The sequence below is a fragment of the Flavobacterium tiangeerense genome (assembly GCF_007830355.1).
GTDB classification, from domain to species: Bacteria; Bacteroidota; Bacteroidia; order Flavobacteriales; family Flavobacteriaceae; genus Flavobacterium; species Flavobacterium tiangeerense.
Map to the genome: position 1 here is coordinate 115,574 of NZ_VLKO01000003.1, position 115,343 is coordinate 230,916.

The 115,343-nt window shown below is 33.5% G+C and carries 111 protein-coding genes and 1 tRNA gene (2 of these 112 running past the window's edge); 72 read left to right on the plus strand and 40 right to left on the minus strand.

Annotated elements, in window-relative coordinates; genetic code table 11:
- Window positions 1–280 carry the start of a ferredoxin--NADP reductase gene (locus IQ05_RS03670; protein ID WP_144889956.1) on the minus strand. Its footprint begins 773 nt before the window's first position, so only the first 280 of its 1,053 coding nucleotides appear in the window; it begins with the start codon at window positions 278–280; its stop codon lies off the left edge, out of view.
- Between the two features lie 130 nt (window positions 281–410).
- Here IQ05_RS03670 and IQ05_RS03675 point away from each other — a divergent pair, with 130 nt between their 5' ends.
- The 11 genes from IQ05_RS03675 (at window position 411) to IQ05_RS03725 (ending at window position 10,020) form a co-directional block, all read left to right on the plus strand.
- Window positions 411–752: a PadR family transcriptional regulator gene (locus tag IQ05_RS03675; RefSeq protein WP_144889958.1), complete on the plus strand. Its 342-nt coding sequence runs from the start codon at window positions 411–413 to the stop codon at window positions 750–752.
- A gap of 10 nt (window positions 753–762) precedes the next feature.
- Window positions 763–1,443 (plus strand): hypothetical protein, encoded by a 681-nt coding sequence (locus IQ05_RS03680; RefSeq protein ID WP_144889960.1) that lies wholly within the window; start codon window positions 763–765, stop codon window positions 1,441–1,443.
- Window positions 1,444–1,453: 10 nt separating this feature from the next.
- Window positions 1,454–2,134 (plus strand): hypothetical protein, encoded by a 681-nt coding sequence (locus tag IQ05_RS03685; RefSeq protein WP_144889962.1) that lies wholly within the window; start codon window positions 1,454–1,456, stop codon window positions 2,132–2,134.
- Complete coding sequence (locus IQ05_RS03690) at window positions 2,131–2,802, plus strand: hypothetical protein (RefSeq protein WP_144889964.1); 672 nt, start codon at window positions 2,131–2,133, stop codon at window positions 2,800–2,802. The genes IQ05_RS03685 and IQ05_RS03690 overlap by 4 nt, the downstream gene beginning before the upstream one ends.
- Before the next feature lie 10 nt (window positions 2,803–2,812).
- Entirely contained in the window at window positions 2,813–3,481 is a 669-nt protein-coding gene (locus IQ05_RS03695) for a hypothetical protein (RefSeq protein WP_144889966.1), read from the plus strand.
- A 10-nt stretch (window positions 3,482–3,491) separates the two neighbouring features.
- Window positions 3,492–4,199 (plus strand): hypothetical protein, encoded by a 708-nt coding sequence (locus IQ05_RS03700; protein ID WP_144889968.1) that lies wholly within the window; start codon window positions 3,492–3,494, stop codon window positions 4,197–4,199.
- A 47-nt stretch (window positions 4,200–4,246) separates the two neighbouring features.
- A complete protein-coding gene (locus tag IQ05_RS03705; RefSeq protein ID WP_144889969.1) occupies window positions 4,247–5,716 on the plus strand; it encodes a DUF5687 family protein in 1,470 nt (489 codons plus the stop codon).
- A 42-nt stretch (window positions 5,717–5,758) separates the two neighbouring features.
- Complete coding sequence (locus IQ05_RS03710; RefSeq protein WP_144889971.1) at window positions 5,759–6,454, plus strand: ABC transporter ATP-binding protein; 696 nt, start codon at window positions 5,759–5,761, stop codon at window positions 6,452–6,454.
- 325 nt (window positions 6,455–6,779) lie between these two features.
- The gene (gene porW / locus IQ05_RS03715; RefSeq protein ID WP_144889973.1) at window positions 6,780–9,404 is read left to right on the plus strand and encodes a type IX secretion system periplasmic lipoprotein PorW/SprE; all 2,625 of its coding nucleotides are present in this window, start codon (window positions 6,780–6,782) and stop codon (window positions 9,402–9,404) included.
- 3 nt (window positions 9,405–9,407) lie between these two features.
- Window positions 9,408–9,809, plus strand: coding sequence for a bactofilin family protein (locus tag IQ05_RS03720; protein WP_144889975.1), 402 nt, complete (start codon window positions 9,408–9,410; stop codon window positions 9,807–9,809).
- A 25-nt stretch (window positions 9,810–9,834) separates the two neighbouring features.
- The gene (locus IQ05_RS03725) at window positions 9,835–10,020 is read left to right on the plus strand and encodes an AtpZ/AtpI family protein (protein ID WP_262711528.1); all 186 of its coding nucleotides are present in this window, start codon (window positions 9,835–9,837) and stop codon (window positions 10,018–10,020) included.
- A 175-nt stretch (window positions 10,021–10,195) separates the two neighbouring features.
- On the opposite strand, the gene IQ05_RS03730 is transcribed toward IQ05_RS03725, so the two are convergent.
- Entirely contained in the window at window positions 10,196–10,438 is a 243-nt protein-coding gene (locus IQ05_RS03730) for a hypothetical protein (RefSeq protein ID WP_144889979.1), read from the minus strand.
- A 93-nt stretch (window positions 10,439–10,531) separates the two neighbouring features.
- Here IQ05_RS03730 and atpB point away from each other — a divergent pair, with 93 nt between their 5' ends.
- From atpB to atpG, 6 genes are all read left to right on the plus strand, one after another.
- Window positions 10,532–11,683, plus strand: a complete 1,152-nt coding sequence (gene atpB / locus IQ05_RS03735; RefSeq protein ID WP_144889981.1) for a F0F1 ATP synthase subunit A — start codon at window positions 10,532–10,534, stop codon at window positions 11,681–11,683.
- Window positions 11,684–11,724: 41 nt separating this feature from the next.
- Window positions 11,725–11,928: an ATP synthase F0 subunit C gene (atpE, locus tag IQ05_RS03740; RefSeq protein WP_039113322.1), complete on the plus strand. Its 204-nt coding sequence runs from the start codon at window positions 11,725–11,727 to the stop codon at window positions 11,926–11,928.
- A gap of 75 nt (window positions 11,929–12,003) precedes the next feature.
- Window positions 12,004–12,495, plus strand: a complete 492-nt coding sequence (locus IQ05_RS03745; protein ID WP_144889983.1) for a F0F1 ATP synthase subunit B — start codon at window positions 12,004–12,006, stop codon at window positions 12,493–12,495.
- 4 nt (window positions 12,496–12,499) lie between these two features.
- Complete coding sequence (atpH, locus tag IQ05_RS03750; protein WP_144889985.1) at window positions 12,500–13,033, plus strand: ATP synthase F1 subunit delta; 534 nt, start codon at window positions 12,500–12,502, stop codon at window positions 13,031–13,033.
- A gap of 38 nt (window positions 13,034–13,071) precedes the next feature.
- Entirely contained in the window at window positions 13,072–14,649 is a 1,578-nt protein-coding gene (atpA, locus tag IQ05_RS03755) for a F0F1 ATP synthase subunit alpha (RefSeq protein WP_144889987.1), read from the plus strand.
- 97 nt (window positions 14,650–14,746) lie between these two features.
- Entirely contained in the window at window positions 14,747–15,607 is an 861-nt protein-coding gene (gene atpG / locus IQ05_RS03760) for an ATP synthase F1 subunit gamma (RefSeq protein WP_144889989.1), read from the plus strand.
- Window positions 15,608–15,667: 60 nt separating this feature from the next.
- Here atpG and IQ05_RS03765 read toward each other — a convergent pair whose 3' ends face one another.
- Window positions 15,668–15,919, minus strand: a complete 252-nt coding sequence (locus IQ05_RS03765) for a hypothetical protein (RefSeq protein ID WP_144889991.1) — start codon at window positions 15,917–15,919, stop codon at window positions 15,668–15,670.
- Between the two features lie 819 nt (window positions 15,920–16,738).
- Window positions 16,739–16,906, minus strand: coding sequence for a hypothetical protein (locus IQ05_RS15350; protein WP_158634574.1), 168 nt, complete (start codon window positions 16,904–16,906; stop codon window positions 16,739–16,741).
- Window positions 16,907–17,283: 377 nt separating this feature from the next.
- Between IQ05_RS15350 and IQ05_RS03770 the strand changes: the two genes are divergently transcribed.
- The 3 genes from IQ05_RS03770 to IQ05_RS03780 all read left to right on the plus strand — a co-directional run bounded on the left by IQ05_RS03770 (window position 17,284) and on the right by IQ05_RS03780 (window position 22,677).
- Window positions 17,284–18,990, plus strand: coding sequence for a helix-turn-helix domain-containing protein (locus IQ05_RS03770; protein ID WP_144889993.1), 1,707 nt, complete (start codon window positions 17,284–17,286; stop codon window positions 18,988–18,990).
- A gap of 149 nt (window positions 18,991–19,139) precedes the next feature.
- Window positions 19,140–20,855: a helix-turn-helix domain-containing protein gene (locus tag IQ05_RS03775; protein ID WP_144889995.1), complete on the plus strand. Its 1,716-nt coding sequence runs from the start codon at window positions 19,140–19,142 to the stop codon at window positions 20,853–20,855.
- 127 nt (window positions 20,856–20,982) lie between these two features.
- Window positions 20,983–22,677 carry a S8 family peptidase gene (locus tag IQ05_RS03780; RefSeq protein WP_144889997.1) on the plus strand — a complete coding sequence of 565 codons (1,695 nt, stop codon included), beginning with the start codon at window positions 20,983–20,985 and terminating at the stop codon, window positions 22,675–22,677.
- A gap of 141 nt (window positions 22,678–22,818) precedes the next feature.
- On the opposite strand, the gene IQ05_RS03785 is transcribed toward IQ05_RS03780, so the two are convergent.
- Window positions 22,819–23,886, minus strand: coding sequence for an SDR family oxidoreductase (locus tag IQ05_RS03785; RefSeq protein WP_144889999.1), 1,068 nt, complete (start codon window positions 23,884–23,886; stop codon window positions 22,819–22,821).
- A gap of 93 nt (window positions 23,887–23,979) precedes the next feature.
- Entirely contained in the window at window positions 23,980–24,546 is a 567-nt protein-coding gene (locus IQ05_RS03790) for a Crp/Fnr family transcriptional regulator (protein WP_144890001.1), read from the minus strand.
- A gap of 362 nt (window positions 24,547–24,908) precedes the next feature.
- Here IQ05_RS03790 and IQ05_RS03795 point away from each other — a divergent pair, with 362 nt between their 5' ends.
- From IQ05_RS03795 to IQ05_RS03835, 9 genes are all read left to right on the plus strand, one after another.
- Window positions 24,909–25,352 (plus strand): GNAT family N-acetyltransferase, encoded by a 444-nt coding sequence (locus IQ05_RS03795; protein WP_144890003.1) that lies wholly within the window; start codon window positions 24,909–24,911, stop codon window positions 25,350–25,352.
- A gap of 11 nt (window positions 25,353–25,363) precedes the next feature.
- On the plus strand, window positions 25,364–25,792 hold the full coding sequence (locus IQ05_RS03800) for a hypothetical protein (RefSeq protein ID WP_144890005.1): 429 nt from the start codon (window positions 25,364–25,366) through the stop codon (window positions 25,790–25,792).
- Window positions 25,793–25,921: 129 nt separating this feature from the next.
- Window positions 25,922–27,388, plus strand: a complete 1,467-nt coding sequence (locus tag IQ05_RS03805; RefSeq protein WP_144890007.1) for a lipopolysaccharide biosynthesis protein — start codon at window positions 25,922–25,924, stop codon at window positions 27,386–27,388.
- 219 nt (window positions 27,389–27,607) lie between these two features.
- The gene (gene dut / locus IQ05_RS03810; RefSeq protein ID WP_144890009.1) at window positions 27,608–28,042 is read left to right on the plus strand and encodes a dUTP diphosphatase; all 435 of its coding nucleotides are present in this window, start codon (window positions 27,608–27,610) and stop codon (window positions 28,040–28,042) included.
- Between the two features lie 109 nt (window positions 28,043–28,151).
- On the plus strand, window positions 28,152–29,162 hold the full coding sequence (locus IQ05_RS03815) for a sugar phosphate nucleotidyltransferase (protein ID WP_144890011.1): 1,011 nt from the start codon (window positions 28,152–28,154) through the stop codon (window positions 29,160–29,162).
- A 114-nt stretch (window positions 29,163–29,276) separates the two neighbouring features.
- Window positions 29,277–30,626, plus strand: coding sequence for a tetratricopeptide repeat protein (locus IQ05_RS03820; protein ID WP_144890013.1), 1,350 nt, complete (start codon window positions 29,277–29,279; stop codon window positions 30,624–30,626).
- Complete coding sequence (locus IQ05_RS03825; RefSeq protein ID WP_144890014.1) at window positions 30,626–31,411, plus strand: DUF4292 domain-containing protein; 786 nt, start codon at window positions 30,626–30,628, stop codon at window positions 31,409–31,411. The genes IQ05_RS03820 and IQ05_RS03825 overlap by 1 nt, the downstream gene beginning before the upstream one ends.
- Before the next feature lie 60 nt (window positions 31,412–31,471).
- Window positions 31,472–32,689, plus strand: coding sequence for a murein hydrolase activator EnvC family protein (locus IQ05_RS03830; protein ID WP_244289520.1), 1,218 nt, complete (start codon window positions 31,472–31,474; stop codon window positions 32,687–32,689).
- A 247-nt stretch (window positions 32,690–32,936) separates the two neighbouring features.
- Complete coding sequence (locus tag IQ05_RS03835; protein WP_144890018.1) at window positions 32,937–33,356, plus strand: DUF2452 domain-containing protein; 420 nt, start codon at window positions 32,937–32,939, stop codon at window positions 33,354–33,356.
- A gap of 135 nt (window positions 33,357–33,491) precedes the next feature.
- On the opposite strand, the gene IQ05_RS03840 is transcribed toward IQ05_RS03835, so the two are convergent.
- The 8 genes from IQ05_RS03840 to IQ05_RS03875 all read right to left on the minus strand — a co-directional run bounded on the left by IQ05_RS03840 (window position 33,492) and on the right by IQ05_RS03875 (window position 38,407).
- The gene (locus IQ05_RS03840; protein ID WP_144890020.1) at window positions 33,492–34,136 is read right to left on the minus strand and encodes a hypothetical protein; all 645 of its coding nucleotides are present in this window, start codon (window positions 34,134–34,136) and stop codon (window positions 33,492–33,494) included.
- Window positions 34,126–34,284 (minus strand): hypothetical protein, encoded by a 159-nt coding sequence (locus tag IQ05_RS03845; RefSeq protein ID WP_167496926.1) that lies wholly within the window; start codon window positions 34,282–34,284, stop codon window positions 34,126–34,128. The genes IQ05_RS03840 and IQ05_RS03845 overlap by 11 nt, the downstream gene beginning before the upstream one ends.
- 112 nt (window positions 34,285–34,396) lie before the next feature.
- Complete coding sequence (locus IQ05_RS03850; RefSeq protein WP_144890024.1) at window positions 34,397–35,278, minus strand: hypothetical protein; 882 nt, start codon at window positions 35,276–35,278, stop codon at window positions 34,397–34,399.
- 11 nt (window positions 35,279–35,289) lie between these two features.
- Window positions 35,290–35,763, minus strand: coding sequence for a hypothetical protein (locus tag IQ05_RS03855; RefSeq protein WP_144890026.1), 474 nt, complete (start codon window positions 35,761–35,763; stop codon window positions 35,290–35,292).
- A gap of 55 nt (window positions 35,764–35,818) precedes the next feature.
- Window positions 35,819–36,151 carry a hypothetical protein gene (locus tag IQ05_RS03860; RefSeq protein WP_144890028.1) on the minus strand — a complete coding sequence of 111 codons (333 nt, stop codon included), beginning with the start codon at window positions 36,149–36,151 and terminating at the stop codon, window positions 35,819–35,821.
- A gap of 245 nt (window positions 36,152–36,396) precedes the next feature.
- Window positions 36,397–36,915, minus strand: coding sequence for a hypothetical protein (locus IQ05_RS03865; protein ID WP_144890030.1), 519 nt, complete (start codon window positions 36,913–36,915; stop codon window positions 36,397–36,399).
- A gap of 142 nt (window positions 36,916–37,057) precedes the next feature.
- A complete protein-coding gene (locus IQ05_RS03870; protein WP_144890032.1) occupies window positions 37,058–37,396 on the minus strand; it encodes a hypothetical protein in 339 nt (112 codons plus the stop codon).
- A gap of 129 nt (window positions 37,397–37,525) precedes the next feature.
- Entirely contained in the window at window positions 37,526–38,407 is an 882-nt protein-coding gene (locus IQ05_RS03875) for a hypothetical protein (RefSeq protein WP_144890035.1), read from the minus strand.
- Between the two features lie 145 nt (window positions 38,408–38,552).
- Between IQ05_RS03875 and IQ05_RS03880 the strand changes: the two genes are divergently transcribed.
- On the plus strand, window positions 38,553–38,798 hold the full coding sequence (locus tag IQ05_RS03880; protein ID WP_144890037.1) for a helix-turn-helix domain-containing protein: 246 nt from the start codon (window positions 38,553–38,555) through the stop codon (window positions 38,796–38,798).
- A gap of 129 nt (window positions 38,799–38,927) precedes the next feature.
- Here IQ05_RS03880 and IQ05_RS03885 read toward each other — a convergent pair whose 3' ends face one another.
- From IQ05_RS03885 to rseP, 3 genes are all read right to left on the minus strand, one after another.
- Entirely contained in the window at window positions 38,928–40,775 is a 1,848-nt protein-coding gene (locus IQ05_RS03885) for an RNA-binding domain-containing protein (protein ID WP_144890040.1), read from the minus strand.
- Window positions 40,776–41,025: 250 nt separating this feature from the next.
- A tRNA-Asn gene (locus IQ05_RS03890) sits at window positions 41,026–41,099 on the minus strand.
- Window positions 41,100–41,236: 137 nt separating this feature from the next.
- The gene (gene rseP, locus IQ05_RS03895; RefSeq protein WP_144890043.1) at window positions 41,237–42,580 is read right to left on the minus strand and encodes an RIP metalloprotease RseP; all 1,344 of its coding nucleotides are present in this window, start codon (window positions 42,578–42,580) and stop codon (window positions 41,237–41,239) included.
- A gap of 192 nt (window positions 42,581–42,772) precedes the next feature.
- Between rseP and IQ05_RS03900 the strand changes: the two genes are divergently transcribed.
- The 7 genes from IQ05_RS03900 (at window position 42,773) to IQ05_RS03930 (ending at window position 52,699) form a co-directional block, all read left to right on the plus strand.
- Entirely contained in the window at window positions 42,773–43,840 is a 1,068-nt protein-coding gene (locus IQ05_RS03900; protein ID WP_144890046.1) for an NADH:flavin oxidoreductase/NADH oxidase, read from the plus strand.
- 178 nt (window positions 43,841–44,018) lie between these two features.
- Window positions 44,019–45,059: a Gfo/Idh/MocA family oxidoreductase gene (locus IQ05_RS03905; RefSeq protein WP_144890049.1), complete on the plus strand. Its 1,041-nt coding sequence runs from the start codon at window positions 44,019–44,021 to the stop codon at window positions 45,057–45,059.
- Between the two features lie 242 nt (window positions 45,060–45,301).
- Window positions 45,302–46,513, plus strand: a complete 1,212-nt coding sequence (locus IQ05_RS03910; RefSeq protein WP_144890052.1) for an MFS transporter — start codon at window positions 45,302–45,304, stop codon at window positions 46,511–46,513.
- 346 nt (window positions 46,514–46,859) lie between these two features.
- Window positions 46,860–49,781, plus strand: a complete 2,922-nt coding sequence (locus tag IQ05_RS03915; RefSeq protein WP_449404239.1) for a peptidase associated domain and porin domain-containing protein — start codon at window positions 46,860–46,862, stop codon at window positions 49,779–49,781.
- 10 nt (window positions 49,782–49,791) lie between these two features.
- Window positions 49,792–51,141, plus strand: coding sequence for a DUF5689 domain-containing protein (locus IQ05_RS03920; RefSeq protein ID WP_144890055.1), 1,350 nt, complete (start codon window positions 49,792–49,794; stop codon window positions 51,139–51,141).
- A 59-nt stretch (window positions 51,142–51,200) separates the two neighbouring features.
- Window positions 51,201–51,662 (plus strand): FKBP-type peptidyl-prolyl cis-trans isomerase, encoded by a 462-nt coding sequence (locus IQ05_RS03925; protein ID WP_144890058.1) that lies wholly within the window; start codon window positions 51,201–51,203, stop codon window positions 51,660–51,662.
- A 170-nt stretch (window positions 51,663–51,832) separates the two neighbouring features.
- Window positions 51,833–52,699, plus strand: a complete 867-nt coding sequence (locus tag IQ05_RS03930) for a hypothetical protein (protein ID WP_144890061.1) — start codon at window positions 51,833–51,835, stop codon at window positions 52,697–52,699.
- A gap of 75 nt (window positions 52,700–52,774) precedes the next feature.
- Here the strand turns inward: IQ05_RS03930 and IQ05_RS03935 are convergent, their stop codons facing one another.
- A complete protein-coding gene (locus IQ05_RS03935; protein ID WP_144890063.1) occupies window positions 52,775–54,892 on the minus strand; it encodes a glycoside hydrolase family 97 protein in 2,118 nt (705 codons plus the stop codon).
- 307 nt (window positions 54,893–55,199) lie between these two features.
- Here IQ05_RS03935 and hflX point away from each other — a divergent pair, with 307 nt between their 5' ends.
- The 7 genes from hflX to IQ05_RS03970 all read left to right on the plus strand — a co-directional run bounded on the left by hflX (window position 55,200) and on the right by IQ05_RS03970 (window position 63,051).
- Window positions 55,200–56,456, plus strand: a complete 1,257-nt coding sequence (gene hflX / locus IQ05_RS03940; RefSeq protein WP_144890066.1) for a GTPase HflX — start codon at window positions 55,200–55,202, stop codon at window positions 56,454–56,456.
- A gap of 378 nt (window positions 56,457–56,834) precedes the next feature.
- Window positions 56,835–57,554, plus strand: a complete 720-nt coding sequence (locus tag IQ05_RS03945) for a hypothetical protein (RefSeq protein ID WP_144890068.1) — start codon at window positions 56,835–56,837, stop codon at window positions 57,552–57,554.
- Between the two features lie 173 nt (window positions 57,555–57,727).
- The gene (locus IQ05_RS03950) at window positions 57,728–58,762 is read left to right on the plus strand and encodes a serine hydrolase domain-containing protein (RefSeq protein WP_144890071.1); all 1,035 of its coding nucleotides are present in this window, start codon (window positions 57,728–57,730) and stop codon (window positions 58,760–58,762) included.
- A 615-nt stretch (window positions 58,763–59,377) separates the two neighbouring features.
- Window positions 59,378–60,457: an MBOAT family O-acyltransferase gene (locus IQ05_RS03955; RefSeq protein WP_317133634.1), complete on the plus strand. Its 1,080-nt coding sequence runs from the start codon at window positions 59,378–59,380 to the stop codon at window positions 60,455–60,457.
- Window positions 60,458–61,384, plus strand: a complete 927-nt coding sequence (locus IQ05_RS03960; protein WP_144890078.1) for a D-alanyl-lipoteichoic acid biosynthesis protein DltD — start codon at window positions 60,458–60,460, stop codon at window positions 61,382–61,384. It abuts the gene before it with no gap.
- A gap of 311 nt (window positions 61,385–61,695) precedes the next feature.
- The gene (locus tag IQ05_RS03965) at window positions 61,696–62,274 is read left to right on the plus strand and encodes an outer membrane beta-barrel protein (RefSeq protein ID WP_144890081.1); all 579 of its coding nucleotides are present in this window, start codon (window positions 61,696–61,698) and stop codon (window positions 62,272–62,274) included.
- A gap of 96 nt (window positions 62,275–62,370) precedes the next feature.
- The gene (locus IQ05_RS03970; RefSeq protein WP_144890084.1) at window positions 62,371–63,051 is read left to right on the plus strand and encodes a TlpA family protein disulfide reductase; all 681 of its coding nucleotides are present in this window, start codon (window positions 62,371–62,373) and stop codon (window positions 63,049–63,051) included.
- A 69-nt stretch (window positions 63,052–63,120) separates the two neighbouring features.
- Here IQ05_RS03970 and IQ05_RS03975 read toward each other — a convergent pair whose 3' ends face one another.
- Window positions 63,121–64,635, minus strand: a complete 1,515-nt coding sequence (locus IQ05_RS03975; RefSeq protein ID WP_144890086.1) for a S8 family serine peptidase — start codon at window positions 64,633–64,635, stop codon at window positions 63,121–63,123.
- 391 nt (window positions 64,636–65,026) lie between these two features.
- Between IQ05_RS03975 and IQ05_RS15355 the strand changes: the two genes are divergently transcribed.
- Entirely contained in the window at window positions 65,027–65,197 is a 171-nt protein-coding gene (locus IQ05_RS15355; protein WP_158634575.1) for a hypothetical protein, read from the plus strand.
- 130 nt (window positions 65,198–65,327) lie between these two features.
- Here the strand turns inward: IQ05_RS15355 and IQ05_RS03980 are convergent, their stop codons facing one another.
- The 10 genes from IQ05_RS03980 to IQ05_RS04025 all read right to left on the minus strand — a co-directional run bounded on the left by IQ05_RS03980 (window position 65,328) and on the right by IQ05_RS04025 (window position 77,268).
- The gene (locus IQ05_RS03980; protein WP_144890089.1) at window positions 65,328–66,179 is read right to left on the minus strand and encodes a DUF3078 domain-containing protein; all 852 of its coding nucleotides are present in this window, start codon (window positions 66,177–66,179) and stop codon (window positions 65,328–65,330) included.
- 341 nt (window positions 66,180–66,520) lie between these two features.
- Window positions 66,521–66,688, minus strand: coding sequence for a DUF2480 family protein (locus IQ05_RS03985; protein ID WP_144890092.1), 168 nt, complete (start codon window positions 66,686–66,688; stop codon window positions 66,521–66,523).
- A gap of 389 nt (window positions 66,689–67,077) precedes the next feature.
- The gene (locus IQ05_RS03990; RefSeq protein WP_144890094.1) at window positions 67,078–67,470 is read right to left on the minus strand and encodes a hypothetical protein; all 393 of its coding nucleotides are present in this window, start codon (window positions 67,468–67,470) and stop codon (window positions 67,078–67,080) included.
- A 14-nt stretch (window positions 67,471–67,484) separates the two neighbouring features.
- Window positions 67,485–69,353 (minus strand): M1 family metallopeptidase, encoded by a 1,869-nt coding sequence (locus IQ05_RS03995; protein ID WP_144890097.1) that lies wholly within the window; start codon window positions 69,351–69,353, stop codon window positions 67,485–67,487.
- A 63-nt stretch (window positions 69,354–69,416) separates the two neighbouring features.
- Complete coding sequence (locus IQ05_RS04000; protein ID WP_144890099.1) at window positions 69,417–71,045, minus strand: S8 family serine peptidase; 1,629 nt, start codon at window positions 71,043–71,045, stop codon at window positions 69,417–69,419.
- Window positions 71,046–71,229: 184 nt separating this feature from the next.
- The gene (locus IQ05_RS04005; RefSeq protein WP_144890102.1) at window positions 71,230–72,891 is read right to left on the minus strand and encodes a hypothetical protein; all 1,662 of its coding nucleotides are present in this window, start codon (window positions 72,889–72,891) and stop codon (window positions 71,230–71,232) included.
- A gap of 6 nt (window positions 72,892–72,897) precedes the next feature.
- Window positions 72,898–74,034, minus strand: coding sequence for a hypothetical protein (locus IQ05_RS04010; protein ID WP_144890105.1), 1,137 nt, complete (start codon window positions 74,032–74,034; stop codon window positions 72,898–72,900).
- Between the two features lie 211 nt (window positions 74,035–74,245).
- Entirely contained in the window at window positions 74,246–75,103 is an 858-nt protein-coding gene (locus tag IQ05_RS04015) for an MBL fold metallo-hydrolase (RefSeq protein ID WP_144890108.1), read from the minus strand.
- 131 nt (window positions 75,104–75,234) lie between these two features.
- A complete protein-coding gene (locus IQ05_RS04020; protein ID WP_144890111.1) occupies window positions 75,235–76,305 on the minus strand; it encodes a M48 family metallopeptidase in 1,071 nt (356 codons plus the stop codon).
- A 3-nt stretch (window positions 76,306–76,308) separates the two neighbouring features.
- Complete coding sequence (locus tag IQ05_RS04025) at window positions 76,309–77,268, minus strand: YjgN family protein (protein ID WP_144890114.1); 960 nt, start codon at window positions 77,266–77,268, stop codon at window positions 76,309–76,311.
- Between the two features lie 260 nt (window positions 77,269–77,528).
- Here IQ05_RS04025 and IQ05_RS04030 point away from each other — a divergent pair, with 260 nt between their 5' ends.
- The 5 genes from IQ05_RS04030 to sufD all read left to right on the plus strand — a co-directional run bounded on the left by IQ05_RS04030 (window position 77,529) and on the right by sufD (window position 82,057).
- Window positions 77,529–77,858 (plus strand): HesB/IscA family protein, encoded by a 330-nt coding sequence (locus IQ05_RS04030; protein WP_144890116.1) that lies wholly within the window; start codon window positions 77,529–77,531, stop codon window positions 77,856–77,858.
- 82 nt (window positions 77,859–77,940) lie between these two features.
- Window positions 77,941–79,389, plus strand: coding sequence for a Fe-S cluster assembly protein SufB (sufB, locus tag IQ05_RS04035; RefSeq protein WP_144890119.1), 1,449 nt, complete (start codon window positions 77,941–77,943; stop codon window positions 79,387–79,389).
- Window positions 79,390–79,453: 64 nt separating this feature from the next.
- Complete coding sequence (sufC, locus tag IQ05_RS04040; RefSeq protein WP_144890122.1) at window positions 79,454–80,206, plus strand: Fe-S cluster assembly ATPase SufC; 753 nt, start codon at window positions 79,454–79,456, stop codon at window positions 80,204–80,206.
- Window positions 80,207–80,256: 50 nt separating this feature from the next.
- Window positions 80,257–80,625 carry a four helix bundle protein gene (locus IQ05_RS04045; RefSeq protein WP_144890125.1) on the plus strand — a complete coding sequence of 123 codons (369 nt, stop codon included), beginning with the start codon at window positions 80,257–80,259 and terminating at the stop codon, window positions 80,623–80,625.
- Window positions 80,626–80,740: 115 nt separating this feature from the next.
- Window positions 80,741–82,057 (plus strand): Fe-S cluster assembly protein SufD, encoded by a 1,317-nt coding sequence (sufD, locus tag IQ05_RS04050; RefSeq protein WP_144890128.1) that lies wholly within the window; start codon window positions 80,741–80,743, stop codon window positions 82,055–82,057.
- Window positions 82,058–82,126: 69 nt separating this feature from the next.
- On the opposite strand, the gene IQ05_RS04055 is transcribed toward sufD, so the two are convergent.
- Complete coding sequence (locus IQ05_RS04055; protein WP_144890131.1) at window positions 82,127–83,473, minus strand: serine hydrolase domain-containing protein; 1,347 nt, start codon at window positions 83,471–83,473, stop codon at window positions 82,127–82,129.
- 180 nt (window positions 83,474–83,653) lie between these two features.
- On the opposite strand from IQ05_RS04055, the gene IQ05_RS04060 reads away from it, so the two are divergent.
- The 5 genes from IQ05_RS04060 (at window position 83,654) to IQ05_RS04080 (ending at window position 86,816) form a co-directional block, all read left to right on the plus strand.
- Window positions 83,654–84,868 carry an aminotransferase class V-fold PLP-dependent enzyme gene (locus IQ05_RS04060; RefSeq protein WP_144890134.1) on the plus strand — a complete coding sequence of 405 codons (1,215 nt, stop codon included), beginning with the start codon at window positions 83,654–83,656 and terminating at the stop codon, window positions 84,866–84,868.
- A 17-nt stretch (window positions 84,869–84,885) separates the two neighbouring features.
- Window positions 84,886–85,320, plus strand: coding sequence for a hypothetical protein (locus tag IQ05_RS04065; RefSeq protein ID WP_144890137.1), 435 nt, complete (start codon window positions 84,886–84,888; stop codon window positions 85,318–85,320).
- Window positions 85,321–85,340: 20 nt separating this feature from the next.
- Window positions 85,341–85,760: a SufE family protein gene (locus IQ05_RS04070; RefSeq protein ID WP_144890140.1), complete on the plus strand. Its 420-nt coding sequence runs from the start codon at window positions 85,341–85,343 to the stop codon at window positions 85,758–85,760.
- Window positions 85,761–85,902: 142 nt separating this feature from the next.
- Window positions 85,903–86,226: an SUF system Fe-S cluster assembly protein gene (locus IQ05_RS04075; RefSeq protein WP_086455167.1), complete on the plus strand. Its 324-nt coding sequence runs from the start codon at window positions 85,903–85,905 to the stop codon at window positions 86,224–86,226.
- An 80-nt stretch (window positions 86,227–86,306) separates the two neighbouring features.
- Window positions 86,307–86,816, plus strand: a complete 510-nt coding sequence (locus IQ05_RS04080; protein WP_144890143.1) for a DUF2480 family protein — start codon at window positions 86,307–86,309, stop codon at window positions 86,814–86,816.
- A 259-nt stretch (window positions 86,817–87,075) separates the two neighbouring features.
- Here the strand turns inward: IQ05_RS04080 and IQ05_RS04085 are convergent, their stop codons facing one another.
- Window positions 87,076–88,281: an NAD(P)/FAD-dependent oxidoreductase gene (locus IQ05_RS04085; RefSeq protein WP_144890146.1), complete on the minus strand. Its 1,206-nt coding sequence runs from the start codon at window positions 88,279–88,281 to the stop codon at window positions 87,076–87,078.
- Window positions 88,282–88,539: 258 nt separating this feature from the next.
- On the opposite strand from IQ05_RS04085, the gene IQ05_RS04090 reads away from it, so the two are divergent.
- The 6 genes from IQ05_RS04090 to IQ05_RS04115 all read left to right on the plus strand — a co-directional run bounded on the left by IQ05_RS04090 (window position 88,540) and on the right by IQ05_RS04115 (window position 92,386).
- Window positions 88,540–89,010, plus strand: a complete 471-nt coding sequence (locus IQ05_RS04090; protein WP_144890148.1) for a hypothetical protein — start codon at window positions 88,540–88,542, stop codon at window positions 89,008–89,010.
- A gap of 220 nt (window positions 89,011–89,230) precedes the next feature.
- Complete coding sequence (locus tag IQ05_RS04095; RefSeq protein WP_144890151.1) at window positions 89,231–89,800, plus strand: hypothetical protein; 570 nt, start codon at window positions 89,231–89,233, stop codon at window positions 89,798–89,800.
- A gap of 270 nt (window positions 89,801–90,070) precedes the next feature.
- Window positions 90,071–90,670 (plus strand): hypothetical protein, encoded by a 600-nt coding sequence (locus IQ05_RS04100; RefSeq protein ID WP_144890154.1) that lies wholly within the window; start codon window positions 90,071–90,073, stop codon window positions 90,668–90,670.
- A 130-nt stretch (window positions 90,671–90,800) separates the two neighbouring features.
- Window positions 90,801–91,412 carry a hypothetical protein gene (locus IQ05_RS04105; RefSeq protein ID WP_144890157.1) on the plus strand — a complete coding sequence of 204 codons (612 nt, stop codon included), beginning with the start codon at window positions 90,801–90,803 and terminating at the stop codon, window positions 91,410–91,412.
- A 181-nt stretch (window positions 91,413–91,593) separates the two neighbouring features.
- Window positions 91,594–91,785 carry a hypothetical protein gene (locus IQ05_RS04110; protein WP_144890160.1) on the plus strand — a complete coding sequence of 64 codons (192 nt, stop codon included), beginning with the start codon at window positions 91,594–91,596 and terminating at the stop codon, window positions 91,783–91,785.
- Between the two features lie 7 nt (window positions 91,786–91,792).
- Window positions 91,793–92,386 (plus strand): hypothetical protein, encoded by a 594-nt coding sequence (locus IQ05_RS04115; protein ID WP_144890162.1) that lies wholly within the window; start codon window positions 91,793–91,795, stop codon window positions 92,384–92,386.
- 441 nt (window positions 92,387–92,827) lie between these two features.
- Here IQ05_RS04115 and IQ05_RS04120 read toward each other — a convergent pair whose 3' ends face one another.
- Window positions 92,828–93,766, minus strand: coding sequence for an L-threonine 3-dehydrogenase (locus tag IQ05_RS04120; protein WP_144890165.1), 939 nt, complete (start codon window positions 93,764–93,766; stop codon window positions 92,828–92,830).
- Between the two features lie 224 nt (window positions 93,767–93,990).
- Between IQ05_RS04120 and IQ05_RS04125 the strand changes: the two genes are divergently transcribed.
- Together IQ05_RS04125 and mfd are read left to right on the plus strand one after the other, a co-directional pair.
- Complete coding sequence (locus IQ05_RS04125) at window positions 93,991–94,596, plus strand: hypothetical protein (protein ID WP_144890168.1); 606 nt, start codon at window positions 93,991–93,993, stop codon at window positions 94,594–94,596.
- The gene (mfd, locus tag IQ05_RS04130; RefSeq protein WP_144890171.1) at window positions 94,589–97,957 is read left to right on the plus strand and encodes a transcription-repair coupling factor; all 3,369 of its coding nucleotides are present in this window, start codon (window positions 94,589–94,591) and stop codon (window positions 97,955–97,957) included. The genes IQ05_RS04125 and mfd overlap by 8 nt, the downstream gene beginning before the upstream one ends.
- Before the next feature lie 56 nt (window positions 97,958–98,013).
- Here the strand turns inward: mfd and IQ05_RS04135 are convergent, their stop codons facing one another.
- The 3 genes from IQ05_RS04135 to IQ05_RS04145 form a co-directional block, all read right to left on the minus strand.
- The gene (locus IQ05_RS04135) at window positions 98,014–98,670 is read right to left on the minus strand and encodes an aspartate kinase (RefSeq protein WP_086454410.1); all 657 of its coding nucleotides are present in this window, start codon (window positions 98,668–98,670) and stop codon (window positions 98,014–98,016) included.
- A gap of 110 nt (window positions 98,671–98,780) precedes the next feature.
- Window positions 98,781–99,140 carry a YraN family protein gene (locus tag IQ05_RS04140; RefSeq protein WP_144890174.1) on the minus strand — a complete coding sequence of 120 codons (360 nt, stop codon included), beginning with the start codon at window positions 99,138–99,140 and terminating at the stop codon, window positions 98,781–98,783.
- A gap of 157 nt (window positions 99,141–99,297) precedes the next feature.
- A complete protein-coding gene (locus IQ05_RS04145; RefSeq protein WP_144890177.1) occupies window positions 99,298–100,194 on the minus strand; it encodes a S66 peptidase family protein in 897 nt (298 codons plus the stop codon).
- Window positions 100,195–100,403: 209 nt separating this feature from the next.
- Between IQ05_RS04145 and IQ05_RS04150 the strand changes: the two genes are divergently transcribed.
- The 3 genes from IQ05_RS04150 to amaB all read left to right on the plus strand — a co-directional run bounded on the left by IQ05_RS04150 (window position 100,404) and on the right by amaB (window position 104,003).
- Window positions 100,404–101,528: an endonuclease/exonuclease/phosphatase family protein gene (locus IQ05_RS04150; RefSeq protein ID WP_244289521.1), complete on the plus strand. Its 1,125-nt coding sequence runs from the start codon at window positions 100,404–100,406 to the stop codon at window positions 101,526–101,528.
- Window positions 101,529–101,626: 98 nt separating this feature from the next.
- Window positions 101,627–102,166: a 3-hydroxyanthranilate 3,4-dioxygenase gene (locus tag IQ05_RS04155; protein ID WP_144890179.1), complete on the plus strand. Its 540-nt coding sequence runs from the start codon at window positions 101,627–101,629 to the stop codon at window positions 102,164–102,166.
- A gap of 283 nt (window positions 102,167–102,449) precedes the next feature.
- Window positions 102,450–104,003, plus strand: a complete 1,554-nt coding sequence (gene amaB, locus IQ05_RS04160; RefSeq protein ID WP_144890182.1) for an L-piperidine-6-carboxylate dehydrogenase — start codon at window positions 102,450–102,452, stop codon at window positions 104,001–104,003.
- A 76-nt stretch (window positions 104,004–104,079) separates the two neighbouring features.
- Here the strand turns inward: amaB and IQ05_RS04165 are convergent, their stop codons facing one another.
- The 5 genes from IQ05_RS04165 to IQ05_RS04185 form a co-directional block, all read right to left on the minus strand.
- Window positions 104,080–104,577, minus strand: a complete 498-nt coding sequence (locus IQ05_RS04165) for a DUF6646 family protein (RefSeq protein WP_144890185.1) — start codon at window positions 104,575–104,577, stop codon at window positions 104,080–104,082.
- A gap of 41 nt (window positions 104,578–104,618) precedes the next feature.
- The gene (locus tag IQ05_RS04170) at window positions 104,619–105,344 is read right to left on the minus strand and encodes a metallophosphoesterase family protein (RefSeq protein WP_144890188.1); all 726 of its coding nucleotides are present in this window, start codon (window positions 105,342–105,344) and stop codon (window positions 104,619–104,621) included.
- A 450-nt stretch (window positions 105,345–105,794) separates the two neighbouring features.
- Window positions 105,795–106,934 carry an ATP-binding protein gene (locus IQ05_RS04175; protein WP_144890191.1) on the minus strand — a complete coding sequence of 380 codons (1,140 nt, stop codon included), beginning with the start codon at window positions 106,932–106,934 and terminating at the stop codon, window positions 105,795–105,797.
- Between the two features lie 149 nt (window positions 106,935–107,083).
- Window positions 107,084–107,842: an SDR family NAD(P)-dependent oxidoreductase gene (locus IQ05_RS04180; protein WP_144890194.1), complete on the minus strand. Its 759-nt coding sequence runs from the start codon at window positions 107,840–107,842 to the stop codon at window positions 107,084–107,086.
- Between the two features lie 36 nt (window positions 107,843–107,878).
- Window positions 107,879–108,751 (minus strand): aldo/keto reductase, encoded by an 873-nt coding sequence (locus tag IQ05_RS04185; RefSeq protein ID WP_144890197.1) that lies wholly within the window; start codon window positions 108,749–108,751, stop codon window positions 107,879–107,881.
- 212 nt (window positions 108,752–108,963) lie between these two features.
- Between IQ05_RS04185 and IQ05_RS04190 the strand changes: the two genes are divergently transcribed.
- The 6 genes from IQ05_RS04190 to IQ05_RS04215 form a co-directional block, all read left to right on the plus strand.
- Window positions 108,964–109,968, plus strand: a complete 1,005-nt coding sequence (locus tag IQ05_RS04190; protein ID WP_144890199.1) for an AAA family ATPase — start codon at window positions 108,964–108,966, stop codon at window positions 109,966–109,968.
- An 84-nt stretch (window positions 109,969–110,052) separates the two neighbouring features.
- Window positions 110,053–110,916, plus strand: a complete 864-nt coding sequence (locus IQ05_RS04195) for a DUF58 domain-containing protein (RefSeq protein WP_144890203.1) — start codon at window positions 110,053–110,055, stop codon at window positions 110,914–110,916.
- A gap of 106 nt (window positions 110,917–111,022) precedes the next feature.
- Entirely contained in the window at window positions 111,023–112,642 is a 1,620-nt protein-coding gene (locus IQ05_RS04200) for a hypothetical protein (RefSeq protein ID WP_144890206.1), read from the plus strand.
- Between the two features lie 11 nt (window positions 112,643–112,653).
- Window positions 112,654–113,655, plus strand: coding sequence for a vWA domain-containing protein (locus IQ05_RS04205; protein ID WP_144890208.1), 1,002 nt, complete (start codon window positions 112,654–112,656; stop codon window positions 113,653–113,655).
- 65 nt (window positions 113,656–113,720) lie between these two features.
- On the plus strand, window positions 113,721–114,752 hold the full coding sequence (locus tag IQ05_RS04210) for a VWA domain-containing protein (RefSeq protein ID WP_144890211.1): 1,032 nt from the start codon (window positions 113,721–113,723) through the stop codon (window positions 114,750–114,752).
- A 48-nt stretch (window positions 114,753–114,800) separates the two neighbouring features.
- On the plus strand, window positions 114,801–115,343 hold the 5' portion of the coding sequence (locus IQ05_RS04215; protein ID WP_144890214.1) for a tetratricopeptide repeat protein. Its footprint extends 219 nt past the window's final position; only the first 543 of its 762 coding nucleotides appear in the window; its start codon is at window positions 114,801–114,803; the stop codon falls past the right edge of the window.

A 115,343-nucleotide genomic window follows, 5' to 3' on the forward strand; every position in this document is an offset into this window, starting at 1 on the left:
GAACGTCACCCGCTTGGAGCTTGTTGTTGGCAAATTGCGAGAAAATACCGTTTGAGACTGCTTTTACAGCAATGCGCAATTCGCCGCTATCCGGTGCACTACAAATAGAGTAGGCACGGCGAATTTCTTGACCGTCAAGGGTTAATTTTAAATTTAAATATTGTCCAGCAACAAAGGCATAGTTTGCTTTTAGTTCTTCTGGTACATTAAAAAGTATAGAAACCGCATCTTGAGTTTCGCGTTTAACTTCTTTTATGATAAGTTTTAAAAAGGATGACATCTGTTTATTTTTTTACAAAGATACTAAAGTCAATAGGTTTCTTAAATTAAAGCCTTTGAAAAATTTACATACATAGAATTGTTATGTATAAGAATCCTATGTATATTTGTTTTTCCAAAAGAAAATGAAAATGAAAAACTCACAATTGTACAAAGGAAGTCTGAATACGATTATCATGAAATTGCTGGAAGAAAATGGCAAGATGTACGGCTATGAAATCACTCAGAAAGTAAAAGCTATTACTGCGGGTGAACTCAATATTACCGAAGGCGCTTTGTATCCTGCCTTGCACAAACTTGAGGCCGAAGGAATTTTGGATGTTGAAATTGAAAAAGTAGACAACCGCATGCGCAAGTATTATAAACTAACCGAAGCAGGCGAGAAGGAAACCGTAAACCGACTCTCAGAACTCGAAGATTTCATCAGAAACATGCAGAGTCTAGTGAGCCCTAAGCCTAGTTTAGAATTTTAATTTTTTCAAGATGAAACTAACCACCGAACAAATAGCCCAAATAGAAGAAACTTTAGTTTTAAACGGTCTTGTTTATCAAGATGTGAAGCTAGAAATAATTGACCACATAGCATCAGAAATCGAAGAAAGAATGAGTCAGGAAGAAATTTCATTTGACATTGTCTTTAAATCAGTTTTTGAGAAATGGAAAAGTGCACTAGTAATTTCTTCAAGTTATGCTTGGTTAGGAGCTTTCTTTAAAGCACCTCGATTTGTAGTAGACAAATTAGTCGCTTATTCTAAAAGAGAGGCTTTAAATATATTTTTTTTAGTTCTTGTTTTCGGGTCTATACTAGCTTTTATAGTTTCAAATACATTTGAAAAAGAAACCTTTAAAGCTATTAGTTTAGCTTTACAAGTAACTTACACCATATTGATAGTATGTACCAGTATAAGTATGTTCTTGATTTGGAGATCTACAATTAAAACTATGTACGGAAGATTGTTTCTTTTCAGAGGTTGGGTTGTTTTTTTATTTTGCTTACAGTTTAACATCTATAGAGATCCATTGAAGCATTTTGATGCTACTAATTCTTTTTTGCAAAATTTAGTAGGTTGTATATTATTATGTAGTCCATTTGTATACTCTTTCTTTCAATTAATGTTGGCTAGTGAACATTTTAAAATCGTTAAAAAATTGAAATTAGTTTAATCTTTATTTTATGAAACTAACCACCGAACAAATAGCCCAAATAGAAGAAACCTTAATTTTAAATGGCGTTGTTTATGACGATATTAAAATAGAATTGATTGATCATATCGCTTCAGAAATTGAGACCGAAACCATTAATGACTCGAAACCTTTTGAGACTATTTTAAAAGAAGTATTTCAAAAATGGAAGTTACAATTAAGGCCAGCTTCTCATAATTTATGGCTTGGTAACGGGTTTTCGGCTCCAAAGATTATTGTAGATAAATTAGCTAATGATAAGAAAAGAGAACTTTTTGCTGGAGCAATTATTGTCAGTTTAGTTACTGTTGCAATTTTAGCGATTAATAATAAATTACAGAGTCCAGTGTTATTGTTGGGCGTTGTGTTTTTTATGAAAATTTTATCCTTAGTGGGAGCATTATTAATGTTAAGCGGGAAATTATTTCTTTTACAATCTAGAATAAAAAGCACCTATTTATACCGTTTTAACAAAAGTTTTTATTTGATACTATTTTACGGTGTACTTATTGGGATTGGTCTTTTTCCTATTTTACCTTCGAATAAAAATTTAGAAATAAAAGCTATTTCGTTGATTGTAACTTTGATTTATTTATTCTTAATTTTTGGAAATTTAAAACTTTTTCACAAACATTTTCGATTAGAAAAAAAACTATCATTTACCAAACCATGAAACTAAACACCGAACAAATAGAATACGTCTCAAACTACATCAAATCCTTAGATATAAAATGGTATGAATTGCAAGTAGAATTCACAGATCACTTGGTTTCAAGTATGGAGGAGATTTGGGAGAAGAATCTAGAGTTAACTTTTCTTCAAGTCAAGCAGTGTACTGAAAGTAAGTTTGTAGGGCATTCTAGTTTTAAATCGATTCAAGAGGAAAGAAAACGTATTTTGCAAAAAGAGTGCGGGAAAGTGCAATGGAAAATGATAACTGATTACGTGAAGTTCCCTAAAATTTTTGGAAGTATTCTTTTAGTATATCTTGCATATACTTTTTCAGCTTATTTCGTTAGTCCTCAGAAATATTTAGCGGTACTATTTTGTTCTTTATTGATTATTGGTTTGCCATCACTTTACTATTGGTGGAATAGCAAAGAAATTGATGGTAAAGACTTTTTAACTTTAGAAACCTTAAACCCTCAACTTTTGGTCTTTTCTTTTCCTTCTTTGGGAATAGGAATGAGTAATCAACTGAAACAAGAATTACTCCAATACCAATGGTTAGTATTACTCTTTTGTTGTTTTTGGGTATTAGGAATTTTGATTTCAGTTACAGCAATCCACCTGCAAAAGAAAACAATCGAGAATATCAAAAAACAATACCAGCTGAATTAATTTTTAGAAGATGAAACTAACCACCGAACAAATAGAATATGTATCCAATTACATCAAATCTTTAGATATCAAATGGTATGAATTGCAAGTAGAATTCACAGATCACATGGTTACTAGTATGGAGGAGATTTGGAACCAAAATCCTATGTTGACTTTTGAGCAAGTAAAAGAGAATACGTTTAAAAAATTCACAAATTCAGAATTAAAATCCATAGAAAAGGAGCGTAAACAAATTCTTATTGAACAATTCCATAACGAACAACGAAAGAAGATTAGAACATACTTAAATTTCCCTAAAATTATGGGATGTATTTTACTTTTTTTTACAAGTTTTACGTTATCGTTCTTTTTAGACAATCCTTTTAATTATGTAGCAGTATTAGTTGGTTCTTTATACATTTTTGCCATTCCAATGCTTTGTTTCTTTTACAAAAACCGTAAGATTCAGGGCAAACGTTTTCTGGCTACCGAAACGGTGCATCCTTGGTTAACTTTAATGGGAGTTCCCCAATTATGTGCTTGTCTTGTACCACCATTTAAAGAGGAAATAAATCAATACCCAGCAGTAGTTCTGGTTTTTTGTTTGATTTGGACACTCGGGATTTTATTTGTTGCGAGTGCCACTTATCTTCAAAAGCAATCAATCAATACCATCAAAAATCAATACCAACTGAATTAATCTTTAAAAGATGAAACTAACCAGCGAACAAATAAATCAACTCTATCTTTTCACTCGCCAGCATTATGTGGAATACTATGATTTGCAAACAGAATTAGTAGATCATTTGGCAAACGCTATTGAAACTGAATGGCAGCAAAATCCCAAACTGACTTTTGACGAAGTCTTGAACAAAGAATTCAAAAAATTTGGGGTTTTTGGATTTATGGATGTGGTTGAAAATCGCCAAGCTGCTTTAGGAAAAAAATACAATAGTCTGGTTTGGGAGCACTTCAAAGAGTATTTTGGTATTCCTAAAATTGTTTTAACACTTGCAATGACTTTTATATTATTTATCATTTTAAAAGCAAGTTCGTATCAAGAGTGGACTATCATTGGTTTATATCTTTCACTGTTTGGTTTTACGATTTATGAAATGATTAAATCACAGAGGCTAAGAAATAAAAAAAAGAAATCAGAACAAAAAAGATGGTTGTTTGAAGAAATCATCAATCAATACGGCGCTTTTTCTGGTGCCATACTTTTACCGTTTAATGTATTGTTACAAATATTCAATCATATTGACACTGAAGTAACTAATGATTATTTTTTACTAGCAATAAGCTTTGTTTTAGTGTTATTATCTGTTACCCTTTTCATCATTTTTAAAATAATCCCACCCAAAACACAAATCTATCTAGAACAAACCTATCCAGAATATAAATACGAAAAATTGTAACATTTTTTAATTTCGATCTACTTACTAACAAACCAAAAAACCAAACTATGATTTCAAAATTCCTTTTTCTTGAATGGAAGTCCTTTACTCGGTCGGCATCTTTTGCCTCAAATCTTGCACTAAAAATCGTGATCGGATTTTTTGCCGCTTATTTTATTTTAATTTTCTTGGGAATAGGTGTGGGAGCATTTTATATCCTGAAGAAAATGAAACTAGATCCTGTAGTAGCAGTAAATCAGTTCCTGTTTTACTATGTAATCATGGATTTAATTATCCGATTGATGCTTCAAAAAATTCCAGTACTCAACATTCGTCCCTTATTGATTTTTCCCATCAATAAATCAACCATTGTCCATTTCTCACTAGGAAAAACTATTTTGTCTTTTTTCAACATTATTCATGCCTTCTTTTTAATTCCTTTTAGTATAGTATTGCTTATAGAAGGATATGACCCTGCATCAGTTGTTTTTTGGTTCTTGGCCGTTTATTCTTTATTCTATTGTAATAATTTCATCAACATATTGTTGAGCAATAAAGATAATTTATTTGCCATATTTTTAGGAAGTGCAGCCATTTTAGGAGGCCTGCATTACTATGGTATATTTGATATTACAGCTTATGTAGCTCCGTTTTTTAATGCGCTTTTCAATACCTATTGGGCGTTCTTAATACCAGTTGTTGCACTAGTTGTTTTGTATTATGTTACTTTTCAATATTTCAAAAAGAACTTGTACCTAGACGCAGGTTTATCTAGCAAACACGATGAGGCTAAAACAGAAGAATTAACTTGGCTGAACCAGTTTGGAGCCATCGGAACTTTCTTGAAAAATGATATCAAATTGATTAAAAGAAACAAACGTTCTAAAACTACGGTAGGTATGAGTATTATGTTTCTTTTTTACGGTTTACTTTTCTTTACCAATGGAATTCCAATGTACAACAATCCTACGATGCACATTTTTGCGGGAATTTTTGTTTCAGGTGGATTCTTAATCACTTTCGGTCAATTTGTGCCGAGTTGGGATAGCTCGTATTACCAGCTCATGATGACACAAAATATTCCGTACAAAGGCTATTTGAGTTCAAAATGGTGGTTGATGGTAATCGCTACCATTGTTACTACAGTAATTGCTTCGTTCTATCTTTATTTTGGTGTACAAGTTTACTTAACCATTATTGTGGGTGCCATTTATAACATTGGTGTCAACTCACATCTTGTATTATTAGGAGGAGCGTATACAAAAACTCCTATTGATTTAAGTTCAGGAAAAGGTGCTTTTGGTGATAAAAAAGCCTTCAATGTAAAAACCATGCTCATCTCCATACCACAATTAGGATTACCTGTATTATTGTATTGGCTTGGGTCTAAATATGGCAGTCCAACTATAGGTTTAGCGCTAGTAGCAGCCCTAGGTGTAATAGGTTTTGCATTCAAAGAAAAAGCATTTTCATTGATTGAAAAAACATATAAATCAGAGAAATACGCTACCATAGCGGCCTACAAACAAAAAGGATAACTAACAATCACTTTAACCAATCAACCGATTAAACTTCAAAAAATGATACAAGTAAACAACCTATCAAAAACATATAACGGAACAACAGTATTAAAAATAGATTCTTTAGAAATAAAAAAAGGCGAAAGCTTTGGCTTAGTAGGAAACAACGGCGCTGGAAAAACCACCTTTTTCAGTTTGCTTTTAGATTTAATCCAGCCCTCAACAGGAAACATCATCAACCATGGAGTACAAGTAAACAGCAGCGAAGCTTGGAAACCTTTTACAGCATCGTTCCTAGACGAAAGCTTCTTGATAGGATACTTAACTCCCGAAGAATATTTTTATTTCATTGGCGATTTACGAGGTCAAAACAAAGCCGATGTTGATGTTTTACTAGCCAAACACGAAGAATTTTTCAACGGCGAAATCCTTAAAAACAAAAAATATTTACGCGATTTATCAAAAGGAAACCAGAAAAAAGTAGGCATCATTGCCACTCTTATTGGCAGTCCCGAAGTAGTGATTCTAGACGAACCGTTTGCGAATTTAGACCCAACAACACAATTCCGATTGAAAAAAATCATCAAAGATCTAGCCGATGATCCTAACGTGACCGTGCTTGTTTCAAGCCATGATTTGCAACATACCGTTGAGGTTAGTGACAGGATTGTAGCCATGCACAAAGGAAACGTGGTCAAAGACATTCAAACATCACCAGAAACTTTACAAGAATTAGAACAGTTTTTTGCCGTATAAATTCAGCACAACAGTTCAAAATAAAATAGACAACGCTAATTCGATAAATAGATCCTCCCAAGAGTGTATCTACTAAATGAATTAGCGTTTCTTTTGGGCGTAACCCTCAGTCTCGTTCAGTAAAACGAGACCTCGGGTCGGGCTTTTCGCTCTATCTTTATTTTTTTAAAGAAAAAAAATAAAGGATGCCGCTGCAATCCCTTACGCACTCGAGTAAAGTTCAAATAAAGCGTCATAATTTTCACGTTATCAAAAAGAAATGTATTTTTACAAGTTCATATACTAAAAGGTGTATTTCATAGTTAATTGATAAAAACGTTTTCCATTGAAAATCAATATATTTAAAACATTATCTGTCGGGTTACTTCTTACTTTTTTTGTAGCTTGTTCTACAAAAAAAGACACCTTCATTTCTAGAAATTCCCATGCCTTAAGTACAGAATACAACATCCTTTACAACGGACAAATAGCCTTAGACAAGGGCACAAAAACCGTCAACGACAACAGTGATGATAATTTTTGGAATATTCTACCCATAGAAAAAATGCAAATTTCAGAGGAGTTTTCAGCGTCAAACAAAGCTAAAAATCCTGATTTTGAATTGGCCGAAACCAAAGCGACTAAGGCCATTCAAAAACACTCCATGAACATTAATGGCCGAGAAAAAAACATGCAAATAGATGAGGCGTACCTCATGCTAGGAAAAGCCAGATATTATGATCAAAGGTTTATACCAGCTCTTGATGCATTCAATTACATTCTTTACAAATATCCTAACAGTAGTAAAATTTACGAAGCTAAGATTTGGCGTGAAAAAACCAATATGCGTTTGGGCAATGACCCGCTCGTTATCAAGAATATTAGTAAGTTATTAGAAGACCACGAAGTAAAAAAACAAGTTTTTGCCGATGCAAATGCGCTTTTAGCTTCTTCTTTTTTAAACTTAGAACAAAAAGACAGTGCTGTGGCCAAATTAAAATTAGCCATAGATTTTACAAAAATAAACCAAGAAAGAGCTAGATACCGTTTTATTTTAGGGCAGTTATATCAAGAGTTAGGACATAAAGATAGTGCCGTAGCAATGTACCAAGGAGTCATTGACATGAACAGAAAAGCGGAGCGCAAGTTTGTCATTCAAGCACAAGCAAAAAAAGCATCGCTTTTTGATTATCAAAAAGGAGATGTGGCATTGTTCACTAAAACCTTTGACAAATTAATAAATGACCGAGAAAACCGCCCATTTAAAAATTTGATTTTTCATCAAATGGCTTTATTTCATGACAAGCAAAACAACCAAGAACAAGCAGTTGCGTTGTATAATGAATCCTTAAAATCAAATTCTAAAGATCCTTATCTCGTAGCTTCAAATTATAGAAATCTGGGGAATATGTATTTTAGAAATACAAAATATCCTATTGCAGCTAAGTATTATGATAGTACATTGGTAAAACTTAATGATAAGACTAGAGAGTTTGCAAAAATCAAGAAAATTAGAACAGATCTTGATGAGGTTATTTTATATGAAACCATTGCCAATAGAAATGACAGTATTCTGAGGGTGGTAGCCATGAGTACACCAGATAGAATTGCATATTATGAAAAATACATTGCGGTACTCAAAGAAAAAGAAGAACAAAAACGAATACTAGAAGAAAAAAACAAACGCATTGCAGAAAATTTAGCCGCAAATTCATCGATTAATTCACCAGATCCAGCTACAAATTTAAGCCCGCTACCCCCAGGAGGAAAAAACGCTATGCTTCCGCCATCAGGGAACGCACCTATTTCACAACAAGCACTCAGCACCTTTTATTTTTACAATCCGACCACAGTAGCTTTTGGAAAAGTAGAATTTAAGAAAAATTGGGGAGATAGAGAAGCAATAGGCAATTGGAGAATGCTAAAAGCTATATCAAATGCAAGTTCAGCAAACGGTGATACTAATTCTCCACTTACAAGCGCAGAAGGATTATCATCAACAGCTCTTGCAGAGCAATTCACTACTGATTTTTACATCAAGAAATTACCTACTGAACAAGCCGACTTGGATAAGTTAAATAAAGACCGAAATGAGGCATACTATCAATTAGGAATAATCTACAAAGAGAAGTTCAAAGAAAATCAATTGGCAATAGCCAAGTTAGAGCAATTACTTTTAAATAATCCTGAGGAAAAACTAGTGTTACCTACCTTGTATAATTTGTATAAATTATACCAAATTACCGATGTGAGTAAAGCAACAGCTATAAAACAAAAAATAGAAACTCAATTCCCTAATTCACGCTATACTCAAATTATAAGCAATACCAGCTCAAGTTCAGTAGCTGTAGAAGAAACTCCAGAAACAACGTATAACAAATGGTATAGAATTTTCCAAAGTGAAGAGTACGTAACGGTATTAGAAAACATAGACCTATTAATTACACAATTTTCAGGTGATGCTATAGTGTCAAAATTTGAATTGCTTAAGGCCAATACCATAGGTAAACTAAGAGGAGTAACGGCTTTTAAAAATGCGCTGCAAGATGTTGCTGATAATTATCCAAATAGCGATGAAGGTAAGAGTGCCGTGCTTACTTTAAAAGAGCAAATTCCATTTTTAGAAAAAATAGATTTCAAGACAACAGAAAGCGGTAAGTGGAAAGTATTGTACACCGTAGGGAAAAAAGATGCCGAAGCCACTAAACTCTTAACAGATAAATTAACCAAATTTATAAAAGACAACGATTTAACTGAATTGTCTTTCTCATTTGATGTGTATAATGAAAAAGAAAATTTCATCACAATCCACGGATTTAATTCTAGTGCATTTGCAACGAACATCACAACAAAAATACTATCATTAAAACCTACTGGGAATGTGCCAAATGCCATTGTGATTAGCAATGATAATTATAAAGTAATCCAAATTAAAAAGAATCTTGAGGCTTATCTAGGTCTAAAAAAATAAACTATGTTTGATAAAAAGCAAAAACCATACACTGATCTTTTAGGTAAAACGAATAGAATTGTAGAAGCTACAACAATCACTGGAGACATATCCTCTAAGGCTGATTTTAGACTGGATGGAAATTTAATTGGAAATTTTCATTCAGAGGGTAAAATTGTTATTGGTCCGTTGGGTAGTGTAAAAGGAGACATAATTTGTAAAAGTGCTGATATAGAGGGGAAATTTGAAGGTAAAATTCAAGTAACCGAACTTTTAAACATTAAAGCAACCGCACGTATTAATGGTGAAGTACTTGTAGGGAAACTTTCTGTAGAACCAGGAGCTGATTTTACGGCTACTTGTACCATGAAAATGATGAATACAAGTCAAACACCAAATGACAGTGAAAAAGGAACCAAAAAATAGTAATGTTAATAAGTGGCTTTTATTTATGGGAATCCCTTTTCAAATGGGGATTGTCATTTTTTTATTCACTTATTTAGGAATATGGCTGGACGGAAAATATACTCATGGAACAACCCCTTGGTTTACCATTGGGCTATCCTTATTTTCTGTTTTTGTTGGGCTATATAATGTCATACGTCAGGTGAACAACAGTAATAAAAATAATAAATGAGCAAATTAATTACGTTTTTAAAATATTGTATACCCTTTACCTTACTATTGTATTTTGCACAGCAATATGCAACAACGGCTTTAGGATCTCAACACGATTTTTTTTACACAACTTGGAGTATTTATTTATTTCAATTTATATCATCATTACTCCTATATATAATACTGCTTTTTGTTCATTCAAAATTACCAGAATATACAGGGTTTGCTTTTATGGGAATTACGTTTTTTAAAATGATGGCCTCGGTTGTTTTTTTAATTCCTTTGATACAAGCAAAGGGGAGAGAAACTAATTTAGATATCGCTGCATTCTTTATCCCGTATTTCCTATTTTTGTTTTTTGAAACTGTATTTTCAATACGATTGATAAATAAAAGATAAGTTACTTGAAAATAATGCAATGCGATTGTAAAATTCATTTTTTAAAATCATCATTATAATTTTCAATTTTGAATTAAATATGTACCTTTGCAAAAAATTTTAAAAACGTTAAATCAGATACTCAATTAATAATGGTAATTTCAAAAAAATCACTTCAATTCCTGTTAGTAACTTTTCTAGCGTGTATGCCATTGGTTACTTTCGCAAATGAAAGCGCGGATAGTCTTCAAAATCACACTGAGAATGCTGCTCCTGCTGCAGAAGCACACGGAGAAACAGGTCATTCTGCTGAAAAAGAATTTAATGCCACGGAATTGATTAATGATCACATTGGTGATTCGCACGAATTCCATATTGCTGATTGGGGTGGTCACCCTATTTCGTTTTACCTTCCAGTTATTTTGTGGACTAATACTGGTTTAGAGGTTTTTTCTTCGGAGCAATTTCACCACGATAACGAAGGACATCATGTTATTGACATAAACGGTCAAAAATTAGTTCGTTTCAATGAAGTTATTTTTTATGCTGATAAATTTGAAACATTAACAGAAGATCAAAGAAAAAATGGTGCTTTCGCATTTGATGCAAGGCCACTTGATTTTTCGATTACAAAAAATGTATTCTCCATGTTAATGTCGGCTTTAGTATTGTTCTTCTTGTTTTTTGCAGTAGCAAGATCATACAAGAAAAACCCTAAAGCACCAAAAGGAATCGCTGGTTTCCTAGAGCCATTAGTTATTTTTGTAAGAGACGAAATTGCAATTCCTAATATTGGAACTAAAAAATATGCTAAATATATGCCGTATTTGTTAACCATATTTTTCTTTATCTGGATTAACAACTTAATTGGTTTAATTCCTTTTTTCCCTTTTAGTGCTAACCTTACGGGTAACATCTTATTTACATTTGTATTGGCCTTGATTACTTTTATTGTAACTACTTTTAGCGGAAGCAAAGATTACTGGAAGCACATTTTGTTGCCACCAGTTCCAAAAGCATTATATCCTATTATGATACCAGTAGAAATTATTGGTATGTTGACAAAACCTTTCGCGTTGATGATTCGTTTGTTTGCTAACATCACTGCAGGGCATATTATCATCTTGAGTTTGGTCTCATTGATTTTTATATTCAAAACAGTAGCGGTTGCACCTATATCTGGAGCTTTCGTAGTGTTCATGAGTGTACTTGAAATGTTGGTTGCGGCGTTGCAGGCATATATCTTCACGTTGTTAACTGCATTGTTTATTGGTCAGGCTGTTGAAGAGCATGACCACCATTAATTTGTGTTTTATTAATTATTAACTATATTAAATTTAGTATTATGGTATTAGCTGGAATCGGAGCTGGATTAGCTGTTATTGGTGCAGGTCTAGGTATTGGAAAAATTGGTGGTTCTGCAATGGACGCTATTGCTCGTCAACCTGAGGCTGCTGGAAAAATCCAGACTGCTATGATTATTGCTGCTGCACTTATTGAAGGTGTTGCACTTTTCGCAGTAGTTGTTGCGTTAATCACAAACGCATAATTAAAGCTTAAAACTTCCTGATACGGTTGGTATCAGGGAGTTTTTATTTCTAAAACAAACTTTAAATATAAATATATGAATTTTACAGCACCAGAGAGTTTAATTTTTTGGACCTCTATCATCTTTATAGTTTTCTTTATCCTGTTAGGGAAATTTGCTTGGAAACCAATTTTGAGCGCGGTAAAAGGAAGAGAAGATTCAATCAACTCTGCTTTAGCTGCAGCTGAAACTGCGCGTTTGGAAATGCAAAATTTAACGGCAGAAAACGAGCGTATTTTACAAGAAGCACGTTTAGAGCGTGATGCTATGTTAAAAGAAGCACGTGAAATGAGAGAGAAAATGATTGCTGATTCAAAAGCGGATGCACAAGTAGAAGGAGCTCGTATGATTGAGCAAGCAAAGGTTGCTATTGCAGCAGAAAAAAATGCGGCAATGGCTGAATTGAAATCTCATGTTTCTACATTATCTTTGGACATTGCAGAGAAATTATTAAAAAGCGAATTATCTAACAAAGAGGCTCAAACTAAACTAGTTGAGAACATGTTAGGAGACGTAAAATTAAACTAACATTATGTCAGGAACTAGAGCAGCAATTCGTTATGCGAAAGCAATTTTAGAAATCGCACAGTCAAAAGGTGTGGCTGATGCTGTTAATGCAGATATGAAAACTATTGCATTGACTGTTACAGAAAATCTAGAATTGAAAAACTTTATTGAAAATCCAACTTTAAAAGTTGATCAAAAACAAAGTGCTTTATTAGAGGTTTTTGCCGACGCAAATTCTGTGACTAAAAGTTTATTTCATTTGTTATTTGAAAACAAAAGATTTGAAATTCTAGGTGCTATTGCATTAGAATACAATGGATTGTTTGATACAGTGAACGGAGTTGAAGTAGCAACTGTTACTACAGCTGTTCCTATGGATGAAGCTTTAGAAGCCAAAGTTTTAGCTAAAATAGCTACTTTGTCTGACAAGAAAATTACAATTATCAATACGGTAGATCCTGCTATTATAGGAGGTTTTATTATTAGAATAGGTGACAAGCAGTACAATGCTTCTGTTGCAAACAGATTACAAGTTTTAAAAAGAGAATTAAGTAACTAATTTTTATTACACATTAAGTGTCTAAATTATAAATTAAGATGGCGGAAATTAAACCTGCTGAAATTTCAGCAATATTAAGAAAGCAAGTAGAAGGTTTTGAATCTGGTGCTACACTAGAGGAAGTAGGAACTGTACTTCAAGTTGGAGACGGTATTGCTCGTATTTACGGGCTTTCAAATGTGCAATATGGTGAGTTAGTTGAATTTGAAAACGGACTTGAAGCTATTGTATTGAACCTTGAAGAAGACAATGTGGGTGTGGTACTTTTAGGACCATCTACAGGAATCAAAGAAGGATCTACTGCAAAAAGAACACAACGTATTGCTTCTCTTAAAGTAGGAGAACAAATGGTAGGTCGTGTTGTAAATACACTAGGTTTTCCTATTGATGGAAAAGGACCAATCGGTGGAGATTTATACGAGATGCCATTAGAAAGAAAAGCTCCTGGAGTTATCTTCCGTCAGCCAGTTACCGAGCCATTACAAACAGGTATCAAAGCAGTAGATGCAATGATCCCAGTAGGACGTGGACAACGTGAGCTAGTTATTGGTGACCGTCAAACAGGTAAATCAACTGTTTGTATTGATACTATCTTAAATCAGAAAGAATTTTACGATGCTGGGAAACCAGTATTTTGTATCTACGTAGCTATTGGACAAAAAGCTTCTACTGTAGCTGGAATTGCTAAAATGTTAGAAGAAAAAGGTGCTATGGCGTATACTGTGATTGTTGCTGCAAATGCATCTGATCCAGCTCCAATGCAAGTATATGCTCCATTCGCTGGTGCTGCTATTGGGGAATATTTTAGAGATTCAGGTCGTCCAGCTTTAATTGTTTATGATGATTTGTCTAAACAAGCTGTTGCTTACCGTGAGGTTTCTCTTTTATTAAGAAGACCACCGGGACGTGAGGCTTATCCTGGAGACGTTTTTTACTTACACAGTCGTTTATTAGAGCGTGCTTGTAAAGTAATTGCTGATGATGGAATTGCTAAAAACATGAATGATTTACCAGATTCATTGAAATCAATCGTAAAAGGTGGTGGTTCATTAACTGCTTTACCAATTATTGAAACTCAAGCTGGTGACGTTTCTGCATACATCCCAACAAACGTAATTTCGATTACTGATGGTCAAATTTTCTTAGATGGAGATTTGTTTAATTCTGGGGTTCGTCCAGCGATTAACGTAGGTATCTCGGTATCTCGTGTTGGAGGAAATGCACAAATTAAATCAATGAAAAAAGTGGCTGGTACTTTAAAATTAGATCAAGCACAATTCCGTGAATTGGAAGCGTTTGCTAAATTTGGTTCTGATCTTGATGCTGTTACTTTAAACGTAATTGAAAAAGGAAAAAGAAACGTTGAAATCTTGAAACAAGGTTTGAATGATCCTTATACTGTAGAAGATCAAGTTGCTATTATTTATGCAGGATCAAAAAACTTGTTGAAAAACGTACCTGTTTCTAAAGTTAGAGAATTTGAGAAAGATTTCTTAGAATTCTTAAACGCTAAACATAGAGGAACTCTTGATGCGTTGAAAGCAGGAAAATTGACTGACGAAATTACAGATGTAATTGAAACTGTTGCAAAAGAATTATCAGCAAAATATAACTAAAACTAGTCAAAAGTTGTAAAGTCCAAAGTCTTAAATTCAGTCAATCTGTTTTATATGACTTTAGACTTTATAACTTTAAGACATTAGACTAAAAATAATGGCAAATTTAAAGGAAATCCGTAATAGAATTACTTCCGTTTCATCGACGATGCAAATAACATCGGCAATGAAAATGGTTTCTGCAGCAAAGCTAAAGAAAGCACAAGATGCAATCACAGCTATGCGCCCTTATGCCGAAAAATTGACAGAACTGCTACAAAATCTTTCTGCTACATTAGAAGGTGATGCTGGTGGTGAATATACCACACAACGCGACATTAAAAAAGTATTATTAGTTGTAGTAACTTCAAATAGAGGTTTAGCTGGAGCTTTTAACACCAATGCTATAAAAGAAGCTAAAAGTCGTTCTGAATTTTATGCAGGAAAACAAGTTGATGTTTTTGCAATAGGTAAAAAAGGAAATGACGTTTTAAGCAAAACTTTGCCTGTAGTTGCAAATTATAGTACTGTTTTTGATGATCTTACTTTTGATAATGTTGCAAAGATTGCTGATGAGTTGATGGCTAAATTTGTTGTTGGTGAGTATGATAAAATTGAGTTGATCTACAACCAATTTAAAAATGCTGCTACACAAATTGTTCAAACTGAACAGTTTTTGCCTTTAGCAGCTTTGAAAACAGATGTTGTTGTTACTCCAGGTGATTATATTTTTGAGCCTTCAAAAGAAGAAATTGTTTTGACCTTGATTCCAAAATCATTAAAAACACAATTGTATAAAGGCATCCGTGATTCTTTTGCTTCTGAGCATGGAGCACGTATGACAGCAATGCACAAAGCAACTGATAATGCAACGGAATTGAGAAATCAATTGAAATTGACTTATAATAAAGCACGTCAAGCTGCAATTACCAATGAAATCTTGGAGATTGTAGGTGGAGCAGAAGCTTTAAAAGGATAGTAATTATTTACATACAAATAGAAAAAGAGCCAACATAACGTTGGCTCTTTTTTTTTGTGGTTAGCTCTTCTTTTTGAATGTTTTAAATGGTTTTTCTGTACTTGTGATGACTAGGGACGTTCCCATAATGGAGTCAATTTGTTTTTTATCTATAGTCTCTAACCAAGAATATTTTATTGTTTTTATATTTTGCCAGGGATTTGTATGTACTGTTTTTTCTATTTCAGGTAAAGCTGTTTTACCTTTTTTTTGGGCGTAAGATGTTGTAGTGAATACGGAGAAGCATATCAAAAAGTAGATGTATTTTTTCATTTTTTTTGTACTGAAATAGCTATAATTATATTTCAAATAGTATGCCAATTCGTTAATTAGCTTAAAGTTTCTATAATAAAATTCACGACTAATTTTAAGTATAGTATGATTATTTTCAGTAAAAGTGTGATCATTTTATTTGATTTTTAGGTATAGTATTTTATGATGATCTTATTAGTATTCTTTAGATGCGAAAAACGAAGTATTTCTACATTAATTTTAATGTATAAGATATATTTTTACTTCAAAGTATGTAGGGTTCATTTAGGATAGATTTAAAATGAAGTTTTAGATTCAGCTCCTTTTTTGAGTCTGATCGCATCTTTTTGTATGTTTCATAGCTGGCTAGTGCCACTGAAAAAAAGAGGATTAGAAAGATGTGTTCTGAGTCCAATAGTTTGCAGATGTCGTTGTTTTTTTCATCTTTAAAAAAATTTCTTATCATTAAAATGAACACAATTAGAATTGTATTTTGTAACGTTTGAGTAAAAAAGTATTTCATTAGATGTGGCTTTTAAACTTCAGTATACTTGTAGCAACTGAAAGGATATACTTCTCAGACAAATTTTGTAGGTTTAAGGTTCTTGATGACATAACTTATACTTATTGATTTAGTTTTGACATATCGTTGGCTCTCATTTTAAAATATATCATTATAAACACTACAGCAATAAACAATCTATAGCCTCTGTATACCCAAATATTAACTGGGAAAGAGAATATTTCGTAGGTGTCTCTGATCTCAATTAAGGAATAAATTAAGTTTATGGTAAAGAAAATTCCAAAGAATAAATAAAAGTTTTTGGGTAGTTTCATTTGTTAGGTATCGTATGGTATTGTTCCCATTAGTCCAGCCATAAAATTAGCCCAATTAGAAATTATCTCAACTGATGCAGCAATAAGCACAAAAAGTGCAGTGAAAATAGTTTCTTTTATAGTTTTTACTTTTGCACTATTTAATTGATCTAAAAATGGTTGTAAATTCATTTTTTCATTTTTTTAAAATCCTTTTTTTTAAAAAGTTTCTCGAGAACTTTTATGCTCATTTTTTAATGGAGATCGTAGCTTTATAAACTCCATGCTCTGTATTTTTTTTAAGGGTTACCTACCAGCTGAATTATTCCCTTTTTTTGATAAAGCTTATATTTTTGACTATCGTTTTATTTTTTAATGCTTTTCATTTCTGAAGTCAAAACTAGGATTGTTGTTGAGGATGTGCAAATACTTGTTATCGGAATTCCGTGAATTCCGATAAGTTATATTTTTAAAATAATGAAAATCAACACAATACAATTAACCTAGAAATGTAGTTTTTTAGAGCATTTTAATTTATATAATCTACTTTTGCACTAAACCAAACGACAATGACTAACCAACAATTTTTAAAAATAGTGCTTTTGGTACTGTTTCCTTTCTTATTATGGTCTCAAACAAGTAAACCTATTCAAAAATCGGATTCTTATGAAGATTTGAAACAAGAGTTTACTTCGCAGAAAAGTGATCACCATAAGAAAAGATTTATTTTGGAAATCATTTCAAATTCTTATTCTAAAAAAAATCTTTTAAATCTTTCACGCGGTTTTTATCTTTTATCAACTTTATACAAAGGAAATAAAGCAATTCAATACCTTGATTCATCTATTACTTATTCTATTAACCAAAATGATTACAATTTTCCAGCATTGTCTTATTCTAGAAAGGCATATGAATTAAGGATGCAATTCAAATATAGCAAGGCTTTGGACAATTATTTTAAAGCAGAAAAATATGCTAAGGTTAATAACGAAGATTTAAATTTTTATATCAAGAGGTCAATTGGTGTTTTGAGGTCAGAGGAATTAGGTGAAGTAGAGGAGGCATTGCTTCTATACCGTGAATGTTTAAATTATATAAGAAAAAAAGATATATCTTCTGAAAAATACAGTAGTGATTATCACAATCTTTTATTTGTGCTTGCAGATGCGCATAAATCATTAAAGAATTTAGATTCTGCTAGTTTTTATAACAGATTAGGATACAAAGAATCTACTAAATCCAACGATAAGTTTTATATACCCTATTTTATTTTAAATGAAGGTGCAAATGAAATGTTTAAGAAAAATTATAAAGCATCTTTAGATAGTATTAATAAGGCATTACCTCAGATAATATTAGATAAAAACTACGGTAATATACTGGCTTCTTATTTTTATTTAGGAAAATCTTACGCTGGTATGAGTAATGAAAAGAAAGCGATTCAAAATTTTATCAAAGTTGATTCCATGTATTTATTAAATAAAAGAATTACACCAGAGTTTATCAGCGGGTATTCCTATTTAGTTGAATATTACAAAAAAATTGGAGACAAAGAAAATCAATTAAAATTCTTGAATAAGTTTATGAGTATTGATAGTATATTACAAAAAAACTATAAGCAATTAAATAAAGTTTTAGTAAAAGAATACGATACCCCGCACCTAATTGCAGAGAAAGTAGCCTTAATACAATCTTTGGAAAAAAGGCAATCTACTTCTTATATCTGGATTGTAGTTTTAGTTGTGGGCGTTGCTTGCTTGATTGGATACCAATTTTACTTAAAAAAGCAACTCCAAAATCGATTCGAAGCCATATTTCATTCTGCATTACCTATTGAAGAAAATAGTATTATTCTAGAAACACAGCTTACCACATCTGATGCAAAAGAAAGCCAAGTACAACAGAGTTTATCAGATGAAATAATACTTGAATTACTGGAAAAATTAACAGTATTTGAAAACGATAAAGGCTTTATAGAAAACACAATTTCAATTCAAAAACTGGCTTTACAACTCAACACCAACACTAAATATTTGTCTAAGGTAATTAATGAACAAAAAGGTAAAACGTTTGTACAATACATCAATGAGCTTCGGGTAAATGAGGCAGTATCGCAATTACAAGCACAACCTGTTTTGCAAAATTATACCATAGCTTCCTTAGCAAGTGAGTTTGGTTTTAATTCGGCGGAAGCTTTTTCGGCTGCTTTTTATAAAAAGTATAAAATCAAGCCTAGCTTTTTTATCAAAGAATTGAGTAAAACTAGAGCAAGTTAACAGTTTTAAAATAAGCAAATAGAATTTTAGCTATTGGTATTTTAATGATTTCAATATGAAAAAATCGATACCGTGTAAAACCCTTTAAAATGTAGTTTTTTACAGCGTTTTAATTATTATAATTTACTTTTGTACTAAACCAAACTACAATGACTAACCAACAATTTTTAAAAATAGTGCTTTTGGTACTGTTTACTTTCTTTTTATGGTCACAAACATTATCTGACAAATCTTTATTGCCATACGATACTATAGACAATAATTATTTTAAAGACCAAGGGGATGCTAAAAGGCAATTAGCGTGGGCTAAAGTTTATCTAGATAAAGCTAAAAAAGAGAATAAAGCAATCCGAAAAGCCAGAGGCTATTATTTATACGCCATTCTTTATTATGAAGATCAACCACTCAAAGCGATTCAATATCTAGATAGTGTAATAAAATATTCAAAAATAGAACCAAATAAATTTTTTCCTGCTGCGGCTTTTTGCGAAAAAGCGGGCTTATTAGTGGATTTACGAAAATTTGATGAAGCGTTACTAAATTTTAACTTGGCAGAACAAGTAGCTTTAAAAACAAATATTGATTATTATTATATGGTTCGTGACTATATTGGAACTACTAAATCAGAAGAAATGGGAGAAGTTGAGGAAGCCTTACAATTGTACCATGAAAACTATAAATATTACAAAACGAAAGATTATCGAGGCGATTACTATTCTTATTATTACCAAAACACCATATTTGGATTAGCAGATTGCCATAAGTCTTTAAAGCATTCAGATTCTACTACGTTTTATAATAAGTTAGGGTACAAAGAAACTACGATTACTAAAAACAACGAATTACAGTTAATGTTTACTTTGAATGAAGGAGCCAATCAGGTAGATAAAAGAAATTTTAGAGCTGCACTAGATAGTATTAATAAAGCGTTGCCTGGTTTAATCAAAGTAAAAAATACAGGAAATGTTTTAGCTTCGTATTTTTATTTAGGAAAATCTTATGCAGGTTTAGGAGATAAATTATTGGCGGTTCAAAATTTTATAAAAGTGGATTCTATGTACCGGGTTAGAAAAAAAATCACACCAGAATTTGTAGGAGGTTATTCTTATTTGATTGAGTATTACAAGCAGACTGGAGATAAACAGAACCAACTAAAATACTTAACAACCTATATGGAAATCGATAGTGTGTTACAAAAAAATTATAAACACTTGAGTAAAGTTTTGCGCGATGAATACGATACCCCGCACTTAATGGCAGAGAAGGAAGCTTTGATACAATTAATGGAAAAAAAGCAGTCTGCTTCTTATATTTGGATTGTAGTTTTAGTTGTGGGCGTTGCTGGCTTGATTGTTTACCAATTTTACTTAAAAAAACAACACCAAAATCGATTTGAAGCAATTCTGAATCCAGCCAAATCTATTGAAGAAAATAGTACTGTTCTAGAAACGCAGCTTACCACGCCTGATGCTAAAAAAAGTCAAGTACAACAGAGTTTATCAAATGAAATTGTACTTGAATTACTGGAAAAATTAACAGTGTTTGAAAACGATAAAGGCTTTATAGAAAACACAATTTCTATTCAGAAATTGGCTTTGGAGTTGAATACCAACACTAAATATTTGTCTAAAGTTATTAATGAACAAAAAGGAAAAACGTTTGTACAATACATCAATGAGCTCCGGGTAAATGAAGCAGTTTTGCAATTGCAAGCACAACCTATTTTGCAAAATTATACCATAGCTTCCTTAGCAAGTGAGTTTGGTTTTAATTCGGCGGAAGCCTTTTCGGCTGCTTTTTATAAAAAGTATAAAATCAAGCCTAGCTTTTTTATCAAAGAGTTAAGTAAAACTAGAGCTAGTTAACAGTCTTAAAATAAGCAAATAGAATTTTAGATAGCGGAATTCACGGAATTCCAGTAACAACTTTACATTTCTATTTACAGGAATCGTTCAACTTTAATACATTTGAACCATTAAAATTACCTTAACTATGAAATCATTGCCGCTTTATTATTTTACTTCTTTTCTTTTTATTGCAAATTTTGTAAGCTGTTTTTCTCAAGAGAACACGACAAGCAGTAATTTACTCACTACAAAGCAAGATGGTTCATTAAATAATTGGTTTCAGAAAGATTACTTGCAAGACGGAATACCTGGAATTTCTCTAAATAAATGGTATGGTCAAAATACCACAAAGCAAAAAAAGAAGGATATAATTGTTGCGGTTATTGATACTAAAATTGATTTAAAACACGAAGATTTACAAAATCAGATATGGATCAACACAAAAGAAATTGCAAATAACGGTATAGACGATGATAGTAATGGATTTATTGATGATGTAAATGGGTGGAATTTTCTAGGTTATAGTAACGGAGACTATATAAAATGGGGCAACAATGAATTTGTGCGTATTATTAGAAAATGGTCGCCCGTATTTAAAGATAAAACTGCGGCACAAATATCAAAGAATGAATTAAATCAATTCAAAGAATATCAAAGAGCCCAATTAAGGTTTGATACTGAAACTAAATTTTATAAAAATTGGTTAAGGTCTTTGCAGTATCTTATACAAGTATATCCATTGGTCAAAGACACCTTAAAACACTATTTTCCAAAAGAAGATTATACAAGCCAACAGTTGGACAGTTTGTATCAAAAGCACAAAATCAATGATAAAAGTTTTAGGAGAAGAAGGGATGATAATGATAAAGATCTAGGCGCATTAATCGATTATATGAGGGCTAGCTTAGCATCAAATCAAAATACTTTGACGGATATACAAGATCAAGAATTACAACTTAATTCCATTGTAAATGAATGTTTAAATCTTGAATTTAATGAACGTCATTTTATTAACGATGATGTATTTGTCGCAAAAGGAAACAATGAAATAGTAAATACAATTAAAAAAGAGCACACAATAGAGAATCACAGCACACTAGTTTCAGGAATAATTGCAGCAGATAGAACCAATGATATAGGAATAAAAGGAATTACACATCATACTAAGATAATGCCTTTGGTTATTTGTAGTAATGCAGATGAGCATGATAATGATATTGCTGCAGCAATTCGTTACGCAGTTGATAATGGTGCAAAAGTAATCAACATGTCTTTTGGAAAAGAATTTTCGTTGTACAAAAACAGGGTAATAGACGCTTATAAATATGCCGAAAAGCATAATGTTTTGCTGGTTCATGCTGCAGGGAATAATAGTTTTAATGTTGATGAAAATCCATATTATCCTAGTGATGTTGATTACGAAAACCCAGATGAAGTTGTAGAAAATTTTATAACAGTGGGTTCAATATCACAAAAAATAGATAGTAATTTTGTGTCTGAATTCTCTAATTACGGTAAAAAAAATGTGGATTTATTTGCTCCCGGAGATAAAATTTATACCACCACTGCAGGAAATAGTTATGCGTATGATTCAGGAACTTCACTAGCAGCACCTATGGTTTCTGGAACAGCGGCTTTGATTTGGTCGTATTATCCTAAACTTACAGCTAAGGAAGTGAAACAAATTATTTTGGAATCCGGAACTGAATATGACATTGAAGTTTTGATTCCTGGAGGTGAAGGCAAAAAAGCTAAATTTTCTGAACTCTCTAAATCAGGGAAAGTATTAAATGTCTATAACGCGATGCAACTAGCAGAAAAACAAACTCGTAGAAAGTAGTATACTTATAATTCCTGCAAATTGTATTTGACTTTTTTTCCATAGGACTGCCCCCAAATAGTGTCTAACTATTTGGGGGCAGTTCATTTCCTGTTTCAAATCCCTTTTTTAGATTAACGCTATTAAACTTGCATCTTCAACCTAAGGTATCAAACGGTCCAAACGAAGTTTTGCAAAAAGTTCATAGAAGGAATCTTCGGTATTTTTAAAAACGAGAAAACCTAGTTTTCTACTTTTAGACATGTCTGTATTTACTTCTATAGGTCGACCTAGGTCAAGATCAGTATGCCAAGGCGAAGCAAGTTGGTTAAGATCCATTTCTTTAAGCCCATTTTCAGTAGCGATTTTTTTCCAAACTTCGCTATCTTGTTGCATTTGTTGTTCCAGAGGATGCATCGTTCCATTATATCCTTTTACTTCGAGTCCAAACGAATCTCCTATTTTTTTCCAAAGCCATTTCCATCGAAAAAAGTCGCCATTGACTACATTGAAAGCTTCGTTAAATGCTTGTTCAGTTGTAGAAGCCCATATTAAATGTGCTGCTAATACTTCTGCATCGGTCACATCTGAAAGTCCGTTCCATTGCGCCTCTGAACCTGGCCATTGAAATGGTTTGCCAGTTGCTTTGCAAATACTAGCATAGATAGCAAGTGTTGTACCCAAGTTCATTAGGTTTCCAACTGCTTTTCCAATTACTGTATGTGGACGGTGAATGCTCCACGTAAATCCATCTCGAGCTGCAGCAGCATAGACTTCATCTTCTTGTGCATAATAAAAATTATCGATATCTAAACGCGGTTGTTCTTCCCTAAACGGAGTTTCGGGCAAAAAACCTTCTTTGGCGTAAGCCTCAAATGGCCCCAGATAATGTTTGAGTCCTGTTACTAAAGCTACGTGTTGAACTGATTTTTTAGGAGATAAAACATCTAATAAATTCCGAATCATTAAGCTATTTACTCGTATATTTTCCAGCTCAGAATCTTGACGCATCCACGTTGTAATGTATATGTGTGTAGGTGCTATATTTTGTAAAGCTAGTTTTAAACTGTCAAGATCCAATAGATTGGCAACTACGGGTTGCAGTCCAGTAATGTCTTCGCTTGGGTTGCGGGCTAATCCATATGTTGTCCAACCTTTGTCTATTAGTTGCTGAGAGAGTGCGCTTCCCGTTATTCCGGTTGCTCCCACTACAAGTGCTATATTTTTCATATACGTATTTTTAAATTTGTAGGTACAAAATTCAGCAATACAAATAGGAAAGTAAAGGATCTATATCACATAAAACAAGTGACATAGATCACATTAAGGTGAGAGTCTGCTCAAGGTTTCTCGAGAAATTCCAAGGTAGGAGGCTACTAAAGTTTTAGAAAGACGCTGAATCAAGTTTGGATATAATTGAATAAATTGAGTATAACGCTCCTCTGAATTTTTGCTCATTAATGAAAGAACCCTATTTTGAAGTGCAATAGAACCTGCTGTCATTTTTTGTAAAAAAAAGAATTCGATTTTTGGTAGCAGCTCGCTACATAATTTAGTTCTGTTTTCAAGCGAAATGTAATAAGTTTGAGCATCTTCTAAACAATCAATGTTTAATGTAGCATTTTGTTCGTTATAAAAACCTTGATTATCCGTGATCCACCAATCTTCCATTGCAAATTGTAAAATATGACTTTTGCCTGATTTGTCTAAATAAAATGATCTGAGCAATCCTTTTACAACAAAATGAACGTAAGGAACTGAGTTTCCTTGTTGCAGAATATATTGGTGTTTTTTGTACTTTCCTATTGAAAAATAAGAAAGTACCACTTGAAACTCAGCATCCGTTAAGGGTACAATTTTATCGATTTGATTTTTTAAAATTTCTTGCATCGGGATGTTTCTTACTGTTTAGGTAAAAATACACTTAAAATAGTTTATTTAAATAGCAGCAGCGAAACATCGCACAAATATTAGGAAATAAAGTCTGCTATTTTACTAAACAAGGTTTATGATTTTACAAGTTGCAGTTTTTTAATTTTAATGAATATTTATTTATAAATATCTGTACAGAAATATTGTAAAAAATATAATTTTAGCCATGAATGCAAGCTATAAACTGTTGTTTCAAGAGTTTCGCTATACATACCACTTATTTATTTTAAAATTTTCGATTAGATTTCTCAAAAATTCACCCTATTATCACTTTTAATCTCATTCCTTTTTCTCTAATTTTACATTTTTGAAAAGCAAATATGAAATTAGAACTTAAAGAACTTATTACCAAAGAAGAAATGCTGGCGCAATATGCTGTCATGTTGCATTTGTATTCTAACTTTACTTACGAAAAATACGAGGCGTATCTCACTGAGATGATTCCGCATAACTACAAACAAATTGCTGTTTTTGAAGGAGATGTTTGTGTAGGACTTTCTGGTTTGTGGTCTGGGACAAAATTATGGTCTGGCAAGTACCTCGAAATTGATAATTTTATCGTTCACCCTGACCATCGTAAAAAAGGAATTGGCAAAATAATGACTGATTATGTAGACGCAGTAGCTAGAGAAACAGGTTGTACCATGATTGTACTTGATGCTTTTACAGGAAACTTCAATGCGCATCGTTTTTATTACAATCAAGGATACGCGCCTAAAGGATTTCATTTTTTAAAAATTATTAACGAAGACGGTTTAAGCTAAAACGCATTAGTATGAAAACAAGCTTTGTAAATATCCTATTTTTAGTGTTCGTATGTAGTTTTATCTCTTGTGGAACAAATCAAGATTTTCAATCGCACTTTCCTCAACAAATAAGGAAAACATTTGTCCAAAAAAACACTTTTTTTATAGAGTTTGACCAACCATTGTTAGCAAATTTAGAACTCATCTCAGTTCATTATAATAAGCAACACGCAGCTTTGCAAAGTGCTTCTCAGTTATCTTTTACAGGAATCTTGAAAGCCACTGAAGCACCCACTGATCTTATTTTGGACGTAGATCCAGCCAAAGAATATGGCAATAAAGCGCCCGCAATTCACCAACCCAAATTTAAGCTAGAACCTAACCAAGCCGTTTTAGAATATAAATTAAATCACAAAACCTATTTTTACAAAATACAAAATGTGGTGATCCAGCAATAGCTTAAATATTAACCGTTTTAGAAAGGCTATACATCAAGCGGGTGGTAGACTAAAACAAAACACCACCGCAAGCAATTGCAGCAAAGAATTTCTTATTTTTGTCGCTTTAATTTTAACATACATATCATTTTGGGATTATATAAAAGTCTTTTTAAACAAACAGCTATTTACGGTCTAGCCACGGTTATTCCCAGGATGTTTAGCTTTTTTTTAGTACCCTTGTACACAAAATACCTACCTGTAGAAGAGTTTGGTAAAGTGTCTATGATTTTTGCTTGGCTTATTATTTTTAATGTTGTTTTGTCCTATGGTATGGAAACCGCTTTTTTTAGGTTTTACAACAAGGAGACCAATAAAAAATCGGTTTTAGAAACTGCCTCAGTATCTATCTTTTGGACCTCCTTATCTTTTCTATTTTTAGCGCTACTGTTTCGCAATAAATTAGCCATTTGGTCAAATATAGATGTTCAATACATCACTTATACCATTTGGGTTCTTGTACTAGATGCGCTGGTAATCATTCCCTTTTCTAAGTTAAGAGTACAACAAAAACCGTTGCAGTATGCCGTCATAAAAATAGGAAACGTAACAGTCTATCTTTTGCTCAATTTGTTATTCCTAGTGTACTTGCCACATTTTGCAGAGTCAAATCCAGGTCATTTTTTTAGTACATTATACCAAGAAGAATATCAAATAGGCTATATTTTTGTGTCAAATATTGTAGCAAGTTTGCTCACATTTGTGGTATTGTCACCTGATTATTTAAAACTAAAATGGCATTTTGATTTCCAGCTTTGGAAACGCATGATGCAATACGGAATGCCTATTATGGTAGCTGGACTCGCATTTGCCATCAACGATCAGTTTGACAAGATTTTATTGGGAGAACTATTGCCAGCCAATATTGCCGATGCAGAGGTGGGCGTATATTCCGCATGTTACAAACTCGGTTTGTTCATGGTCTTGTACCGTACGGCCTACACTTTAGGTATCGAGCCTTTCTTTTTTAGCCACGCTGATAGTAAAGATGCACCACAAACTTACGCTACCATAACCAAATATTTTGTCATTTTTGGGTCGTTCATATTACTCTCCGTTATCGTTTTTGCCGATGTTTTAAAGGTAATCATGATTCAGGACGAGTCCTATTGGGAAGCCATGAAAGTAGTGCCCTTAATTATTCTAGCTAATTTTTTCCTGGGTATTTACACCAACCTTTCCGTTTGGTACAAACTCATTGATAAAACGTATGTAGGCGCTTACATCTCAATCGTAGGAGCCATCATCACACTAGCGCTCAATTGCCTGCTAATCCCAACCATGAGTTATTACGGTTCGGCCATAGCCACAATAGCCGCTTATGGTAGCATGATGACCATCTCTTATTATTTCGGAAACAAATATTACCCCATACCGTATGACAGCCGTAAAATTTTTATGTATCTCTTGATTTCAATTGGTTTTTCAGCGATTTCATTTTACGGATTCCGGGAGAATTATTTCGTAGGAATCCCGCTATTGCTACTGTTCCTTTATTTTATATACCACAACGAAAAAGAATTATTAACCCAAATACTAAAACGTAAAGCAAAGTAGTATCAAATTTTCTAGGAGCTTATCGCGCCCTTCGTTTCAAGCTTTTTCCTAAAATTGTTTTTTTCTACGGCTCAAAAGGAGCTTCTTGCAGTCGCTCTTTTCACCCTCGAAAAAAATACAATTTTATAAAAAAAGGCTTTCCACTTCGGTCACGGCTAAAAAAGCGCACTTCCTAAAAAAGACAATCTGATTCTGAAAACTAGCTCAAACAAATACATTATGAATATCAACATCATCAACAAATCGCAACACGACTTGCCTAGCTATGAAACCATCGCCTCGGCAGGAATGGATTTACGAGCCAATATCACAGACCCAATTACTTTAAAACCACTAGAACGAACTATCGTAAAAACAGGTCTTTTTATAGAACTACCTATTGGGTACGAAGCACAAGTAAGACCACGCAGCGGACTAGCTGCAAAAAATGGTGTAACCGTACTAAACGCACCCGGAACTGTAGATGCGGATTATCGTGGAGAAATTGGAGTTATTTTAGTAAATTTATCCAATGAAGATTTTACCATACAAAACGGAGAACGCATAGCGCAATTAGTTATCGCAAAACACGAACGCGCCCAGTGGACTGTAGTTCAAGAACTATCTGAAACTTCTAGAGGTGAAGGTGGTTTTGGTAGTACGGGAGTAAAATAAAGCCCCCTTACCCCCGAAGGGGAATTGATAATTACAAATAGAAACAGTATAAATTTAAATCCTACTTACCCCTAGTAGTAGTTCCCCCTTCGGGGGTTAGGGGGCTCATATGAAAATAATCGTTCCTATGGCGGGTCGTGGATCACGCCTTCGCCCACATACATTAACCATTCCTAAACCATTAATTCCTGTTGCGGGCAAACCAATCGTACACCGTTTGGTTGAAGACATCGCGGGAGTTTTAAATCAAGATATTGAAGAAGTAGCTTTTATCATTCATGAAAGTTTTGGTCAAAAAGTGGAAGAAGAACTTTTGGCCATAGCCCAAAAACTGGGTGCTAAAGGAACTATTTATTATCAAAACGAAGCCTTAGGAACCGGTCACGCCATTATGTGTGCCAAAGAATCTTTGAGCGGACCAGCGGTAATTGCCTACGCAGACACCTTAATACGTGCCGATTTTGACTTAGACAAAGAGGCCGATAGCGTAATTTGGGTAAAACAAGTAGACCAACCAGAAGCTTTTGGTGTGGTAAAATTAAATGCGAACAATGAAATCGTTGAGTTGGTTGAAAAACCAACTACGTTTGTTTCAGACTTAGCGGTTATCGGGATTTACTATTTTAAAGATATTGCAGTACTTAAAAACGAATTGCAGTTGGTACTGGACAATAATATCATTCACGGTGGCGAATACCAAATCAATGACGGAATCAAACAAATGATGGCCAAAGGCATGAAATTTGTCCCTGGTAAAGTGGAGGAATGGATGGATTGCGGTAACAAAAACGTGACTGTAGAAACCAATTCTAGAATGTTAGGATTTTTACATAATGATGGTGAATCCTTAGTTGATGAAAGTGTAAAACTAGAAAACGCAACTATTATACCGCCTTGTTATATTGGTAAAAACGTTGTGTTAGTTAACGCTACTGTTGGCCCAAATGTTTCACTTGGTGACGGTTGTCATGTGGTAAATAGTACGGTAAAAAACAGTTTGGTACAAACACATTCTCATATAAAAAATGCTGTCTTAGACAATGCCATGATTGGAAATCACGCTAGTTTTGACGGTAATTTTACCAGCATCAGTATTGGGGATTATTCTGTTTTAGAATAAAAAAAGCACCAGCGTTTTACAGGTTTTAAGAATTTTTTTAAGTTGTGAAACGCTGGCAAAAATAATCAATGTGGTTTTTGTACTAATTGTGATATAATTGAGTTGTAATAAGATATGAAAAACAGAGCTTTTTTACTTTTTATACTTGGAATTTTAGGATTCCCTGCATTGCTATGCGCACAAACAGAACCCGAAGAAATCAAGCTTGATACAGATCAATTTCAAGAACTTTTTTATGAATCGTTACTTCAAAAAGGGATTGAGAATTATGACAAAGCTATCGTTGCTTTAGAAAAAGCTGATAAATTTAAACCTAATGATGCAACCGTTTATTTTGAGCTGGGCAAAAATTATTTAGCTTTAAAAGACTATCAAAATGCCTATACCTCATTTGAAACGGCTACCAAGCTTGATCCTAAAAACAGATGGTATTGGATAGGGATGTATGATGTAAGTTATGAAACTAAAAACTTTACTCAAGGCATTACAGTAATAAATAAATTGATAGAATTTGACCCTAAATATAAAGAAGATTTAACGTCACTTTATATGGGTACCAATCAGTTTGAAAAAGCATTGGCACTGATTCAAGAACTTAATGAAACAGTAGGAAAAACAGATAGAAGAGAATTGTACAAGAGCCAGATCTTGGCACAAGGAAAATATCAAAATCTAGAAATCAATAATCTAGAAGAACAAATTGTTAAATATCCGCAGCAGGAATCCAATTATATCAGTCTTATTTTTTTGTATACCAAGAACAATGAAGATGCAAAAGCATTTGAAATTGTAAAAAAGTTAGAAAAAGCAATTCCAAATTCAGAGTGGGCTCAAGTCAGTTTGTTTAAAACATACCTTGAAGGCAATGAAGCTCAAAAAGCCATTACGGCCATGAATGTAGTACTAGCAAGTACAAAAATTGACTCAAAAATCAAGCATAGAATCTTAAATGAATTTTTAATTTTCACACAAAAAAATCCACAGTACGCTCCTGATTTAGAAAAAGCAGTAGCCACGTTTAATAATGATACGAGTGTGGATGTAAACAAAGAAATCGGAAAATTTTTTCAAAACAAAGAGCAGTGGGATAAGGCGGTATTGTATTATGAAAAATCAGCTCAAAGAGGAGTGGGAGACACGCTGGAAACGAACTTACTTTTGTTTCAGGCGTACGTGGAGCAGAAAAATTTTAGTAGCCTTGCACCCAAAGCCGAATCTTTGATAGAAACCTATCCGTCACAAGCACAGTTTTATTTTTACGCCGGCTTAGCATACAACCAGTTGAAACAATTCAAGAAAGCAAAAGACTATTTAGAAATGGGCATGGATTATGTAGTAGAAAATAAGGAACTTGAAATTAACTTTAATTTGCAACTAGGTGAGGCCTTTAATGGTCTGGGTGATTTTAAGAAAAAGGATTTATTTTTCTCAAAAGCCAATCAATTACTAAAACAAAAAAAATAATGAAAAAAGGAATATATGTGGTTTTATTGGCGCTTTTAATGGTTTCTTGTAAATCTAAGGCCGTTGCAGTAGCCACAGTAAAAGAGCCTCTTGTTGAGACAAATGTCATGACGGCCAAAAAAATTATTGAAAACCATTACAACAACAAAACCGATTTTTCAACTCTGTACATCAAGTCTAGTGCACGGTATAGTGACGACAAACAAACTCAAAATGTAACCGCCGAAATTAGAATTAAGAAAGATGAGCAAATTCTAGTAAGCATTCGTTTTTTAGGAATTACTATGGCCAAAGCCTTGATAACTCCTACCGCAGTGAGTTATTATGAGAAAATAAACAACAGTTATTTTGAAGGTGATTTCAGTAGCTTAAGCCAATGGTTAGGAACTGATTTAGATTATTCTAAAATTCAAAACCTGTTATTAGGTCAGGCGCTTGATGACTTGAGAAAAGGCAAATACACTGAAACAATTTTGGATCAAAGCTATAGATTAGATGCTGTAACAAATGAAAACACACAAAAATCATTTTTCTTAGACAGCAATCAGTTTTTAATCCAAAAACAAGAAATTACGCAACCTAGAGAAGAGCGTATGATAAAAGTAGCCTATTTAGGAAACAAAGAGTATGACAATATGAAACTACCTACAGCCTTACTGATCAATACTTTTCAGAAAAAAGGAAGTACAGAAATCAATTTAGAATACAATTCGGTTTCCTTTAATGAAGAACTTTCTTTTCCATATAGTGTACCAAATGGGTACAAAAGAATTTTAATTAAGTAAATTAGCAAAAATATTTTTTATCTCATGCCAAAATATATCCTAAGCCTAATTTGTATTTGTATGACTTCAATATTGTGGAGTCAAGAATCACAGCAAGAAAAATTAGAACAACGCAAAGCACAAATTCAAAAAGAAATTAAAGAAAACGAAAAGTTATTACAAACCGTAAAGAAAAAAGAAAAATCTGCGGTAAATGTAGTAGTGATTCAGAGTACGAAAATTAAGCTCAAGGAGAAACTAATAAACACTACCGAAAAGCAAACTAAATTGCTTAAAAATGACATGTATATTAATCAAGTTCAGATTAATAAACTTAAAAAAGAGCTTGAAATTCTAAAAGAGGATTACGCTAAAATGATTGTGAAATCCTATAAAAGTCGTTCTTCTGAGAGTAGAGCTATGTTTTTACTATCATCGGAAAATTTTCTTCAAGCGTATAAAAGAGCGCAATACATGAAGCAATATACCGGTTATAGAAAAATGCAAGGGGAAGAAATAAAAACAAAAACCGATAAATTAGCAGACTACAATCAGAAATTAGACATTCAAAAAACGGCCAAACAAAAGTTGATTGCCGAAAATGAAAAGGAACGTTTGTCTCTTGAAAAAGAAAAACAAGAGCAACTCAAGTTAGTGAATTCTATAAAAAAAGACAAGAACAAGATTGCGCAAGAAATTAAAAAGCGTCAGCAAGAGTACAGAACCATTGACAGGCAAATCAATAGGTTAATTAGAGAAGCAATTGCCGAGGCCAACAGAAAAGCAGCCCTAGAAAAAGCAAAAGCTAATCCTAGTGCTCCAGTATCAAAAGCGGCTGTATCATCATCAAAAATTGAATTAACTCCTGAGGCAAAAATAATCGCCGATAATTTTAGGTCAAATAGAGGTAGACTTCCTTATCCTGTTGAGAAAGGGTTCATATCACTAGGATATGGAAATCAAACGCATCCTATGTTCAATACCATCACGGTTCACAATAGCGGAGTTGAAATTACTACTGATAAAGCAGCAAATGCAAGAGCCGTTTTTGGTGGAGAAGTAACAAGTGTTATTGTAATCTCTCCGGTAAATAAAGCGGTGATGATACAACATGGAGATTATTTTACGGTGTACCAAAATTTAAGTTCCGTTTCTGTGAGTAAAGGTGATAAAGTAAGCATCAAGCAAAGTATAGGAAGGGTACGTACGAATGGTGAAACGGGAAAAACCATAATTAAATTCTTAATACTTCAAAATACAACTTATAATAATCCTGAGGGCTGGCTTTCACCGAGATAAATTATTTTTAAATTTTATAAAAACACTATTGAAATCCTAGGAAATCAATAGTGTTTTTTTGTTATGGTTAATTGCTGGTAACTATTTTTGGTAAGTTTGAATTTTACATGGTAGATTTGTGAATTTTGTTTAACTTTGCACATAAAATATTAAACAAATATAGGTATTGAAATTTATTTTGGTACCCAAAACAATAAGACACAACCTTCAATAATAGTAATTTGAAGAGTTGAAAAGTATAAATCACATGGAAAATAAGAAACCAGATAACGTTGTTTACAATCAAGAAAAAGGATTTAATGCAAATGTATTGCCGTATGCTACTAATGTGGGTGCGCCAGCTATACGTGTTGATGATGTAGTTTCCTGGAAAAGCAGAGGCATTGATAATGTAAACAAAGAACTCGGGAATAAGTTTAACGAACTCAAATTACAGTACGAAAAGTTAATGCAAGAGTATGAGTGGAATGAATTGGTGTACAGTGCCAAATTTTCCTTTGAACCTGTGATAGGTGAAATTTATCATTTATATAGAGATGCCGAAGGAGTGAATTTCTTGTCCTTAATAGGTCCTAATGAGTGGAACAAAGAGCACATAGGTAGTTTTAAGCTTAACAGCGACAAGAAATGGATTGTGTTGAATGATTCAAGCTCCAGTTTGTTTTAATTTCTTATGGGTTACTATAGTGTATTAATAAAACATTTTTGTTTACAAACTTTATGGTATTATAATAGTCACGTAAAAATTTGCGAATAAGTCTGGGATATAATTTTAAAAAAAATATTCGCGCCGTTTTCAAATTTACATATCACCAGTGCCATTACATTTAAAACAAGTTCCGTTTTTGTGGTACTTATATTCTAAAATAACTCCTGATCCATCACACTTATCGCACAAAACAGAGTAGCCAATAATTTTTGATTCCTGATTTAGCTTAGGGATTTTGTTGTTTTTATGTTCATTTTTATGGCAGATATTGCATAAAGTAATTAAAGCATTATCTTCATATTCCCATGCTTTTTTCCCGAGTTGATAATATTTATGATGAATATTCAAATCAAAAAATTTATTGACATCAAAATTGTCTTCATTGAAACATACTAGTTCAAATTGAGAAAAACTCAAAATATGATTAGACTCGGTCCATTGCCTTGCTAAATTCAATTTGTTTAGTGGAGTTTCTTTTAAGTTATCTATAAGTAATTTACATTTCAATAGAGTACCGTTTTTTGATATCTCGATATTTTCTGAAAACTTTCCAATTTTTTTTAACACAAACCCTTTTATAATTAACTCTTCATAATTTAGGATCCCAAATTCAAAAGAAAATCCTAAAAATTCACTTCTTTTAATATTACATTTTTTGCATTGAGACCTATCTCTTTCTAATATTACTTTTCTTTTTTCTTTCCATTCAGGTCGATTAAGTTCTTGTTTATACTCCATTTCTTGTTTTTGTTAACTTGTTAATATTTCTGATGGTCTTCTCGGTTTCTTTACTTTTTACAGATTCAATTCCTCCTTGTACTTCAAGAGCATAGAAGGTTTCCCCATTCTCTCTTTGATATTTTTTGTAATCTACAATTGTAACCATAGTTTTTATAATTTTAAGATTAAACATTGACGGGCATATCCCAAATTATAAAAGGAGTAGGGGGTGAAGTGTGGTTTAGTAAGTGTACGATTTTAAAAAAAAATTAAAATTTTTAAAAATTGCTATTATAAATACTATCGTTTCTTAAGTTTTCCTTTTCGAGCTCCCTACGTTCAATATTTTGTCTAATTGCCTCTTTTCTTTGTCTTTCGGTCTCTCTTTTATCTGCGATTTGACCGTCTTTGATTCTTTTTTGGCGGTCTGCAAGTTCTTGATAATGAATCGTTGTTTGAATGTATTCCTCAGAATGGTTACAAAGCATATTACAAGGGACACTAACTTCACCTGAATGAACTAACTTGTAAAGATTATTTGATTCACTCAATTCAATTACTATTCCGTCTTTTATCCAAGTTGCTCCTTGCCACGCTACACTATTAAATGTTTTCTCTTTTTCTTCAAATTCACAAATTGGCTTTCCATATCTTCCTTGTAGGATTTTGTAATAGACTTCATAATAATATTTCGGATTGTACAAATTGGGATTTTTATTGAATTCCAATACATATTGAAGGTTTATCATTTTTAATTCATTGTTTTCTACGAAATGAGTAATTTTAAACTTACAGCCTTTTTCTAAATTTAGGTAAAGGGTGTCTTTGTAGATTTTCATTATCCCCTCTTTAATGTTTTTTTTTGTAACGCTATCAAATTCAGCTTCTGTCATATTTAAATGATAATTCATAAAAAGTATTTGATTCCTCTTTGGGGTAGATTTGCTCTTTAAAGTTATTTCAGTAATTTGATCATAATAATCACTAAAGGAGTCTAGGAGTTTTTCTTCTTCTTCAATTTGACTTTGTTTACAGCATGTTAGGGTTATTATCAGGAAAAATAAGATTGTGTTTTTCACTTTGATGTGATTTAAAATTTTAAAAGGCATTACGCTTAAATTGATTTGATTGTTTTTTTTCTTAACTTCTATTGAAAGCATGTCGTAGGTTCTTAATATAATTTTTCAACAATTTCGTCTACATCTTTATTGCACCCAAGAAAGTACATTGTACGGCTTTTAAAATCTGTAATAACGAATACTGATTGTTTTGACTTAAAATTTGTTGAATCAAAATATATTATTTCAAAATCTTCTTTTTTCGTCCAGAATCGTACATAAGGCATTTCAGTTAACACGGTGAGTTTTTTAGTTGCCATTCCTCCTACTACCAAGTCAGATTTGATGTAAACTTCCTCATCAGTTGAATTTCCACCAACAACAAAAGTTATTGATTCGTCTTCAAAATTGATATACGCTTTTCTATTAAAATCTATGCCTCCATTGATTTCAACTCTTTTCCAGTTTTCTTTGTAACCCATAGAATAAGAACCCTTACTATAAACCGCAACGTCACCTTCAATTATTTGCGCGTTTAAACTATTGATTAAAAAGAAAGCAATTAGTAAATGATAATATTTTTTCATAGTTATAAATGTTGAATTTTATTATTGAGATAATGAAGCATTTGATCGGATTGCTTCATAATTTAATTTGCAATTCATGTAAGTTTATATGAAGTGTAATAGCATCGTGCAAATTGTTTTTATGTTCTTCTCTTATTAGTTCATTTGTATCAAGGTCAAGAAAATAATTTACTCCTCCATACCATTGCAAATTTTCATTGTAATTTGGAAATATACTTCCACTTACCTTTCCGTAAATTCGGAATGGATAATGGCATTTATTGTCACGTACGAAAGGTTTGAATATCGCAATCATCCAATTTTCTCCTTTATCATGTACTTCACTTTGACTCGCTGAATCACTTGTGAAGATTTTAAATAGTTCTTGAATTTGTTCAATATTTTTCATATTTCTTTATTTTAAAATGGCATTACATCTAAACAGATTAGATCGTTACTATCTTTAACTACTATTGAGAGTCTATAATGTTTATGCACATTGTCATAAAAGTTATAATTAACTACTTGTTTGTCTGTGCCCCATATTGTCTGTTCAATTTTTAAAGTCAGCTTACCTTCGTGATTCTCATTGTAAGTAAAAATTCTAAAAAGAGCATTTAGGTTATCATCATACTATATTTTTTGAAGCTTTACCTAACCTGCATAACTCAATTCGTAATCTGAATTGGCCATAATTAAAATGCGATAAGATGTATAAGAAGATGATTCGTACTCTGATTTTTTAGTTTCAATTGTAATTCTAAATGTAGTTGTTGCGCCTTGATACACTTTTTCTATTAAACTTTCAGATACGTTACTATCAATTAGCTTACATCCTAATGATTTTATTCGTGCTAAATATGCATTGTATTTAGCAGGACTATGTATTTGTAGCTTAATCCTTGTTATTACTGATGTTTCAGAATAAAAATAAGATAAAAATGAATCTGCATTGTCATTGTAAGTGCTTTTGTTGTATGCAAAGTCTGCGTAATTCAAATCCCCATCTTTTCCCTCTTCACTTGATAAAAACATCCATCCTTTTGCTGTTAGATGTTCCTCCACGTTGGCAATGTCTTTTTTTCTTAAACTAAGAATTTCTTCTACAGTTAGATTTTGAGAATTTGAGGTAATTGATAAGCCAAAAAGTAAAAGTGTAAATAAAATTTTCATTGGGTTTGTTTTAGATGGACTGGAAATTACAGTCTGTTTGATTGTCGAGAAGGAGTTATTTCGCAATTGTATTGTGAGTAACATATTATTGAAATAAATATAGTTGTAATTATTAAGATTATTTTGTTAATTGTTTTTTAACTTAAAATGGCATTACATTTAAACAGATTAGATCGTTACTTTCTTTAACTACTATTGAAAGCCTATAATGCTTATGTAAATTGTCATAAAAGTTGTAATTATGCACTTCTTTATCTGTATCCAAAGTTGATTGTTCTATTTTCAATGTAAGTTCTCCTTCCGAACTTTCATGAGCATGATTAAGCATTCCTTTAAAAAACTGATAGAAATCCTTTTTATAAGGTGCTTCTGTCTCTACCTCTGGTGACATTAGAAAAGGTAAAAATGATTCGGGGCTATTATTGATGCATGATAAAATCAATTGAGCCTTAATTTTTTCTATTGATGTAGTTTCATTCATGTTATCGCCATGTCATTTTAAGTTTTTGTTTCAATTGTTATTAAAAAATATTTTTAAAGTTTTACTTTTTTTAATGAGTTGGTAAGCCATCTATTTTCTTTCAAAAAGTACTTTTTCTATTGTTTTTTATTAGAACGGTAAATCATCTGTATTTATTTCAATGACTGGTTTATTTACTCCTATTCCTATATTTTCTTGATGGCAACTTCTGCATGGGCGAAACCCTAACTGCTCTAAAAGATGCCCCTCAAATTTTAGGTTGGGATTATGTTTCACTCTGTAATATTCAATTAATAAATTCGTAATTGGTTTTTTAAAATGAACATCATATTGTTTTAGAAATTCTTTGATTACTTCATCTTTAAAACGTGTATTGTTATCCTTAATTTCATATTTAGGGTTTGCTAAAAAAGTCAGCCTCTGGTATCTTCTAATTATCTCTTTCTGTTCTTCATTTGCATTGTTATAATATTGATCTACATTAGAAATCAATAAATTAATTTTGTTTTCAAGTTCATTAAGGTTTAGGTTTTCTTTTACTTCAACATCAGAGTTTTCAAAGTCAATTGTTTTAGGGTTTATAATAATCCCAAACGCTATTTTAAGTCTTGCAACAAAAGCGTCTGGATCATCTAGTAAATACTGATTTCCTTTGAACCAATTTCTAAACTTAATTACTTCGTCTTTTCCTTTCTCTCTTAATTGTTCAGGTATTTCGAAATTCTTGTAGCTTGAGTTTAGTAGTTCGCAGTCAGGTTTCGAGTGATAGGATGGCTTTCCTCCTTCATATACATACTTTAAATTGTCTGTTGCTTCAACTGGAACATAGTATTCCTTTATAAAATTTTCAGGATCTTTAAGTAATTCTTTAAGTCCGAGTAAATTATTTTTCTCATAATTACTAAAAAAATATATTGATTTACCATATATTTCTCCCGAAAGACTATCCTTATTTTTTAAGTCTATCCGACTAATAATTTTCAACGAGTTTGATTTAGTTAAATAAGCCATATTATATTTTTTTATTACGGATTCACAGTAAACTAGTCGTTTATTATTGACATCAAAGATTTGACTTACAAATCTAATTTAATTTTCAACTTATAAGTCGATAGGTGAAGAGAATTTTGATTTAGTCATTTGTTTTCTTTGCTCAATGCAGAAGCATCTTGAACAGATAGAACATGAGTTAGTCAATAGAATATACAAAGAATTCCTTGTAAAATTCAATGGGAATAAATCTGAGTTTGCTAGATCAGCAGTATGTTCAGAAACTACCGTAAGAAGAGTATTTAGAAATGAGCAAAGAATGACTGTTGATTTACTATTGAGACTCTGTTTTGCTTTGGGTTTAGATGTAAATGAATTTTTTGAAGGAATAAATATTTTAAATCAAAAATGAGCCTTAATAGCGAGTATTTTCAGTGTTGTGAATATAAATGTATAATTAAGATTTTTATTATAATATTGAAAAAAATCCAATTTAAAATGAATAGATTTTCATTTAGTATTTATAATTATTTCTAGTTCTTTAAAAAAGCTTGTTCTCTATGGTAAAGTCAAAATTAAAAGTGTAATCATTTTTGCTACCCTTGATCAGGATTTTTTGCTCTTCGAGATTATTACAAATACTTCTTACTTTTCTTCCTAGTGTTTCGTATGTTTTACCTACTATTTCTTTACCATATAAACGACGGTATACCTCAGGTGTGATTTCAGCAGCTTTTAGAGATTTTTGATTGTATTTTGAATAAAGATATATAAGATTTAAAATGTGTTTAGCGACTTTGTCATAATGGATATAGTCGTTTCCTAAAGCAGTAATAAACTCTTCAGTAAAATCAATTTTTAATAATATTCGATCTAAAACATAAACAGGATTTTCCTCAGTACTACTAGCATGTTCAACAATTAGTTTTCCTTTTTTCAAATCTTGTAAAACAGTAAAGTGATTATTACTTTCTGTTAATAAAATAGAAAATAGTCTCTGCTGATTTACTAATTCTGATTTATAAAAATATGCTAGAACTGCTTTGTGTTCAAATGTTAGCTCACCTTTTAGTTTGGTAGTTAAATAATAATTAAAACCTTGAAGCCATGTTTCTATACTTTCGTCTACCAGTTTACCTGAATGTATTTTTAAACTAATACTGTCCTCTTTAATTTCATAAGTAGGCAGATCAATTTCATTATCTAAAGCAGCATTAACAAGCGATGCCATTCCTCGTCCTTGACTTTCAATTTTATCAAAAACTTTTAGGACTGATGCTAGTTTTGGGTTTTTACTCTCGGGAATCCCTGGGACCAATCTGCGAACAGCAATATCTGTTTCTGTGTGTATAATTTTAATTTTTTCTTTAAATGAACCGGGGTTCTTGATTTCAATATATTGATTAGGCTCAACAGTGACCGTAACAAAACTATCAATAGTATAGTCTCGATGCGCTAAGGCATTGTTAATGGTTTCTCTAATTAGTTTCTCTGGATATTCAGGTTCGCTCTTGCCTCCTTCACGAATTGTTCTGTTAATCTTGATATGACCCCAAATATATCTAAACGTATCTTCCATTAGATTAATAACATCATTTCGAAACATTTTTTTATCTTTTCCGATGTCAACACTGGTATCATAGTAACAATTAACTTCAACTCTTGAACCTAAAAAATGAAAAGGTTCCTCTCCGCAAACTAACATCCCTAATGTAGTTATCCAGTCTTTTTGGACAAAATATTGCTTAATTAAAAATGACTTAGCCTGATCGTGACTAGCTTTAAAAGTTTCATTCCTAATCTCTTTACTAAGCAGACTGATATAGTTATTAATTTTATCTAAACTTAGATCATCAATTTTTGCCTCCTTAACTTTAGCTAATTCTTTGGCGTATTCGATTTCTATTTTATATTCCTTTTGTCTTTGTATTAGTGAGACAGGAATTATTTTGTCTTGCGTCAATTTTCGTTGGTAATAAAAATCATTATACCGTAAAAACTTTTCATCGTCAGGTAAAGGATAAACTGCTATTATAGCAATTTCTCCATTTAGAAAGTTTTCATAATCAAAAAAGATATAATTAGATAAATCAACGAATTTATCTTGGTCATTTTGAAAATGTTTTGAATGTAGATTGATCAAATTATTTTCGTTATTTCTATCAAATCCAGTAAAAGAGTATTTCTTATCACGCTCTCTAATACCACAAATAACAATTCCCCCATCTGTATTCAAAAAAGCACAAATAGTTTCGTGAAGTGATTTCCAATCCCCCTTTGTAGATAAATCTTTTAATTCTACTTTAGATTTTTCAACATCAATAAATACTCCACTTTGAATAGAGTGGGCTATTGTATTTATGGTTTGGGTTATAAATTCTGACTTCATTCTTTCACTTATTTATAATTGATATAAAATTACTGTTTTTTATTTATATTCAAACTAGTATTTAATAGCTTAGGTCTGAATAGACAAGATACTCAGCATTAAATTCTAAATAATATCTATTTTTTTCGATTTTAAAAGTTGATGCAATTTCAAATAAATATGAGATCGCGCACCTTCTGAACAATTGAAAATTCTCAAAACTATTATAAAACAAAAAAGCCACTCAATTTCTTGAATGGCTTTCTAAAAGCTCCCCCTCTTGGGCTCGAACCAAGGACCCTCTGATTAACAGTCAGATGCTCTAACCAACTGAGCTAAGGAGGAAACTGTATATTTTTATTTTTTTAAAGAACGTCTTATTTATTTGCTTTTGAATAACTCTGTTTGTTTGTCTAAGCGGTTGCAAAGATAGGCTATCATTTGGTTTCTGCAAATAAAATTGAAACTTTTTTTCATTTTTTTTACTTCCCAACAATAGCTTTGTAAACGTCATTTCCGTTTGCAAATAGTAATAGTGTTATAAGTAAAACAAAACCAACTAATTGTGCGTTCTCTAGGAATTTATCGCTAGGTTTTTTACCCGAAATAATTTCGTATAATAAAAACATCACATGACCACCATCTAGTGCTGGAATAGGCAAAAGGTTCATTACACCAAGCATTATAGACAATAAAGCAGTAATAGTCCAGAACATTTCCCAACTCCAAGTTTTTGGGAAAATATCAAATATAGCTTTGAAACCACCAACTTGTTTGTAAGCTTTAGTTTCTGGATTAAAAATCATTTTTAATTGTTTTCCGTATCCTACTAATTGATCTTTTCCTCTAGTTATACCTACAGGAATTGATTCTAATAACCCAAATTCTTGTTTGCTTACTTTATAGTACCCCAGTTTTTCTAAAGATTCCATTCCCAATCTTCCAATACCTATTCCTAGTTTTCCTTCAGAATTGATTTGAATAGGTAATTTAATTTCTTTTTCGTCTCTTAGGATTAAAGCTGTTACGGTTTTGTTTTTATTATTTTCAAAAACTGTTTTGGCTTGATCATAGTACTTGGTAGTTTGCCCATTTACAGAAACAATAATGTCTTTTGGCATTAAAGCAGTATTTTTAGAACCTTCAGAAATAGGTCCTACCACAAATGGCATTCTAATATCAAGTAAACTTTTTTTCTCAACTTTTGATAATTGGTCAACAAAATCATTTGGCATATTAATAGTTTGTTCTGTTGCGCCTCTTTTTATGATGACTTCTTTCGCCATGATTACTTTCATGGTAAGATCATTGTCAAATTTTACAATTTTTTCACCATCAACAGATACAATGTGGTCTCCAGTTTTAAAGCCTACTTTTTGCATAGTTTTATTTTCTACAAGTAAACCGTCTTTCAAGTCTTCATTTGCAATATAAGTATCACCGTACGCAAATGCCATACCTATATATATTATGAAAGCTAAAATGAAATTTACAGTAACGCCACCCAACATAATGATTAATCGTTGCCAAGCTGGTTTAGATCGAAATTCCCATGGTTGCGGCGGCAAAGCCATTTGTTCTTTGTCCATGCTCTCATCAATCATTCCGGAAATTTTCACATAGCCACCAAGCGGCAACCAACCGATACCGTATTCGGTTTCGCCAATTTTCTTTTTGATAAGGGAATATTTTACGTCAAAAAATAAGTAGAATTTTTCGACTCTTGTTTTAAATAATTTTGCAGGAATAAAATGTCCTAACTCGTGAAGTACAATAAGTAAGGATAAGCTCAATAAGAATTGAGAAAGCTTGATAAATAAATCCATTTTTTAATTTTGATTCTTAATATGATGCACAAAAATAGGGTTTTCTGTTTGTATATTTAGCAATAATTGTTCCAGAGCAATTTAAAAGTTTGTTAATTATGTTAATTTGAAATAGAACTTTGAAAGCTGAATCTTAACTTTACTTTCTTAAATCCCGTTATTTAGGATTTATATCACTTTAAAACACGTATAATGTCGTCAAAATTATTTTCTCCTATTACCATAAAAAGCATCACGCTAAAAAATAGAATTGCAATTTCTCCCATGTGTCAATATTCAGCCCAAGACGGTTTTGCTAATGATTGGCATCTGGTACATTTGGGTAGTCGCGCTATAGGAGGCGCGGGATTGATTATTCAAGAAGCCACATCGGTTTCACCCGAAGGTAGAATCTCACCAGAGGATTTAGGACTTTGGAATGACGAGCAAATTGTGAAGATGAATGAAATCAATACTTTTATTGTAAGTCAAAATTCAGTTCCCGGAATACAATTGGCGCATGCCGGACGTAAAGCCAGCTCTGCATCACCCTGGAACGGTGGGCGTAAACTAGACGATTCTCAAGGTGGTTGGGATACTGTAGCACCAAGCCCAGTTGCCTACCATCATACTGAGAAAGCTCCCCTTGAATTGCATGAAGCAGGAATACAAAAAGTAATTTCAGATTTTAAATCTGCTACAAAAAGAGCTGTTCAAGCAGGATTTCAAGTGATGGAAATACATGCTGCGCACGGGTATTTATTGCATCAATTTTTATCACCGCTGTCTAATTTTAGAACGGATAATTACGGTGGAAGTTTTGAAAACCGAATCCGATTGACGCTTGAAGTTGTTGAGGCCGTACAATCAGAATGGCCTGATTATTTACCCTTGTTTGTAAGGATATCAGCAACTGACTGGGCTGAGGGTGGATGGAACTTAGAAGAATCGGTTCAACTTTCTAAAATTTTAAAAGGAAAAGGAGTTGATTTAATTGATGTTTCAACCGGAGGTTTGGTGTCGCACCAGCAAATTCCGTTAGGACCTAACTATCAAGTTCCTTTTGCCGAAAGCATAAAAAATGAAACCGGAATTCAAACAGGAGCGGTAGGTTTAATTACGGAAGCTGCTCAAGCCGAGGAAATCATTGCCTCTGGAAAAGCGGATTTGGTATTTATAGCACGAGAATCTTTGAGAGATCCTAATTTAGGTTTGACATTTGCCCAAGAGTTAGATGCCGATATGGAATGGCCAAAACAATACGCTAGAGCGAAACAGTAAGGTTTTGAAACATATAAGTCATATAAGTTTTTTTAAAAGGGAACAGTTGAAAGTTCAAATTCTAATTTTTTTTAACCATTAAGGAATTGAGAAAAGTTAAGGGTTTGCCTAATAATTTTAAAATCTTATATGACTTACATGTTTAAAATGAACACGTCACAAATTTGAAATTTATTTTATGCAAAAAATAAAAACAGCTCTATTGTCTTACGGAATGTCAGGCAAAGTTTTTCATGCTCCTTTTTTAAATTTCCATCCAGGATTTGAGCTTATTGGTTCTTGGGAACGCAGTAAAAAATTACTACACCAAGATTTCCCTGCTTTAAAAAGCTATGCTTCACTAGCGGAGGTTTTACAAGATGATATAGATTTAGTTGTTGTGAATACGCCTGTGGCCACGCATTATGAATATGCAAAACAAGTGCTAGAGGCAGGAAAACATGCTATTGTAGAGAAAGCTTTTACGACAACAGTTGCTCAAGCAAAGGAGCTTACGGCTATTGCCAAAGATAAAAATGTTAAATTGTCTGTTTTTCAAAATAGGCGTTGGGACAGTGATTTTAAAACCGTTCAACAAATTATTTCAGATAAAGTATTGGGTAAAATCATGGAGGCTGAGATTCATTTTGATCGGTACAATCCGCTTTTGAGTCCAAAGTTACACAAAGAAACAGTTTCTGATGGATCAGGAATTCTCAAGGATTTAGGGCCTCACATTATTGATCAAGCATTGTGTTTGTTTGGTTTGCCAAATTCGGTTTTTGCTGATATCCGCATTACGAGAGAACATTCCTTGGTAGATGATTATATTGATCTGTTGCTGTATTATGCTAATTTTAGAGTGCGTCTAAAAGCGGGATTTTTTGTTCGGGAAGCCAATCCTGCCTATGTTATTCATGGCGAAAAAGGGTCTTTTTTAAAACCTCGCGGTGATGTACAGGAAGACGAACTGAAATTAGGATACCAACCAAATTTAGAAACTTGGGGAACGGAGCCAATTGAAAAACAAGGTTTGTTGCATACCGAAATTAATGGAGAAATTATTCGGGAAATTGTACCTACGCTTCAAGGTAATTACTATGATTTTTTTGACGGCGTGTACCATTCAATTGTAAATAATAGTCCAGAACCAGTCACCGCACAAGAAGGCGTACAAGTCATGCAAATTATTGAAGCGGCACTACAAAGCAACGCTCAGAAAAGAGTAATTGATTTGTAAGAAGTCTTAAAAAAAAATTAGCCAGAGATTCACAGATTTTTAAATTAATGAAATCTGTGAATCTGTGGCATTTTTTAGAAACCCATTTTCATCAACTAAAACGTTCATTGTATTTTCAATAAGCTTTGTTGATGTACTTGAATTTATAAACAATAACGTTGTAATTTTTTTCAAATAGGTTGTTTGAACACAGCCAATCATTGCTTTTTGTAATTTTGGCCTTAAAATTAAAAACAATCATTTTGATAGACTTACAATTTCTTGGAAAAACCAGAACCAAAGCCAAGCTAAAAAAGAGTTATACACAAGCAAAAGTTTCTTATTTAAATCGCATACGCTGGGCGGTATCTGTATTTTACTTCGGGATGGGGTTGTGCTTTGCTACCTGGGCAAGTAGAATTCCAGATATCAAAACATCGTTGCATCTCAGCGAAGGAGCATTAGGAACCATTTTGTTTGCTTTGCCACTGGGGCAACTTATTGTTATGCCTTTCTCTGGTAAACTAGTCACCCGTTTTGGGAGTCATAAAGTTTTGATAGTTGCATTATTCATGTATGTAGTGAGCATGACAAATTTAGGTTTGGCTACAGCCGCATGGCAATTGTCATTAGGATTATTTGTTTTTGGAATTTTTGGAAATCTGTCTAATATTGCGGTCAACACACAAGGCGTCTATACAGAGGAATTATTCAAAAGAACCATCATGGCTTCCTTTCATGGCATGTGGAGTTTTGCAGGTTTTACAGGAGCATTAGTAGGTCTAGCCATGTTGTCCTTGCAACTCACGCCATACATTCATTTTATAATAGTAGCTGCGCTAGTACTTTTAATGATGCTATTTAACTTTAAATATTTGATAAAAGCCAAAGAAAAGATACAAACAGAACAGAAAAAATTATTTTCAAAACCAGATAGTTCCTTGTTATGGCTGGGTGTTATTGGGTTTTGCTGCATGGCCAGTGAAGGTGTAATGTTTGACTGGAGTGGGGTTTATTTCAAAGATGTAATTAAAGCTCCAGGGCCGCTTGTTATCTTGGGTTATACTTCATTTATGATCATGATGGCTAGCGGACGCTTTATAGGAGATGCCATTATTTTAAAATTCGGACGCAAGGTAGTATTACAAGTAAGCGGAATCCTCATTTCATCGGGGCTTTTTACAGCTGTATTTTTTCCGTATGTGATACCAGCAACGATAGCGTTTATGTTTGTAGGATTAGGTGTTTCAACCATAATTCCAACTGTTTATAGTGTGGCTGGAAAAACGCCTAATGTTTCGCCAAGTGCAGCATTAACAACCGTTTCTAGCGTAAGTTTCCTTGGTTTTTTAATGGGACCACCCATAATAGGATATATAGCTGAGTTGTCAAGTTTACGTTTTTCATTTGCATTTATAGGTGTTTTTGGACTCTTGATTGCCGTAATGGTTTCAAGAATAAAAGCAATCAAATAATGTTTTAGGAGCAGTCTAATTTATTTTCTAAAGCAGCAGTATTCCTGCTGTACGCAGTATCTTTCCTGTCCTAAAAAAAGGACAGGAAAGGATACTTACTGCCATCAGGGCTATACAGAAGAATTTATTTTCATCAGAAAAAATATTAATTTTTTTTCATGAAAATGAAAATGTTAATATTTTTTTAGTACTTTTAATATTATAATTCTTTCAATCAATATAATAAGTACGTCGCCCAGTTGCTAATACCACACAAACTGTAGCGTTTTTTCAAAGTTTATACCACGTTTCCAAAATTCACATTTAATTTTTTTGTTGTTGTCCTACAGAAGGATAACAACTAGTAATGATTTTAATTCAGCTGTTGCTCGTGCAATGGCTGAATTATTATTACTGTTTATTTAATCTTAAATTATTTGATGTTGAATTTATGAGTAAACTGTATTACCTATTGTTTTTTATCTTTTTTTGGAGTGGCATTCAAGCACAAGAAAGCACTGGTTTTTTTGGAAAAATAATCGATTCAAAAACTCAAAATCCCATTCCATTTGTAGTTGTTAGTGTTCAAAACACAACCTTGATGCAAGTCACAGACAAGGAAGGCAAGTTTGTTTTTGAGGGCGTTTCGCTTGGTGCTATTTTGGTTTTGGTTCACAGTCAAGGCTATAAAGATGCCTTATATCCGCTGGAGATAACAGTCGGAAAAATGGTTGACTTAGGAAATATAAGTCTTCAAGATGATCAATCTTTAGACTTGCAAAGTAGCATTATCACATTAATGGACAGTGATTTTAATGATGAGAACAGTTCCTCAGAAAGTACCTCTGGATTATTGCAATCATCTCGGGACGCTTTTCTACAAGCTGCCGCTTTCAACTGGGGACAAGCTCGTTTTAGAGTGCGTGGTTTGGATAGTGAACACTCCACGATGATGATCAATGGGGTAACTATGAATAAGGTATATGATGGTAGACCACAATGGGGTGAATGGGGCGGATTAAATGATGCACTTCGCAATCAAGAATTTACCTTAGGAACCGCTCCTTCTGATTATACTTTTGGAGGCATCCTTGGAACACAAGAAATAAATACTCGAGCCTCTATTTATAGACCCGGAACCAGAATTACATTTTCTGGAACTAATACTAATTACAACTGGCGTTCTATGGCTACGCATGCGTCTGGTATGAGTAAAAAGGGTTGGGCCTATGTTATTTCTGCTGGGAAACGCTGGGCTCAAGAGGGTTATTTTGAAGGAACAAATTACGATTCGAATTCGTTTTTTGTAAGCCTCGAAAAAAAGTTAAGAAGTCAGCATGCCCTTAACCTTACTGCTTTTTACACACCAAATTCTAGAGCTAAAAATTCGCCAAATACTGCCGAAGTTACGCAATTAACAAACCCAAGGTATAACTCCTATTGGGGTTTTCAGGACGGGAAAAAACGCAATGCTCGCGAAAAAACAATAGAGGAGCCTATTTTTATGCTCAATCATTATTTTAAAGTCAATGATAAAACAAATTGGAATACTAGTGTTTTTTATCAAATAGGTACTACTGCAAATAGTACCATTGATTATCAAAATGCCAATAGTCCAGATCCTACATATTATAGAAAAATGCCCAGTTATTATTCCTCACTATATGCACCAGATCAAGGAGAGTTTTCGGGAGCATTTACTCCTGATCTTGAAAATGCTGACAAAAGTAAAGCTGCTTTTTTAGCTAATCCACAACTAGACTGGCGGTCATTATACCTAGCCAATCAAAGGCCAATATTAGATGGAAATGGCAGCATCACAGGTTATGAAGCTGCTAGAAGTAAATATGTTTTGTATGAAGATCAAGTACAAGCCGAAACGGGAGCAGTGACTACAAATGTAAGTTCATCATTATCTGAAAATATTTTCATGAATGCAGGGGCTTCATTTAAGAAAATGAAATCAAATAATTCTCAAGTTTTAGTTGACTTACTAGGAGGTTCTTATTTTGATGATATTGATGCGTTTTATGATGGCAATCAATCACAATCTGATTTAAATAATCCCAACAGGCAAGTAGGAGTAGGGGACAAATATGGTTACAATTTTAATTTTTTTGCCAATGTTTTAGAGGCCTTTACGCAGTTTAAATTCTCATATAATAAAATAGATTTTTATTTGGCACAGCAGTTTTCGTCTACAAGTTATCAACGTGAAGGTTTGTACAAAAACGGCATTTACGAAACTAATTCTTTTGGAAAAAGTTATAACGTATCCTTTGAAAACTTTGGCTTTAAAGGGGGTTTAAGTTTCAAAATTTCGGGCAAACAAGTGATAGTATTAAATGCTGCTCATGCTACAAAGGCACCTACTTTACGAAATACGTTTGCCAATGCCAGACTCAATAACGCTATTGTAAATGATATAGAAAGCGAAACCAATAGCAGCATTGATGCTAGTTACGTGTACCGTTCCCCAAAACTGAAAGCAAGAGTAACCGCTTATTTTTCTAAATTGAGAAATGCTACTCAGATTTCCTTTTTTTATGCCGAAGGAATTTTTGATGACGGCGCAGGTTTTTTGAACACAGATGCGTTTGTGAGTCAAACTCTGACTCAATTAAACAAGAAAAATATAGGAGCCGAGTTAAGTTTGGAATACCAATTGACCCAAACAATAAAAACCACATTTGCTGCAGCTGTAGGTCAATACATCTATGACAATGATCCAAAAGTTACCCTTACAAATGATGCGGCCGCTACTCCCGAAAATAATGCTCCTGTTTTTGATTTTGGAAAAGCATCACTCAAAAATTACAAACAAGCAGGAATGCCTCAACGAGCCTATTCATTAGGAATGGAGTATAGAGACCCCAAGTATTGGTGGATAAGTGCTAATGTAAATTATTTAACAAACACTTATATTGATGTTTCTCCCATTTTGAGAACTGGAATTTTCTATAAAAATCCAGCAAGTGGTTTTAATTTTCCTGAGGCTACAGAGGAGCGTGCTGCGCAATTGCTTCAACAAGAAAAGTTTGATCCTGTAACCTTACTCAATATTATAGGAGGGAAATCATGGATTATTTATGGAAAAAATGTAGGTGTTTTTGCAAGCATCAATAACGTGCTAAATACAACCTACAAAACAGGAGGTTATGAGCAGGCACGCAATGCCAATTTCAGACAGGTTAATCAAGACATTAGTAGTGGGACACCCTCTTTTGGACCCAAATATTTCTATGGCTATGGCCGAACTTATTTTGTGAATCTTTATATCAATTTATAATTCAAATCATATGAAATTAAAACTGTACTTTTTTGTAGTGCTATCTTTAGCGTTATTTAATAGTTGTGTGCCTGATGAAGTACCTGCACCAAAACTTACATGTAACCAGCCCAATTTTGTAACAAATAAATCAGTAAGTGACATTCATGCTACTGCAAATGCTATTGTAACGCAGTACAAGTATGACGATGTTATTGAGGCTTATGTAGTATCTAGTGACGAATCGGGGAATTTTTTTAAATCAATATCTTTTCAAACCTTGGCAACAGCCACAACCCCTGCACTTGGGTTTAGTGTTCCTGTTGATGCTACTAATTTATACATAGATTATAGATTGGGAAATAAAGTGTTTATAAAACTAAAAGATCAATACACAGATATAGAATATGGAGGTGTACGTATTGGTAGCATTTTTGTTAACTCATACAATCAAGGCGGTGTGGGACGATTGTCTCAAAATGATTATAAGAAAGTATTGAACGCTTCTTGTGTGACCGTTAAGGAGGAAGCCCTTTTGCGAACTGGAACAATGGAGGCTTTACTAAAAGATGCCAATTTGAATACTTTGATTGAGTTTAAAGAGGTTCAATTTACCGAAACAGCTGTAGGACGACACTATTTTGAAGAAGCAAATAATGTAGGAGGTGCCACAAATTGGGGTTTAAATGACAAAATGGGAAATCAAGTGTATGTAAGAACCAGTAGCTTTTCTAATTTTGCTTCAAAAATAGTCCCAGATAAAAGCGGAAAAGTACGAGGTGTACTCACTAAATATGGAAATGATTTTCAGTTGCTACCTCGCTCAGAGCAAGATATTGTAATGACAACACCAAGAGCAACGCCTTTTTTCTCTCAGAATTTTGATCAAGTGGCAGACAACTCCAATTTGAGTTTGCCAGGTTGGGGCAATTTTGTACAAGCTGGTTCTTTATTCTGGAAAGGTGCAGTTTATGCAGGAAATGGGTTTGCTGAGTTTAGCATATCAGGTACCAAAGTTATCTCTAACATTGCTTGGCTAATTACTCCAAAAATTGATATGGATCAGTATACAAAAGAGGTTTTAACTTTTAGAACAGCGCAACATCACTTAGACATTGATTCTCCATTAAATGCATTAGAGGTTTATGTTTCTTCTGATTTTGATGGGTTGAATGTTACTACCGCCACCTGGAAACTATTGACGGTGAACCTGCCCAAACAAGCTACGCCATGGTATCAGTTTATAGGTAGCGGCGCCATTGATTTATCAGGGTATACTGGAAAAATCAATATTGCTTTCAAATACATAGGGTCTGGACGAAACTTAGCTCTTGATGGTTCGTTTCAAGTAGATGACGTACAAGTTTTTGGGGAAAAATGATTTCTTTTATTATCATTCTTGAATTGCTATATTTGCAGCAATAATCAAATATAAAACCTATGAAATCTATTTTACTTGCCCTCATGTCTATCTTATTTGTATCTTGTTTCGGGGACAATGAAGCACAAAAACAAGTAGACTACACTACACAAAACGAAAAAGAAATAGTAGATTATATTGCCAAAAATAAATTGAATGCCATAAAAACAGGTACCGGATTGTACTATGTAATTAATGAGCCTGGAACTGGAGATCAGCCAAAAGCAACCTCAAACGTAACGGTAGCCTACAAAGGATATTTTACCAATGGCTCTGTTTTTGATGAAAGCAAACCAGAGGGAATTTCTTTTGGTTTAAATCAAGTGATCAAAGGATGGACTGAAGGAATTCCTTTTTTCAAAAAAGGTGGTAGCGGTGTTTTATTAATTCCGGCGCACTTAGGCTACGGAGGTAATGCAACCGGTCCTATTCCTGGAGGTTCGGTGCTGATTTTTGATGTAAAATTAATATCCGTAAATTAAGTTCCTTTTTACACGAATAAAAAAGAGAAATCTGCTCCGGTAGATTTCTCTTTTTTTATAATAACTTTTTGATACTATATTCTTGAAAAACTTCTGGTAAATCAGAATTAAAAGAAAAACGGTACATAGGTTTTTGTATTTTAGCAACCCCAAATCGAAACTAAAAACAAATGAAGACCTATCTATTTGCTCTTTTTATAATGGCAATGCCATGCCTATTACTCAGTCAAAGTCCCAAGCCTGAGGTAAAATTAAAAGCGATACACTGTGTAAAAACAAATTTCAAAAATTTAAAAGACGGTGAAATCATTCATAAAAACTACACTTTTAAAGATGGAAAGTTACTCAGCATCAAAACATCTGATGTGATTCAAAGTTTTTTTTACAATCCAAAGGAACTATTGGACATGACGGTCAAAGAGCGCGTAGGCAGTAATTGGAAAGAGGTAATTAATTATACCTATAACAACAATGATCAGCTCATAAAATTCACCAAAAAATATGAAGAAGGCGGCGAACTAGTTACTAAAACCGTTACCATAAGTTATGAAGGATCGCGCGTAAAAGTAACTACTAAAAAAAGCACCAACCACCAAATCGTGCTGGATGACATTGAATATGTAGTTGAAAACGGAATAATAGTAAGACGTTCCACAAGAGACAGAAACCAACAAATTGTTAAAAAAGTAGAGTACCTTTATTTTAAAGAAAACCCCATACGCCACAAAGATTTATTGGGTGATAAACAAATAAAAAACTTCACCTTTGATGATAAAAATTCAGTAAACGCCTTGCTGGTGCAAAATATTTTCGGAACGCATTATAAAGTTATTGTACCCATTATTTCATGGCATGAAGAAGAATTTGAGTTTGAATCTATTGGCAATAACAATGTTTTAAATTTTAGTTCGACCTCAGTAGATGTCGTAGGAAAAACGAGGAAGTACAAGTACAACGCCGCAAATTTTCCAGTATCATGTTCTCTTATAGAATCAAACGGAATTGTAAAAACTGAAATTAGCTACAGTTATGAGTAAGGCATCACTGCAAACAAATCTATACACAAAAGGCTGTCCTACAAGACAGCCTTTTCATATTTAATGATTACTTAATTACTTTTTAATCTCTATAATACTGATTGCATAACCACCACCAGGAGCAGCAAGTACATCTAGTTTTGAAGCGTTAGTAACTTTAACTTTTTTAATTGTATACGCTTGCGGATTGGTTTTATAATGCGCGTCTTTAGCATCAGCATAAACGGTAGCTTCGTACGTTTTTCCTTTATCTAAAAAATCAAATTTTAGTATTGCCGTTCTAGGAGTTTCGCCATTTACGTTACCTACGAACCAGTTGTTTGTTCCTTTGGCTTTACGCGCAACGGTTACGTATTGCCCAGGTTCTGCTTCAAGGTATTTACTATCGGACCAGTCAATAGCTACATCTTTAATAAACTGAAACGCATCTGGAAAACGGTCGTAATTTTCTGGTGTATCAGCAGCCATTTGCAGTGGGCTGTACATAGTCACGTACAAGGCTAACTGATTAGCAAGTGTACTGTTTACATGAGAATTATTGTCTTTATTCAACTTGCTCAAGTCCATTTCAAATATTCCTGGAGTGTAATCCATTGGTCCGCCTATTAAGCGTGTAAATGGTAAAACCGTCACGTGATTGGGTTTTGATCCTCCAAAAGATTGGTACTCGGTTCCTCTTGCTGCTTCGTTACCTATTAAGTTAGGATACGTTCTCGCAATTCCTGTTGGTCGTACCGCTTCGTGAGCATTCACCATAATTTTATAATCGGCTGCTTTTTCAATGGCGTATTGGTAATGATTGATCATGAATTGGTTGTAATGATTGCCACCGTTTTCAATAATGTCACCAACATAACCACTTTTTACAGCATCGTATCCGTTGTCTTTCATGAATTGGTACGCTTTGTCTAAGTGGCGTTCGTAATTGCGCACTGAACCTGAAGTTTCGTGGTGCATGATCATTTTCACACCTTTTTCTTTAGCATAAGCTTGCAAACCTTTTACATCAAAATCAGGATAAGGCGTCACAAAATCAAAAACATAATCTTTTAAATGACCAAACCAGTCTTCCCAACCTTCGTTCCAGCCTTCAACTAAAACTCCATCAAAACCATGTTTAACAGCAAAATCAATGTATTTTTTTACGTTGGCATTGGTGGCGCCATGTTTTCCGTTTGGTTTTACTTTTGAGAAATCAGTTACGCCAAGTTGAACGGTTGGCAACTCATCTGTGTAAGCCCAAGAACTTTTTCCAGTAATCATTTCCCACCAAACTCCCACATATTTCAGCGGCTTAATCCAAGAAGTATCTTCAATTTTGTTGGGCTCGTTGAGGTTCAATGTCATTTTAGAGGCTAATATTTCTCTTGCATCATCACTCACAATGATGGTACGCCATGGCGAATGTTGAGGCGCTTGCATGTAACCTTTATCACCTTTTGCATCTGGAGTTAACCACGATTCAAAAATCATGTTTTTATCATCTAGGTTCAAGTGCATGCAAGAATAATTGATCAATGCCGCCTCGTGTAGGTTGATGTACAATCCGTCAGTTGTTTTTAGCATTAATGAAGTTTGCACTCCAGTATTCGAAAATGATTTTTGAGATACATTTGCAGTTGTAGCTTTCTCAGTCAACCCTCTTATTTCGGATAGTTTAGAGCTGGTATAATCGTATTCCTGTGTATCATAATCGCCTGGAATCCAAAATGCAGTATGATCGCCAGTCATGGCAAATTGGCTTCTTTCTTCTTTGATTACAAAGTAAGTTAGGTTTTTTTGCGAAGGAAATTCATAACGAAAACCCAAACCGTCATTGAACAAACGAAAACGAATAATCATTTTACGTTCCGTTTCTTTTTGTTCTAAAGTAACAGCTAGTTCGTTATAATTATTTGTTATGGTGGCAACTTCGCCCCAAACAGGCTGCCAATTTTCGTTAACACTGCTTGTTTTTTGATCAACAACCGTAAAATCATTTAGTAATGATTTCTTGTCATTTTTCAACTCAAGACCCAATTTACTGGTTTTAATAACTGCTTTATTTTTATAGGCTAAGGTATAGGTTGGCGTTCCATCGGTTTGTAATGCAAATTCCATTAGCATTTTTCCGTTTGGAGATTGCAACTGTTGTGCTTGTACCGAGCCTAAAAACCATAGACAAAGAACTGTTGTAAAAAAGAATTGCTTCATTTTTAAAAATGTATTTCAAGTTAATGTTATGTTTAAAAATTTGTCGCAAGCCATAACGCAGCAGCAATCACAATTTTTAAACCCGTAAAAACAAAAGTAATTCCTTTTTTATTATTTCAAGTACAAATTTGCTTAATCTGAACTGGAGTGAAAGCAAGTACCTAGGAACGCCAATTTCTTTTCAAGGAAAGTTACCATTTGGCTTGACCGCAAAAAAACTATCATTATTCACGGCAAATACATTTTTATAAACCCATAGCTTCATAAGTCGCTTACAAATCCGTAAATTTGTAGCTTATTCAATGACATGTTAGAAAAAGAAGTAATCAATTTCGAAAAAACCGCTTTAGTTGGTATCGTAACTCAAAATCAGAGTGAAGAAAAGTTAAACGAATACCTAGACGAATTAGAGTTTTTAACCTACACCGCTGGTGGAGAGGTAATCAAGCGCTTTTCACAAAAAATGGAGCGCCCTAATCCCAAAACTTTTGTAGGTACCGGAAAAATAGAAGAAATTCACCTTTTTGTAAAAGAAAATGGCATTTCGACCCTAGTTTTTGACGACGAATTATCGCCGTCACAACAAAAAAATATATCTAAGATTATCACCGAATGTAAAATTCTAGATCGTACCCACCTTATTCTAGACATTTTTGCACAACGTGCCGAAACCTCTTATGCCCGTACCCAAGTGGAACTGGCGCAATGTATTTACATGTTGCCGCGTTTATCCGGACTTTGGACGCACTTAGAGCGACAAAAAGGGGGAATTGGAATGCGAGGACCGGGTGAAACCGAGATTGAAACCGACCGTCGTATTGTGCGTGACCGCATAGCCTTACTCAAAGACAAAATCAAAACTATTGATAAACAAATGGGCGTGCAACGCAGCAACCGCGGTGCTATGGTTCGTGTGGCGCTAGTTGGGTATACAAATGTTGGGAAATCTACCTTGATGAATGCCGTGGGCAAAAGTGACGTTTTTGTAGAGAACAAACTCTTTGCAACGCTAGATACCACCGTAAGGAAAGTAGTCATCAAGAACCTACCTTTCTTACTTTCGGATACCGTAGGATTCATTAGAAAATTGCCTACGCAACTAGTAGACTCCTTCAAAAGTACACTCGATGAGGTACGCGAGGCCGATTTATTGCTGCACGTAGTCGATATTTCGCATGCAGATTTTGAAGACCATATCGAGTCCGTAAATCAAACCTTGCAAGACATCAAGGCGCATGACAAACCTGTAATTATGGTGTTCAATAAAATTGACGCTTACAAACCCCTAGTCATTGACGAAGACGATTTGATGACCGAAAAAACGCCAAGACACTTCACGCTAGAGGAATGGAAAGCCACCTGGATGAGTAGAGTAGGAGAGCAAAACGCTTTGTTTATATCGGCCACACACAAAGAAAATTTCGAAGAATTCAGAGAGCGCGTGTACGAGTCTGTACGTCAGATACACATCACCCGTTTTCCATACAACAAGTTTTTGTACCCAGATTACAATGATGCCATCGAGAAAGACGAGGAAGAAGACCATGAAACCGAAATAGAATAATCGTTTCACAACCTTATACCATATCCCTTTTGACTTTCAAGAGGGATTTTTTTTGGGCATGCCCTAGCTTTCACTAGCGTTGCAGCTGCGTCAGGCTGTTCGCTATATCTTTTTATACCTTTTAGGCTACTAGCCTCTTAAAGGCTAGTAGCCTAAAAGGTATAAAAAGGATGCCGCTTCCATCCTTCATGCGGGGCTTGGCGGTAATTACTGACGTTTAGGATTTTTAGGCTATTTGTAAGAAAAAATTAATATATTTGAGAATCAATACAACGTGAATGTCATCCAACTTTCGATTCAAAATTTGGATGGATTTGCTGGAGTTTGTTGCAAGTGATGTACTAGTTGTCCATAATGCTATAAAAAAATAGAGATTATATGAAGTTAAAAACAAAATATGTATTCTTTTTTATCTTTTTAATTCATTGTTTTACAGGGTTTTGTCAAAAAAATCAGTTTATTCCAAAAGGTTTTATTGAAACAATACCACCAAAATTTGAGAGTGAGGAATGGTATAAATTAAATAATTCTCACAATGAATTTGGTGTCAAGATTAGCAACGGAAAACTTGAAATTGAAAAAACTAAAGAAAAGAATAAATGCTCACTTAAAATTAAAGATGGAACACTTGTGGGAATGGATGGTGGAGAATTTGGGGGGCAATTAATTTTTGTACCAGATGATAAAACTAAGAACACAATAAAAATTAATAAAGGAAATGTAAAATATATTTTTAATTATAAGGGCAAAAATTATTTCATTCTTGGATATGCTCATATGGGTACTAGTGAAGGTGCATTATATGAACTTGAAAGAAAAAACAAAGACTTTAAATTTAAAATGCTTTTGGATTTTGGAGATGCTCCTCAAGCATTTACGATATACAAAGATAAATTTCTAGTTGCTACATATGGTAGTTTTTTTACAATCCAGAATTTCAAAAAAGAGCTGTTTTTTGAAAAAATATTTTGGAATGGTTTATATCCTAACTCAATTGCAGTAGCTGATGATAAAAATGTATTCGTTGGAATAAGAAGTGGAATAGTAAAAATTGATTTAAAAGAAAAATCCTTTAAATTTTATAAACACACGAAGTAAAAAGCACTGTAATAAGGGTTAAAAACGGATTTGGTCAATCAGCTTTTTGTTTGGGATGATTTGCTTCACCTATCGTTATCGCTCAAGTGACAACTCCTTATAATGGGCTTATTATAATTATAAAACCGCCGCATTCACAGAATGTTGGGCATCATTTTAAAAATCAGAAATCAATGAAATTTAGTATTACAATTATATCTTTTATCCTTCTAATATCTTTTAAAACTATTGCGCAGAATAAAAACGAAAATGATTTAACTGCAAAAATCGACTCTATTTTAGAAAGTAATAACTTTAATGGAGTGGTATACATAACCGAAAATTCAAAGCAAATATTTTCTAAAGCTATGGGGTACTCAGATTTAGATAAAAAAAATATTTTAAAATTTAAGGATCAATTTGTAATAGGTTCTATTAGTAAACAAATAACAGCAGTTTTAGTATTGCGTGAATTTGAAAAAGGTAAAATTAAACTTGATGATAAAATCAATCAATATCTCACTCAGATTAACCAACCCTGGTCAAAAGAAGTTACAATTCATCAATTACTTACTCATACACATGGAATTGTAACATTAGATGAACCTTTAGAATTCGTACAAGGTTCTCAATTTCATTATTCTCAGTTAGGTTATGAATTACTTGCGCAAATTCTTGAGAAAGTAACAAACAAGAATTTTGAACAATTATCAATGGATTTTTTTAAACAAAATGGTTTAAAAAATACTTTCCATCCTAATAATAAAAAATATAAAAATCTGGTAAAAGGGTATGAAGAGAATGAAGATAAACTATTAGAATATGCTTCAAATAGTTTGGATAATTATGTTCCAGCAGGTGCTTTCATTTCAAATGCAGCGGATTTAAATAAATGGAGTCAATCATTATATTCGGGGAAACTTGTCAAAACAAAAACTCTAAAATTGATGGAAACTAAATATGCCACCCGAATTCACCCAATTTTTGATAAAGTTGATTATGGATATGGTTTACTTTTTCAAGATGGAGAGCAAAACATACAAATTGGTGCATTAGGGTATGCACCTGGTTTTGCTTCTGCCTGCTATTTTTATCCACAAACAAGAAGCAGTGTAATAGTTTTGGCAAATACAGCAAAAAATTTAGATAATTTTAAAATGACATTCAAAGTACATACCGAAATAATGGACTTAATGAAGAAACGAAAAAAATTAGTCGAAAAAATTTAAAGAAATACGAATTAAAAAAGCCGGAATAAATACTCAATGATAATTAAATACTTCATAATCAATAATAAAGACAATTTTTTACATCTATTTAGCAAAATAATCACAAGTACAATTATTGATAAAGTTTTTTTAAGAAGAAGTGAGGAAGCTTTTGAAGTATTAAAAATTGAAACAACAAGAATATAGGAAGTAGATAATTTATTTCCTTCCTCATTATCGGTTATTAATAATTACATTTGTTTGAATACATTTATATTTTAATTTATGCTATTTAACAAAATAGAATTTGCTTTCTTTTTTCCTCTAGTATTTTTGCTCTATTGGTATCTTTTTAATAAAAATGTAAAGCAGCAAAATCTCTTTTTATTAGTAGTAAGTTTTTTCTTTTTCGCTTGTTTTGATTGGCGTTTTTTGTTCTTATTACTTTTCTCCATCATTTTAGATTTCTCCATTGCACATAAAATATACAATTCTAAACACCACAAAAAAAGATGGCTTTGGTTCTCTATTCTTGTAAATTTATGTTTCCTGGGTGTTTTTAAATACTGTAATTTTTTTATTGATAATTTTTCAGAAACGCTTTCTTTTTTCGGCTTTAAACCGAATGTCTGGTCCTTGCAAATTATCTTGCCTGTTGGAATTTCCTTTTATACGTTTCATGGTTTATCCTATATAATTGATGTTTATAAAAGCAAAATAAAACCAGTAGAAAGTCTTGTTGATTATTCTCTTTTTGTTAGTTTTTTCCCCTTGCTCGTTGCAGGACCTATTGAAAGAGCTACCCATTTATTACCGCATATTCAAAGTAAAAGACATTTCGATTATTCTAAAACGGTTGATGGATTAAGGCAGATTTTATGGGGATTGGTAAAAAAGATCGTAATAGCAGATAGTTGTGCAACGTATGTAAATTTGATTTTTGACAACCCTGATGAATATTCAGGAAGCTCTTTAGTTATGGGAGCCATCTTATTTTCATTTCAAATTTATGGCGACTTTTCAGGGTATTCAGATATTGCATTGGGTACGGCAAGAATGTTAGGCATAGAACTTTTGCAGAATTTTTCTTTTCCATACTTTTCAAGAGATATAGCTGAGTTTTGGAGACGTTGGCATATTTCCCTCTCCAGTTGGTTTAGAGATTATGTTTATATTCCGCTTGGAGGTTCTAGAGGCTCAAAATGGCAAAACATTAGAAACGTGTTTGTCGTTTTTATGTTAAGTGGTTTTTGGCATGGTGCAAATTGGACTTTTGTTATTTATGGTTTTATTAATTTTTTATATTTCTTACCCTTATTATTGTTTCGAAAGAACAGAGATAATTTAACAATCGTAAACCCCAACAACCTAAAATCCATACTGATTACAATTTTCCAAGTTTTTTCAACTTTTATGTTAGTTTCCTTGGCAAGAGTATTTTTTCGTTCGCAATCAGTAGGTGATGCCATGATGTATTTTAAAAGAATGTTTTCTTCTTCTTTATTTACATTTCCAGAAATTTTTCCTAAAACAGTTTTGGGATATGTTTTTCTGTTTTTATGTATTGAATGGATTGGAAGAAACGATTTATTTGCTCTAGAAAAATTTGCTATGAACTGGAAAAAACCTTACCGGATAGCTTTTTATTATGTTTTGACGCTACTAATATTCTATTTTTATGGACAAGATTATCAATTCTTATATTTTCAGTTTTAAATGAATACAGTAATAAAAAAGGTGTTATTATATCTAATGCCGTTATTTTTGGTATTTATTGCATTTGAACTATTTTATCAATTGGTTCCCAATGACTATTCTGTAAAGAACGCTACAATTCCTAAAAAATACGATAGTACGGAGATTTTAATTTTTGGAAATTCACATAATTTTTATGGCCTAAATCCCAAATATTTTGACAAACCAACTTACAATTTGGCACATATAAGTCAGTCACTTTATTTTGACAAAATTGTGTTTGATAACTATATTGACAAATTCAAAAATATAAAATGCATTATTTTGAATGTAGAATATACCAGTTTAAGCGAAATAGTGGATACAGAAGAAAATAAGTGGAGAAAATATTACTATCAAACGTACATGAATTTAGAAGTGCCATCAATTAATAAATATGATTTCACAAAATATTTTTTATCCTCTACTAGAAATTTTAATGTAAATACTAAACTCGTTTTAAGATACTTGAAAGAGGGGACAATAGTAGATTGTGATCAAAATGGGTTTGGCATAAACTATACAAAAGCAAAAAAAATAGCGTTACTAAAGAAAGATGCTTTAACACGAGTAAAAAGCATAGAAGATAATTTAATCAATTTTGACGACAATATAGTTAGGATTCAGTCCATAATAGATACTTGCCAAAAAAGAGGTATAAAAGTAATATTAGTGAATATGCCTGTTTCCAGTTATTTTTCTGAAGGCGTTAATCAACTCAAACAAAAAAGAATACAGGAAACTTGTAGCAAATTGGTAAGAAACAATTATAATGTAAGCTATCTAAATTTAGTAAAAGATAAACGATTTACAAATGATGATTTTTTTGATGCAGACCATTTGGACACGGATGGTGCTACTAAATGTTCTAAAGTTGTAAATACTTTCATTAATGAGCGATTAAAATAGACATTGAAAATAAAGTTTTCTTGTAGCAGCTTAAGTTTCGCTGCGTTTGCAAGTGGAATCATGAATACAGGCATAGCGCAGCCAAAAAATTAATTCATGTAGTAATTCTAGTTAGATAACTTGTTATCTTTTTACTATAGTAGCTTTCGCTGGCTAGTATTTTTCTAGTTTCCGTAAAGTTTTCAACTATTAACTTATACTTCAAGCCAAACTACTCTTAGTGATAGTTCGTTTTTTGTAGTTTAAATCTATTACATTTACCCTAAAAAAAAGAGTTTTTTAAATCAACTTACACAAGACAAAATTTAAATATGAAACAAAAATTATTTTTGGTAATATTATTTTTATCGCTAAAATCTTTTTCGCAGGATTCAAAACTTAGTCTTGAAATGCATTATCCACTAACGATGGGTCAAAATTTTATTAGTAAAAACTACAGTGGAATTATTGATGTAGGAGGAAAATTTAGATTTTCGGAATTAAAAAATATAAATATTGGTGCATCTTTAAACGGCGGAATTTTATCAAATAATACTAATGATAATAACGGAGATCAGGATTTTAGAGTTAAATCATATCTTATTCAACCAAGAATTTTTAGTGAATTGAAGATAGAATCAGTACCTAAAATACGCCCATTTGTTGGAATTGGTTATACTTTTATGGTTTTTAAAGCAACTGGAACTAATAATGGATTTGATGTTTCAGCTTCAAATAGCACAGAAAGTGTTATTAATGCAAATTTTGGAGTTGCTTATGACATTACAAGTAAAATATTCTTAGACCTTCAGTTTGATTATGTAAAATTAAATGTCGGCAATGAAGTTCCTAAAACGGCATTCAATACAAATGTAAATCTATTAAAAGTTGGTCTAGGTTTAAGATTGTAAAGGAGCTACTAAACTAGAAGTCGTTACAAGTTTTTCAAAAATATTAATTCAAAATAATTTATAATCAATATCCCTAACTTAAAAACCCGTACCAATATGAAAAACGTACTAAAAGTTGTCATTGCATTACTATTGATTGTTAATGTAAATTGTTTTGCTCAAAAAATATATTACGTAGTAAATGGAGAAGATATGATGAGCGACATCAACTACAAAGTTTACAAAGACAATAAGGCGAAAAACAGAAAACTTGAAGAAGTCAATTTAAAGACTATTGTAAAAAAGGATTCCATTGTAAATTACATAAGACTTACGGATTTGGCGGTTACGCCTGACGGCTTTGATCCTTGGGGAGATACAAAAAAGTTTATTGGAACAAAATTTCAAATTGAGCAATATGCTGATAACGACTTAAAAAATTTCAACAAAGATTATCTAGAGGGAAAACCAACTTACATTAATTTTTGGTTCACCAGATGCCCTCCTTGTATTGAAGAACTTCCGCTATTAAATCAATTAAAAGAAAACTTCAAAGATAAGGTCAACTTTATCAGCATTACCTTTGATGACTTGGCAGCGGTTGAGGTATTTTTAAAAAAGCACAAGTTTGAATATAAACATATTACTAATTCAGGTAAACAGATAGAAAAACTTAAAATTGATGCATATCCAACAAGTTTAATTTTGGATAAAAATGGAGTTATTAAAGTTGTAACCCCGGAAATAACATCAGCTGAAATGAAAGACATACAAATTACTCTTACGACTTTGTTATAAATTAAAATTATTGAACATAAAAAAACCACTTAATCTTTTCAGCATTAAGTGGTTTTGTTTTTTTACAGTTTATTGAACGGCTTTTAAAGCATCAATGTTTCCGTGACCAAAATCAGGATTTTTAGTTGGGTAATATCTTGAGGATTGTTTCATTTTTGTGAGGACTTGATCTCGTGTCCAAGTCGGATTTTTGGCCCAAACTAATGCTGCAATTCCTGCAGTAGTGGCAGTAGCCACAGAGGAACCTCCCACATAATCAGATTGATTGTCATAGTAACTTGTAACAGGAACTGTGTTTCCTCCTGTTGCTCTTTGCATAGCTATGGTAAAATCAATTTTATCTCCGGTGTGGCAAACATCACATTTTTGATAAGTAGTACCTTCTTTAACGCCTGTTACAGCCACTGCTTCGGGCATCCAAGCTGGGAAAATAACTCCAACAAAAGTGGTGAATGTTGTAGAAGTTCCACCGGCGCAGAATATCAATTTACCTCGGCTGTGAGCGTATTTTACACCATCAGAAATTTTCCCTACCGAAAATATGTATCCCATAGACATAGATATAATTTTTACATTCGGGTTATTACCTAAACCGGTAAAGGCATCTTTAACACCATTTTGTTCGTGGTAGCCTTCCAGTAATACGTTTTCTGCTGCTCTATAAGTAATTAAGTTGGCATTATAGGCAACGCCAACAGGCAATCCTTTATCATTTCTAGGTGCAGCCGCAGCCGCTGCCATGCTGGTTCCGTGTCCGCATAAATCACTAGGACCGTCTGTAGTGCTGCTCCATGGCCAAATAGAATCTACAAATGTTCCAAATTTTTGAATAGTACGACCAGTTGATAATCCGTTGTTAAAACTAGAGCCTAGTAAAGTTTGGTTTGGTGAGGTACCAGTGTCGATAACGCCAATTGTAATTCCTCGTCCAGTGCTTACATTCCAAGCGGATGGAATATTATGTTGGTAAAATGCCCAAGGCACTCTTGCATTAGGAGTGACGGTAGTAAAATCTGCCGTGTTTAAAGTAGAAGCTTCAAATCCACAACCTGAACTTGTGCTGGAGCTTGATCTTTCAACAGGACTTATTGCTTTATCACCTAAAAAACGATAATCAGCAGGTTCAACATATCGAATTAAATTGCTTTGTCTTAAAGCAATAACGGTTTCTTGTTTGGTGATAACAACATCCATAAGATTCAAATAGGCATCGGAAGAAACTAAAACATCCTTGATTTCTTTCCCTTCATATTTAGAAATAAGTTGCAGTAATTCCTCTTGCATTTTTTGATTGTTTGATGATTTACTTCTGTCAAAATCAGTTTCGGAATTTCCAAAACCAATTGTGATTAAATTTTGTCCTTGCAAAGCGGCACTCCAAATCATTTGACTAGACATTTCACTCCAATGAAACTGTTTGTTTGAAGATAAAATTTGATTAATGGTAGTGTTAATTTGTGTTGTGGTTAATGGGTCTTTTTGCAAAGGATTTACCGAAACGGTTTGGTTTTCGCTTTCATCTCTGCTACAGGAGGTGAACACAATAGCGGTTACGAGTACTAATCTAAAAAGTTTAAATGTCATATTATTTTATTTTTGGTTAATAGATTGTGAATATAGCATTATTTTGTTATTAATTTTAGTAAAAAACTCTATTTTAGTTAAATAGCACAACTGTTAGTCTGTTTGTCTCTCATTTAGTACGAGGATGCATTCTTTTGAAATAAAAATCTAAGTTATTGTTAGCAGGCAATATAGCTTAATAGCTCGTTAGGAATGATATTTTGGTCACTATGGATAGCAACTTTTAAACATAAATTTTTTCATCGAACCGAATTTTAATTTTTAACTTTTTTTGTAGTTAAAATCAGTTATATTTATTGGATTATTTTTGAAGATGACGTGCTGCGTTAAAGGAAGTTTGCAAAAGAAGGATTTTATTTTTAACCCAAATAAAAACTTTAAAAGGAATAGTATGAAAGAATTAGAAACTAAAATTTGTACAATAATAGAAAGGCTTAACACTATGAATGCACAAGGAAAAATACAAGTGCAGTACAAGATTTTAGCTGTTTTACTGAGTGTAATGGTAATTTTTCAATTAGGGAAATGTTTTGGAGAACTTATTTTTTATATCAATAATTAATTGCAAAAGCTTAAAAATTACTAATTATCATTTTTGTATTCACTAATACTTGCTAATCAGGATAGTTGCAAGAAATAAAAAATAGCCTTTTAGAAATATCCAAAAGGCTGTTTTTATAAATAGGGTTTAATTACAATCCGTAGTTTACACCTAAACCAAATAATTGTCCAACTTGAATGCCTTTTATGGCATTGTCATCATAAATGGCTTGCACAGCAATATTAGCCGATAAGTATTTATTGATTTTCATCACCACATTCAATTGGTAATCAAAATCAACATTTTGCGGGTTATCAAGATAATTAGAATATAAATTCAGACGGTTTTGAATTGACACATTGGTCATGACATTTACTTTGTAGTACGCAGAGATACTGGCTCCAAACTCAAAACGAGAATTATCTCCTTGAAGTACACCAAATGACGGTCCAAATTCTGTGAAATGATCGTGTACAAATATGGCTTTTGCTGCAGCAGGTGCAAAATTGACGCTTAGATTTTCGTTCTTTTTCCATAGCATACCTGGACCCGTTTGGAAATAAGCCGGAGAAAAGAAATGTGATATTCTGAGGCCGTTTTTATTATCTAAACCAGTGTCCATTTGAGTCTTAAAATTGAAGTAGGCCGAGTAGAACCAGTTTCCAGACGCTTTTTTACCCCATAAAGAGTTGATCTCTAAACGGTCATCTGTTTTAGCAATACGCTCGTTACCTTTTATTTTACTTAATCCGTATGCCAATATAAATTTGTTATCCCAAACGACATCGTCTTTTTTATAATTGAAATCGTAGTTCAAACCAAAATTTCCAGCAATGTTTGAGGTTCCTCCACCTAGCCATTCTTTATTGTATGAAGATTGACTAAACAGTAAAGAAACGTTTCCTTTTCTTGTCCAAGCTTTGGTAGAATCCTTAGGTGTTTCTTGAGCGTTTACAACTGATAACGCAAAAATAAATACAAGTGTAAGTAGTGTTTTTTTCATATTATTAAGTTTATATTCACAAATGTATATAAAAAAATAATACCACTAATATACTTAAGTTATTGGAAACAAGTCTTATACGACTTAATTAGATTGTAATAAATACTTGTGTACCAAGAATAAATAAGTTTAAAATGACCATTGTCAAAATTTTGTTCTTGTAAATTAATTCACTGTAAATCAATATTTTAAATTTTATAAATGGATTTTTTTATCTTTATACTTGAATCTAAAAAAGTAATTTCTATCTCAAAAAGGGTGATAAATTTTAACAAAAAAAGCACATTTTATTTTTTAGATAAAATACTCATATTTCCGATAAGGAACATAAAAACTCTTTTTTAAACGTACAGAAAGGAGGAAATTGTTTTGACAAAAAGGTTTTGTATTGTTAAAACGGATTTATTTTTTACTGTTTTAAACAACGGCACTGCCGAACTAGCTTCGCCATACATAATGCTTCGCACAAAAGACTGTGAATAGTGAGCTGCTAGAATATAGACGCGCATGGTTATAATTTTTAAGCTAAAGTCAAGTGGACATAAGATGTTGATTTATTGTTTTAAATTTTAAATCTATTTTTAAATCGTTTTTTCTATTCATCTCGTTGCCAAAGCTTTTTGGTCTTCATAGAAAAATATCCTTCACATTAAAGTCAATCAATAAGCATATTGAGGTATTGAATACACTCATATAGGGTAGTAATTGCATTTTATTAATTTGAAAATCTCATATTAAAATACTAATTTTTAATAGTTGCAAAATTTAATATAGGTATTTACTTTATCTATATACTTATTGAAGAAATGGAAATAAGTACTGGTTGTAATTTTTTAGATAAAATATTGCTATAAAAAAATGCCGCAAAACAGATATTTTGCGGCATTAAAAGAAAGTGTTATTTTTGATATTTAGTGAGTATCGTGTTGATCTGTTTACAATCGGATGCGGAGTTTACTTCTAGCAAATCTCTTGTTTTTCCGTTTTTCAACGTTAGAAAATATTTTTTTCTACCAAACGAAACACGTTCCTCAACTCCTATTATTTGATTTAAAGGAATATTTTCTGTAGCCGTTTTTTTGAAATAATAGAGATACAATCCTATGGCGGATACCATACCTAAAACCAACCAAATCAATTTCATAAATCCAAAAGCAACTTGAGCATTGGATAAATTTAAGATTGCATTGACAAAAGTCACGATCAGTAACAATCGTACTATAAGAAAATGGCTCTTCAAACCGTCTTTAATTTCGAGTGAAGCAGTTACTTCATTATATTTGAATTTCATGTAAAAATCAACTTCTATTTAAAAACGTTATTCTCTTTTTTAATATCGGCCATTAAACTGCTAGGGTCGATGGTAATGCTTTTAATCCCCGATTTTGATTTTGGAATGTTGAGTTCGTAAGTAGGATACGCCCAAGCCCAATCAGAAAGTACCGTTCTTTTAATTGCTGGATACGGATTTTCTTTCTCAAAACTCATCATGCGCAAAGGCACATAAAAACTTTCTACTGTTCCATCTGTATATTCTACTAACAAATCAATTGGCATTGGCATTCTACCAATTCGTTCTAAAACTACTTTAGTTTGACCTGCGTTTTCAGTTACTTCTTTAATACCGTAATCAATAGTGTTGGTTGTTTGTGTCCAATCTGTTAAATACCAATCTAAGTTAGCACCTGAAACTCTCTCAGCAGTTCTTTTAATATCATTTGGCGTAGGGTGCTTGAATTTGAAATCGCTATAATACTTTTTCAAAGTCTTCATCAAATTGTCTTTCCCAATCAAATAGACTAATTGTGTCAAGAAAAGTTCACCTTTACTGTATGAACTAATACTGTATACTCTATTTTCATCAAAACGATCAGCGTGTGTTCCTTGAGGTAACTCTTTACCGGAATTTACCATTGAAAAATATCCTGTGTAGCCACCCGCAAATGGATTTTCAACCTTTTTATCTGCAACTTCGTTCATTCCTAAATCTTCCAAAAAAGATGTAAAACCTTCATCCATCCAACCGTGTTTAGATTCGTTTGAGGCCAATACGTGTTGGAACCAAGAGTGCGCCATTTCGTGAGCCGTTACACCTAACAATCCTTCAAATTTACCTTGACCTAAAATCAAAGTACACATGGCATACTCCATTCCGCCATCGCCACCTTGAATTACCGAATATTGTTTGTACGGATAATCGCCTACGGTTTTGTTGTAAAACTCCATCAATTTTACAGTCAACGGCTGTAAATTTTTCCAGTTTTCAATGTACTGCGGATTATTTTTGTACAAAAAGTGAATGTCAACACCGTTTGGACCTTTGGCAATATCATGGATGTAATTTTTATCAGCTGCCCAAGTAAAGTCGTGAACCATTGGTGCTTTAAAATGCCAAGTAAGTGTTTTTGCTTTTTTAGGAATGGAAACCACTACGCCTTGATCTTGGTAACCGTGACCAATTTCGTTAGGATTTTGTAAGTAACCTGTTCCCCCTAAAACATAATTTTTATCAATAGTAATTTTTACATCAAAGTCGCCCCAAACTCCGTGAAATTCTCTAGCAATGTAAGGATCTGCATGCCAACCTTCAAAATCAAATTCAGCTAATTTAGGATACCATTGCGCCATTGAAAGTTCAACACCTTCAGCATTATTGCGTCCTGAACGACGAATTTGCACTGGAACTTGACCGTCAAAATCTAGTGTAAAAGTTGTTTTTGAATTGGGTAACATTGGCTTAGCCAAAGTAACTTCAAGAATAGTTCCTACTTCTTTAGCAGATGCAGTGACACCATTTTGCTTAAAATTAGTCACATGTAAAAAGCCAATTTCGTTTGGTTTCAAGTTTTTGATACGGCTTTCTTTAATTTCTTTGTCGCCCACTTTAACTTTAGAAACCATTCTTCCGTCAGGATCTTTAATGTTTTGAATGCGTACATCCATTTCGCTGCCAGGCTGAAAAGCATTATTGAACAAGTGGTAGTATACTTTTCTAAGTGTATCTTTAGAGTTATTGGTATACACTAATTCTTGTGTGCCTTTGTATGTATAAGTTGATACATCCATAGTAACAGCCATTTTATAGTCAACATGTTGTTGCCAATAATTTGAATTTTGTGCCCATAGGTTGCCAAAGCTAGATACTAATATGGTGCATAAAAGTAGTTTTTTCATAGGTAGTTAAAATAAAAATGGAAGGACAATTTGTCCTTCCATAAAATTAAGTTTTTTTTTAATTTATTTTGACATTTTCTCTGCCATTAATAAAGCGTTGTATGCATTTACAATTTTACCAGATTTTGATAATGTTGAAAACGAACGTTTGTCAGCTGCTTTTCCTCCAACAACAACTTCGGTCGTAATAGCTACACCAGATTCCATCAAGATTTGTTTTACTTGTTTAGCCGATAATTTTGGATAATACGAACGAATCAAAGCAGCAACCCCAGCAGTGTTTGGCGCAGCCATTGAGGTACCTTGTAAGTATTGGTATTCGTTGTTTGGAGTAGTTGCATAAATTTTTACACCTGGTGCAAAAACATCTACATTCAGTTTCCCAATGTTTGAAAAACGTGCCACAACTTTGTCTCCGTATTCAAAATTTAATGCTCCAATAGTAATTACATTATCCGAAAACTCTTTTACTTTATCTTCAGAGTCATTTGGAAAATTCTCAGCAAAATCGATGTCTTTTGCGTCATTACCTGCCGCGTGAACAAACAATACATCTTTTTTCTCCGCATATTTTAAAGCATCATAAACCCATTGTCTGTGTGGCGAAAAGCTTTTTCCAAAACTTCCGTTGATTACTTTAGCACCATTATCAACTGCATAACGAATCCCTAATGCTATGTCTTTATCGTACTCATCTCCGTCTGGAACGGCACGAACGGTTAAAATTTGAACGTTGTTAGCCACTCCGTCTCCACCTAAACTATTGTTTCTAGACTGTGCTACAATTCCTGCTACGTGCGTTCCGTGCAAAATTTCGTTTTTGTCTGGACCCATTACATTATTGTTACCATATTTAGTATCGTTAATGTCGTTAGGATTATCGCCTACAACTTTACGGTAATCTGTTTTAAGATTATCACCATTAAGAAGTGCATCTTGAGCGTCTTTTTGTTTTTGAACCGCTACCTTAAGTTCAGCAACTGGTAAGCCATATCCTAACATTTGTAGCATTGTAGCTTTACTTTTAAGCAAGTTTTGATCTTGAGTGTCGATTGCCTTTACTTCTTCAGCAGTATATATCGTTTTACCTAAATGTTTTGCAACAGCGGCATCACTTGATGTTAATGATTCAATCATTTCTGTAGAGCGAGCCTTAATCATTGCTGCATCGTCAACTTTTTTATCATTTAAAGCCTTAGCTTCTAGGTATGTTTTTTCATCTACCAATGATTTATCCTTGATGATTCTCTCGTATTCTAGATTTTCCTTTGTAATGTCTCCCAAGAAATTCCAGCCATGAATGTCGTCTATGTAACCATTTTTGTCGTCATCTATACCGTTACCCGCTATTTCTTTGGCATTAGTCCAAAGTACTGATTTTAAATCTTCGTGTTCAATATCTACACCCGAATCTACAATACCTACAATAACAGGCACGCCTTTTTTTCCTTTTAGCAATTCTGCGTAAGCTCTGTCAACGCTCATTCCAGGAATGGTATCTGTTACTATATCCAGGTGACTCCAACGTTTTAGATCATTTTCAGTAAGCGCCGCCTTCTTTTTAACATTTAAAGGTGCACTAATGGTAACTAAATTCGAAGTTGAAGCACTTGAAACTTGCTTTGCTGCTCCACAACCTACCAATGCTAAAAAAGCAAAAGTAGAAATGTAAATGGGTTTAATGGTATTCATTGGTTTGTTTTTATTTATTTTTGAAATATTGGTCTAAAATAATTGATTTTGTTACACAAATATAAGGATTAACACTATGTTAAGAAAATTTAAATAAAAATGTAGTTTTTATTTGATAAGATTCAAAAACAATAAAAAAAGCTACCCTTGTAAGGTAGCTTTGATCTTGTATTTATTTGGTTTATTAATTACCGCATAATGCTGTATAATCCTCAAACATCTTGATGTAAGTTTCTTTATTTTCAAAATTGTATAGTCCATTATTGATGTTTTCAATCATTTTAGGACAATCTGAAAAATATTCTCTTAATTCTTTTTTTCTACCAATTAAAACAGATGGACTGAAAAAATCATCTTGAATTCGTTTTTTCAAAACGTATGCATCTTGAGGGAAAAACTCATGAAATACAGATATTTTTTCTCCTTTTTTAATTTCTTCAAACAAAGAATATCTTTTTGTATTCACATCAGATGTAAGACCTACTCCTTTACCAGTTTGACCTCCAATATAAAAATGACCTTCATTGTCTTTGATATTCGCTACTTTTTTCAAGTTAGTGCGTTCTGGTTTTTTCTGTCCTTCAATGTAAATTCTTACTGTACTTTTATCTGAACCAATACCATCAACTAAGGAACGCAGTCCTGAAACTTGCGACTCCGTTCGAAAATCTACTAGTTCCGGATAATCACTAACAATTCTAACTTTACCTTTGAAAACCTTACCGTCTACATCTAAAACTTCTCCGTCAAATTCAGCATATCTAAAAGCGGTTGCAGCTTTTTTGTACGATGCTAAAATTGGCTCTGCTTGCATCGCCTCTAATGTGGTTGCTTTTTCAGTAGTTTTTTTGTACTCGTCAATATTAGCTGCCAGTCTTGTTAAAAACGGATGGTGCGTACGTATTCCTAAAAAGCTTTTTTCGTTTTCCTTTACTCCGTCTAAATATTTTGTAGCTTCTTCAACTTGACCTAAAAGCAAATAGGTTGTAGCCAAATTATAATGTGCACTAAAACGAACTTTTTTCTGAATATCCTCGTCATTTTTATCTTCAAAAGCTAAAAACTCTTTCCAATACTTTTGAGCTTCACCAAATAAGCTTGGCCAATCCGCTCTATCTACATCAACTAAAGTAGGTAATACTTGAACTGATTGATTGAACTCATCTGGATTAAAGGTTGATTTTGATTTCTTTTTCTTTTCAATATCAAAATAACGTAAACCCGAAACTTCAGGTCCATACAAGTAAAAACCTTCAAACTCTTGTAACATCGAATAGAAATTTGTAGTTAAAATTCGAGTCACTAAAGCTTCATAACTATAGGTTGGATCAGTTACAAACATGTTAACTTTTGGCGTTGTATACCTCTTATAAATAACCTTGCCTGTTTTGTCCATGATTTCAAGGTTAGACTCCATTCCTATATAATACGCAGGAGATTTTTGATAATACGACTGCACATAATCTTCGTCATTGATAGACTCAAATCTTGAAACTGTATATTTAATTTTAAATTCTCCATCATTGGTTTTTTTCAAGCCTGAGATAAAGAAAATGTTATTTATTTTTTCACTTGAATATGGAATTTTTCTAAATGCAAAACTGTCTTCAATACCTGTTGATAAATCTAGTTTAATTTCATAGGTTTTGTAGTTCCCGTATTGTTTGTCAACTGGAGCCTCAGGACCTCTTAAATTCAAAGTATTTTTTCTTTCTTCATCTTGACCTGCTGGAGTTCCAGAGCCCTCCACTTTACTGATCATTTTACCTAGTGAAAACTGGCTGTAAGCATTACAACTTAGTATTGTAAAGGCACCTATTAATGCTAATTGTGTAATTTTTTTCATTCGTGATTAATTAAGAGTTGGGTTGTGTGTTGATCTTGTATTTGCAATTTTAAAATCTTCTATTAATTTATTGGCGCGGTTAATTAATTCTTTACCATCTGACTTGTCATAGTCATTTAAAATTAACTTCTCTGCCTCAACGATAGTCTTTTCTGGTTCGTCTGTTAATAAATAAATCACGGCTAAATTATAATATGCGGAGTATCTCATTTTACGGGCTGGTTTACTATCATCAGCATATTTTGTTTTTAAAGAATCAAAATAATTTATTAAAGGTTGCATGCTGCTTTTTAAATCCTCAATTGGTTGATCCGCTTTCATATTTTTAAATAATTCTCTAACAGCTTGAATAGCTTCTATTTGAGTAGAGCCCTCTTCATTTTTAGCGTCTAAAATCCACAAAATTTGATTTGTGCTAATTGGTTTAAAGCCATAGGAATAGTTTACACTTGTGTTAAATCTGTTCACGGTACCGTCTACATAACCTCTCAAGGTATTGTCGTGAACCCCATTTCTATTAAGATTAAAAGATTTCATAGCCGATGCAGCGTCCTGAAATTCAGCTGATTTAACTTCTATGTCGTCGTTAAAATTCCAATTAAATCCTCCATTATCAGAGACTGTGTCTTTTTTTACCACTGCGTTTTTCAAAAATCTGTTCGTAGATGCAGCTGCTTGCTTCGCCTTTTCTTCTTCAATTTGTTTTGCTGTTAAAGGAATTGGTGTGCGGGGTCCTGCTATTTTTGCATATCCTCTTCCTGAGTATTTTGCTAATACGTAATGATACTCTCTACGACTTGTTACTCTGCCTTCTTTATCCTTATTCTCTTCAACGCGCACCTGAGATGTAACGCTCTTTTCTACAAAATCTTCAATATGTAAGGCGATTTTTACTGTTGCTCCTTCGTCAACTTTTTTCCAGCCATAAATATTAATTCTCTCATTTAATGAAGTTGGGTTTGTATACGTTTGTATTTTTCCGCCTAATTTAACTTCTGAAGCATAGGTTCTTTTTTCAAAAGGCACAGGCTCTTTTGGAAGTGCTTGATAACTAACATCAAAGTAAAAACGATCTAAGTCTACCTTTTGGGCTGAAATAGTAACAGAAATTAAAAACAACAAAAAAATTAAAGTTTTTTTCATAGGTGTATTTTTATAAATTTGTGACAAACCTATTTATTATATTCAAGAAAAACAATTTATTCTCTTACTAAAATTCAAATAATTCTTCATTTAAAAATTGCACAAACTCTCTAATCAGCTTTACCTTATATATCATATTAACATAAGGGATTAGTCAAAAAAAATCCCCAATTACATAGTAAAAAGGGACTTGTTTTTAATAGGTTGGTATCTAAAATAGTTCTTCGGTAGTAAATACATCTTGTAATCGTATACCTTTTTCTGTATTTTGCACGGTAATGATTTGGTTGTGTGCATCGTGTTCTAAAAATAAATAATGGTTTTGTTCTACTGCAGCGTGCAAAAATTTAGTTTTTTCTGGCATAGTTAGCAAAGGTCGTGTATCATAGCCCATTACATACGGTATCGGAATGTGTCCGGCTGTGGCCAATAAATCAGCGCAAAAAACGATGGTTTTACCTTTATATTGAATGTGCGGAATCATTTGCTTTTCTGTATGGCCATCCACAAAAAAGATTCCAAATCCTAATTCAGATTTTTCAAGAAAATCTCCTTCGGGCCTTTGTATAAAATGCAGTTGACCACTTTCTTGCATGGGCAAAATATTTTCAGACAAGAACGAAGCTTTCTCTCTTGGGTTGGGTTTTGTAGCCCATTCCCAGTGATTTTCGTTGGTCCAAAACTTTGCGTTTTTAAAGGCTGGTTCGTAACCCGTTTTGTCTTTATTCCATTGTACACTTCCACCACAGTGGTCAAAATGCAAATGCGTCATAAACACATCCGTAATATCGTCGCGGTGAAAACCGTATTTTGCCAAAGATTTATCTAAAGAATGGGAACCCCATAAAGAATAGTATCCGAAAAATTTATCAGATTGTTTGTTTCCCATTCCGGTGTCTATCAAAATCAAGCGGTTTCCCTCTTCAATTAATAAGCAACGTGCTGCTATGTCAATGAGGTTATTGGCATCAGCTGGATTGGTTTTATTCCAAATGGTTTTGGGCACCACGCCAAACATAGCGCCACCATCTAACTTAAAATTACCCGTTTCTATTGGATATAGTTTCATAATGTATCAAAATTGTTGGCTCTAAAATTAAGCATATTTATTGATACCGTACTAAAAGTGTGTAGAAACAAATTGCACCCAAACCAATACACAACTGAGGTGTAATGGTTTAAGTGCAATTTGATTTTATATTATTTTTTTAATTGTTGAAACAACTGTTGCAGATTTCTATTTGCTTCAACTTGGTGCGGAGTTGATTTAACCAATTGTCTAGTGGTTGCAATGCGCTGCTGTGTGACAGGATGCGAACTCAAAAACTCCGGGATAATGGCATCGCCTTCGTCTTGTAATCTTTTAAACAAGTTCAACATTCCGTTTGGGTTGACCTTATTTTTAATCACAATAGCAAAACCTTCTCGATCAGCCTCTTGTTCAAACTCACGCGAAAAGGATAGCGACTGAAAACTATTAACGTTATCACCAATTGTGGCCATAATTCCGTTTGCATCCCCTAAAATTGCCGAGATAAATAAATAACCAGACAAGTTGCGGCATAACATTTTCATAGAATGCCTGTGATTAACGTGGGCTGCCTCGTGGCCTAAAAGTGCGACCAACTCATCATAGTTTTTCATCTTGTTGACAATACCGGAATAAACCACAATGGTACCATCTGGTAAAGCAAAAGCGTTCACTACATCCTCTTCTACAAAAATAAATTTCAAGTTTTTTTTGTTGTTCAATTGTAGCTCTTTTGCGAAAGCATTCAAAGCTTTGGTCTTCTTAGATTCGACCTCCGAAAACAATAAATGGTCACTGATAAAGGTGCCACTTAAAGTATTATCATAACTTTCGGGAATAAGGACTACTGATCTTTCACCAACCCAAGGTATGGCATACAAATAAGTCAGTCCGATTAAGGCAAAAATAACTAACGCCAAAACGAGATGCATCTTGAAACCAGAAGCAAGCAATTTTTCATACCAATTGATATGGTTGTTCTCTTTCCTGAATTTCTGAATGGCCGCTGCAAATGTAGCATCGGTTATTTTAAGGATTTCAATACCATCAGTACTTTGTTTTTGCAACTGCAAAGAGTTTCCAAAATTTTCAAAACTAACAGCTGAAATCAACCACCGCTCATGATGACCCGTTTCGGTTTCAAAAAGAAGCATACCTTTTTGTGTATCCAAAAACAGTGAACAAGGCTGCGGAACAGCTGATTTACCATCAAAAAAAATTCCTACGGACTGATTACTCATACTTTATACTATAAAATCTATGTCTAAAAAGTCGCTAATATCGTCACCTGTTGCGTCTTTAAAATTCTCTTCGGTTTGTTGCAAAGTGTTTAAATCGATCGTGCCATCTAATTCAATATGATCAAATATAAACTTCATAGTTCTCGTAACAACCCAAGCATACCCAAGACCAAGCGTAAAAATAATCATTAACAAATTAATAATTATAAGGCCTATAAAATCGGCTCCCGTAGCTGTTGATGTAAATTCAATTCTTTTATCGTCTTTATGCAGTGATAAATTATTAACATAGTACTCAAAAATATCTTTTTGCCACCAAAAAGAGTAAATCCCAAGTGTAAACAAAGTCAAGAAATATCCTTTTATGTTCATCAGTAGATAATCTCCACCATCACCATCGTAATTCATTTCGGCATCACCAAAGCGAATGTTGCTCAAAACATAACTACGTAAGTTCATTTGAAACCAAGAACCATAAATACCAAGCGTTATTACAGTATAAAAAATCCATTTAAAAAAAAGTTTGACAAACTCTTTTTTATCACCACGATACCCAAAACGGATTCCTCTCCAAGTGGTACGCGACATTCTGTAACGGTAAGATCCGTGAATGGCTAAAGGTAAAACGGCAAAGATTCCCAAATAAAAGAACAACAGCCCTAAGAAAGGCATTTCTAAATAAACAAAAATTCCCATTACCGCCGCTAAACAAATAAACAAAACTATAGCTTTAAGAAAGCCTTTAAACATCTCTTTACCCGTACCATGAAAAGCAAAAGCATCATCATTTAAAGTTGTTTGCCCAAACATAAATTGGAGCGTTTTGGCTTTCGCCCAAGGATAATAAATTCCTAATGTAACAATTGTTAAAAGCCAATTGACGATTACGATTCCAAAAAAAGTTTCGCCTTTTCCTTTAAAATCTAATTTGTACTGCATCTTTTCTGGTAAAATTTCTTCCATAATAAGTTTGTTTTAATTATTTGTAAGTTATAAGGGACTAAAAGTAATTTAATTTTTTGAAAAACAACTAATAAGTATTTTCTATTTTAAGATTAGTTATAAAAATGTTATTGATTATGGAAAAAGTATTTTATATAGTATCTTTGCGGTTAATTTAGACAAAATCAAGATAGCACAATTGACTTAAAATTTAAAGCTCTGATAACAAAGATGCTAGGTAGATTTTAACAATCAATATGTTATTGCAAAACAACATAAACATGATAAAAGTTTCTGATACTGCCAAAAAGAAAATTATCGACTTGATGAAAGACGATGGTTTTGACGCCGCTACAGATTATGTGCGGGTTGGTGTTAAAAGCGGAGGTTGTTCCGGTTTATCTTATGATTTGAAATTCGATAACAACAAAGGCGAAGACGATAAAATATTCATAGACAACGACATTACAATAGCTGTTGAAAAAAAATCATTTCTCTATTTAGCAGGAACCGTTTTAGAATTTTCTGGTGGATTAAACGGGAAAGGATTTGTATTTAACAATCCAAATGCAACCAGAACATGTGGTTGCGGGGAATCATTCTCTCTATAGTCATAATGTCAAATGTCATAAAGCCGAAAGACTTACAATGACTTTAAAACTTTAGACTTTAAAAACTTTAAGACAAAAAAATATGTCAAAATACACAGAAGACGACTTAAAAATCGAACTCGAAAATAAAGAATACGAATACGGATTTTACACCGAGCTGGAAGCCGAAACTTTTCCTATTGGTTTAAACGAAGACATCGTTCGTGCCATTTCTCAAAAAAAGGAAGAACCACAATGGATGACAGATTGGCGTCTTGAGGCTTTTCGTGCTTGGGAGCAAATGGTAGAACCAGAATGGGCTAACGTACATTATGTAAAACCTGATTTCCAAGCTATATCCTATTATTCAGCACCAAAAGCAGTAGATCCTAATAAAACATTAGATGATGTAGATCTGGAACTTTTAGAAATGTACAAAAAGTTAGGCATCTCTGTGGATGAGCAAAAAATGATGAATAATGTAGCTATGGATATTGTGGTTGACTCGGTATCGGTAGCTACAACATTCAAGAAAACATTAGGCGAAAAAGGAATCATTTTTATGAGTATTTCTGAAGCCATTAAAGAGCATCCAGAATTAGTACGTAAATATTTAGGAACTGTAGTGCCGCAGAAAGACAACTTCTATGCTGCCTTGAACTCGGCTGTTTTCTCTGATGGATCTTTCTGTTATATCCCAAAAGGGGTGCGTTGCCCAATGGAACTTTCTACTTATTTCCGTATCAATCAAGCCGGTACAGGACAATTTGAAAGAACTCTATTAGTAGCTGACGCAGGAAGTTATGTTTCTTACCTTGAAGGATGTACGGCACCAAGTCGAGATGAAAATCAATTACATGCTGCAGTTGTAGAGTTAATTGCTCTTGACGATGCCGAAATAAAATATTCAACCGTACAAAACTGGTATCCTGGAAACAAAGAAGGTAAAGGTGGTGTTTATAACTTTGTGACCAAAAGAGGAATTTGCGAGAAAAATGCAAAAATTTCTTGGACACAAGTAGAAACAGGATCAGCAGTAACTTGGAAATATCCATCGGTAGTTTTAAAAGGGGATAATTCAACTGGTGAATTTTATTCTATTGCGGTAACTAATAATTACCAACAAGCAGATACAGGGACCAAAATGATCCATTTAGGTAAAAACACTAAATCGACTATTATTTCCAAAGGAATTTCGGCTGGTAAATCACAAAACAGTTACCGTGGTTTAGTGCAAATTAGTGCTAATGCGGATAATGCTAGGAATTTTTCGCAATGTGATTCCTTATTAATGGGGAATAATTGTGGAGCACATACGTTTCCGTACATCGAAAGTAAAAATCCATCGGCAAAAATAGAACACGAGGCTACGACTAGTAAAATTGGCGAAGACCAAGTTTTCTATTGCAATCAACGAGGTATTCCAACTGAAAAAGCAATTGCATTAATTGTAAACGGTTTCAGTAAAGATGTATTGAATAAGCTACCAATGGAATTTGCTGTAGAAGCACAAAAATTATTGGAAATTTCTCTTGAAGGGTCGGTGGGATAAAAATTAGACAACCGATAGAAAACTAAATGAATCTTAATACCTTAATGGTTTAAAATAAAATCTAATGTTAAGCATAAAAAATTTACACGCCTCAATAGGTGACAAAGAAATATTAAAAGGGATTAACCTTGAAGTAAAAGCGGGAGAAATTCACGCGATAATGGGACCAAACGGTGCTGGAAAAAGTACCCTTTCGGCGATTATTGCAGGAAATGAAAACTATGAAGTGACTCAAGGAGAAATCTTTTTGGATAACGAAGACATTTCAGAATTGGCTCCAGAGGAAAGAGCGCACAAAGGTGTTTTTCTTTCGTTTCAATATCCTGTTGAAATTCCTGGAGTTTCAGTAACTAACTTCATGAGAACAGCTATCAACGAAACACGTAAAGCAAACGGTCAGGAAGAAATGCCTGCCAACGAAATGCTAAAAGTGATTCGTGAAAAATCAGAATTACTAGAAATAGACCGAAAGTTTTTGTCACGTTCTTTAAACGAAGGTTTTTCGGGTGGAGAGAAAAAGCGTAATGAAATTTTTCAAATGGCTATGCTAGAACCAAAATTAGCTATTCTTGATGAAACCGATTCTGGACTAGATATCGATGCTTTGAGAATTGTTGCCAATGGTGTTAACAAACTAAAAAGCGATAAAAATGCTATCGTAGTGATCACACACTACCAAAGATTACTTGATTATATCGTTCCTGATTTTGTTCACGTTTTGTACAACGGAAAAATTGTAAAATCTGGCGGTAAAGAATTGGCGCACGAGCTAGAAGAAAAAGGATACGACTGGATTAAACAAGAACAAGAAGCTTAAAATTAAATAGTCTAAAGTCAAAGGTCTTATAAAGTCAAAAGAAAAAAGTAATGGGGAAATTTGGCTCTTTCGAAGAAATTAATTCTTGGCAAAAAGCAAGAATTTTTAATAAAAGAATATACCAAATCACTGAAAATACAAATTTCAAGAAAGACTTTGATTTCATTAGACAAGTTAGACGAGCTTCAATTTCGATATCATCAAATATAGCTGAAGGGTTTGAAAGAAATACTGACAAAGAGTTTGTTTACTTTTTATACGTTGCAAAAGCTTCTGCTGGAGAAGTTCGTTCTCAATTATATTTAGCATTTGATTTAGAATATATTACAAAAGAAGAATTTGAAAAACTTTTAGAATCAGTTACAGAAATATCAAAATTGTTAAGTGGTTTTATTAAATATCTGAGTCCAAAGTCATAAAGAGGTAACCTCAGTGTAACTTTAAATACTTTCATATAAAGACTCATAAATAATGTTACGTTGACAATCCAAAGTCTTTCGACTTTCGACTTTCGACTTTAAGACTTAAATAAAAATGGAATTAAAAGAAAAATTACTATCGTCTTTTATGGCTTTTGAAGAGCGCATCGATGTTCATGCTGAACTTCATGATGTGCGCACAGCCGCATTAAAAAACTTTGAGAATAAAGGTTTCCCTACAAAAAAAGAAGAAGCTTGGAAATATACCTCGCTTAATGCTGTACTAAAAAATGACTTTACTGTATTTCCTAAACAAGAAAATACAGTGCAATATGCTGATGTTAAAAAATACTTTTTACACGAAATTGATACTTACAAAGTAGTTTTTATTGATGGTGTTTTTAGTTCACATTTGTCAGCTACAACTCACGAAGGTATTGATGTTTGTTTATTGTCATCGGCATTAAACAAACCCAAGTATAAGGAAATAGTTGATACCTATTTCAACCAAATTGTCAACAAGGAAGAAAGCTTGACCTCTCTAAATACGGCTTTCGCCAATGAGGGAGCGTACATTAACATTCCAAGAAATAAAGTAGCGGATAAACCTATTGAGATCATGTATTTTTCAACAGGAAACGAAGCCGCACTGCTAGTTCAACCGCGTAACTTAATCGTTGTAGGCGAAAATGCACAGGTTCAAATCATTGAGCGTCATCAAAGTTTAAATGAAAATCCAGTATTAACGAATTCAGTAACTGAGATTTTTGCACAGAAAAGAGCTTTTGTTGATGTTTATAAAATACAAAACGATAGCCTTTCTGCTAACTTAGTAGACAATACTTACGTGTCACAAAAAGAAGAAAGTAGTGTAGCGGTAAACACGTTTAGTTTTGGTGGAAACCTCACTAGAAACAATCTTAATTTTTACCACTTTGGCGAAAGAATTGTAAGTTATTTGAATGGTATTACCATCATTGGTGAAAAGCAACACGTAGATCATTACACTTTAGTACATCACGCTACGCCAAATTGCGAAAGCCATCAGGATTACAAAGGAATATTTACGGATCGATCTACCGGAGTCTTTAACGGGAAAATCTTTGTAGAAAAAGAAGCTCAAAAAACAAATGCTTTTCAAAAAAGTAACAACATTTTATTGAGTGATAAAGCGACTATTAATGCCAAACCGCAATTAGAAATTTTTGCAGATGATGTAAAATGTTCACACGGTTGCACCATTGGTCAACTTGATGAAACGGCGATGTTTTACATGCAACAACGCGGAATTCCTAAAAAAGAAGCAAAAGCACTATTGATGTATGCGTTCTCAAATGCGGTAATTGAAAGCATCAAGATACCAGAATTAAAACAACGCATCACCAAAATTATTGCCAATAAACTAGGCGTAAAAATGGGATTTGATTTGTAGTTTTTAACACCAAACTCACTATACACAAAGGGCGCAGCGTTTAACAACTTTGCGCCCTTTCTATTTCATTTATTTTTTTAATGCAGTGAGAATGTCTCGCAGCATTCCATTAAAATCAAATTCTGAATTCTCTTTTAAACCCATTCTAACAATCACAATATCCATTGATGGAATGATGGCTACCATTTGACCTTGAAAACCGCTACAGTAATACATATCCTTTGGAACATCAGGGAAAAATCCTCCAGCGTTCAGCCAAAATTGGCCACCATATCTGCCTCCAGAAGTATTTGTAGGTGTTGCGGTGTATTTCACCCAACTTTCATTAAAAATTTGTTCTCCGTTCCAGTTGCCTTGGTGTAAATAGAGTAAGCCAAACTTAGCCCAATCCCGAGTAGTTGCCCAACCGTATGACGAGCCCACATAATTTCCCGCCATATCGGTTTCGATAACCATAGAATTCATTCCTATTTTATCTATTAAATCGGTGTACCAAAAATCTAAATATTCTTGATGTGTTTTGAACTGCTGTCGCAAAATTCCCGAAAGTAAATTAGAGGTTCCTGAAGAGTAATTCCATTTCATATTGGGTTTATATTCTGCTGGTTTCTCGATTTGTGCTCGGGTCATATCTTCGGCTTGAAAAAGCATTTTGGTAGCATCACAAATAGAAGCATAATCTTCTACCCACTGTAAACCGGAATTCATGTGCAGCAAGTCACTTGTTGTTATTAATTTTCGTCTGTCATTTTTCCATTCTGGAATAGGAGCTGGAGCATCAATGTCAAATTTTCTTTGTTTTTCTAAAACTCCAAACATGGCGCTCGTGATACTTTTGGTCATGGACCAACCTAATATTCTACTGTTTTTAGTAAATCCCGTATCGTATTTTTCGGCAATGATTTTGTCTTTATAAATTACTAATAGGGAACGCGTTCTCTTTTTTAACTCTCCTTTTACATCAAAAGCATTGGCTACAGCCGAATTCAATTTGGTATAATCAACGTTAGCAAAAATGGTATCTTTAGGTTCGTTATTTCCGTATGGAAACGGTAAATTGTTGTTCAATTTTGTTCTTTTAGGAACCAAATACGGTTTTGAAACATCAAAATCATCGTTGATTAAAGTAACTCCCAAACCTTCACGGTAAATGGCTTTTCGCTCCTTTAATCCGTAAACAGCAGAGGTAACCATTTTTTGAGCACCATAAATGGTATTTGTAGCAAGGTCTAATAACTCAATATCATTATCGCCGGCTTCAATCAGAGCTTGTGATCTACCATCTAGAAAATGTCCTGAAGCAATGCTCTTTGCCGAAAAACCAGAAATTAAATCGAGTTTTGGATAAGTTGTAAAACCCACATAGACAATTCCGATTAGTAGAACAACCGCAATAATTTTAAATATTTTTTTCATAAACCATTCTTTTGACTGCAATTTATTAAAAACATTTGAATTCTGTAGGTTTAAAAAAAAACTACTTAACAAATAATTTGGCTATCAAAGCATAACAAGAAAGTATGAAAAACTTGGGTTTCTTAATTTCAAAACGGTTTAATTTCAGTACTTTTGTAATTAGATTTTTCCTAAATAATTATGCTAGACATTCAAAAAATAAGAGCCGATTTTCCGATACTTACTCAAAAAGTAAACGGTAAACCATTAGTCTATTTCGATAACGGAGCTACAACTCAAAAACCGCAAGTGGTGATTGATGCGATAGCGAAATACTATCAAGAAATCAATGCTAATATTCATCGTGGCGTACATACTTTGAGCCAATTAGCAACGGATGCTTACGAAGAATCCCGCAAGAAAATTCAAAATCACATCAATGCAAAATTTGCTCACGAAGTACTTTTTACCTCTGGGACCACACACGGTATTAATGCAGTAACCAATGGATTTGCTTCGATTTTAAAACCGGGTGATGAAATTTTAGTTTCGGCATTGGAACACCACAGCAATATTGTGCCTTGGCAAATGTTGTGCGAACGTACAGGAGCTATTTTACGTGTCATTCCTATGAATACCGATGGCGAGTTGATTATGGCAGAATACGACAAATTATTGTCGGATAAAACTAAGGTTGTAACGGTTAATCATATTTCGAATGCTCTTGGAACGATCAATCCTGTTAAATACATGATTGACAAAGCACACGAAGTAGGCGCTGCAGTTTTAATAGATGGTGCGCAAGCTGTTCCACATTTAAAACCTGATGTACAAGAACTAGATTGTGATTTCTATGTTTTTTCAGGACATAAATTGTGCGGGCCAACAGGAACCGGTATTTTATATGGTAAAGAAGAATGCTTGAATAAATTACCGCCTTATCAAGGTGGTGGCGAAATGATCAAAGAAGTGACTTTCGAGAAAACAACTTATGCAGAACTACCTCATAAATTTGAAGCAGGAACTCCCAATATTGCTGGTGGAATTGCATTAGGAACCGCTGTTGATTATATGAACGAAGTAGGTTTTGACAACATTCAGCAGCAAGAAAAAGAATTGCTAGAGTATGGAACCCAACAATTATTGACCATTGAAGGATTAAAAATTTACGGTACAGCCAAAGAAAAAACATCTGTAATTTCATTTAATATTGATGGAATTCACCCGTACGATATTGGCACCATAATTGACAAATTAGGAATAGCGGTGCGCACAGGACACCATTGTGCACAACCGATCATGAATTTCTTTGAGATTCCGGGCACCATTAGAGCTTCCTTTGCGTTTTATAATACAAAAGAAGAAATCGACAGTTTAGTTGCCGCTGTAAAAAGAGCTCAAAATATGCTTGCTTAACGTTAAACAATAACTATATGAAAACAGTACTTGCTTTAGTCGCTACCGTGATTCTTGGATCTACTTGCAGTGATAAGAACCAATCCGATTTAGAAAATACAGTGATTGAATACTCAGCCAATACGAGAGGCTTTTATCAAAAAATTACCGTAGCCAACCACAAGGTAAGCATAAGCAAGGACCGCAATGGAACCGAAAAACCAACTGCAACTGCTATTTCTGATGCTGACTGGAAGAAACTTGTAACAGATTTTCAAACTATTGAGCTTGATGATTTAGCTACGTTAAAAGCGCCTTCTGAAAAACGATTTCATGACGGAGCTGCCATTGCGAATCTAAAAATAGTTCATAAAGAAAAAATATATCAAAGCACATCATTTGATCATGGTACTCCACCAAAAGAAATTGAAAAATTAGTTAACAAAATCAATGCTTTGGTTGAAACCAACTAAAACACATTAAAATAAAACCAATGACGATAAAAGAAATACAAGACGAAATTGTGGACGAATTCTCCCTATTTGATGATTGGATGGAGCGTTACGAATACATTATTGAATTAGGTAAAAAACTACCTTTGATAAAGGAAGAATACAAAACAGAAAACAATATCATCAAAGGATGCCAGTCAAAAGTATGGCTGCAAGGAGAACAACAAGAAGACACTATTGTTTTTACGGCTGATAGTGATGCCATTTTAACCAAAGGAATTATCGCCATCTTGATTCGAGCTTTTAGCAATCAAAAAGCCGCCGATATACTTTCTGCAGATATGGATTTTATTGATGAAATTGGCCTAAAAGAACATTTATCGCCAACTCGTGCTAACGGATTAGTTTCGATGATAAAAAATATAAAAATGTACGCCTTAGCGTTTGAGGCTAAAAACTAATTTGTAAACCAATTCTTTTTTAAACATGTAAGGCATTTAAGGTTTTATAAGTTAAAATAAAATTGAAAATATATAACAAATCTTAAATGACCTTAAATGCCTTATATGGTTATTAAAAATAATAAAAATAAATTGTTGAAACATGACACAAGAAATAGACACTAACGAATTAGGAGAAGCAATCGTAAAAAAATTAAAAACTATTTACGATCCAGAGATTCCTGTAGATATTTACGAATTAGGATTAATTTATGACGTAATGGTAAACACAGATTATGAAGTAAAAGTTCTTATGACACTTACCTCTCCAAACTGTCCAGTTGCTGAAAGTTTACCAAAAGAAGTAGAAGACAAAATTAAATCTATCGAGCATGTAAAAGATGCCGAGGTTGAAATTACTTTTGATCCACCTTGGAGCAAAGACTTAATGAGTGAAGAAGCTAAATTAGAATTGGGGATGCTATAATAAGTCATAAAGTTGAAAGTCATAAAGTCTGAAAGTAAAAGGCCTTATGACTTTTGACATTTGACTTTAAGACTTCAAAAATGGAAGAAATAATAAATAAAGTAGCCAATAGTGTACTCGAAGTTTTCGATCTTGAGGATTATTATCCAAAAGGAATACGCACGCAAATTGACATCTCACAATGGCTTGCTGAAGGATTTTTGCTAAGAGAAAAAGATTTCAGAGAAGATCTCAAAAATCACGATTGGTCACAATACGAAGATCAATATGTGGCTATACATTGCAGTACTGATGCCATAGTACCGGCATGGGCATCTATATTGGTTGCCATTCAACTTGTGCCTTTTGCAAAAAAAATAGTCAATGGGAATTTAGAAGATCTTGAAGCCTCATTGTATGAAGAATTATTACCAAAAATCGACTATTCGGTTTATCAAGACAAACCCGTTATCTTGAAAGGATGTTCTAAAAAACCAGTACCAACTCGTGCTTATGTGGTAGCAGTGCAACATTTACAACAAGTAGCCCGCAGTATTATGTATGGCGAAGCATGTTCAGCCGTGCCATTGTTTAAGAGTAAAAAAGAGTAACTCTTGTGTTTAACGTGAACATCCGCAAGACTGTTTTTTGATTTTTTGTCAAAAAAGGATTTGATTTTAATGCATCAAAAGCACCTGTTTTTAAATGCTTAATTTTGATTTATAATTTATCTTTTAGGCACATTTATCAGGTTTCAATTTTAAGAAAAAACATCATCTGGCTATAAAACGAACATTTTTGTGTTGCTGGACTTGGGTGTATCCTACAATAGAATTGATTACTTAGAAATCTAAAAGTGCCATAAAGAAATCACCTTCTGAATTTAAAATATTCGGTTAAAGGATGTTTCTTGTTTTTCAACATTTCAGAAACGAGTTCCATTCCAATGACTGAGAAGGTGATGCCGTTTCCGCCAAATCCCAAAACAAAATACGCGCTTGGAAAATTAGGATGTTTGCCAATGTAGGGCAATCCGTCCTTGGTTTCGCCAAAAGTACCTGCCCAAACAAAATCCATTCTGAAATCATAATCAGGTAAAATTTTCTTCAGATATTTAGTCAGTTTAGCAGACTTTTCGTTGAGTAAGGAATCTCTTTTTGCAGCGTCTACAAAATTTTCATCTTCGCCACCAATAAGCAATCGATTGTCATCTGTGGTTCGCATGTACATGTAAGGTTCTGCTGTGTTCCAAAACAGCGTGTCGTTAAGATGTGATTGATCGTCTTCAAAACATTCGCCCACAATGGCATAAGTAGATAGTAATTTTACAAACTTGTCTTTAATGATCTCGGTACTTTCAAAACCGTTGCAGTAGAGTATTTTTTTAGCAGTAATAGTAGTACCATGTTCCGTTAAAACGGTTACGCCATTTTGTGTGTACTTAACTTTTTTAATGTCGGTTTTATCAAAAATCTGCAATCCTTTTTTATGATTGTATGCTAGAACATCATGCGCTAATTGGAAAGCATCTATACTCCCGCCTTGTTCAGACAAGATGCCGCCATGCGAATGTTTGATGCTAAATTTTTTATCAATTTCTTCGGCTTCCATCCATTTTACAGGCATTCCAATTTTTTTTCGTGCTTCAAATTCTTTTTTTAACCAGACAACATCTTTCTTTAAAGCGGCAAAATAAAGGGATTCTTTTTTCTTGAAACCACAATCTGATTTTACTTGTTGTACGATTTTCTGCAAATCATCAATTGATTTGTAACACGCCCAATAACTTTCAACGGCCGCTTTTTCGCCAATCAAATCTATAAGTTGGTACAACGGCACATCAATCTCATATTGCAACATGGATGTTGTAGCCGACGTGCTTCCGTGACCAATTTCTCTGCGATCAATAAGCACGGTTTTGTAACCATCTGCCATGCATTGATGCGCTATAAGACTGCCGGTAATTCCGCCTCCTACAACAAGAACTTCTGTGTCTAAATTTTCTCTTACGGAGGGATAGGAATTTATAATTCCATTTTTTACCAACCAAAAAGGTTCACTTGATTTTAGTTTCATGGCGTTTTAGCTTTTATCAAATGTAATGATAATGAATGCGCTACATTTATTCTTTAAAGTTATTATGTTACATAATTATAAGATGATTTCTGTTGTGTTTTTTATGAAACGATTGTTTTTTGAATGGAAGCATGGGGTTCCTTACTTTGAAAAACAGCAAACTAATAAAAACACAAAATTATATTTTGCGGCATTTTTATTCTAAATTTATTGATTTCAAATGCGCTAATACAACGAACCTTCAAATTGCAACTAATCATGAAAAAAATATTTTGGATTTTAATATTATGTATTTCATTTTCGATGATGGGTCAATCCCAAGAAAGTGATTTTTTTAACTTTTATAAAGGCGGGACTAAGTATAAGAAACCTGTCAAATATGTGCTTTTTAATATGTCCGCAGGAGATATTAAAAAAGAAGTTAATAATAAAATCTATTTTTATATGGGAGGAGAGACTTTTATTTTTGATTCTAAAATCAATAAAAAGGATACTTGCTTAGTTGACAAGTTTAAATTCACCTTCGATAAATCAGAAGATTTACAGCAAAAAGCGTATCAGTTTTACAAGGAAAAAAAGCAAATGGAGGAAATAAAAATGAAGTTAAAAAATCTAATACTGTATCCGGTAACTGATTTTAGTCCATACTTTAAAATTTATGTATTAGAAAAAACTCATAAAAATACGTTATTAAAATATGAAGTAGATTGGATATATTCTACTTTTTAAAAATAAAAGAGAGCAGTGTATTTTGGTACATCCTCTGCTGGCGCGAGCGTCCCACTCGTGATGATTGCCAACAAGGACTATCCATTATGATAGCAGTTTGTGATAGTAAGTCGTTTTTTTTGAAGTATCTTACGATATAATTTGTGTTTACGAGCGGGACGCTCGCGTAAGCTGGGTGAGATTAGTATAGTAGGCAATTCTTGTAATAAATAATTATCAGATGAAATATTTAAATCAATTTATGTTATTGTTCGCGTTTGTATTTTTGTCGTGCAAAGGTTTAAAATCTTCAAACCAATATGATCCAATCAAAACATACTTAATATCACAAAAATTAAACAAGACATACATTCTTCAACAAGAAAAAATTAGCAACAAACAAGTTCTTCGTATTTTTAATGGAAGTGAAGGTTTAAATCATATAATACCGCAAACAGATACTCATGCGTATTTTAATTTAAAGCATTGGAAAAAAATGTATCTGGAATATAAAAATGATACATTACCGCAAGAATGGAAAAAAAGTGATTTCAATGATTTCAAGTTTTTATATGAAAGTAAGAAAGTGCTCTTTGGTGAAGCATTTACCCAAAAAATAGCAATGGGAAAAGGCAACTATGAAATAATTTTTCTATCTGAACCACTTTATTATTGGAATAAAAAATATGTTTTATTTTATTATCAAAAAGCATTTCTTTTTGGAGGCGGAAGTGCAAGAATCGTAATTATGAAAAGGGAGAAAAATCATTGGAAAGTTGAAAAGGAAATAGGTGATTACATCTATAACTAGTCTTGAATACCTCCAAGCCCTTTACTAGATCGAGCGTCCCCCCGGCTGGCGCGAGCGTCCCGATCGTGATGATTGCCAACAAGCAATGATTATAGTTTGTGACAATAAGTCGTTTTTTGAGGTTTATCACGATTTAGTTTGTGTTCACGAATGGGACGCTCGCGTCAGCTGGGGTTCGAATTGAAAATACTCGTTACTCAGAAGATCTTAATATTCCTAAAGGGGATGCTACTCCAAAAGGAAGTCCATGTAACTAAAATTATAAATACTATGAAGATTACAATATGTTTAATTAGCAGCATACTATTAATATCTTGCTCTACATCCAAAATAGAAAAAAACGTAGTAAATGATTTTTTAAAGAATCAGCTTATTAAATCACCTTATATTAAAGTTGTAGTGAAGGAACCTTTACAAAAATTGTTATCATTAGAGTGTTATGAAAAAGCGTATCAAGATAGAAATATTCGCTTGGGTGACATGATAAGAATCCGACCAGAGTCCAATCCTCCTTTTATTTGGCCTATTGACTCCTTAGGAATAATAAAATTAAAAGAAAAATATAAAAAAGATACGATAAGTCAACGGTGGCGTAAAAATGATTTTCAGGGGTCGAAATTAAAATTAGCAAATGCAAAGACTATTAGAGACTTTAAAAGCCGTCTTTCGTTAAGGTATTTTGGAGATGAAGGTATTACTTTTTCAAAGCCCATAATCACGACAGATAAGGAATTTGCACTTTTATTTTTTAAAACATTTACTTTAGGTAAGTATTCTACTCATCCAATGCAAAAAGCAATATTAATGGAAAATAAAGAGGGAAGTTGGAGAATAAAAGAAATTTACGATGACCCTAATGTTATTAATTAATTGTGAGTTCAATAAATTTTGCCGCAGATAGTGCGGAAATGAAACGAATAACGAATAGATTAACAGCAGGTCAGGGAACTCCTCAAGAACAAAAACCAGTTGGAAAACCTTGTAACTAAATTTTAAGAAGATGAAAAAATATTATTTATACTCAATTATTATTTTACTCTTTTTTTCTACTCTTTCACAGTCATTATTTTCACAGTCACAAAAAGAAAAAAATAGGGCTATCAACGATTATTTTGAAAAAATTTATAAAGATACAACTCAAGTTATATTTGTTGCTAGAGAGAAAATCAATTCAAATGAAACTTTGAAAATATTTGGTTTAAACGACATAATGATTATTGATGCTGCTGGAAATGGTAAAGGAGATGATACTCTGTACGATAAGAAAGACTTCGAAATAATGAAGGCCAAATATAAAAATAAATGTTTGCAGGGTAAAAGGATTTGGTGCAAAGATGACTTTTGGAAAAAAGATAACTTTAGGTTTGAAAAAGTTGTTTTAGAAAGTATGAATACTGATAAAGGGATCGAACTTATGGTTGAGAAATATAATAGAGGTGATATTGAAGTATATGGTTTTTCCGAACCTATTTATTATCAAAACAACAAATATGTTGTTTTTACAGTACATAAATTGCTAATAGGAGCGGCGAAGACAATTATTGTGATAATGAAAAAAGTAAAATATAAATGGATTGTGACTCACAAGGGTTCAACTAATGTTTTAAATTAGTGTGAATTCAAGAGAGCAACAAGCCCCTGGCTGGCGCGAGCGTCCCTCTCGTGATGATTACCAAATAGCACTATGATTGCAGTATGTGACAATAAGTCGATTTTTTGAGAGGTTTATTATGATTTAGTGTGTGTTCACGAGCGGGACGCTCGCGTCAGCTGCGAGAGCTCTGCAAAAGTCAATGCAAGATGTTATTGATAAATATGGAAGTTGTAGAACATCAGACCTAACGCTAATGCTATATTTTCAAGAAAGGCTAAAACATAATTATCCGTTGTATATTCCTGGAGGAAGAGTAAATTTTAATGCAACTGAAAATATTGTGGCAACTGAATATAAGACGAACCCATGGACAGCAGGAAATTGCAATTAACTATAATATGATCGATAAAATTTTAACCAATTTAGTATATCTTTTCTATCCTCAGAATATATGTGCTTATACTCAAAAAGATGAATATTTTGTGACAGAGGAATATAAAAGATTAAAGGAGATAATTGTTGACTTTGATTCTGAAAAAAGCCAAATTTTCAGAACAAGTATAATTGATAGTTTTGGAAAAGATATAACATTAAAAAATTTTAAAGATTTATCTTTATTTGATTGGGAAGATAGATGTTTTACCTTTAATTTAAATATAATTGAGAATGGCGAACTCTATACAATATCAATATATTTAAGTGTCTTAATTCCTTATTATTTAATTAATGTTCAAAAAGGAATGATTGAATTATGGTTTTCAAAATCACAAATCGAAGAATTGGAGAAAGAGAATAGAGAAACTAGGAAATTAAAGGGGTTAATTTTGGATATTGAGACTATAATCGAAAATAAGTTTCTGTATAAAAAATTTCCTAAAGAATTATGTAACATTATAATTCCAAATGTTAGTTTTCAAGATTCAACATTTGGTCATTTTAATATGTTTAACGCATTTTTTAATAACGTAATAATTAAAGACCATGAAAATTAGTTTTTTTACATTTCTTGTAATTTGCGTGATAGCTTTTGTATATTTTTACTTTTATCAGTATTATTTCAATTTTTGTATAGGAGATACTTTTTATATAGTAAGTTATTTTTACATTCCTTTACTTGTTATTATTGTAAGTAGTGTTATTTATCTTGTGAAATTTTTAATATGGAAGTTAAAAAATTAAATAGACAAGAGGCTGTCCTTTCTTTTTGGACAGCCTCATTATTGAAATATATGTCTCGTCCTGAAATAACGATACACAAAAACAATCGTTATGGAAGAACAAACAAATTATGTAAAACGAAGTCCCCTGGCTGGCTTGAACGTCCCGCTCGTGATGATGGCCCTGAGTAGTCCTAAAATAGGTTGACAAGTTTTACAAATGAAAAAACGCCGCAAAAAAACAATTTTGCGGCGTTTTATTTATGTTCAAAAAGATTACTTCAAATGCTCTAGCATATCCACTGTCATGGTTGCTAAATCAAACTCATGATTCCAGTTCCAGTCTTCGCGAGCGCTGCTGTCATCAATACTTGCTGGCCAGCTGTCGGCTATTTTCTGACGGAAATCCGGCTCGTACGTAATGGTAAATTCAGGAATGTGTTTCTGGATTTCGGCAGCAATTTCTGTTGGCGTAAAGCTCATTGCAGCCAAATTGTATGAAGAGCGAATTTTAATTTCTTCAACAGGTGCTTGCATGATTTTGATGGTAGCCGCAATAGCATCGTCCATGTACATCATAGGCATTTTAGTTTCTGAGGATAAAAAACACTCGTATTTTTGATCGGCGAGTGCTTTGTGATAAATATCTACAGCATAATCTGTAGTTCCGCCACCAGGAGGCGATGACCAACTGATCAAACCTGGATAACGGATGCTGCGTACATCTACACCAAAGATATTGTGATAATATTCACACCATCTTTCGCCTGCTTGTTTACTGATACCATAAACCGTTGATGGCTCCATAATCGTGTATTGTGGTGTGTTTTCTTTCGGGGTTGTTGGTCCAAAAACTGCAATACTCGATGGCCAAAAGATCTTTTTTATTTTTCCGGCTTTCGCCAAATTCAAAACATGAAATAAAGAGTTCATATTCAAGTCCCATGCAAATGCTGGATTTTTCTCGGCTGTTGCTGATAAAAGCGCCGCCATTAAATACACATCGGTAATTTGATGTACTTCAACTAAATGCTCAATCTGATTAAAATCTAACGCATTTACCACTTCAAATGGACCCGAATTTACGACATCAATATTTAATTTACGGATATCAGAGGCTATAACATTTTCTGTTCCGTAAATTACGCGTAATTTTTGCGTAAGCTCTGTTCCTATTTGGCCACAAGCGCCTATAATTAATATTTTTGTACTCATTTTTTTTTAGTTTTGTTAAGCAAAGATAACCTTTTCGAAAATATCAAAAAATTATTATAATCTTTATAAAAACATATAAAAATTAGTAATGTGCTATTTCTTACTGCTAATTGATTGTTTTTTTATTGCTAAAGTACAATATACAGTTACTAGATTGTTATTCGATTTCTATAATTCATAATTGTAAATTTACTTTGTAACTTTGTACTTTAACTTATGTAAAAATGAAATACTCTTCCTTTGTGTTCCTCATGCTGGTTTTACTTGTAAGCTCTTGTAAAGATGAGGTTGATAACCGCGTTTTGGAGAACAAAAAAGAAGTTCAAAAACAAGAAGTGATCTTAAAAAACATTCAAAAAAATTGGAATTTTTACGACACTCCTCTTACTGAAGCTTCTGAGAAAAGTTTGTCTTCCTGGAATGAATTCCGACTTTTTCTTGATGAATTATCTCAAAAACCAAAAAACACAGCCAACGCCTACCAGCGCAAAGCCAAAGCACTTTCTAAAAAAGCAATTGCGCTACAGGATAGAATTCCTTTTGAATTTGATAAACCTCAAATAAAAAGTAGAATTGCAACCTTAATTACGAAGGTTCGAATGCTTGACTTATTCATACACCTGGATCAAATTCCAGATAAAAAAGTGGTTCTTTTGATATCAGAAATAAATCTAGAATTAGTTTCGCTACAAAGACAAATGGATAAAATTGTAGAAAAAAGTAAGATCCCGCTAGAAGAAGGAGAATCTGAGCTTAGACGAATGCTAGATTCTACACGAGCAATTCCAAATACACCAATAATAGACCCAAATATACCCCGAGTTGAGTAAAACTGCCCTATACACGATCTATGATAATACGCCTCAAAACCTGCAAATTGTTGCGTGTTTACAGGATAACAACGCCGTAAAAATGCATTTGTCGGGACTCTTGGGTTCGGCAGTATCATTTGTAATTCGTTCTATTTTCAAAAAAGCAGAGTTGCCTTTTTTAATTGTTTTAAACAATAAAGAAGAAGCGGCCTATTACTTGAATGATTTGGAACAGATTATTGGAGAGCAAGACGTACTTTTTTATCCCGGTTCCTTTCGTCGTCCTTACGAAATTGAGGAAACAGATAACGCTAATGTTTTGCTCAGAGCCGAAGTATTGAATCGTATAAATTCTAGAAAAAAACCCGCCGTTATTGTCACGTATCCCGAGGCTTTGTTTGAAAAAGTGGTTACCAGAAAAGAGCTGGATAAAAATACCTTAAAAGTGGCTATCAATGATAAAATTTCGATAGACTTTATCAACGAAGTTTTATTCGAATACGAATTCAAAAGAGTTGATTTTATTACTGAGCCGGGAGAATTTTCGGTTCGTGGAGGAATCGTGGATGTGTTTTCTTTTTCAAATGATGACCCGTACCGAATTGAGTTTTTTGGGGACGAGGTAGAAAGTATCAGAACCTTCGATGTAGCCACACAATTGTCTATTGCAACTCAAAAAAAGATCACTATAATTCCAAATGTTGAAAACAAAGTTTTTCAGGAAAATAGAGAAAGTTTTTTAGATTATATTTCAGAAAAAACGGTAATTTTTATTCAAAATACCGAAGATTTTTTAGCACAACTAGACAAACAATTTGGTAAAGCTGAAGAAGCTTTTGCAAAATTATCACAGGAAATAAAACGCGCTTCACCAGAACAATTATTCTTAAATCAAGCCGAATTTATAAAAAGAGCTTTGGATTTTGCGGTGGTAGAATGGGGATCAAAACCTATTTTTAGAACCACCAAAAAATTTGAATACCACATAAAACCACAGCCTTCATTTAACAAACAATTTGATTTGTTGTTGAATAATTTAAATGAAAATCATTTCAATGGCTACAAAAATTATTTGTTTTGTTCGAATGATGCGCAAGCCAAGCGTTTTCATGATATTTTTGAAAGTTTAGACGAAGCCAATTCCGAAAACATTCGAAAGCAATACAATACCGTTGTCTTGCCTTTGTATCAGGGTTTTGTGGACGATGAAAATCAAATCACATGTTATACAGATCATCAAATTTTTGAACGCTATCATAAATTCAGCATCAAAAATGGCTATTCGAAAAAACAAAACATCACTTTAAAAGAACTCACGACACTTTCGGTGGGCGATTATGTCACGCATATTGACCATGGAATAGGTCGTTTCGGTGGGTTGCAAAAAATACAAGTCGAAGGCAAAACACAAGAAGCGATTAAGCTCGTTTATGCCGATAATGATATTGTATATGTGAGTATTCACTCCTTACACAAAATTTCGAAATACAACGGAAAAGACGGTACGCCACCCAAAATATACAAATTGGGTTCGAATGCGTGGAAAATTTTAAAACAAAAAACTAAAGCACGTGTCAAGCATATTGCCTTCAATTTGATTCAGCTGTACGCCAAAAGAAGACTCGAAAAAGGATTTCAGTTTGCGCCCGACAGTTACTTGCAAAATGAATTAGAAAGTTCGTTCATTTACGAGGATACGCCAGACCAAACTAAATCAACGGCAGAAGTAAAAGCGGATATGGAGAGCGACCGTCCGATGGATCGCTTGGTTTGTGGAGACGTAGGTTTTGGTAAAACCGAAGTGGCTATTCGTGCGGCTTTCAAAGCAGTGGATAACAGCAAACAAGTTGCAATTTTGGTTCCCACAACCATTTTGGCTTACCAACATTACCGCACTTTTACGGAACGATTGAAAGATATGCCGGTTTCAATAGGGTATTTAAATCGTTTTAGAACCGCAAAACAAAAAGCCGAAACACTAAAATTATTAGCTGAAGGTAAACTCGATATTGTGATAGGAACGCATCAATTAGTCAATAAAAATGTAGTTTTCAAAGACCTTGGTTTGTTGATTGTAGATGAGGAACAAAAATTTGGTGTCAACGTAAAAGACAAATTGAAAACCATCGCTGCTAATGTGGATACGTTAACATTAACGGCAACACCTATTCCTAGAACCTTACAGTTTTCATTGATGGCTGCACGTGATTTATCGGTGATTACAACGCCTCCGCCTAATAGATATCCTATTGAGACCAATGTGGTTGGCTTTAGCGAAGAGACTATTCGAGATGCTATTTCGTACGAAATACAGCGAAACGGACAGGTTTTCTTTATCAATAATCGAATTGAGAACATAAAGGAAGTTGCCGGAATGATTCAGCGTTTGGTTCCTAATGCTAGGGTAGGTATTGGTCACGGCCAAATGGATGGTAAAAAACTCGAGGAATTGATGTTGGCTTTTATGAACGGAGAATTTGATGTTTTGGTAGCAACAACCATTATCGAAAGCGGATTAGATGTACCCAATGCGAACACGATTTTTATCAATAATGCCAATAATTTTGGATTGTCTGATTTGCATCAAATGCGGGGTCGAGTAGGGCGTAGCAATAAGAAAGCTTTTTGCTATTTCATTTGCCCACCGTATTCAGCCATGACCGATGATGCCAGAAAGCGAATTCAAGCTTTGGAACAATTTAGTGAATTAGGCAGTGGTTTCAATATCGCCATGAAAGATTTAGAGATTCGCGGAGCAGGAGATTTATTAGGAGGTGAGCAAAGCGGTTTCATTAATGAAATTGGTTTTGATACTTATCAAAAAATCATGAACGAAGCTATTGATGAGTTGAAAGAAAATGAATTCAAGGATTTGTATCCCGAGGAAAACAATTTGGAAACCAAAGAATACGTCAAAGAATTACAAATTGATACTGATTTTGAATTGCTATTTTCAGATGAGTACATCAATAATGTAGCAGAGCGATTGAGTTTGTACAATGAGCTAGGCGATGTAAAAAATGAGGAAGATCTTACTGTTTTTCAGGATAAATTAATTGACCGCTTTGGTCCAATGCCGCCACGTGCCAAAGCATTGATGAACAGTATACGTATTAAGTGGATTGCTACACGGGTAGGAATCGAGAAGTTAGTGATGAAGCAAGGCAAAATGATTGGCTATTTTGTTTCGGATCAACAATCCGATTATTACCAATCCAATCGTTTTCAAAACGTATTGCAATTTGTGCAAAAAAATACTTCTATTTGCAAAATGAAAGAAAAGCAAACTCCAGCAGGATTGCGTTTGCTATTAACCTTTGATGACGCTAAAACTACGCGTAGGTGTTTGGAATTGATGGAAAAGTTGGGTGGGGAATAATAAACAAAGCTTCCAGCCTTTTGAAGGTTGGAAGCTTTGTTTATTTTAGAATGTTCTTAATTCTTCAAATCTTTTATCACTTTAAAAGCAACATCCACTTGTTCTTCACTTACTAAAATAGTGAACTCGTTTGATGTCGAAATTACTTCGTTGATGATAATTCCTTCCCAAGCCAAACGTTGAAAAATGAAATAGTAAATTCCAGGAACTACAATATTTTCTTTGGGTAATTTTACGGTAATTGAGGCCAGGTTATCTAGTTTCTGAATCAATTTTTCGCTTGCAAAATGTTTGTCTACAAGATGATTGATGCTGTTGCTTACTACAATATTCGTTTCGTTTACCCCTCTTGATGAAGTATAAAAAATGTCTGGCAATGCATTGATATCTGCAATTAAATCAGCCTGCTTGTTCAAAACCGTCTCTGAGGCTGCAAAAGTATAGTCTGTCAAAGCTGATCGAACGGTGATTTCGCCAATATTTTTGATGACTTTATTGATCTTGTGGTTAAGTCTAAAATCCAGTTCCTCTGTCAATCTCTTCAATGCCATTACTACAGCACCTTGTTTCACTTCTTTACCAAATTCACTCTCCAACTCTGTCATTATATTTCTTGATAATGAGGTCAAGTTGATGATACCTAGTGATAAAGCATTTAGTAAAAAAGGTTTAGTTTTAATGTAATTTTCAACAATTGAAGAAACAGTTTTCATGATGGATTTTTTTTAGTTGGTCGTTATTTTACGCGTAGTTAGTGTGTAAAGTGAGCGCAAAGATAAATAAAAAAACATTTTGTTACAAATATAACATCTAGAAAATATGTTTAAAAGTGATAAAAAGCATCGATAAGGTGCTCAATCACAAAAGATTTATCTTCTTTATGAATGGCGATGATATCAAAACGTACCTCTAGGTCAAGATCATTTTGAATGACAAAAGCATCTACAGCCTTTACTAAGAGTTGGATTTTTTTTGGCTTCACAAAATCCTGTGGTAAACCAAAATCCAAGGAAGATCTTGTTTTTACTTCGACCACAGCAAGAACACCTGCTTTCTGAGCCAAAATGTCAATTTCTGCTTTTTGAAACGTATAATTGGTTTGCAAAATAGTGTAGCCTTCCTTTTGGAGGAATTCAACAGCCATTTCTTCTCCAAGTTTACCAAGTTCGTTGTGTTCAGCCATTTAAAATTTTTTTTTCAAGTTTGAGGTTTCAAGTTTTTTAACTTCTGCAACTAAAATTCATCAATGAAAAAAACATAATTCATTGTACTGCATACGTTCCCAAACTGCTTCTATCAAGTCTCCCACTCCTGCGGAGGGGGTCGGGGGGAGGCTTTTTTTATTCAAATGTAAGTGTTCCGCCCTTTTCCTGCACATCTAGTGTGACCTTACTTCCCAAAATCAATGCTCTATTGTCTTGAATGTGCCCTGCAGGGAAATTATACAATATTGGAATTGAGTATTTTTGTGTAACGTCTTCAATAATTTCGATCGCATTTTTTCCCCACGGAATATCGTTGTCTTTCATTTTAGTCATAGATCCTACCACAATTCCTTTGATACTTTCGAGGCAACCGTTGCGTTTTAAGTTCATCATCATACGGTCAATATGGTATAAATATTCATCTAAATCTTCGATAAATAAAATTTTATCCGAACAATCAATTGCAGATGTAGAGCCAAACAGACTGTACAAGATGGATAAATTTCCGCCAACTAATTGACCTGTTGCTTTTCCGAGTTTGTTTTTTGAAAAGGGTGTAACCGCGTAAGATAATTTCTCACCAAACAAAGCTTTTCTTAATGATTCAACTGCTTGCGGAGTTGCTCTTGGTGCAGTGAGCGGCATGATGGCATGAAGCGATTGGTATCCTAAGGTATTCAAATGACTGTGTAATACGGTCACATCGCTAAAACCAACGATCCATTTTGGATTTTTTTTAAAATTTGTAAAATCTAATAAGTCGACCATTCTAACCGTGCCATAGCCGCCTTTCACGCACCAAATTGCTTTAATATTTGGATTGTCCAGTTGTGCTTGAAAATCGGCTGCGCGTTGCTCATCTGTACCCGCTAGTTGGTTGTTGTCTAAGCCTATTGTCTTTCCTATTACTACTTCAAGACCCCAACTGTGTAGCAAGTCAATTGCTGGCTTTAAGTTATCATCAATATTTTTTCTGGCTGTTGCTACAAGGGCAATAGTATCTCCTTTTTGTAAATAAGGTGGTGTTATCATAGTGGGTTGTGATTGACAAGGTAATGTTCGAAAAACAAAAATAAACAATAGTACCCAATAAAAAATGGGATTATAAATGTTGTGTGTATTGGTATACTGTTTCATCAAATTAAGCAACACGGTTTATGATTTCAAAGATAGTCATTTAAGAAAGAATACGAAATTCGATACAAATCACTATTTTTATCCTGAATTAATTGATTTTAATTATGTTTTACTTTAAAGTTAGGTTTTACAAAACCCTATTGGCACTGCTTTTTTTGTTGAGTTGGATTTCAGTTGGGAATGCTCAATCCAAAAAATACATTATTCATACTGTAGCTTTTTATAATTTCGAAAATTTATTCGACACTATAAATGACCCAGACACTTATGATGAGGAGTGGACACCTAAGGGCACCCAGAAATGGACGTATGATAAATATCAAATAAAACTTAGTAATCTAGCTCGTGTGCTTGCAGAAATTGGTTCTTCAGAAAATCCAGATTCACCCACCTTCATTGGTGGATGCGAAATAGAAAATCGTGCTGTACTTGAAGATCTTGTAAAAGAACCAAAAATCATTGATAAAGAGTATGGAATCATACATTTTGACTCGCCCGATAAAAGAGGAATCGATGTAGCCTTATTGTATCAAAAAAAGAAATTCCAACCCACTAGCTTTAGCAATATCCCTTTATATCTTTATAAAAAAGGAAACTCACAAACCGAAGAGGTTCTCGAAAAAACTGAGGACATTACCGATGATAAGCCCCAAGTAAACACTAAAAATTATAGAGTGTATACTCGAGATCAACTACTGGTAACTGGTTTTCTAGAGGGTGAGGAAATACATATTATTGTAAACCATTGGCCATCGCGTTCTGGAGGTGAAAAAAAATCAAGTCCGTACCGTGAAGCAGCAGGCTTGCTAAACAGGAAAATAATTGATTCGTTACAGCAAATTAATCCCGAAGCAAAAATCATTACCATGGGCGATCTCAATGATGGACCTTACAATAAAAGTGTAAAAATAGGGCTTGGCGCCAAAGCCAAAAAAGCCTCCGTACCAGAGTTTGGGATTTACAACCCCTTCGAAGAAATGGCTCAGAAAGGTTTAGGTACCATTGCGCACCGAGATGCTTGGGATATTTTTGACCAAATAATGCTTTCTGAGACTTTAATTCGTTCCGATTTCTCCAGCTATCGTTTCTGGAAAGCAGGTATTTACAACAAATCATTTTTGATACAAAACAGCGGGCAATACAAAGGATACCCGTTGCGGCATTCTGTATCCGAAATTGGTTTCAGCGATCACTTTCCCGTTTATATTTATTTAATCAAACAAAAGTAAAGCTAAGCCGCCTTCGTTTTTTTGTCAAATATTAGTCGCTTGATTCATTTAAAATCTTAGTACCTTAGTGGCTTAGTAACTTTGAAACTCATACTAAAATGGCAATCGCAAAACCCTTCAACCTCAATGCATGGATTAATGAGAACCGTCATCTTCTTAAACCGCCCGTGGGGAACAAAAATTTATATACAGAGTCTGGTGATTATATCGTTATGATTGTTGCCGGTCCAAACGCCCGCAAAGACTATCATTACAATGAAACGGAGGAATTATTTTACCAACTTGAAGGTTCGATAAAAGTAATTATTCAAGAAGATGGAGAGCGCAGGGAAATGGAATTACATCCTGGCGACATGTATCTTAATCCAGCCAAAACGCCTCATTCGCCTGTGCGTTCCGAGGGTTCTATTGGGCTTGTCATAGAAAGGAAAAGAGCCGGACAAGGATTTACAGATGGCCTCCTGTGGTTTTGTGATAACTGCAACCACAAACTACATGAAGTCTATTTTGAACTCCACAATATCGAAAAAGATTTCCTGCCGCATTTCAAACATTTCTATAATTCAGAAAGCTTGCGTACTTGCGATTCGTGCGGCACAGTCATGCAGGCCGATCCTAAATTTGTTTCTAAAGACTAGTTTTTTTAGGAGCTTTTTCCCGTCATCCGCTGTATCTTTTATTCCTGCAAAGGCAGTCATAAAAGGATGCCGCTACTACCGGGGCTAGAAAATAGTACATCAAATAGACGATACGTTTTTTCATTTTGAAATTTCAATCACGGCACAAACTCGAATACGGTGGTGTTTTCACATACAAATTTATAGATTCAATTAAGTAAAATTGCAGTTTCACACTGTTGTATTTCAAGTCAAATCAATATATTTGTAAAAAAATATAACAATATTTAATAAAAAAGTTACAATGATAACAATAGCAGATCAATTCGGAATGAAAGAAGCATTGGCTCAATTGGGCGTAAAAGCCATAAACGAAGGAACGTCAACAGGAATAAATCATTTTTCAAACGGTGAAATTCTAGAAAGTCATTCACCAGTAGATGGCCAGCTGATAGCTTCGGTAAAAACAACAACCGCTGCCGATTATGAAAAAGTAATGCAGACTGCTACTGAGGCATTCAAAACTTTTAAAACAATGCCAGCGCCACAACGCGGTGAAATTGTACGCCAGTTTGGTGAAAAATTACGTAAAAATAAAGAAGCTTTAGGTAAGTTAGTTTCCTATGAAATGGGGAAATCATTGCAAGAAGGATATGGAGAAGTTCAAGAAATGATTGACATCTGTGATTTTGCAGTAGGATTATCGCGTCAATTACACGGTTTAACCATGCACTCTGAACGTCCTGGACATAGAATGTATGAGCAATACCATCCAATGGGAGTTGTGGGAATTATTTCAGCTTTCAATTTTCCAGTAGCAGTTTGGGCTTGGAACACAGCATTAGCATGGATTTGCGGCGATGTTTGCGTTTGGAAACCATCTGAAAAAACACCTCTTTGTGGTATTGCTTGCCAAAATATTATTGCCGAAGTAATTAAAGAAAACAACCTTCCTGAAGGAATTTCTTGTTTGATCAACGGAGATTATAAAGTAGGCGAAATGATGACTAACGACAAACGCGTTCCATTAGTATCTGCAACAGGTTCTACTCGTATGGGTAAAATTGTAGCGCAAGCGGTTGCTGCTCGTCTTGGAAAATCATTGTTAGAATTAGGTGGTAACAATGCCATCATTGTAACTCCAGATGCTGATATAAAAATGACAGTTATCGGCGCTGTATTTGGTGCTGTAGGAACAGCAGGGCAACGTTGTACTTCAACACGTAGATTGATCATTCACGAAAGTATTTATGATACGGTAAAAGATGCCATGGTATCGGCTTACAAGCAATTGCGTATTGGTAATCCATTAGATGAAAACAACCATGTTGGGCCATTAATTGACACACATGCTGTAGAAATGTATAATAAAGCATTAGAAAAAGTAGTTGCCGAAGGTGGAAAAATTCTTGTAGAAGGTGGAGTGCTTTCTGGTGAAGGATTTGAAAGTGGTTGTTATGTAAAACCAGCCATCGCTGAGGCTGACAACGCTTTTGAAATTGTACAACACGAAACTTTTGCTCCTGTATTGTACTTATTAAAATATTCAGGAACGGTAGAAAATGCCATTGCAATTCAAAACGGAGTAGCACAAGGATTATCATCCGCTATTATGACCAACAATTTGCGTGAAGCTGAATTGTTTTTATCAGTAACAGGTTCTGATTGTGGTATAGCAAACGTAAACATTGGAACTTCTGGTGCCGAAATTGGAGGTGCTTTTGGAGGAGAAAAAGAAACTGGTGGCGGTCGTGAGTCTGGCTCCGATGCTTGGAAAGTCTACATGAGAAGACAAACAAATACCATCAATTACACTACAAGTTTACCCCTAGCACAAGGAATCAAATTTGATTTGTAATCGAATAAATAGAAATACTAAAAAAGGCAATTTGAAATTTCAAATTGCCTTTTTTTTATTTTAAAATAGTTTTGTTTTACAAATTGAAAGACGCTCCAACATTAAATGTGAACTGATTGTTTAATTTGTCAAAACCGATAGGATTCGTTTTGTAGCTAGCAATAGGAATTCCAGCTTCGGTAAAAATTCCGAAACCTTCAGTAAAGAAATAACGGAAACCCAAGTGTGCACCAAAATTGCGTAAGCCTAAATCCAGTCCAGGATAGATATCCATTTTTGGGTCTAGTTCAAATACATTTCCTAAATTAGCGCTAAACCTTCCTTTTAAGTCTATTCTATCTCCAAATTCTGGTTTGTTTCCCAGTGCATCATTCGACACAGATAATAAATAAGAAGACGCAATCCCGAAAGACATGTTTTCACCCAAACCAAAATCTGTTGAAACTCTTATTCCTGAACCTCCATTTTGAATTGTTGCACCAAGGTCAAATTTCACATCTCCAGCCCCTTTAAAAGCTTGAGCTTGTGATAGTCCAACCGTTAATAGCAACGCTAGTGTAATAATCTTTTTCATACTTATTTTTTTTTAATGGTGTAAAAGTACTTCAATAATAATTAATTTCTTCCTTTTTCGTCAAAATACAATTGATGTAAAGGCTCACTTTGCCAGAACTCTTTAGTATCCACATCCAAAATTGTTAATGAGCCTTTGAAGGCAGCACCAGTATCTATATTCCAAACATTTGCTTTTTGTACGGGTGTTGTTTCTCCTATACGAGTCACGGGTGTATGTCCAATGTATATTTCTTCATACAATGTAAAACGTTTGGGATAAAAAGGGTGATCCGTTTTCATCCTGTCATCTAGCGCGAGCGCTGTTTCCCACAAGGTTCTATCCCAGTAAAATTGACCCGGAAAATACTCAAAATTAACACCGTTTATATTTGTAAAACCGGCATGTACGTACAAGCGTCTTTTATCATCAAGATGATAATTCTCTAATGATTTTAAAAATGCTATGTGCTCTTGTTTAGTAGCAGTACTCACAAGATCATATGCATTTACTGTTGCTTCACCGCCATGTTTGTACCATAAAAGATTTTCTTTGCTTTCATCTAGCCATTCTAGCAATAAATCATCGTGATTACCACGAATACAAATGCAATTTTGTTTGGTTTTTAAATCTATTATAAAATCCAGTACTTGAGGGGATTGACTCCATCCATCAACATAATCACCCAAAAAAATGAGGGTGTCGTTTGTAGTGACTTTGGCTCTTTCCATAATTTGATGTAGAGCTCTTAAACCACCATGGATGTCGCCTATTACAAGTGTCCTCATGTACTTATTGTTTTTTTTATTATTGCAAAAATACTAGAAAATTATTCTATTTTTCACTTTATTTATATTACAAAATTCGTACCTCTTTTTTTTGATGCAAATAGTATTTAAAGGTGTTTTTTAATTTTTTTAATCATGTAGTTTTGTATTATAAAAATCACGGTTTTAGGTGAGTAAAAATTTGCTTTTTTTAGTTTAAATTTACAAAAAATACTTAATTTCCTTAAGATGGGCGTAATTGTAGAATTATCATTGCTTGTAGCTAAATTTATTTGCCAATTAGTTAAAGAGTTGGTAGCTTTTTTTTAGCAGAAGTCCTTTTCTCTATATTCTAACTTTTTACTTTTTTAAAAAATGTAAATGGTTAGGTTAGTGTTGGCCTGAATAAAAAAAACGTGTTTAGTATTCTGTTTTTTTAAAATTAGTGATGAACAATAAAATCTAATCATTTTATTGCATGTCATATTTCATTTTTCTTAAAATCCGTAATGACTCCTTAAACGATAAATACACGTGGTTAAAAGGTTTCAATATTGGCTTAGCATCAATCAATTTTTGTTTGGCATCTTCAAAACCGTTGAGGTAACATATCATGAAGGTAGAGGGTAAGTTTTCTAAATCTTTGTTTTCTCTATAGTTTAACTCAAATCCCTTTTCTAGCTTTTTTAAGATACTAAGGTTCACATTGTAAATATGAAATAGTAATTTTTTATTGAATTCTGGCGGTTGAAATAAAAACTCTCGTTCAATTTTATAGTATCCATTATCTTGAAAATGGATGGTTTGTTTTTCAAGTGGGTAATAGCTGGTTTTATCATTTAAACCCAATGGAACATATTCAATAATAATAAAAGTATCTTCGTCAAAAGTGATTTCAACCACATCTTGTGCCGAATAAAAGAGTTTAATTTGCTCATTAATTAATTCAATATCTACACGTGAGAGATAGGTTTTATCTCGAGATTTCTTAGCAATACCTGCCCAGCAAATAACAAATAATTCTTTAAAGACTTTGTATTTTGGAGACATATCCTTGTGTCGAAGGTTCATAAAATCCATAACACTATCAAGCGTATTTTCAATACTATTTCTGGAGTTGTTTTCTATACCAATAACTGTCTCAGTGTTTTGATAATTTTTTTCAAAGTCTCCTTCAAGTGGTATGCTATTGCTGCCGCGTCTAATAAAAATAGATGAAATAGGAATGGTGTGTATTCCTTTTTTGAAGGATGATGTTTTGTTTTTGGGTTTTATGGTAACAAGACCCACTACTTTGTCTTTTGGCAAATTTGGAAAAGGAACATTCTCGTATTGAATTTTGGGCGGATTTTCTAGATAGGCGTTTACAAGATTTTGGATACGGCTATCGTCAAAAAAATCATCACCTACAATTGTATTTTCTTGATCTTCAACTCCCACAACTATGTATGAATTATTAGTAGGATTAGAGTTCGAAAGAGCACAAATGTGTTTTAAAAATTTTGCTTTTCCCTCACGAGAGTGTAAGTTCAACTGTCTTTTTTTATCATAAAAACTACTCTCGTCATTGTGAGCGAGTAAGTTTTTAATAAGAAGGCGTTTGTTGATCATTGCGAGAGACTATTTTTATTTTTATTAAGGTGTTTTTTCAATCCTATTTTAAATTTTTGTCTCAGAATATAGAAAAAGGAACCGCTAATCATCAAATTTTAAATTTATTAGATAAAATTCTAATTAGCGGTTAATTTTTCAAATTATTTCTAAACAATTTCCTTTTTTAAAATAGTAGCTGCTGCTTGGGCTGTTGGTAGCACCATCAAGTCGGCGATGTTTACGTGATAGGGTCTAGATACCACAAAATGAATAATATCGGCAATATCCTCGGCATGCAGGGGTTCAAATCCTTTATATACATTTGCAGCTTTTTCTGTATCGCCTTTAAATCGTACTTCGCTAAACTCAGTCTCTACAGCGCCAGGATGTATGCCACCCACTCGTATGCCGTAGGGATTTAAGTCCATTCTCATAGCTTGGTTGAGTGCATCAACAGCGTGTTTAGAGGCGCAATATACATTTCCATTTGGATACACTTCTTTTCCAGCTATAGACCCTATGTTAATGATATGACCTGATTTTCGTTCTATCATTCCAGGAATCACAGCTTTTGAAACGTATAGAAGTCCTTTGACATTAATATCGATCATAGCATCCCAATCGTCTAAATTTCCGTTTTGAATCGGGTCAAGTCCATGTGCGTTTCCTGCGTTATTAATCAAAATATCTATGGTTGCAAAGTTTTCCGGAATTGAGTTAATACTATCAAAAACCGCTATCTTGTCACGAACATCAAAGTTTAAAGTGTAAACTTTGGTAAGTTTTGAGAGTTCTTGTTTTAGATCATTTAGTCGATCTTCTCGTCTTCCGCAAAGGATAATTTTATAGTTGTTTTTGGCTAAAAGCTGTGCGGTTACTTTTCCTATTCCGCTTGTAGCTCCAGTTATTAAGGCAGTTTTTGTCATTTTTAGGATAATTTTATTTAAAGAGTTTTAGAGATACTAAGGTACTTTGTTTCCCATACTTTCTGTCCAGATGGCAAACCAATCTTCGTGTTCTAGCTCTAATTCAACTGCTTTTTGTAGTGACTGTATGCGTGCGACATTTACGGTTCCTGCAATAGGAATTACTTGAGCTGGATGTTTTAAAATCCAAGCCAATAAAATAGAATCAGATCCTAAATGATATTTTGAAACCAGCGTAGCTAGTAATTTTTTTAGTCTTCTAGTTTGCGGAATATCCTCTCTAAAAACGGATCCGAGTGGATTCCATGACATAGGACGAATGCCGTGAATTTGCATATAATCAAGGCTGCCATCTAGCATGGGCTCATGATGCGTAGCCGAAAACTGAATTTGATTGAATGAAACTTCGGTCTTGGTGCGGATGAGTTCTGTTTGTGTGGTGGTAAAATTTGATAATCCGAAATCATTAATTTTCCCAGCCGTTTTTAATTTTAAAACCGCCTCAGCAATTTCATCGGCTTGCATTAAGGGGCTAGGTCTGTGCAATAAGAGTACATCTAGATAATCTGTTTGCAAGTTTTTCAAGGAATTATCAACTGAGTTTATGATGTATTCTTGTGAATATTGGTAATTTTTAACGGTATTATTTCTGTTTTCAGTTACCATTTGAATGCCACATTTAGAGATTAGTTGTATTCTTTCTCTATCTATTTTACTTGCAGCTAATGCTTTACCAAATTCAAATTCGGTGGTGTAATCTCCATAAATATCAGCATGGTCAAAAGTGCTTATTTTATTTTCAAGACACACATTGATCATGTTTTCCATTTCTTTGGTATTGAGTTTTTTATCCCAAATTCCCCAATTCATGACCCCTGCTATTATGGGTGATATTTTTGTTTTGCTCATGGTTGATTTTTTTTGTTTAAAGGTACAAAACTTTGAAATCAAAGTATAATATTCAAAGTTCTTAAAAATATAAAAATTGTATCACAATATGTCCTTAAAATTACCTATTTTATTGAAGTTTTAACCATTTTTTAACATCTTACTTCTAAAAAAAAATTCAATTTGCAGCTTCAAAACGAAGGCATTAAATACAAGGTTTTAAAAAAGATATAATGGAAGAAAATACGGGGACTTTAGACATAAGAGCTATCAATGAAAAAATAGAAAGAGAGAGTGCGTTCATAGATCTTTTGACTATGGAAATGAACAAAGTCATTGTGGGTCAAAAACACATGGTTGAGCGATTGTTGATTGGGCTTTTAGGCCAAGGTCATATTTTACTTGAAGGTGTACCTGGACTTGCAAAGACACTTGCCATAAACACTTTGGCGCAAGCCGTTCAAGGATCATTTAGCAGAATCCAGTTTACTCCAGATTTGCTTCCTGCGGATGTTGTGGGTACTATGATTTACAACATCAAGGCAAATGAATTTTCTATAAAAAAAGGTCCTATTTTTGCCAATTTTGTTTTGGCAGATGAGATTAACCGTGCTCCAGCCAAAGTACAATCGGCATTACTAGAGGCGATGCAGGAAAAGCAAGTAACCATTGGTGACACTACTTTTAAGCTAGACAGACCTTTCTTAGTATTGGCAACTCAAAATCCAGTGGAGCAAGAAGGAACGTATCAATTGCCTGAGGCTCAAGTGGATCGTTTTATGTTGAAAACGGTTATCGATTACCCTAAAATGGAAGATGAACGCCTTGTAATTCGTCAAAATTTAAAAGGAAGCTATGAAAAAGTGAACGCTGTAGTATCTGTTGAACAAATTTTGCGTGCTCAAGAAGCCGTAAGAGAAGTGTACATGGATGAAAAAATTGAAAAATACATTTTGGATATTGTGTTTGCTACGCGTTATCCCGAAAAATATAAACTAGCTGACTTAAAACCTTTAATCAGTTTTGGAGCTTCTCCTCGTGGAAGTATCAATTTGGCAAATGCCGCAAAATGTTATGCTTTTATCAAGCGCCGTGGGTATGTTATCCCAGAGGATGTTCGTGCAGTTGTGCATGATGTGTTACGCCACCGTATAGGAATTACGTATGAGGCCGAAGCAGAAAACATCACATCTGTTGATATCATTAATAAAATTGTAAACGAAGTAGAAGTACCTTAAAAATTAGTTTTCAGTTTTTAGTTACAGTGTACAAGATATGACTTGTCAACTGCGACTGAAAACTGCGACTGAAAACTAAAAAAAATGGATACAAAAGACCTCTTAAAAAAAGTTCGAAAAATAGAAATTAAAACCAGAAGATTGAGCGATCACATCTTCTCAGGGGAATATCATACCTCATTTAAAGGACGCGGAATGACCTTTAGTGAAGTGCGACAGTACCAATATGGGGATGACATTCGAGCAATTGACTGGAATGTAACCGCAAGGTATAATGAAGCACACGTAAAAGTTTTTGAGGAAGAACGAGAGCTGACCATGATGCTAATGGTAGATATCTCGGGATCAGAAAGTTTTGGTTCTAAAAATCAATTTAAGAAAGATATTGTTACAGAGATTGCCGCAACCATGGCTTTTTCAGCTACTCAAAACAATGATAAGATTGGTTTAATTTTGTTTTCTGATCAAATAGAATTATATATTCCGCCAAAAAAAGGAAGGTCGCATGTATTAAGAATCATTAGAGAGTTGATAGAGTTTGAGCCAAAGAGCAAGAAAACAGATTTAGCGCAAGCCTTAAAGTTTTTATCAGGAACCCAAAAAAAGAAAGCAATAGTATTTGTTATTTCTGATTTTATGGCAAGCGGTTATGAACAAACACTAAAAATTGCAGCTAAAAAACATGATGTTACTGGAATACGAGTGTATGATATTCGGGAAGAAAAAATGCCAGATTTAGGAATGGTTCCTATGCTGGATGCCGAAACAGGTGCCATTGAGTTGATAAATACAGGGTCTAAAGCAGTTCGTACTAGTTATGAAAAACACTACCATGATAGGGTAAATTATTTTAAGGAAACGTTTAGTAAATCAGGTTCAGGTGTGGTGAACACAAGAGTTGATGAAAGTTATGTGACCAAATTACTGAGTTACTTTAAATCGAGATGATAAATTCAGATTTTTGATAAAAAATAAAGAGAAGTTTCGGGCTTAAATAGGGCATTACAAATTGTTTGCCTGCAATCAAAAATCAAAAGAGGTTCAAAAATATAACATGAAAAAACATTTATATCTACTACTATTGCTGCTTTCTACGGCTGTTTTTGCACAACAAAAGCAAGTGGTTACAAGTATTGATACAATTAAAAATAAGATTGGTGCCGAGTTTAAGTTGTCTATAAAAACAACGGTAGATTCGTCAAGCCGAGTACTTTTTCCAAAATCGAGAAACTTTGGCGCATTAGAAGTCATTCAGTCTTATCCAGTTGATACCGTTAAAATAGACGGTAGATATGAATTGACAAAAAGATACGGACTTACCCAATTTGATTCTGGGAGGTATGTTATTCCTAGGTTTAAAATTTTCATCAACAACCAAGCCTTTCTTACGGATTCACTTTTAGTAGAAGTTGCCAATGTGCAAGTGGATACGCTAAAACAAAAAATGTATGACATTAAAGACATTGCTCCAGCAGAGGAGACTATGGGTAACTGGTGGAAATATGTTTTGGCAATTCTATTACTTTCCGGGATTGCTGTATTGATTTATTGGTTTCTAAAAAAGCGTCAGGAGAAAAAATTACAAGAAGAAGTTTTTAAAACTCCTATTGAAAAAGCAACAACATTATTAGACACCTTAGAGCGAAAAGAACTTTGGCAAAAAGGAGAAGTCAAGGCTTATTATAGTGAATTAACAGATATTGCTAGAAATTATATCGAAGAAGCGATTGAAATTCCAGCCATGGAAAGCACAACATCTGAGTTGATTCAGGGATTAAGAGCGGCTTCTGTCAAAAAGAAAATGACACTTTCACAGGAAATTATTGAAAACCTGGAGCGAGTTTTAAAGCAAGCCGATTTAGTAAAATTTGCCAAATCAAAACCTCTTGATTTCGAAATAACAGAGGATCGCAACAAAATTCAAAAAGTTATTTTAACGTTAGATAAATCAATTCCAGTTGAGGTTCCGCTTGAAGAAGAATTACTTTTAAACGAAGCTCAAAAACAAAAACAAATTGAATTGCAATTACGCAAGCAAAGAAAAAAAAGTATTCAAACCGCTATTGTAAGTGTTGTTCTTCTTGTAACAGCTGTGACCGCTTATTTTATTGCAACTAGAGGTTTTGATTTTGTAAAAGACAACATTATGGGTCACCCTACTAAGGAATTATTAGAGGGCGAATGGGTGAAAAGTGAATACGGAAATCCAGGTATTATCATTGAAACTCCAAAGGTTTTAAAACGTGTAGATCTTACCAAAACGCTTCCTAAAAACGGAATGGCATTGATAAAAGAAATGCAATCTTTTGGTTATGGTAGCATTGTAGATCGTTTTTATTTGATGGTTTCTACTTTAAAATATAAGGCCGAAACTCAAATTGACTTGGCCAAATCTATGGATGGCGCTTTACAATCTCTAGAAGCTCAAGGAGCACAAAACATGATTGTCAAGCAAGAAGAATTTGAAACGCCAGAAGGTGTAAAAGGATTAAAAGCCTACGGAACTTTTTCTCAACTGGACAGCCAAAACAAAACTACAGCACGAATGTATTATGAGGCACTATTGTTTAGTCAAGAAGGTGGTTTGCAACAAATTTTAATTTTTCATGAAGAAGGAGATTCTTATGGAAATGAAATTTCGGAACGGGTTTTAAATACTGTCGAATTAAAATAAGCAAGTAAATAATGGACAAAATCACTTTTTTAAACCCAGAATTTTTTTGGTTGTTTGTATTAATCCCAGTTGTTATTTTTTGGTTTTTCCAAAAAAATAAGCAGCAATCGGCTACCTTAAAAATGAGTTCATTGGAAGGATTCAAAGGTTCAGAATCATTTTTGACCAAGTTAAAACCGATGTTACATGTGTTGCGAGTACTTGCTTTGTGTTCATTAATCATTGCATTGGCTCGACCAAGAACGGTAGACATTAGCAATAAAACGAAAACTACAAAAGGGATTGATATTGTAATGGCAATTGACGTATCAGGAAGTATGCTTGCCAAAGATTTGAAACCTAATAGAATGGAAGCCCTCAAGAGAGTAGCAGCCGATTTTGTTCAAGAAAGACCAAATGACCGAATTGGGCTCGTGGTTTATGCCTCTGAAGCGTATACAAAAACACCAGTAACCAGTGATAAAGCCGTTATTCTTAATGCCATTAACAGCATTAAATATGACAATGTTTTGCAAGATGGAACTGGAATAGGTATGGGATTAGCAACTGCAGTAAACAGATTAAAAGACAGTCAAGCTAAAAGTAAAGTAGTTATTTTATTGACTGATGGTGTAAATAATGCCGGATTTATTGAGCCAGAAACGGCATCTGACATTGCTAAACAATACGGAATAAAAGTGTATACGGTAGGAATTGGTACTAATGGTATGGCAATGTTTCCGTATGCTATTGCGCCTAATGGAAAATTTTTGTTCCAAATGATGAAAGTGGAGATTGATGAGCAATTAATGAAAAATATAGCTAAGAAAACCGATGGGAAATATTTTAGAGCCACAAGCAATAATAAGTTAGCCGAGATTTATGCATCGATCAATAAACTAGAAACTACAGAAATAGAAGAACTTAAGTTTTATGATTATGATGAAAAATTCAGACCGTTTATATGGATTGCTGGATTTTTAGTATTGCTGGAAGTAGGATTAAGAAATACGGTTTTTAGAAGCTTTGTATAATGACAGTCGCTCTCACAGTTTTCAGTTCAAAACTATAGCGGAATACTGCGACTAAAAGTAAAAAAATGGAATTAGACGAAAAAAAATATTTATACCTCTTATTGATACTGCCTCTAGTAGTGTTGGTTTTTTTATTCAATTTATATTGGAAAAGAAAAAAACAACGTGAATTTGGTGATTTAGAAATGGTGAAAAAACTGAGTCCAGACAGCTCCATGTTTAAACCTGTTCTAAAAATTGTAATTCTTATTTTGGCTTTACTTGGGCTTATTATTGGTCTGGTAAACCCAAAGATTGGAACTAAAATGGAAACGGTAAAACGCGAGGGAATTGATATTGTTTTTGCTGTGGATGTCTCCAAAAGTATGCTGGCCGAAGATGTTGCGCCAAACCGTTTGGATAAAAGCAAGCAAATTGTTTCGCAAATTATCAACCAGCTTGGTAGTGACCGTATAGGAATTGTTGCCTATGCCGGGAGTGCTTTTCCAGTGTTGCCCATCACTACTGATTATAGTGTGGCTAAAATGTTTTTACAAAGCATGAATACGGATATGGTTTCCTCTGTAGGGACATCATTTAATGAGGCTATCAAGTTATCAGCTACTTATTTTGATGATAAGAAAACGAGCAAGCTTTTAATTATGATTTCAGATGGTGAAGATCATAATGAGGGTGCAGAAGCTGCAGCAGAAGAAGCCGCTAAACTAGGAATTAAAATAATTACAATAGGAGTAGGAACTGAAAAAGGAGGTACAATTCCACTAAAACGAAACGGTGTTGTTGAAGGTTTTAAAAAAGACAGCAATAATGAAGTTGTAATTACAAAGTTGGTGCCTGAAAGTTTAACATTGATTGCAAAAACTACAAAAGGTGGGTATGTAAACGGAAATAACACAAAAGAAGTTTTAGAATATGTCAAAAATGCATTAAACAATATTCAAAAAACCGAATTTGAAGCTACAGAAATGGCCGATTTTCAATCTCAATTTCAATGGTTTTTGGGCTTTGCCTTCTTGTTGTTATTTGCAGATGTTTTTCTATTGGAAAGAAAAACAAGTTGGGTTAAGAAATTGGATTTATTTAACGAGAATAAATAATTATTTTCAAAAGGTTTTCAAAACCCTTTGGACATAGAGCTACAATAAATGAAAAGATTTAAAATAATTATAGTTGCTTTTTTAATCAGTGCTTTTTGCGGTACAGCCGGATTGCTTGCGCAACAAAAAGACCGAATTTTGCCCAAAGCAAATCAAGAATATGTGGACAATAAATTTGCGGATGCTGAAGCTAATTATCGAATTTCTGATTCAAAATTCCCTAATAAAGCAGCTGCGCCTTTTAATCTTGGAAACAGTATCTACAAACAAAAACAGTCTAGTGAAGCCAAATTTGCTTTTGCGAAAGCCTTAAAAAACTCGAAAACCAGACCCGAAAAACATCGTGCTTTTCATAACCTAGGAAATGTATTCATGAATGAAAAGGATTATGCGCAAGCCGTAGAAGCCTATAAAAATGCGTTGCGTAATGATCCAAAGGATGAGGAAACACGTTATAATTATGCCTTGGCTAAAAAAATGCTAAAAGACAATCCGCCGAAGGACGACAAGAAAAAAGACGATAAGAAAGATAAGGATAAAGATAAAAAAGACGACAAGAAAGACGGAGAAAAAGATAAAAAAGACGACAAG

Coding starts and splice junctions, on each gene's coding strand:
- IQ05_RS03960 (WP_144890078.1), top strand. CDS start 60,458: ATGAATACAGTAATAAAAAAGGTGTTATTATATCTAATGCCGTTATTT.
- IQ05_RS03950 (WP_144890071.1), top strand. CDS start 57,728: ATGAAATTTAGTATTACAATTATATCTTTTATCCTTCTAATATCTTTT.
- IQ05_RS04095 (WP_144890151.1), top strand. CDS start 89,231: ATGAAATATTTAAATCAATTTATGTTATTGTTCGCGTTTGTATTTTTG.
- IQ05_RS03970 (WP_144890084.1), top strand. CDS start 62,371: ATGAAAAACGTACTAAAAGTTGTCATTGCATTACTATTGATTGTTAAT.
- IQ05_RS03875 (WP_144890035.1), bottom strand. CDS start 38,407: ATGGCTTATTTAACTAAATCAAACTCGTTGAAAATTATTAGTCGGATA.
- IQ05_RS03860 (WP_144890028.1), bottom strand. CDS start 36,151: ATGAAAAATATTGAACAAATTCAAGAACTATTTAAAATCTTCACAAGT.
- IQ05_RS03725 (WP_262711528.1), top strand. CDS start 9,835: ATGGGAATCCCTTTTCAAATGGGGATTGTCATTTTTTTATTCACTTAT.
- IQ05_RS04135 (WP_086454410.1), bottom strand. CDS start 98,670: ATGAAAACTGTTTCTTCAATTGTTGAAAATTACATTAAAACTAAACCT.
- IQ05_RS03690 (WP_144889964.1), top strand. CDS start 2,131: ATGAAACTAAACACCGAACAAATAGAATACGTCTCAAACTACATCAAA.
- IQ05_RS04085 (WP_144890146.1), bottom strand. CDS start 88,281: ATGAAACTAAAATCAAGTGAACCTTTTTGGTTGGTAAAAAATGGAATT.
- IQ05_RS03780 (WP_144889997.1), top strand. CDS start 20,983: ATGAAATCATTGCCGCTTTATTATTTTACTTCTTTTCTTTTTATTGCA.
- IQ05_RS04000 (WP_144890099.1), bottom strand. CDS start 71,045: ATGAATACCATTAAACCCATTTACATTTCTACTTTTGCTTTTTTAGCA.
- IQ05_RS04075 (WP_086455167.1), top strand. CDS start 85,903: ATGACACAAGAAATAGACACTAACGAATTAGGAGAAGCAATCGTAAAA.
- IQ05_RS03990 (WP_144890094.1), bottom strand. CDS start 67,470: ATGAAATTCAAATATAATGAAGTAACTGCTTCACTCGAAATTAAAGAC.
- atpA (WP_144889987.1), top strand. CDS start 13,072: ATGGCGGAAATTAAACCTGCTGAAATTTCAGCAATATTAAGAAAGCAA.
- sufD (WP_144890128.1), top strand. CDS start 80,741: ATGGAATTAAAAGAAAAATTACTATCGTCTTTTATGGCTTTTGAAGAG.
- IQ05_RS04180 (WP_144890194.1), bottom strand. CDS start 107,842: ATGACAAAAACTGCCTTAATAACTGGAGCTACAAGCGGAATAGGAAAA.
- IQ05_RS03980 (WP_144890089.1), bottom strand. CDS start 66,179: ATGAAAAAAACACTACTTACACTTGTATTTATTTTTGCGTTATCAGTT.
- IQ05_RS03850 (WP_144890024.1), bottom strand. CDS start 35,278: ATGCTTTCAATAGAAGTTAAGAAAAAAAACAATCAAATCAATTTAAGC.
- atpE (WP_039113322.1), top strand. CDS start 11,725: ATGGTATTAGCTGGAATCGGAGCTGGATTAGCTGTTATTGGTGCAGGT.
- IQ05_RS03905 (WP_144890049.1), top strand. CDS start 44,019: ATGCAAAAAATAAAAACAGCTCTATTGTCTTACGGAATGTCAGGCAAA.
- IQ05_RS03825 (WP_144890014.1), top strand. CDS start 30,626: ATGAAAAAAGGAATATATGTGGTTTTATTGGCGCTTTTAATGGTTTCT.
- IQ05_RS03880 (WP_144890037.1), top strand. CDS start 38,553: ATGCAGAAGCATCTTGAACAGATAGAACATGAGTTAGTCAATAGAATA.
- IQ05_RS04080 (WP_144890143.1), top strand. CDS start 86,307: ATGGAAGAAATAATAAATAAAGTAGCCAATAGTGTACTCGAAGTTTTC.
- hflX (WP_144890066.1), top strand. CDS start 55,200: ATGTTAGAAAAAGAAGTAATCAATTTCGAAAAAACCGCTTTAGTTGGT.
- IQ05_RS03765 (WP_144889991.1), bottom strand. CDS start 15,919: ATGAAAAAATACATCTACTTTTTGATATGCTTCTCCGTATTCACTACA.
- IQ05_RS03815 (WP_144890011.1), top strand. CDS start 28,152: ATGAAAATAATCGTTCCTATGGCGGGTCGTGGATCACGCCTTCGCCCA.
- rseP (WP_144890043.1), bottom strand. CDS start 42,580: ATGGATTTATTTATCAAGCTTTCTCAATTCTTATTGAGCTTATCCTTA.
- IQ05_RS04140 (WP_144890174.1), bottom strand. CDS start 99,140: ATGGCTGAACACAACGAACTTGGTAAACTTGGAGAAGAAATGGCTGTT.
- IQ05_RS04170 (WP_144890188.1), bottom strand. CDS start 105,344: ATGAGGACACTTGTAATAGGCGACATCCATGGTGGTTTAAGAGCTCTA.
- sufB (WP_144890119.1), top strand. CDS start 77,941: ATGTCAAAATACACAGAAGACGACTTAAAAATCGAACTCGAAAATAAA.
- IQ05_RS03685 (WP_144889962.1), top strand. CDS start 1,454: ATGAAACTAACCACCGAACAAATAGCCCAAATAGAAGAAACCTTAATT.
- IQ05_RS04090 (WP_144890148.1), top strand. CDS start 88,540: ATGAAAAAAATATTTTGGATTTTAATATTATGTATTTCATTTTCGATG.
- atpH (WP_144889985.1), top strand. CDS start 12,500: ATGTCAGGAACTAGAGCAGCAATTCGTTATGCGAAAGCAATTTTAGAA.
- IQ05_RS04145 (WP_144890177.1), bottom strand. CDS start 100,194: ATGATAACACCACCTTATTTACAAAAAGGAGATACTATTGCCCTTGTA.
- IQ05_RS04165 (WP_144890185.1), bottom strand. CDS start 104,577: ATGAAAAAGATTATTACACTAGCGTTGCTATTAACGGTTGGACTATCA.
- IQ05_RS04045 (WP_144890125.1), top strand. CDS start 80,257: ATGGGGAAATTTGGCTCTTTCGAAGAAATTAATTCTTGGCAAAAAGCA.
- IQ05_RS03845 (WP_167496926.1), bottom strand. CDS start 34,284: ATGGTTACAATTGTAGATTACAAAAAATATCAAAGAGAGAATGGGGAA.
- IQ05_RS03915 (WP_449404239.1), top strand. CDS start 46,860: ATGATTTTAATTCAGCTGTTGCTCGTGCAATGGCTGAATTATTATTAC.
- IQ05_RS03995 (WP_144890097.1), bottom strand. CDS start 69,353: ATGAAAAAACTACTTTTATGCACCATATTAGTATCTAGCTTTGGCAAC.
- IQ05_RS03775 (WP_144889995.1), top strand. CDS start 19,140: ATGACTAACCAACAATTTTTAAAAATAGTGCTTTTGGTACTGTTTACT.
- IQ05_RS04100 (WP_144890154.1), top strand. CDS start 90,071: ATGAAGATTACAATATGTTTAATTAGCAGCATACTATTAATATCTTGC.
- IQ05_RS03680 (WP_144889960.1), top strand. CDS start 763: ATGAAACTAACCACCGAACAAATAGCCCAAATAGAAGAAACTTTAGTT.
- IQ05_RS04195 (WP_144890203.1), top strand. CDS start 110,053: ATGGATACAAAAGACCTCTTAAAAAAAGTTCGAAAAATAGAAATTAAA.
- IQ05_RS03675 (WP_144889958.1), top strand. CDS start 411: ATGAAAAACTCACAATTGTACAAAGGAAGTCTGAATACGATTATCATG.
- IQ05_RS03695 (WP_144889966.1), top strand. CDS start 2,813: ATGAAACTAACCACCGAACAAATAGAATATGTATCCAATTACATCAAA.
- IQ05_RS03985 (WP_144890092.1), bottom strand. CDS start 66,688: ATGCGCGTCTATATTCTAGCAGCTCACTATTCACAGTCTTTTGTGCGA.
- IQ05_RS04015 (WP_144890108.1), bottom strand. CDS start 75,103: ATGAAACTATATCCAATAGAAACGGGTAATTTTAAGTTAGATGGTGGC.
- IQ05_RS04155 (WP_144890179.1), top strand. CDS start 101,627: ATGGCAATCGCAAAACCCTTCAACCTCAATGCATGGATTAATGAGAAC.
- IQ05_RS04205 (WP_144890208.1), top strand. CDS start 112,654: ATGGACAAAATCACTTTTTTAAACCCAGAATTTTTTTGGTTGTTTGTA.
- IQ05_RS15355 (WP_158634575.1), top strand. CDS start 65,027: ATGAAAGAATTAGAAACTAAAATTTGTACAATAATAGAAAGGCTTAAC.
- IQ05_RS03790 (WP_144890001.1), bottom strand. CDS start 24,546: ATGCAAGAAATTTTAAAAAATCAAATCGATAAAATTGTACCCTTAACG.
- IQ05_RS04120 (WP_144890165.1), bottom strand. CDS start 93,766: ATGAGTACAAAAATATTAATTATAGGCGCTTGTGGCCAAATAGGAACA.
- IQ05_RS04150 (WP_244289521.1), top strand. CDS start 100,404: ATGTTTTACTTTAAAGTTAGGTTTTACAAAACCCTATTGGCACTGCTT.
- IQ05_RS04185 (WP_144890197.1), bottom strand. CDS start 108,751: ATGAGCAAAACAAAAATATCACCCATAATAGCAGGGGTCATGAATTGG.
- IQ05_RS03820 (WP_144890013.1), top strand. CDS start 29,277: ATGAAAAACAGAGCTTTTTTACTTTTTATACTTGGAATTTTAGGATTC.
- IQ05_RS03700 (WP_144889968.1), top strand. CDS start 3,492: ATGAAACTAACCAGCGAACAAATAAATCAACTCTATCTTTTCACTCGC.
- IQ05_RS04115 (WP_144890162.1), top strand. CDS start 91,793: ATGATCGATAAAATTTTAACCAATTTAGTATATCTTTTCTATCCTCAG.
- IQ05_RS03885 (WP_144890040.1), bottom strand. CDS start 40,775: ATGAAGTCAGAATTTATAACCCAAACCATAAATACAATAGCCCACTCT.
- IQ05_RS03710 (WP_144889971.1), top strand. CDS start 5,759: ATGATACAAGTAAACAACCTATCAAAAACATATAACGGAACAACAGTA.
- IQ05_RS03745 (WP_144889983.1), top strand. CDS start 12,004: ATGAATTTTACAGCACCAGAGAGTTTAATTTTTTGGACCTCTATCATC.
- IQ05_RS04030 (WP_144890116.1), top strand. CDS start 77,529: ATGATAAAAGTTTCTGATACTGCCAAAAAGAAAATTATCGACTTGATG.
- IQ05_RS03720 (WP_144889975.1), top strand. CDS start 9,408: ATGTTTGATAAAAAGCAAAAACCATACACTGATCTTTTAGGTAAAACG.
- IQ05_RS04175 (WP_144890191.1), bottom strand. CDS start 106,934: ATGATCAACAAACGCCTTCTTATTAAAAACTTACTCGCTCACAATGAC.
- IQ05_RS04200 (WP_144890206.1), top strand. CDS start 111,023: ATGAAAAAACATTTATATCTACTACTATTGCTGCTTTCTACGGCTGTT.
- IQ05_RS03830 (WP_244289520.1), top strand. CDS start 31,472: ATGACTTCAATATTGTGGAGTCAAGAATCACAGCAAGAAAAATTAGAA.
- IQ05_RS04110 (WP_144890160.1), top strand. CDS start 91,594: ATGCAAGATGTTATTGATAAATATGGAAGTTGTAGAACATCAGACCTA.
- IQ05_RS03920 (WP_144890055.1), top strand. CDS start 49,792: ATGAAATTAAAACTGTACTTTTTTGTAGTGCTATCTTTAGCGTTATTT.
- IQ05_RS03855 (WP_144890026.1), bottom strand. CDS start 35,763: ATGAAAAAATATTATCATTTACTAATTGCTTTCTTTTTAATCAATAGT.
- IQ05_RS04020 (WP_144890111.1), bottom strand. CDS start 76,305: ATGAGTAATCAGTCCGTAGGAATTTTTTTTGATGGTAAATCAGCTGTT.
- IQ05_RS03870 (WP_144890032.1), bottom strand. CDS start 37,396: ATGAATGAAACTACATCAATAGAAAAAATTAAGGCTCAATTGATTTTA.
- IQ05_RS04060 (WP_144890134.1), top strand. CDS start 83,654: ATGCTAGACATTCAAAAAATAAGAGCCGATTTTCCGATACTTACTCAA.
- IQ05_RS03785 (WP_144889999.1), bottom strand. CDS start 23,886: ATGAAAAATATAGCACTTGTAGTGGGAGCAACCGGAATAACGGGAAGC.
- amaB (WP_144890182.1), top strand. CDS start 102,450: ATGATAACAATAGCAGATCAATTCGGAATGAAAGAAGCATTGGCTCAA.
- IQ05_RS15350 (WP_158634574.1), bottom strand. CDS start 16,906: ATGAATTTACAACCATTTTTAGATCAATTAAATAGTGCAAAAGTAAAA.
- IQ05_RS04125 (WP_144890168.1), top strand. CDS start 93,991: ATGAAATACTCTTCCTTTGTGTTCCTCATGCTGGTTTTACTTGTAAGC.
- IQ05_RS03840 (WP_144890020.1), bottom strand. CDS start 34,136: ATGGAGTATAAACAAGAACTTAATCGACCTGAATGGAAAGAAAAAAGA.
- IQ05_RS03730 (WP_144889979.1), bottom strand. CDS start 10,438: ATGAATTTTACAATCGCATTGCATTATTTTCAAGTAACTTATCTTTTA.
- IQ05_RS03865 (WP_144890030.1), bottom strand. CDS start 36,915: ATGAAAATTTTATTTACACTTTTACTTTTTGGCTTATCAATTACCTCA.
- IQ05_RS04005 (WP_144890102.1), bottom strand. CDS start 72,891: ATGAAAAAAATTACACAATTAGCATTAATAGGTGCCTTTACAATACTA.
- IQ05_RS03770 (WP_144889993.1), top strand. CDS start 17,284: ATGACTAACCAACAATTTTTAAAAATAGTGCTTTTGGTACTGTTTCCT.
- IQ05_RS03900 (WP_144890046.1), top strand. CDS start 42,773: ATGTCGTCAAAATTATTTTCTCCTATTACCATAAAAAGCATCACGCTA.
- IQ05_RS03965 (WP_144890081.1), top strand. CDS start 61,696: ATGAAACAAAAATTATTTTTGGTAATATTATTTTTATCGCTAAAATCT.
- IQ05_RS03935 (WP_144890063.1), bottom strand. CDS start 54,892: ATGAAGCAATTCTTTTTTACAACAGTTCTTTGTCTATGGTTTTTAGGC.
- IQ05_RS03945 (WP_144890068.1), top strand. CDS start 56,835: ATGAAGTTAAAAACAAAATATGTATTCTTTTTTATCTTTTTAATTCAT.
- sufC (WP_144890122.1), top strand. CDS start 79,454: ATGTTAAGCATAAAAAATTTACACGCCTCAATAGGTGACAAAGAAATA.
- IQ05_RS03705 (WP_144889969.1), top strand. CDS start 4,247: ATGATTTCAAAATTCCTTTTTCTTGAATGGAAGTCCTTTACTCGGTCG.
- IQ05_RS04070 (WP_144890140.1), top strand. CDS start 85,341: ATGACGATAAAAGAAATACAAGACGAAATTGTGGACGAATTCTCCCTA.
- IQ05_RS04065 (WP_144890137.1), top strand. CDS start 84,886: ATGAAAACAGTACTTGCTTTAGTCGCTACCGTGATTCTTGGATCTACT.
- IQ05_RS03800 (WP_144890005.1), top strand. CDS start 25,364: ATGAAAACAAGCTTTGTAAATATCCTATTTTTAGTGTTCGTATGTAGT.
- dut (WP_144890009.1), top strand. CDS start 27,608: ATGAATATCAACATCATCAACAAATCGCAACACGACTTGCCTAGCTAT.
- IQ05_RS03930 (WP_144890061.1), top strand. CDS start 51,833: ATGAAGACCTATCTATTTGCTCTTTTTATAATGGCAATGCCATGCCTA.
- IQ05_RS04055 (WP_144890131.1), bottom strand. CDS start 83,473: ATGAAAAAAATATTTAAAATTATTGCGGTTGTTCTACTAATCGGAATT.
- IQ05_RS03925 (WP_144890058.1), top strand. CDS start 51,201: ATGAAATCTATTTTACTTGCCCTCATGTCTATCTTATTTGTATCTTGT.
- IQ05_RS04190 (WP_144890199.1), top strand. CDS start 108,964: ATGGAAGAAAATACGGGGACTTTAGACATAAGAGCTATCAATGAAAAA.
- atpG (WP_144889989.1), top strand. CDS start 14,747: ATGGCAAATTTAAAGGAAATCCGTAATAGAATTACTTCCGTTTCATCG.
- IQ05_RS04010 (WP_144890105.1), bottom strand. CDS start 74,034: ATGAAAAAAACTTTAATTTTTTTGTTGTTTTTAATTTCTGTTACTATT.
- IQ05_RS04210 (WP_144890211.1), top strand. CDS start 113,721: ATGGAATTAGACGAAAAAAAATATTTATACCTCTTATTGATACTGCCT.
- IQ05_RS04105 (WP_144890157.1), top strand. CDS start 90,801: ATGAAAAAATATTATTTATACTCAATTATTATTTTACTCTTTTTTTCT.
- IQ05_RS03975 (WP_144890086.1), bottom strand. CDS start 64,635: ATGACATTTAAACTTTTTAGATTAGTACTCGTAACCGCTATTGTGTTC.
- IQ05_RS03835 (WP_144890018.1), top strand. CDS start 32,937: ATGGAAAATAAGAAACCAGATAACGTTGTTTACAATCAAGAAAAAGGA.
- IQ05_RS04025 (WP_144890114.1), bottom strand. CDS start 77,268: ATGGAAGAAATTTTACCAGAAAAGATGCAGTACAAATTAGATTTTAAA.
- IQ05_RS03795 (WP_144890003.1), top strand. CDS start 24,909: ATGAAATTAGAACTTAAAGAACTTATTACCAAAGAAGAAATGCTGGCG.
- atpB (WP_144889981.1), top strand. CDS start 10,532: ATGGTAATTTCAAAAAAATCACTTCAATTCCTGTTAGTAACTTTTCTA.